The organism is Proteus alimentorum, from assembly GCF_002607735.1.
Classification (GTDB): domain Bacteria; phylum Pseudomonadota; class Gammaproteobacteria; order Enterobacterales; family Enterobacteriaceae; genus Proteus; species Proteus alimentorum.
This window is the reverse complement of record NZ_NBVR01000034.1, coordinates 1-115,343: the sequence shown is the minus strand read 5'-3', so window position 1 is coordinate 115,343 and position 115,343 is coordinate 1. Positions and strand designations below refer to the sequence as shown.

The 115,343-nt window shown below is 37.6% G+C and carries 124 protein-coding genes, 4 tRNA genes and 3 pseudogenes; 75 read left to right on the top strand and 56 right to left on the bottom strand.

Features of this window, described 5'->3' with window-relative positions:
- Window positions 1–181: 181 nt before the first annotated feature.
- The gene (locus B6258_RS14215; protein WP_099075810.1) at window positions 182–1,438 is read right to left on the bottom strand and encodes a mechanosensitive ion channel family protein; all 1,257 of its coding nucleotides are present in this window, start codon (window positions 1,436–1,438) and stop codon (window positions 182–184) included.
- A 598-nt stretch (window positions 1,439–2,036) separates the two neighbouring features.
- Here B6258_RS14215 and B6258_RS14210 point away from each other — a divergent pair.
- Window positions 2,037–3,701, top strand: a complete 1,665-nt coding sequence (locus B6258_RS14210; RefSeq protein ID WP_099075809.1) for a hypothetical protein — start codon at window positions 2,037–2,039, stop codon at window positions 3,699–3,701.
- Between the two features lie 91 nt (window positions 3,702–3,792).
- On the opposite strand, the gene B6258_RS14205 is transcribed toward B6258_RS14210, so the two are convergent.
- Window positions 3,793–4,371 (bottom strand): HdeD family acid-resistance protein, encoded by a 579-nt coding sequence (locus B6258_RS14205; RefSeq protein WP_099075808.1) that lies wholly within the window; start codon window positions 4,369–4,371, stop codon window positions 3,793–3,795.
- A 193-nt stretch (window positions 4,372–4,564) separates the two neighbouring features.
- Here B6258_RS14205 and B6258_RS14200 point away from each other — a divergent pair, with 193 nt between their 5' ends.
- Window positions 4,565–5,419: a D-amino-acid transaminase gene (locus B6258_RS14200; RefSeq protein WP_099075807.1), complete on the top strand. Its 855-nt coding sequence runs from the start codon at window positions 4,565–4,567 to the stop codon at window positions 5,417–5,419.
- A gap of 111 nt (window positions 5,420–5,530) precedes the next feature.
- Here the strand turns inward: B6258_RS14200 and B6258_RS14195 are convergent, their stop codons facing one another.
- Window positions 5,531–6,091, bottom strand: coding sequence for a helix-turn-helix domain-containing protein (locus B6258_RS14195; protein ID WP_099075806.1), 561 nt, complete (start codon window positions 6,089–6,091; stop codon window positions 5,531–5,533).
- Window positions 6,092–6,176: 85 nt separating this feature from the next.
- On the opposite strand from B6258_RS14195, the gene B6258_RS14190 reads away from it, so the two are divergent.
- Window positions 6,177–6,839 (top strand): AzlC family ABC transporter permease, encoded by a 663-nt coding sequence (locus B6258_RS14190; protein ID WP_023581771.1) that lies wholly within the window; start codon window positions 6,177–6,179, stop codon window positions 6,837–6,839.
- A complete protein-coding gene (locus B6258_RS14185) occupies window positions 6,836–7,165 on the top strand; it encodes an AzlD domain-containing protein (RefSeq protein ID WP_099075805.1) in 330 nt (109 codons plus the stop codon). Before B6258_RS14190 ends, B6258_RS14185 begins: the two co-directional genes overlap by 4 nt.
- Window positions 7,166–7,278: 113 nt before the next feature.
- Here B6258_RS14185 and B6258_RS14180 read toward each other — a convergent pair whose 3' ends face one another.
- The 3 genes from B6258_RS14180 to B6258_RS14170 all read right to left on the bottom strand — a co-directional run bounded on the left by B6258_RS14180 (window position 7,279) and on the right by B6258_RS14170 (window position 10,768).
- Window positions 7,279–8,682 carry an ATP-binding protein gene (locus B6258_RS14180; RefSeq protein WP_099075804.1) on the bottom strand — a complete coding sequence of 468 codons (1,404 nt, stop codon included), beginning with the start codon at window positions 8,680–8,682 and terminating at the stop codon, window positions 7,279–7,281.
- Entirely contained in the window at window positions 8,683–9,348 is a 666-nt protein-coding gene (locus tag B6258_RS14175; protein WP_099075803.1) for a response regulator, read from the bottom strand.
- A gap of 688 nt (window positions 9,349–10,036) precedes the next feature.
- Window positions 10,037–10,768, bottom strand: coding sequence for a hypothetical protein (locus B6258_RS14170; protein WP_099075802.1), 732 nt, complete (start codon window positions 10,766–10,768; stop codon window positions 10,037–10,039).
- Window positions 10,769–10,931: 163 nt separating this feature from the next.
- Here B6258_RS14170 and B6258_RS14165 point away from each other — a divergent pair, with 163 nt between their 5' ends.
- From B6258_RS14165 to B6258_RS14140, 6 genes are all read left to right on the top strand, one after another.
- The gene (locus B6258_RS14165) at window positions 10,932–11,270 is read left to right on the top strand and encodes a DUF5713 family protein (protein WP_099075801.1); all 339 of its coding nucleotides are present in this window, start codon (window positions 10,932–10,934) and stop codon (window positions 11,268–11,270) included.
- Between the two features lie 239 nt (window positions 11,271–11,509).
- Entirely contained in the window at window positions 11,510–11,788 is a 279-nt protein-coding gene (locus tag B6258_RS14160; protein ID WP_099075800.1) for a DUF2798 domain-containing protein, read from the top strand.
- A gap of 173 nt (window positions 11,789–11,961) precedes the next feature.
- Entirely contained in the window at window positions 11,962–13,053 is a 1,092-nt protein-coding gene (locus B6258_RS14155; protein WP_099075799.1) for an NADH:flavin oxidoreductase/NADH oxidase, read from the top strand.
- Between the two features lie 264 nt (window positions 13,054–13,317).
- Entirely contained in the window at window positions 13,318–13,947 is a 630-nt protein-coding gene (locus B6258_RS14150) for a CatB-related O-acetyltransferase (RefSeq protein WP_099075798.1), read from the top strand.
- A 407-nt stretch (window positions 13,948–14,354) separates the two neighbouring features.
- Window positions 14,355–16,097, top strand: a complete 1,743-nt coding sequence (locus tag B6258_RS14145) for a YadA-like family protein (RefSeq protein WP_099075822.1) — start codon at window positions 14,355–14,357, stop codon at window positions 16,095–16,097.
- Window positions 16,098–16,232: 135 nt separating this feature from the next.
- Window positions 16,233–16,550, top strand: a complete 318-nt coding sequence (locus B6258_RS14140; protein WP_099075797.1) for a hypothetical protein — start codon at window positions 16,233–16,235, stop codon at window positions 16,548–16,550.
- 230 nt (window positions 16,551–16,780) lie between these two features.
- Here B6258_RS14140 and B6258_RS14135 read toward each other — a convergent pair whose 3' ends face one another.
- From B6258_RS14135 to ttrS, 7 genes are all read right to left on the bottom strand, one after another.
- The gene (locus B6258_RS14135; protein WP_023581781.1) at window positions 16,781–17,191 is read right to left on the bottom strand and encodes an acyl-CoA thioesterase; all 411 of its coding nucleotides are present in this window, start codon (window positions 17,189–17,191) and stop codon (window positions 16,781–16,783) included.
- Window positions 17,192–17,297: 106 nt separating this feature from the next.
- The gene (locus tag B6258_RS14130; protein WP_099075796.1) at window positions 17,298–18,077 is read right to left on the bottom strand and encodes a PhzF family phenazine biosynthesis protein; all 780 of its coding nucleotides are present in this window, start codon (window positions 18,075–18,077) and stop codon (window positions 17,298–17,300) included.
- 162 nt (window positions 18,078–18,239) lie between these two features.
- The gene (locus tag B6258_RS14125; RefSeq protein WP_099075795.1) at window positions 18,240–19,775 is read right to left on the bottom strand and encodes a peptide MFS transporter; all 1,536 of its coding nucleotides are present in this window, start codon (window positions 19,773–19,775) and stop codon (window positions 18,240–18,242) included.
- Between the two features lie 420 nt (window positions 19,776–20,195).
- Complete coding sequence (gene mdtG, locus B6258_RS14120; RefSeq protein ID WP_099075794.1) at window positions 20,196–21,404, bottom strand: multidrug efflux MFS transporter MdtG; 1,209 nt, start codon at window positions 21,402–21,404, stop codon at window positions 20,196–20,198.
- 272 nt (window positions 21,405–21,676) lie between these two features.
- Window positions 21,677–22,618, bottom strand: a complete 942-nt coding sequence (locus tag B6258_RS14115) for a Kdo(2)-lipid IV(A) acyltransferase (protein WP_099075793.1) — start codon at window positions 22,616–22,618, stop codon at window positions 21,677–21,679.
- Between the two features lie 74 nt (window positions 22,619–22,692).
- On the bottom strand, window positions 22,693–23,295 hold the full coding sequence (gene ttrR, locus B6258_RS14110; protein ID WP_099075792.1) for a tetrathionate respiration response regulator TtrR: 603 nt from the start codon (window positions 23,293–23,295) through the stop codon (window positions 22,693–22,695).
- Window positions 23,296–23,305: 10 nt separating this feature from the next.
- Window positions 23,306–25,069 (bottom strand): tetrathionate respiration histidine kinase TtrS, encoded by a 1,764-nt coding sequence (ttrS, locus tag B6258_RS14105; protein WP_099075791.1) that lies wholly within the window; start codon window positions 25,067–25,069, stop codon window positions 23,306–23,308.
- A gap of 177 nt (window positions 25,070–25,246) precedes the next feature.
- On the opposite strand from ttrS, the gene ttrB reads away from it, so the two are divergent.
- Genes ttrB through ttrA form a run of 3 tightly spaced genes read left to right on the top strand, consistent with a single transcriptional unit; the run spans window position 25,247 to window position 30,088 of the window.
- Window positions 25,247–25,990, top strand: a complete 744-nt coding sequence (gene ttrB / locus B6258_RS14100; protein WP_072068548.1) for a tetrathionate reductase subunit TtrB — start codon at window positions 25,247–25,249, stop codon at window positions 25,988–25,990.
- Window positions 25,987–27,015 carry a tetrathionate reductase subunit TtrC gene (gene ttrC, locus B6258_RS14095; RefSeq protein WP_099075790.1) on the top strand — a complete coding sequence of 343 codons (1,029 nt, stop codon included), beginning with the start codon at window positions 25,987–25,989 and terminating at the stop codon, window positions 27,013–27,015. The genes ttrB and ttrC overlap by 4 nt, the downstream gene beginning before the upstream one ends.
- The gene (ttrA, locus tag B6258_RS14090; protein ID WP_099075789.1) at window positions 27,008–30,088 is read left to right on the top strand and encodes a tetrathionate reductase subunit TtrA; all 3,081 of its coding nucleotides are present in this window, start codon (window positions 27,008–27,010) and stop codon (window positions 30,086–30,088) included. The genes ttrC and ttrA overlap by 8 nt, the downstream gene beginning before the upstream one ends.
- 266 nt (window positions 30,089–30,354) lie before the next feature.
- Here the strand turns inward: ttrA and B6258_RS14085 are convergent, their stop codons facing one another.
- From B6258_RS14085 to B6258_RS14060, 6 genes are all read right to left on the bottom strand, one after another.
- Window positions 30,355–30,957, bottom strand: coding sequence for a response regulator transcription factor (locus B6258_RS14085; RefSeq protein ID WP_099075788.1), 603 nt, complete (start codon window positions 30,955–30,957; stop codon window positions 30,355–30,357).
- A 273-nt stretch (window positions 30,958–31,230) separates the two neighbouring features.
- Entirely contained in the window at window positions 31,231–31,485 is a 255-nt protein-coding gene (gene bssS / locus B6258_RS14080) for a biofilm formation regulator BssS (protein ID WP_023581791.1), read from the bottom strand.
- Between the two features lie 211 nt (window positions 31,486–31,696).
- Window positions 31,697–32,749: a dihydroorotase gene (pyrC, locus tag B6258_RS14075; protein ID WP_099075787.1), complete on the bottom strand. Its 1,053-nt coding sequence runs from the start codon at window positions 32,747–32,749 to the stop codon at window positions 31,697–31,699.
- Window positions 32,750–32,947: 198 nt separating this feature from the next.
- Window positions 32,948–33,023: transfer RNA gene (locus B6258_RS14070), tRNA-Asn, on the bottom strand.
- A 323-nt stretch (window positions 33,024–33,346) separates the two neighbouring features.
- Window positions 33,347–33,422, bottom strand: a tRNA-Asn gene (locus B6258_RS14065).
- 349 nt (window positions 33,423–33,771) lie between these two features.
- Window positions 33,772–33,847 (bottom strand) — tRNA-Asn (locus B6258_RS14060).
- Between the two features lie 296 nt (window positions 33,848–34,143).
- Between B6258_RS14060 and B6258_RS14055 the strand changes: the two genes are divergently transcribed.
- Both B6258_RS14055 and B6258_RS14050 read left to right on the top strand, forming a co-directional pair.
- Window positions 34,144–35,085, top strand: a complete 942-nt coding sequence (locus tag B6258_RS14055; protein ID WP_240531595.1) for an AraC family transcriptional regulator — start codon at window positions 34,144–34,146, stop codon at window positions 35,083–35,085.
- Window positions 35,086–35,175: 90 nt separating this feature from the next.
- Window positions 35,176–35,769 carry an NAD(P)H-dependent oxidoreductase gene (locus B6258_RS14050; RefSeq protein WP_099075786.1) on the top strand — a complete coding sequence of 198 codons (594 nt, stop codon included), beginning with the start codon at window positions 35,176–35,178 and terminating at the stop codon, window positions 35,767–35,769.
- A gap of 141 nt (window positions 35,770–35,910) precedes the next feature.
- On the opposite strand, the gene B6258_RS14045 is transcribed toward B6258_RS14050, so the two are convergent.
- Window positions 35,911–35,986: transfer RNA gene (locus B6258_RS14045), tRNA-Asn, on the bottom strand.
- Between the two features lie 156 nt (window positions 35,987–36,142).
- The gene (locus B6258_RS14040) at window positions 36,143–36,649 is read right to left on the bottom strand and encodes a YlaC family protein (protein WP_099075785.1); all 507 of its coding nucleotides are present in this window, start codon (window positions 36,647–36,649) and stop codon (window positions 36,143–36,145) included.
- A 455-nt stretch (window positions 36,650–37,104) separates the two neighbouring features.
- On the opposite strand from B6258_RS14040, the gene cspE reads away from it, so the two are divergent.
- The 19 genes from cspE to B6258_RS13945 all read left to right on the top strand — a co-directional run bounded on the left by cspE (window position 37,105) and on the right by B6258_RS13945 (window position 60,932).
- Window positions 37,105–37,317 carry a transcription antiterminator/RNA stability regulator CspE gene (gene cspE / locus B6258_RS14035; protein WP_004243573.1) on the top strand — a complete coding sequence of 71 codons (213 nt, stop codon included), beginning with the start codon at window positions 37,105–37,107 and terminating at the stop codon, window positions 37,315–37,317.
- Window positions 37,318–37,427: 110 nt separating this feature from the next.
- Window positions 37,428–37,622, top strand: a complete 195-nt coding sequence (dsrB, locus tag B6258_RS14030) for a protein DsrB (RefSeq protein WP_099075784.1) — start codon at window positions 37,428–37,430, stop codon at window positions 37,620–37,622.
- Window positions 37,623–38,025: 403 nt separating this feature from the next.
- Entirely contained in the window at window positions 38,026–38,724 is a 699-nt protein-coding gene (locus tag B6258_RS14025) for an MgtC family protein (RefSeq protein ID WP_072068540.1), read from the top strand.
- Between the two features lie 3,717 nt (window positions 38,725–42,441).
- Entirely contained in the window at window positions 42,442–42,792 is a 351-nt protein-coding gene (gene flhD / locus B6258_RS14020; protein WP_072063484.1) for a flagellar transcriptional regulator FlhD, read from the top strand.
- Window positions 42,793–42,794: 2 nt separating this feature from the next.
- A complete protein-coding gene (gene flhC, locus B6258_RS14015) occupies window positions 42,795–43,376 on the top strand; it encodes a flagellar transcriptional regulator FlhC (RefSeq protein WP_006533207.1) in 582 nt (193 codons plus the stop codon).
- Window positions 43,377–43,510: 134 nt separating this feature from the next.
- Window positions 43,511–44,404 carry a flagellar motor stator protein MotA gene (gene motA, locus B6258_RS14010; protein WP_099075783.1) on the top strand — a complete coding sequence of 298 codons (894 nt, stop codon included), beginning with the start codon at window positions 43,511–43,513 and terminating at the stop codon, window positions 44,402–44,404.
- A gap of 2 nt (window positions 44,405–44,406) precedes the next feature.
- On the top strand, window positions 44,407–45,453 hold the full coding sequence (gene motB, locus B6258_RS14005) for a flagellar motor protein MotB (RefSeq protein ID WP_099075782.1): 1,047 nt from the start codon (window positions 44,407–44,409) through the stop codon (window positions 45,451–45,453).
- Between the two features lie 35 nt (window positions 45,454–45,488).
- The gene (gene cheA, locus B6258_RS14000) at window positions 45,489–47,672 is read left to right on the top strand and encodes a chemotaxis protein CheA (protein WP_099075781.1); all 2,184 of its coding nucleotides are present in this window, start codon (window positions 45,489–45,491) and stop codon (window positions 47,670–47,672) included.
- A gap of 21 nt (window positions 47,673–47,693) precedes the next feature.
- Window positions 47,694–48,194, top strand: coding sequence for a chemotaxis protein CheW (cheW, locus tag B6258_RS13995; RefSeq protein WP_023581802.1), 501 nt, complete (start codon window positions 47,694–47,696; stop codon window positions 48,192–48,194).
- Window positions 48,195–48,589: 395 nt separating this feature from the next.
- The gene (locus tag B6258_RS13990) at window positions 48,590–50,296 is read left to right on the top strand and encodes a methyl-accepting chemotaxis protein (RefSeq protein WP_099075780.1); all 1,707 of its coding nucleotides are present in this window, start codon (window positions 48,590–48,592) and stop codon (window positions 50,294–50,296) included.
- 59 nt (window positions 50,297–50,355) lie between these two features.
- Window positions 50,356–52,002 (top strand): methyl-accepting chemotaxis protein, encoded by a 1,647-nt coding sequence (locus tag B6258_RS13985; RefSeq protein ID WP_099075779.1) that lies wholly within the window; start codon window positions 50,356–50,358, stop codon window positions 52,000–52,002.
- Between the two features lie 6 nt (window positions 52,003–52,008).
- Window positions 52,009–52,899: a protein-glutamate O-methyltransferase CheR gene (gene cheR, locus B6258_RS13980; protein ID WP_099075778.1), complete on the top strand. Its 891-nt coding sequence runs from the start codon at window positions 52,009–52,011 to the stop codon at window positions 52,897–52,899.
- Complete coding sequence (locus tag B6258_RS13975) at window positions 52,892–53,944, top strand: protein-glutamate methylesterase/protein-glutamine glutaminase (RefSeq protein WP_099075777.1); 1,053 nt, start codon at window positions 52,892–52,894, stop codon at window positions 53,942–53,944. Before cheR ends, B6258_RS13975 begins: the two co-directional genes overlap by 8 nt.
- Before the next feature lie 59 nt (window positions 53,945–54,003).
- Window positions 54,004–54,393: a chemotaxis response regulator CheY gene (gene cheY, locus B6258_RS13970; RefSeq protein WP_099075776.1), complete on the top strand. Its 390-nt coding sequence runs from the start codon at window positions 54,004–54,006 to the stop codon at window positions 54,391–54,393.
- A gap of 9 nt (window positions 54,394–54,402) precedes the next feature.
- A complete protein-coding gene (gene cheZ / locus B6258_RS13965; RefSeq protein WP_099075775.1) occupies window positions 54,403–55,059 on the top strand; it encodes a protein phosphatase CheZ in 657 nt (218 codons plus the stop codon).
- A gap of 422 nt (window positions 55,060–55,481) precedes the next feature.
- Window positions 55,482–56,630 carry a flagellar biosynthesis protein FlhB gene (gene flhB / locus B6258_RS13960; protein WP_099075774.1) on the top strand — a complete coding sequence of 383 codons (1,149 nt, stop codon included), beginning with the start codon at window positions 55,482–55,484 and terminating at the stop codon, window positions 56,628–56,630.
- Window positions 56,623–58,713: a flagellar biosynthesis protein FlhA gene (flhA, locus tag B6258_RS13955; protein ID WP_099075773.1), complete on the top strand. Its 2,091-nt coding sequence runs from the start codon at window positions 56,623–56,625 to the stop codon at window positions 58,711–58,713. The genes flhB and flhA overlap by 8 nt, the downstream gene beginning before the upstream one ends.
- A gap of 185 nt (window positions 58,714–58,898) precedes the next feature.
- Window positions 58,899–59,681: a two-partner secretion domain-containing protein gene (locus tag B6258_RS13950; RefSeq protein WP_240531594.1), complete on the top strand. Its 783-nt coding sequence runs from the start codon at window positions 58,899–58,901 to the stop codon at window positions 59,679–59,681.
- 21 nt (window positions 59,682–59,702) lie between these two features.
- Window positions 59,703–60,932 (top strand): two-partner secretion domain-containing protein, encoded by a 1,230-nt coding sequence (locus B6258_RS13945; protein WP_099075772.1) that lies wholly within the window; start codon window positions 59,703–59,705, stop codon window positions 60,930–60,932.
- 145 nt (window positions 60,933–61,077) lie between these two features.
- On the opposite strand, the gene B6258_RS13940 is transcribed toward B6258_RS13945, so the two are convergent.
- From B6258_RS13940 to flgA, 3 genes are all read right to left on the bottom strand, one after another.
- Window positions 61,078–61,518, bottom strand: a complete 441-nt coding sequence (locus tag B6258_RS13940; RefSeq protein ID WP_099075819.1) for a flagella synthesis protein FlgN — start codon at window positions 61,516–61,518, stop codon at window positions 61,078–61,080.
- Between the two features lie 13 nt (window positions 61,519–61,531).
- A complete protein-coding gene (gene flgM, locus B6258_RS13935; RefSeq protein ID WP_099075771.1) occupies window positions 61,532–61,831 on the bottom strand; it encodes a flagellar biosynthesis anti-sigma factor FlgM in 300 nt (99 codons plus the stop codon).
- 433 nt (window positions 61,832–62,264) lie between these two features.
- Entirely contained in the window at window positions 62,265–62,921 is a 657-nt protein-coding gene (flgA, locus tag B6258_RS13930) for a flagellar basal body P-ring formation chaperone FlgA (protein WP_099075770.1), read from the bottom strand.
- Between the two features lie 209 nt (window positions 62,922–63,130).
- Here flgA and flgB point away from each other — a divergent pair, with 209 nt between their 5' ends.
- The 13 genes from flgB to B6258_RS13865 all read left to right on the top strand — a co-directional run bounded on the left by flgB (window position 63,131) and on the right by B6258_RS13865 (window position 74,471).
- Entirely contained in the window at window positions 63,131–63,541 is a 411-nt protein-coding gene (flgB, locus tag B6258_RS13925) for a flagellar basal body rod protein FlgB (RefSeq protein ID WP_006533174.1), read from the top strand.
- A 10-nt stretch (window positions 63,542–63,551) separates the two neighbouring features.
- Window positions 63,552–63,956 (top strand): flagellar basal body rod protein FlgC, encoded by a 405-nt coding sequence (gene flgC, locus B6258_RS13920; RefSeq protein ID WP_023581815.1) that lies wholly within the window; start codon window positions 63,552–63,554, stop codon window positions 63,954–63,956.
- Between the two features lie 12 nt (window positions 63,957–63,968).
- Entirely contained in the window at window positions 63,969–64,799 is an 831-nt protein-coding gene (locus tag B6258_RS13915; protein ID WP_099075769.1) for a flagellar hook assembly protein FlgD, read from the top strand.
- A gap of 27 nt (window positions 64,800–64,826) precedes the next feature.
- Window positions 64,827–66,038, top strand: a complete 1,212-nt coding sequence (gene flgE, locus B6258_RS13910; protein ID WP_099075768.1) for a flagellar hook protein FlgE — start codon at window positions 64,827–64,829, stop codon at window positions 66,036–66,038.
- 21 nt (window positions 66,039–66,059) lie between these two features.
- Window positions 66,060–66,815, top strand: a complete 756-nt coding sequence (locus B6258_RS13905; RefSeq protein WP_099075767.1) for a flagellar basal body rod protein FlgF — start codon at window positions 66,060–66,062, stop codon at window positions 66,813–66,815.
- Window positions 66,816–66,834: 19 nt separating this feature from the next.
- On the top strand, window positions 66,835–67,617 hold the full coding sequence (gene flgG / locus B6258_RS13900) for a flagellar basal-body rod protein FlgG (RefSeq protein WP_036935743.1): 783 nt from the start codon (window positions 66,835–66,837) through the stop codon (window positions 67,615–67,617).
- A gap of 63 nt (window positions 67,618–67,680) precedes the next feature.
- The gene (locus B6258_RS13895) at window positions 67,681–68,424 is read left to right on the top strand and encodes a flagellar basal body L-ring protein FlgH (protein ID WP_099075766.1); all 744 of its coding nucleotides are present in this window, start codon (window positions 67,681–67,683) and stop codon (window positions 68,422–68,424) included.
- Window positions 68,425–68,438: 14 nt separating this feature from the next.
- Window positions 68,439–69,545 carry a flagellar basal body P-ring protein FlgI gene (locus B6258_RS13890; protein ID WP_099075765.1) on the top strand — a complete coding sequence of 369 codons (1,107 nt, stop codon included), beginning with the start codon at window positions 68,439–68,441 and terminating at the stop codon, window positions 69,543–69,545.
- Window positions 69,545–70,531 (top strand): flagellar assembly peptidoglycan hydrolase FlgJ, encoded by a 987-nt coding sequence (gene flgJ / locus B6258_RS13885; RefSeq protein ID WP_099075764.1) that lies wholly within the window; start codon window positions 69,545–69,547, stop codon window positions 70,529–70,531. The genes B6258_RS13890 and flgJ overlap by 1 nt, the downstream gene beginning before the upstream one ends.
- 117 nt (window positions 70,532–70,648) lie before the next feature.
- Window positions 70,649–72,298 (top strand): flagellar hook-associated protein FlgK, encoded by a 1,650-nt coding sequence (flgK, locus tag B6258_RS13880; RefSeq protein ID WP_099075763.1) that lies wholly within the window; start codon window positions 70,649–70,651, stop codon window positions 72,296–72,298.
- 31 nt (window positions 72,299–72,329) lie between these two features.
- Complete coding sequence (flgL, locus tag B6258_RS13875) at window positions 72,330–73,274, top strand: flagellar hook-associated protein FlgL (RefSeq protein ID WP_099075762.1); 945 nt, start codon at window positions 72,330–72,332, stop codon at window positions 73,272–73,274.
- Between the two features lie 324 nt (window positions 73,275–73,598).
- The gene (locus tag B6258_RS13870; protein ID WP_099075761.1) at window positions 73,599–74,003 is read left to right on the top strand and encodes a hypothetical protein; all 405 of its coding nucleotides are present in this window, start codon (window positions 73,599–73,601) and stop codon (window positions 74,001–74,003) included.
- A 6-nt stretch (window positions 74,004–74,009) separates the two neighbouring features.
- Window positions 74,010–74,471: a hypothetical protein gene (locus tag B6258_RS13865; protein WP_069367479.1), complete on the top strand. Its 462-nt coding sequence runs from the start codon at window positions 74,010–74,012 to the stop codon at window positions 74,469–74,471.
- 21 nt (window positions 74,472–74,492) lie between these two features.
- On the opposite strand, the gene fliR is transcribed toward B6258_RS13865, so the two are convergent.
- From fliR to fliF, 13 genes are all read right to left on the bottom strand, one after another.
- A complete protein-coding gene (gene fliR, locus B6258_RS13860; RefSeq protein WP_099075760.1) occupies window positions 74,493–75,275 on the bottom strand; it encodes a flagellar biosynthetic protein FliR in 783 nt (260 codons plus the stop codon).
- 5 nt (window positions 75,276–75,280) lie between these two features.
- Window positions 75,281–75,550 carry a flagellar biosynthesis protein FliQ gene (fliQ, locus tag B6258_RS13855; protein WP_069367481.1) on the bottom strand — a complete coding sequence of 90 codons (270 nt, stop codon included), beginning with the start codon at window positions 75,548–75,550 and terminating at the stop codon, window positions 75,281–75,283.
- A gap of 15 nt (window positions 75,551–75,565) precedes the next feature.
- Window positions 75,566–76,336 carry a flagellar type III secretion system pore protein FliP gene (fliP, locus tag B6258_RS13850; protein WP_099075759.1) on the bottom strand — a complete coding sequence of 257 codons (771 nt, stop codon included), beginning with the start codon at window positions 76,334–76,336 and terminating at the stop codon, window positions 75,566–75,568.
- Complete coding sequence (gene fliO / locus B6258_RS13845) at window positions 76,336–76,782, bottom strand: flagellar biosynthetic protein FliO (RefSeq protein WP_099075758.1); 447 nt, start codon at window positions 76,780–76,782, stop codon at window positions 76,336–76,338. Before fliO ends, fliP begins: the two co-directional genes overlap by 1 nt.
- Window positions 76,783–76,785: 3 nt before the next feature.
- Window positions 76,786–77,196, bottom strand: coding sequence for a flagellar motor switch protein FliN (gene fliN / locus B6258_RS13840; RefSeq protein ID WP_023581830.1), 411 nt, complete (start codon window positions 77,194–77,196; stop codon window positions 76,786–76,788).
- Complete coding sequence (fliM, locus tag B6258_RS13835; RefSeq protein WP_099075757.1) at window positions 77,189–78,220, bottom strand: flagellar motor switch protein FliM; 1,032 nt, start codon at window positions 78,218–78,220, stop codon at window positions 77,189–77,191. Before fliM ends, fliN begins: the two co-directional genes overlap by 8 nt.
- Before the next feature lie 5 nt (window positions 78,221–78,225).
- Complete coding sequence (gene fliL, locus B6258_RS13830) at window positions 78,226–78,708, bottom strand: flagellar basal body-associated protein FliL (protein ID WP_099075756.1); 483 nt, start codon at window positions 78,706–78,708, stop codon at window positions 78,226–78,228.
- Window positions 78,709–78,885: 177 nt separating this feature from the next.
- A complete protein-coding gene (locus tag B6258_RS13825) occupies window positions 78,886–80,286 on the bottom strand; it encodes a flagellar hook-length control protein FliK (RefSeq protein ID WP_099075755.1) in 1,401 nt (466 codons plus the stop codon).
- Complete coding sequence (gene fliJ / locus B6258_RS13820) at window positions 80,286–80,732, bottom strand: flagellar export protein FliJ (protein WP_099075754.1); 447 nt, start codon at window positions 80,730–80,732, stop codon at window positions 80,286–80,288. Before fliJ ends, B6258_RS13825 begins: the two co-directional genes overlap by 1 nt.
- 36 nt (window positions 80,733–80,768) lie before the next feature.
- Entirely contained in the window at window positions 80,769–82,136 is a 1,368-nt protein-coding gene (gene fliI, locus B6258_RS13815; RefSeq protein WP_099075753.1) for a flagellar protein export ATPase FliI, read from the bottom strand.
- Complete coding sequence (gene fliH / locus B6258_RS13810; RefSeq protein ID WP_099075752.1) at window positions 82,136–82,855, bottom strand: flagellar assembly protein FliH; 720 nt, start codon at window positions 82,853–82,855, stop codon at window positions 82,136–82,138. Before fliH ends, fliI begins: the two co-directional genes overlap by 1 nt.
- On the bottom strand, window positions 82,848–83,846 hold the full coding sequence (gene fliG / locus B6258_RS13805; protein WP_006533145.1) for a flagellar motor switch protein FliG: 999 nt from the start codon (window positions 83,844–83,846) through the stop codon (window positions 82,848–82,850). Before fliG ends, fliH begins: the two co-directional genes overlap by 8 nt.
- Window positions 83,843–85,588, bottom strand: coding sequence for a flagellar basal-body MS-ring/collar protein FliF (gene fliF, locus B6258_RS13800; protein ID WP_099075751.1), 1,746 nt, complete (start codon window positions 85,586–85,588; stop codon window positions 83,843–83,845). The genes fliG and fliF overlap by 4 nt, the downstream gene beginning before the upstream one ends.
- 276 nt (window positions 85,589–85,864) lie before the next feature.
- On the opposite strand from fliF, the gene fliE reads away from it, so the two are divergent.
- Window positions 85,865–86,176, top strand: a complete 312-nt coding sequence (gene fliE, locus B6258_RS13795; RefSeq protein ID WP_004248328.1) for a flagellar hook-basal body complex protein FliE — start codon at window positions 85,865–85,867, stop codon at window positions 86,174–86,176.
- 5 nt (window positions 86,177–86,181) lie between these two features.
- Here the strand turns inward: fliE and B6258_RS13790 are convergent, their stop codons facing one another.
- The 9 genes and pseudogenes from B6258_RS13790 to B6258_RS13760 form a co-directional block, all read right to left on the bottom strand.
- The gene (locus tag B6258_RS13790; RefSeq protein ID WP_338064499.1) at window positions 86,182–86,745 is read right to left on the bottom strand and encodes a tyrosine-type recombinase/integrase; all 564 of its coding nucleotides are present in this window, start codon (window positions 86,743–86,745) and stop codon (window positions 86,182–86,184) included.
- Window positions 86,746–86,804: 59 nt separating this feature from the next.
- A pseudogene (locus tag B6258_RS13785) lies at window positions 86,805–86,936 on the bottom strand (Arm DNA-binding domain-containing protein); the annotation flags it as partial.
- A 4-nt stretch (window positions 86,937–86,940) separates the two neighbouring features.
- Window positions 86,941–87,177: an excisionase family protein gene (xisR, locus tag B6258_RS13780; RefSeq protein WP_098942432.1), complete on the bottom strand. Its 237-nt coding sequence runs from the start codon at window positions 87,175–87,177 to the stop codon at window positions 86,941–86,943.
- Between the two features lie 13 nt (window positions 87,178–87,190).
- The gene (locus B6258_RS13775) at window positions 87,191–87,793 is read right to left on the bottom strand and encodes an MT-A70 family methyltransferase (protein ID WP_099075748.1); all 603 of its coding nucleotides are present in this window, start codon (window positions 87,791–87,793) and stop codon (window positions 87,191–87,193) included.
- On the bottom strand, window positions 87,780–88,139 hold the full coding sequence (locus B6258_RS13770) for a phage protein NinX family protein (protein ID WP_099075747.1): 360 nt from the start codon (window positions 88,137–88,139) through the stop codon (window positions 87,780–87,782). Before B6258_RS13770 ends, B6258_RS13775 begins: the two co-directional genes overlap by 14 nt.
- Entirely contained in the window at window positions 88,132–88,308 is a 177-nt protein-coding gene (locus B6258_RS18095; protein WP_164996179.1) for a hypothetical protein, read from the bottom strand. Before B6258_RS18095 ends, B6258_RS13770 begins: the two co-directional genes overlap by 8 nt.
- On the bottom strand, window positions 88,305–88,514 hold the full coding sequence (locus B6258_RS13765) for a hypothetical protein (RefSeq protein ID WP_099075746.1): 210 nt from the start codon (window positions 88,512–88,514) through the stop codon (window positions 88,305–88,307). Before B6258_RS13765 ends, B6258_RS18095 begins: the two co-directional genes overlap by 4 nt.
- Before the next feature lie 163 nt (window positions 88,515–88,677).
- On the bottom strand, window positions 88,678–88,833 hold the full coding sequence (locus B6258_RS18090; RefSeq protein WP_164996178.1) for a hypothetical protein: 156 nt from the start codon (window positions 88,831–88,833) through the stop codon (window positions 88,678–88,680).
- Entirely contained in the window at window positions 88,826–89,068 is a 243-nt protein-coding gene (locus tag B6258_RS13760) for a phiTE_015 family protein (RefSeq protein WP_099075745.1), read from the bottom strand. Before B6258_RS13760 ends, B6258_RS18090 begins: the two co-directional genes overlap by 8 nt.
- Window positions 89,069–89,150: 82 nt before the next feature.
- Between B6258_RS13760 and B6258_RS13755 the strand changes: the two genes are divergently transcribed.
- From B6258_RS13755 to B6258_RS13690, 14 genes and pseudogenes are all read left to right on the top strand, one after another.
- Window positions 89,151–90,005 carry a phage antirepressor N-terminal domain-containing protein gene (locus B6258_RS13755; RefSeq protein ID WP_240531592.1) on the top strand — a complete coding sequence of 285 codons (855 nt, stop codon included), beginning with the start codon at window positions 89,151–89,153 and terminating at the stop codon, window positions 90,003–90,005.
- 46 nt (window positions 90,006–90,051) lie between these two features.
- Window positions 90,052–90,185: pseudogene (locus B6258_RS18410) on the top strand (Arc family DNA-binding protein); the annotation flags it as partial.
- 369 nt (window positions 90,186–90,554) lie between these two features.
- The gene (locus B6258_RS13745; RefSeq protein WP_164996177.1) at window positions 90,555–91,364 is read left to right on the top strand and encodes a hypothetical protein; all 810 of its coding nucleotides are present in this window, start codon (window positions 90,555–90,557) and stop codon (window positions 91,362–91,364) included.
- 11 nt (window positions 91,365–91,375) lie between these two features.
- Complete coding sequence (locus tag B6258_RS13740) at window positions 91,376–91,813, top strand: hypothetical protein (protein ID WP_099075741.1); 438 nt, start codon at window positions 91,376–91,378, stop codon at window positions 91,811–91,813.
- Between the two features lie 152 nt (window positions 91,814–91,965).
- Window positions 91,966–92,571 (top strand): hypothetical protein, encoded by a 606-nt coding sequence (locus B6258_RS13735; RefSeq protein WP_099075740.1) that lies wholly within the window; start codon window positions 91,966–91,968, stop codon window positions 92,569–92,571.
- Between the two features lie 53 nt (window positions 92,572–92,624).
- Window positions 92,625–93,389: a phage baseplate protein gene (locus B6258_RS13730; protein WP_240531591.1), complete on the top strand. Its 765-nt coding sequence runs from the start codon at window positions 92,625–92,627 to the stop codon at window positions 93,387–93,389.
- Window positions 93,386–93,724, top strand: a complete 339-nt coding sequence (locus B6258_RS13725) for a phage baseplate plug family protein (RefSeq protein ID WP_099075739.1) — start codon at window positions 93,386–93,388, stop codon at window positions 93,722–93,724. Before B6258_RS13730 ends, B6258_RS13725 begins: the two co-directional genes overlap by 4 nt.
- Window positions 93,699–94,523, top strand: coding sequence for a phage protein (locus B6258_RS13720; RefSeq protein ID WP_099075738.1), 825 nt, complete (start codon window positions 93,699–93,701; stop codon window positions 94,521–94,523). The genes B6258_RS13725 and B6258_RS13720 overlap by 26 nt, the downstream gene beginning before the upstream one ends.
- Window positions 94,523–95,176 (top strand): Gp138 family membrane-puncturing spike protein, encoded by a 654-nt coding sequence (locus B6258_RS13715; RefSeq protein ID WP_202611767.1) that lies wholly within the window; start codon window positions 94,523–94,525, stop codon window positions 95,174–95,176. Before B6258_RS13720 ends, B6258_RS13715 begins: the two co-directional genes overlap by 1 nt.
- Window positions 95,176–95,538 (top strand): contractile injection system sheath initiator, encoded by a 363-nt coding sequence (locus B6258_RS13710; protein WP_099075736.1) that lies wholly within the window; start codon window positions 95,176–95,178, stop codon window positions 95,536–95,538. The genes B6258_RS13715 and B6258_RS13710 overlap by 1 nt, the downstream gene beginning before the upstream one ends.
- Window positions 95,522–96,646, top strand: a complete 1,125-nt coding sequence (locus B6258_RS13705; RefSeq protein ID WP_099075735.1) for a baseplate J/gp47 family protein — start codon at window positions 95,522–95,524, stop codon at window positions 96,644–96,646. Before B6258_RS13710 ends, B6258_RS13705 begins: the two co-directional genes overlap by 17 nt.
- Window positions 96,639–97,295, top strand: coding sequence for a DUF2612 domain-containing protein (locus B6258_RS13700; protein ID WP_099075734.1), 657 nt, complete (start codon window positions 96,639–96,641; stop codon window positions 97,293–97,295). Before B6258_RS13705 ends, B6258_RS13700 begins: the two co-directional genes overlap by 8 nt.
- Window positions 97,282–98,721 carry a gp53-like domain-containing protein gene (locus B6258_RS18405; RefSeq protein WP_240531590.1) on the top strand — a complete coding sequence of 480 codons (1,440 nt, stop codon included), beginning with the start codon at window positions 97,282–97,284 and terminating at the stop codon, window positions 98,719–98,721. The genes B6258_RS13700 and B6258_RS18405 overlap by 14 nt, the downstream gene beginning before the upstream one ends.
- Before the next feature lies 1 nt (window position 98,722).
- Window positions 98,723–99,139, top strand: a complete 417-nt coding sequence (locus tag B6258_RS13690) for a tail fiber assembly protein (protein ID WP_099075733.1) — start codon at window positions 98,723–98,725, stop codon at window positions 99,137–99,139.
- Here the strand turns inward: B6258_RS13690 and B6258_RS13685 are convergent, their stop codons facing one another.
- A complete protein-coding gene (locus B6258_RS13685) occupies window positions 99,140–99,370 on the bottom strand; it encodes a DNA polymerase III subunit theta (protein WP_099075732.1) in 231 nt (76 codons plus the stop codon).
- Between the two features lie 758 nt (window positions 99,371–100,128).
- Here B6258_RS13685 and B6258_RS13680 point away from each other — a divergent pair.
- The 6 genes from B6258_RS13680 to B6258_RS13655 all read left to right on the top strand — a co-directional run bounded on the left by B6258_RS13680 (window position 100,129) and on the right by B6258_RS13655 (window position 104,225).
- Window positions 100,129–101,016 (top strand): YdhT family protein, encoded by an 888-nt coding sequence (locus tag B6258_RS13680; RefSeq protein WP_099075731.1) that lies wholly within the window; start codon window positions 100,129–100,131, stop codon window positions 101,014–101,016.
- A gap of 169 nt (window positions 101,017–101,185) precedes the next feature.
- Complete coding sequence (locus B6258_RS13675) at window positions 101,186–101,524, top strand: GlpM family protein (protein WP_206073631.1); 339 nt, start codon at window positions 101,186–101,188, stop codon at window positions 101,522–101,524.
- 53 nt (window positions 101,525–101,577) lie between these two features.
- Window positions 101,578–101,808: a DUF6500 family protein gene (locus B6258_RS13670; protein WP_099075729.1), complete on the top strand. Its 231-nt coding sequence runs from the start codon at window positions 101,578–101,580 to the stop codon at window positions 101,806–101,808.
- A gap of 104 nt (window positions 101,809–101,912) precedes the next feature.
- On the top strand, window positions 101,913–102,128 hold the full coding sequence (locus tag B6258_RS13665; protein WP_023581839.1) for a hypothetical protein: 216 nt from the start codon (window positions 101,913–101,915) through the stop codon (window positions 102,126–102,128).
- Window positions 102,129–102,482: 354 nt separating this feature from the next.
- Window positions 102,483–103,616: a hypothetical protein gene (locus B6258_RS13660; protein WP_099075728.1), complete on the top strand. Its 1,134-nt coding sequence runs from the start codon at window positions 102,483–102,485 to the stop codon at window positions 103,614–103,616.
- Between the two features lie 138 nt (window positions 103,617–103,754).
- Window positions 103,755–104,225 carry a GNAT family N-acetyltransferase gene (locus B6258_RS13655; RefSeq protein WP_099075727.1) on the top strand — a complete coding sequence of 157 codons (471 nt, stop codon included), beginning with the start codon at window positions 103,755–103,757 and terminating at the stop codon, window positions 104,223–104,225.
- A gap of 128 nt (window positions 104,226–104,353) precedes the next feature.
- On the opposite strand, the gene fliT is transcribed toward B6258_RS13655, so the two are convergent.
- Genes fliT through fliD form a run of 3 tightly spaced genes read right to left on the bottom strand, consistent with a single transcriptional unit; the run spans window position 104,354 to window position 106,574 of the window.
- Window positions 104,354–104,707 (bottom strand): flagellar protein FliT, encoded by a 354-nt coding sequence (gene fliT / locus B6258_RS13650; protein WP_023581843.1) that lies wholly within the window; start codon window positions 104,705–104,707, stop codon window positions 104,354–104,356.
- A gap of 18 nt (window positions 104,708–104,725) precedes the next feature.
- The gene (gene fliS / locus B6258_RS13645) at window positions 104,726–105,124 is read right to left on the bottom strand and encodes a flagellar export chaperone FliS (protein ID WP_023581844.1); all 399 of its coding nucleotides are present in this window, start codon (window positions 105,122–105,124) and stop codon (window positions 104,726–104,728) included.
- A gap of 19 nt (window positions 105,125–105,143) precedes the next feature.
- Window positions 105,144–106,574, bottom strand: a complete 1,431-nt coding sequence (gene fliD, locus B6258_RS13640; protein ID WP_099075726.1) for a flagellar filament capping protein FliD — start codon at window positions 106,572–106,574, stop codon at window positions 105,144–105,146.
- Window positions 106,575–106,961: 387 nt separating this feature from the next.
- Here fliD and B6258_RS13635 point away from each other — a divergent pair, with 387 nt between their 5' ends.
- Window positions 106,962–108,104, top strand: a complete 1,143-nt coding sequence (locus tag B6258_RS13635) for a FliC/FljB family flagellin (protein WP_099075725.1) — start codon at window positions 106,962–106,964, stop codon at window positions 108,102–108,104.
- A gap of 236 nt (window positions 108,105–108,340) precedes the next feature.
- On the opposite strand, the gene B6258_RS13630 is transcribed toward B6258_RS13635, so the two are convergent.
- From B6258_RS13630 to B6258_RS13605, 6 genes are all read right to left on the bottom strand, one after another.
- Window positions 108,341–109,360, bottom strand: a complete 1,020-nt coding sequence (locus B6258_RS13630) for a tyrosine-type recombinase/integrase (protein WP_099075724.1) — start codon at window positions 109,358–109,360, stop codon at window positions 108,341–108,343.
- A 207-nt stretch (window positions 109,361–109,567) separates the two neighbouring features.
- A complete protein-coding gene (locus tag B6258_RS13625) occupies window positions 109,568–110,014 on the bottom strand; it encodes a hypothetical protein (protein ID WP_099075723.1) in 447 nt (148 codons plus the stop codon).
- Window positions 110,015–110,071: 57 nt separating this feature from the next.
- Window positions 110,072–110,899 carry a YfdQ family protein gene (locus B6258_RS13620; protein ID WP_099075722.1) on the bottom strand — a complete coding sequence of 276 codons (828 nt, stop codon included), beginning with the start codon at window positions 110,897–110,899 and terminating at the stop codon, window positions 110,072–110,074.
- A 65-nt stretch (window positions 110,900–110,964) separates the two neighbouring features.
- Complete coding sequence (locus tag B6258_RS13615) at window positions 110,965–111,339, bottom strand: hypothetical protein (RefSeq protein WP_099075721.1); 375 nt, start codon at window positions 111,337–111,339, stop codon at window positions 110,965–110,967.
- A gap of 173 nt (window positions 111,340–111,512) precedes the next feature.
- Window positions 111,513–111,854, bottom strand: coding sequence for a hypothetical protein (locus B6258_RS13610; RefSeq protein ID WP_129586862.1), 342 nt, complete (start codon window positions 111,852–111,854; stop codon window positions 111,513–111,515).
- A gap of 208 nt (window positions 111,855–112,062) precedes the next feature.
- On the bottom strand, window positions 112,063–112,530 hold the full coding sequence (locus tag B6258_RS13605) for a hypothetical protein (protein WP_099075719.1): 468 nt from the start codon (window positions 112,528–112,530) through the stop codon (window positions 112,063–112,065).
- 128 nt (window positions 112,531–112,658) lie between these two features.
- Between B6258_RS13605 and B6258_RS13600 the strand changes: the two genes are divergently transcribed.
- From B6258_RS13600 to B6258_RS13575, 6 genes and pseudogenes are all read left to right on the top strand, one after another.
- Entirely contained in the window at window positions 112,659–112,880 is a 222-nt protein-coding gene (locus B6258_RS13600; protein WP_063108339.1) for a transcriptional regulator, read from the top strand.
- Window positions 112,881–112,962: 82 nt separating this feature from the next.
- Window positions 112,963–113,421, top strand: coding sequence for a YmfL family putative regulatory protein (locus tag B6258_RS13595; protein WP_099075718.1), 459 nt, complete (start codon window positions 112,963–112,965; stop codon window positions 113,419–113,421).
- Between the two features lie 88 nt (window positions 113,422–113,509).
- On the top strand, window positions 113,510–113,719 hold the full coding sequence (locus tag B6258_RS13590; RefSeq protein WP_099075717.1) for a hypothetical protein: 210 nt from the start codon (window positions 113,510–113,512) through the stop codon (window positions 113,717–113,719).
- The gene (locus B6258_RS13585; protein WP_004247132.1) at window positions 113,709–113,888 is read left to right on the top strand and encodes a DUF4222 domain-containing protein; all 180 of its coding nucleotides are present in this window, start codon (window positions 113,709–113,711) and stop codon (window positions 113,886–113,888) included. Before B6258_RS13590 ends, B6258_RS13585 begins: the two co-directional genes overlap by 11 nt.
- 12 nt (window positions 113,889–113,900) lie before the next feature.
- Window positions 113,901–114,992 (top strand): replication protein, encoded by a 1,092-nt coding sequence (locus B6258_RS13580; RefSeq protein ID WP_099075716.1) that lies wholly within the window; start codon window positions 113,901–113,903, stop codon window positions 114,990–114,992.
- Between the two features lie 171 nt (window positions 114,993–115,163).
- Window positions 115,164–115,343: pseudogene (locus B6258_RS13575) on the top strand (phage regulatory protein/antirepressor Ant); the annotation flags it as partial.

The following is a 115,343-nucleotide window of genomic DNA, read 5'->3' as shown; positions in this document are numbered from 1 at the left end:
ATATCAAATAAATAGGAATCAACAATCGATCGATATATAAAAAATAACATAACGATTTTTATTAATATATAGAAAAACAAGAATGTTAACATGATAACAAAATAAAAAATTAAAAATATTTGTTAATAAGAAAAGTAAAAAAGAAGAATAATTCTCCTTTTTTACTTAATACGAAAATGATTTATTGCGGATTATTTTCGACAGGAAATCTGAGTGCTCTTACATCATTTCCAGTTGGAGATTGGTGAACCCTTAAGCCGAATTGAGGTAAAATAGCAAAAATATGATCAAATATATCAGATTGAATCGCCTCGTATTGAACCCATACAGTGGTATTCGTAAAGGCGTAAATTTCAATGGGAAGTCCATCCGAGGTGGGGGCTAACTGTCTTACCATAATCGTCATTTGCTTATGAACGTTAGGATGGTTTTTTAAATAAGCTTCAACATACGCACGGAAGGTTCCAATATTGGTCATGCCACGTTGGTTTAATGGTGTTTGACATTCATTTCCCAAGGTTGCATTGAATTGATTAATTTCACTTTCCTTATTTTTTATATAAGGTGCTAACAAGTGAGCTTTTTCCAGATCATCAAGTTGTTTTTTATCTAAAAAATGGATGCTGTTAATATCAAGAGCAAGACTTCGTTTAATACGACGCCCCCCTGATTTTGTCATTGCTTGCCAGTTTTTAAAGGAATCTGAAATTAAAGAATAAGTTGGAATAGTCGTAACTGTATTATCCCAATTGCGCACTTTAACGGTTGTTAAGCTAATATCAATGACGGCACCATCAGCACCATATTTAGGCATTTCTAGCCAATCACCAAGGCTTATCATGTTGTTTGCAGATAATTGAATACCAGCGACTAATCCCATAATAGGATCTTTAAATACCAACATTAATACCGCCGTCATGGCGCCTAAACCACTGAGTAAAATAAGGGGGGATTTGCCAATAAGTAGGGAAATAATCATTATCCCAATCAGCACAGAGGCGGCGAGTTTTAAGCTTTGAAAAATACCTTTTAATGGTAATCGGCCAAATGAGGATGAATTTCTCATGATCTGCATACAGAGATCCATAATAGAGAAAAGCATCAATAAGCCAAAAATTAAGCACCACGCTTGGGCGCTGGTGGTGAGAATTTCTTGTGTTTTACCCGCTCCCATCCATACCAGTGCTTGGATATTAACAACAACACCTTGGATTAAAAAAGCAAAACGACTAAATAGTTTATTTATTTCTAGAGAAAGTTGCCATTCTTGATCGTACTGACTTATTGCTTTGGAAATTTTAGGTAAGACCAACTTGTGCAAAATAAAATGGAGAATAATTGCGACAAGAAGAATAATAACTAAAACGAGTAAGAGAGAAGCGATTTGGGCGTATTCCTCATTGAATTGACGTATCCATGTAAGCAGTTGCTGCTGCATAAAATATCCTCATAGTTAATGCGGTTTGTATATTAAGAGTACAGAAAAGAGAGTTTAGTTCAAGAAGGTGAATTTTTTGTTACGAAAAATACGAGGGTAAACGAGATGATAAATAAGCGTAGTAGGATGAATAAAAGCCAGAAATAGTCTTTTTTGCGATGAGGGTGCTATTTCTGGCTTTATGCTGTATTTTATTTTTAAATCAAATAATTACAGTAAACGAGTTGATGATAATTGTACAACAACTTGGTGCAGGTGAGTAATAAAAGAAGTCATTGATTTCATATTAAGTATCCTATTAATAAAATGTGATTCATGTCACAAATATTTTCTAAGATTGATTTTAATCACATTTTCATAACAGTCAATAGCTTTATACAAAAATATTTTAAATTTTAAATTATTTTTATACTGAAGATGTTTTTTATCGTTCCCGTAGAGGGAGTTCTATTGAAAAAAATTTTTATCTTATTGTTTATTATCTTTTTTTTATTTTGTCTAACAACAATGCTTAGTTGACTTTTTTCTATTGTGATTTTCACTCAAATTTTTTGCTTTAAGCTAAAAATGGAATCGGAAAAAGAAAGGAAATCACACAATGACTATTGAAACAAAAGAAGAACGTTTACAAAAAATCTTAGAGGGTGAGAAAAATGCGCTAGTACGTCCTCGTCCATTCAATGATGATCTTAATGTAGATGATATTAATGTGGATGACATTGATGATATAGAACCTCGTGTTGTTAATGATTCTGATGTGAAGATTGAGTTTAAACAGGTTAAGTCATTACCTAATGAACCCGATGATGAAGTAAAAATGAATCGTATTATCAAATATGAGGTTATTATCACGGGGATTAATCTACGTTTGGCTGAATGGCGCACAAGTCCAAAAGGAATTTTAATTCTGCCAAATAATAAAGATGTTTACATCTCAATAGTAGACAACAATAAAACGACGATTTCCTTAACGGGTAATCGAAATGGTGTTGCATCATTACAATTGATTTTAAAAGACGAAGATGATGAAACGATTGTTTATTATGCAACGCCGATACAAATTCGTGTTACACCGCCTAAAACGAATCCCAACACTGACTGTTCTACAACGAATTGTGAAAAATTTGATGACTTGTTAACAATCCGTTCTGAATCAATGCAGTGGCCAAGTCAGTGGGAAAGTGTATCTAAAAATTTTGTTGTACATCTTCAAGATAAAGAAGGTGATGATGTTCAAAATAAAGATGTAAAATTAGTTTACGATGTGGAAAATAGTACATTAGGTGTCGAGCCTGAAATTTATAATTCAGATGGCGAGAAAATTAATGTAAGTAAAACCAATAAATATGGTATCGCAAATTTTAAAGTCAAATTTAAACGAACTGAGCCGAAACAAGTTGCTGTTTTTTATGCTGAATCTGACAATGCTGATGATCCAGAGAAACCCTTTAAGTCTCGAGATTACTATGTTGAAATGACAACGGAGAAATTGCCTTCTCCGAAAGTGCCAGCAACATTAAATGGTATTCTTAGTTATCATAGTGAAAACTATTGTGTTAATGCCAATTTGATTTTAGGTCGTGATATTAGTGAAAGCACACAAGTCGGATTTTATTTTAATGATCAACTTAAAATGTTGCCTTGTACTGATAAATCCGCTGTTTCGGTAAGATTGGAAAATCAGTCATTAACGAATGGTATTCATTACATTTCTTTCTTTACTGTTGATATCTTTGATAATGTTTGTTTTTCTCGACGTGAACGCATTATTGTTGATAATTCATTAACGGGAGAATGCAGTAAGCAAATTAAGAATATTGCACCTAAACCTTGTATTAGTGTCACTATTCCGCAAATTTGCGATCGCTACTTTAATTCCGTCAATGTTAGATTGGTTCCTTCTCTGTGTTTACAAATTAAAAATCGTGTAGCCAAAATGAGTATTCAAAAAATGGTTATTATTTTTAATGGTTACTCTAGAGTAAATAGCAGTGATAGAACATTAGTGTATCGCTCAACATTAGAAATTTATGCTGATGATCCTCGTTTAGGTGATTTCTTACACGATACCACACCAAACAATGATCCTATCAACATGGTTGAAATTATAGAACCTGCACTAAAAAGTATTTTGTCTGATGCATTACCTAATATTGAAGTAGGGCAATTAGGTATTCAGGTCATGGTATTTGAAAAATCAGGGAATTGTTATCTTTGTGGTGAAAATATGTATACGGTATCTCTACGCTTACCTTGTGCTTAATACGAATCCATTCTATTTGCTACTTAAGAGCCACCTCGTGTGGCTCTTTGTCTATATTTTATCAATAAGATTATTATCACTAAATAGTCAATTAGCGAGTCATTCGTTTTATCGCACTTGTTATCGATAAAATGGTGATAGAGCTAAAAATAAGTTGTATACCGATTAATGCCATAACGAGTGCTATTGAGGTTTCAGGCCCAAAAGCGAATAAGAAATAAGCGATAATTAAATCTAAAAATCCAGCCAAAATATTAAACCAGCCATAAAAGTTATCTTTGATTTGTTTGAAGCCTATATTTAGGCGCAATATCCCCGCAAAGATAAATAAGAAACCAATAAAAAAGGCTAGACTCAGCATACCTTTCAGTGGTTCAGTGATAAAAATATAACCAAGAAGAAGATAAATAAAGCCTGCTAACAACGTAATTAGCATTGACCATCCAGAAGAAATTTGACTGTTAAAACTCGCAATAATACTGGATATTGCACAAGCAAAAAAAACACAGCCGAGTAATACACTAATAACAACGCCTGAAGAGAGAGGATTAATAATACAGATAAAACCTGCGATAAAACCCAATGTGGCGATGATTTTCATTATCGTACATTGTTTTTTAACCAGTTTCTCTGTTAGTTGGGATAAATTATTTTTATTAATATCTAACATAGACACCTCTTATCCTTATATTTTGTACATAAGTTAAATTATAGCAATTTTTATCTATATGACATGGTTTCTTTAAATAAAATATAAGTTAAAAAGTAATAGAAAAGCGCATAAATAGGATTTGAAATGTTGAATTGAAAGAGTAAGGTAATGGTTAACATTAAATGTTAATGGAATTTATTACGGAGGTAAAATGTCTGATATTGTGTATTTAAATCATCAGTTTGTACCTAAAGAGCAGGCTAAAGTATCTGTTTTTGACCGTGGTTTTTTATTTGCAGATGCCGTTTATGAAGTTACTGCTGTTATTGATGGGCAACTCATTGACTTTGATGGGCATTTTCAACGCTTACAGCGTTCATGCAAAGAATTAGGTTTATCACTTCCTATTACCAAAGAGTTGTTAATTGATATTCATCATCAGCTTATTGAAAAGAATAATCTTCATGAAGGGCTGATTTATTTGCAAATAACGCGGGGTGCTGATTCCTCTCGCTTTTTTGATTTTCCGTCATCATCTGTTCCTTCCACAATAGTTGCTTTTGTACAACATTCAACCGTTGTTAATCACCCTAATGTAAAAAAAGGGATCTCAGTCATTAGTGTGGAAGATATTCGTTGGCAACGTTGCGATATTAAAACAGTGGCATTATTAGCGGCGTGTTTAGCAAAACATCATGCGCATCAACAAGGCGCTGATGATGCTATTTTAATTAAAGATGGCTATATAACAGAAGGCAGTTCAAGTAACTTCTTTATTGTTAATCAGGATAATGAAATTATTACACGGCCGCTGAGTCAGGATATTTTACCCGGTATTACACGCCAAGCAATTATTCAATTAGCGCAAGAAGAAGGGCTTAAAATAACAGAACGCCGATTTACATTGGATGAAGCGAAAAAAGCAAAAGAAGCTTTTATTAGCTCAGCGACTACATTAATTTGGCCAGTTATTTCAATCGATAATGAAGATATCAATCAGGGAGTTGTAGGGTCTTTATCTCAACGGTTACGAGAGATCTACCTTGATAAAGCACTTAAAAAATAATTGATTAGACAGGTATTTTTTATCAAATTTATCGCACTGCTTTCAGATTTTTATTGCAATATAGCAGCGCGGTAAATTTATCATTTCACTCTGTTAATTCGTTTCTTTATGTTAATTATGATGCTCAATAATCATGACGGCGGTTGTGTCTGGCTCTAAAGCTCGTAATACATGAGTGACGTCACCAGGATAGCAAATATAATCACCGGGTTGTAATTCTTGTTGATTATCTAAAGTTCCTACCATTGCACTACCACTAATAATAATAATATGTTCAGTGACATTTTTGCTGTGAGGATCAGAAACCCTATCTTTTCCGGGTTGTGCAATCACTGTATATATATCGCGTTTTGCACCCATAGGGCAGGATGAAAGTAAAAAAGCATGGTAGTACGCTTTTTCTGCGCTAATTTTAAAGCCATCACCTTTACGGATCACCTTAATTTCAGGTTGTGGTGCTGAAATAAGTTGAGAAAAAGGGATATTTAACGCAACACAAATTGCCCAAAGTGTTTCAATACTTGGATTTCCTTGTCCTGCTTCTAATTGAGATAATGTTGATTTTGCAACACCGGCTCGTCTTGCTATTTCAGCAAGTGAAAGGCCCGCTTTTTTTCTTTCTCTAGCCAGAGATTGAGAAATAATTTCAATCGGCGCACAAGGTGATGACATCATAGCTTCCTTCAAAAATCATCTTGCAAAAAAATAAATCGTTCAACATAATGAACAAATTGTTCGATAAAAAATACTACATTCTATGCAAATTAACAGTCGTCTTGATAATAACGTACTTAGAGATATTGTGCTTGTTTCATTAGCAGATGGTATCGTCGGTATCTCTTATGGTGCTTTAGCACATACCCAAGGCTTTGATTTTTGGGTGCCATTGGTGCTATCCATTTTTGTTTTAGCGGGGGCTTCTGAATTTCTTTTTATCGGTGTTGTGGCGATGGGAGGAAGTGCAATATATGCGGCTCTTGCTGGATTAATGGTTAATGCACGACATATTCCTTTTAGTATGGCAGTAAAGGATTTACCAGGAAAAGGGCTTAAATCATTATTAGGTTTTCATATATTAAATGATGAAAGTGTTGTATTTGGTTTATCTCAACGTACCGCTGAACAAAATAAATTAGCGTTTTGGGCTTGTGGATTAGGAATTTTACTTGTTTGGCCTTTAGGAACCATGCTTGGCGTTTATTTGGGATCATTTATCGTAGATATAAAGATGCTAGGGCTGGATGCGATGTTTCCGGCTATCATTCTCGCATTAAGTTTGCCTGCATTAAAAAATAAACTAACACGTCATGCTGCAATAATAGGGAGCATTATTGCACTTGCAACCACATTATTCCTCCCCGCAGGGATCCCCGTTTTATTATCGCTATTAGGCGTATTGTTTGTGATAAGGAAAATATAATGTCCACAGATTCTATTATTACAGGCATTATTATTCTTGCTGTTGGTACATATGCCATGCGCCTTTCCGGAATATTACTCAATAATAAAGCAGGTGTATCAGAGAGAGTTAAAGAGCTCCTCTCATTATCGGCGATTGTTATTCTGTTTTCGGTGGCGATGACATCGACATTTTTTGATGGTGACCAACTTGCTGATATTTCAAAAATCATTGGTGTTGGTGTCGCGGGCGTACTTACTTGGCAGAAAAAGCCTTTTATTATGATTGTACTTAGTGCAGCAATAGTAACTGCCGGTCTACGCTGGCTAATTAATCTTTGGGGATAACATTTTTTAGAACCTCAGGGCGATAAAATAAAAAGGAGGCACAATGACCTCCTTTATTCTGAAATATCAGCTATTAATCTATTAATCTATTAATCTATTAATCTATTAATCTATTAATCGTGGTCTGATGAATTAGCTTCTAAAGGTAGAACAATAATAAAGCCAATCCCTTTATTATTTAGCCCTTCAGTAACAATTAGTGATGCTTGAATTTTATTAGCGAGATTTTGTGCGATAGAAAGACCTAATCCGCTGCCTGTTTCATTAGAGCCCGGAACGCGATAAAAACGTGAAAATAGAGCATTGATATGTTCTTTTGCGATACCTGGGCCATTATCACGAACGATAACATGGATCCCTTCTGCGTATCGATTCTCAATAGTTACCTCAACTTGGCTACCTTTAGGGCAATATTTAATGGCATTATCGAGCAGATTATTAAATATAGAGAGTAAAGCCTGTTTATCGGTTTTAAGCGTTAAAGCGTGGCCTTCATTAAGTGATAACTCAATATTTTTAGTGATCGCATAAGGAACGCGTTGTGCTATTGCATTTCCAATGACGTTATAGATATCAAGAGATTCTATTTTTAATGGGAAATCGTCACATTCTAATCGCGCTAAATCAATTAATTGATGAGAAAGAGCGGCCGCTCTATCAAGAGACTGTTTCATATCATCAATAATTTCTTCACGCTCTTGCTGATCATTGACTAAAGAGAGTAAGTGTAATTGAGCAATAACCGCAGCTATTGGTGTTCTTAATTCATGGGCGGCATCTGCCATAAATTGTTTTTCACGAATATTTGCCGCGTCAATTCTGGCCATTAATTGGTTTAACTCTTTAAAAATAGGGCGAATTTCTTTAAATTGCTGGCTTACATTAATCGGCGTTAAATTACGAGGTTTACGATTAGAAATAAGCTCTGCAGCTTGTCTTAAAGGGCGTAAACTAAAATAAGCAGTAATTAAGATTGCAAAAATAACAGTCGCGAGAATAAATAGGAAAGGAACAAAGGTGCCTTCAACAGGGTTACCAATAACATGGCCTCGGTCTTCAACCGATTCACCAATAAAGACTTTTATTTTATGTTTTTCTCCCCAACTAAAAGAGAGGATCCACTTTTCGCCTGCAACAGATACTTTTTCTGATGCTAATGAAAGTACTCTTGTAGGGATAGGTAACTCAGGACGATTAGTATAAATCAGAGTATTATTTGCATCTAAGGCAATAAACCACGGTAGATATTGTAGTTCATCATCTTCACCATTGAGCATGGCGTCGATATACATACCTTGTAAATTATGAGCGACTTCTTTGATAACTTCAGGTTGGTCAGCAACAATCTCTAAGGTGTTAGCAAAACCCTCCGCAATAATTTCTTGTTGCTTGTTATAAACTTTTTCGAACTCAGCAAGATAATCAAATTGTATCCAAGCTAACCAAACGCCCCAAAGCATAACTATGGAGATAATCTGAAGGACAATGGTGTAAATAAAGAAGGAGCGGATCTTCATTTAATTCGTTTCTTTCTTTAATAAATAACCTACGCCACGAACCGTGATAATGCGTTCTTTACCTATTTTTCTTCGCAAATTATGCATATGCACTTCAAGGGAGTTGCTCTCAATTTTATCGTCTAAACCAAATAAACGCTGTTCCAACTCTGATTTACGCACCACATTGTCAGTATTACGCATTAATTCATATAATAGTTGGTATTCTTTACCGGATAATAAAAGCAACTCGTCATTTAAAGTGACTTGATGGTTTGCTGGATTAAGTTGTAAATCGCCAATAGACCATATTTGTGAAGAAAAACCGGCCATTCTACGACTCACTGCTTTTACGCGAGAAATAAGTTCAGGCATAGCAAAAGGCTTTGGTAAAAAATCATCTGCACCCGAATCTAATGTTTGTACTAAATTATCAATTTGAGTGCGAGCAGTTAAAATGATGATCGGAATTTTCTCGCCATTTTTTCTAAGTGCAATCAGTTCATCTTGCCCATCACCATCAGGTAGACCTAAATCTAACAGCATTAAATCAAAAGGGCGCTGGCTTAATTGAACACGAGCGTCCGCAAGCAATCTGACCCAACATGGTTGAAAACCCGCAATTTCAAGCCCACGGCAAAGCGCTTTACCGAGTTGTAAATCGTCTTCAACTAATAAAATATTCATAATAATACCTACCTAAAATCATCTTAAGAAAGTATAAGAGCCAAATAAAAATTGAGCAATATAATAAAATGTAAAGCAAGGTTTGATTAATGAACTCTTAATGTAAGATAAATTTTTATTTAATATCTTTTACTAAAAATAAATGACTAGAATTTTTAGGATCAGATTGAGATAAGTGCGCTATTTATTCCATTTTTATCACGTTAAGGCATTTAATGTTAATTTTAAAGATTTGTTTTAGATAGAATTAGTGTGGTTAATCTAATGTGGATAATAAATATTTAACCCTATTATGCTAAGATAACTTAAATACTTTATTGAAGATACTTTAGATTTAAAAGTAAAATATATTAAAAATCAATATTCAATAAATAAGGTTTCACATTTAAAATAATGTAAATATAAAATGTTGATTTTATTGAATAATATAGCCATCAAATTGATGTCTTATTCTTTTATTGAAAATAGATAACTGTTTTAATATATCCCTGTTGTGCAACATTTTTATTAGATTTAAATTATCTACTTTATTCATCTACACTCTTGCAGTAAAAATTAACTACTTGAAAGGAATTTAATTTTCAATAAAAGGAATTTATATGAAATTAGATGGTGTTATTTAGTATAAATTAAATCATTCTGTGTCAGAAATGCTCCCAACCCTCTGGGAGCATTTCACATGATGTTATTACTGACAAAGTGAGTTATCCCACAACATTAAGTTAAATGGTAAATTTAATGGTATTACCAATTTATTCACCATAGTTTGAAGTTCTTCTTTTGCTTGAGTCAGTCTTTGTTTATCTATATCAGGAATAAAGTCATCTTTTGCTGGTAAATCATCTAATGTATACTCTTCCACTAAAATACCATTAGCCCAACGTTGAAATAACCAATAACTTTCTGGCATCAATGTATATTTTGTACCGTCAATAATTGTTGTTTTATCTTCCTGATAACGAACGGAAATAAGCTGATTTGCAACATTATCCCAAATCCAACCTTTGTACGTTCCATCCTCTAATCGATTTATCGACCAATGCATATCATCAGGTCGATAAAAATACAGCTCAGTTAATGCAATATAAGATGTGGTTTTTGTTGATAATGAGGCTTGAATAAGACCACTCGTGAAATAAGAAATATAAAGCGTTTTATTATCAATATTCAGTTCAATACTACAAGTATCCCAATGCGTTATTGTTAAACCTTCTTTAGTTGGTTTTTCTGGAATGGAGATCACCGCATCTGTTGCATCATCTTCTGCTGGTGGGTAGTAATGGCCTGTAATATATTCACCGTTATGGCCATAGAAGCGCCATGTCGCCAAAGGTGAGTTTTTAAAATATTTATTAATGGTCAAAAAAGAGAGCAGTGCAATAGTCAAAAAAAGAAATATAAATCGTATTTTTGTAGCCATTTTTAATTAATTGCCTATTTTCTGTTTGCTGGACAGAATTCTATAAATTCATAGAAATAAAAGCGAGACATTTAATTAAGAAACGTAATATACTTTTCTGTAATTAAGATAATAAGTGCACTTTAATGACCTTAAGATAAATACTTAGATAAGGATATTCTTCATGATTAAAAATAAAGTACTCGCCGAGCATTATTTTTTAAAGGGAATGGATAGTGATAGTTATTATCCAACACATCTTGTAAAAAAAGGGCAAGATTTATTAAAAGCGCTTTGTGTAAAAATAGAGGCAACTTCACCTAAAAGTTTGGCAGAACTTTATATCCTAACGCAAGAAACAACGGATCAATTTAATGAGTTAGCTGAAGAGTTTTATGAAGAAGATAGCGAAATTGAAACAGTAGCAAGAGAGTGCATTGCGGAAGATTTTGGCGTTATCGCTGATGAATATGGTTTTGAAAATGCTGATATAGAAGAATTAATTGCAACACGAGATTGGTAAAAAAGATGAGAAAACCCTATAGTGTTTTCTCATTTTCACTAATCTTGATTTTATCAATTATCACCTAAATGATAATGAGAATAATTTAGTTGACAAAAAAATATTTATTAATAAACTAGCTCTCACTTTGGTCAAAAGACTCGTAAGCGTTTACGTTAATCAACGCATATAACTTTTTTTAGCCTGTTGTATTGGCAGTTATGTGCTGTTGTACAATCGTATTATTGGAGTCTTTATCTATGTCTTTTCAGGACAAAAATTACTTTTTAGGTATTCCTAAACTTCCTACTCGAGCAATGATTTTTCTTGTACCCTTTTTCCTTTCTTTTATTATGTCAGGTATTGTTGCTTTTATTAGTACCGTCAAATCGTTAGGAATGGGAATGTACGTTATCTCCCCGTGGTTAACTTCTTGGGGGATCTCTTGGATGATTGCTTTTCCTACGGTTTTATTCGTTTTACCAATTGCAAGACGCTTTTCACTGTTACTGGTGAAACCAGCCAAATCTAATGATTAATTAAAAACAAGATCAGCAATTGATGCTGATCTTTTTGTTTTTCACAATGTGAAGTAAAGCATCGCCTAAATGAATAAGATCCGATAGCCTTAAACTTGTATATTTAAAAGGTATATCGAAAAGCGAAGATATTTTTCTTTGCATAAATTCTTATTGATAGCAGGAGGCTTTAAATGAGTTTGTTGTTCTCCCCTAAAAAATTAGGCCCCCATCAGCTAGATAACCGTATTATCGTTGCACCTATGTGCCAATATTCAGCACAAGAAGGTTACCCGACAGCATGGCACACTATGCATTATGGACAGCTAGCACTATCGGGTGCTTCGCTAGTGATTGTTGAAGCAACCGCGGTTGAGCCAAGAGGTCGTATTAGTTATAAAGATTTAGGCATTTGGTCCGATCAACATGGCAGTGAATTAAAAAAACTTGTTGATAATGTTAAGCAATATTCACCTGCAAAAATGGGTATACAGATTGCACATGCAGGACGTAAAGCATCGACCGATTTACCTTGGAATGGCGGAGCATCATTAGCACCCGATTCTCCTAATGGATGGCAAAAAGTCGCACCTTCAGAAATTCCTTTTGGAAAGGCTCATCAGCCTTATGCTCTGGCTATTGATGAAATTGAAGAAATAAAACAAGCTTTTGTTGATGCTGCAAGAAGAGCTGAGTCAGCAGGATTTGATGTCATCGAGATCCACGGTGCTCATGGATATTTATTGCATGAATTCCTATCACCATTATCAAATCACAGAACGGATCAATATGGTGGTGATTTTAACAATCGCAGTCGGTTATTAGTAGATGTCTTTGTCGCTGTGAAAAATGCTGTTTCCGATAATGTTTGTGTTGGCGTCAGAATTTCTGCGACAGATTGGGTTGAAGGAGGCTGGGACTTAGAAAGTGCAATTGCTTTAACACAACATCTTGAAGAACTAGGTTGCCATTATATTCATGTTTCTTCTGGTGGATTATCAGAAAAGCAAGAAATTAAGCTGGGGCCTAATTACCAAGTCCCCTTTGCTCAAGCAATTTATAATGAAACGCAACTGCCAGTTATTACTGTTGGTCTCATTACTGAGCCAGAGCAAGCCGAAGCCATTTTACTTACAGAGCAAGCTGACTTTATCGCTTTAGGTCGAGGTATTCTTTATGATCCTCGTTGGCCTTGGCATGCGGCGGAAAAACTCAAACAAACCATAAAAGTAGCACCTCAATATTTACGTTGTGCGCCTTATGGTAGCAAAGATTTTTTTAAATAATGATATCAAGCCACGGGGAATAACAGGGTGTTATTAAGGGTATCCGTGGCTTTTTCTTTAATCATCTTTATGATGGTGCGGATAAACTGCAAGCCTAAACGTATTACGTTGTAAAAATTGGTCGTAAACAAGATGAAAAAGACTCCGTTATTGCTTCAACCAAGGATTGTTTAAGACGATGTGTTTTGAATGCGAACACATCATCAAAGAATTAAGCATTCTAAGCATTCTTTGATGACTCATTAATTTATTGCGAGTCATATTATGAAAAATAAACATTGGTCGCGCGTAGAATATTTGCACGAAACAGTTAAAAATAAAAACATTATCATTAAAGGGCAACACAGTTATTACAGTGATTGTTGGGATGATGGTTTTGAAGCTTCGGTTGTTCGCTATCTTTATGGTGATGAAGTTAGCCTGCAATGGGAACCATTGTGGGAAATTGATAAATTATATATTGGTGATTATGTCTGTATTGGTGCACAGGCAGTTATATTAATGGGCGGAAATCATACTCACCGTATGGATTGGTTCTCACTTTATCCTTTTATGGATAAGATAGAGGAAGCCTATATTGGTAAAGGTGATACCCATATTCATGATGGTGCATGGATAGGAATGCGTGCAATGATAATGCCAGGTGTAACAGTTGGAGAAGGTGCTATTGTTGCGGCTAATAGTGTTGTTTCCAAAAATGTTGAACCTTATAGCATTGTGGGAGGCGTACCCGCGAAACACCTTAAATATCGTTTTGAACCAAAAGTTATTGAGCAACTTTTATCTTTAAAGATTTACCAATGGTCAGAAAAGAAATTTGAAGCACTTAGACCTTTTTTATGCCAATCATCAATTGATAAATTATTAATCGCAGAAACGCAATTTATTGAGTAACATTAAACCCCTCAGCGTAAATAAGCTTAGGGGTTTTTACTTAGATTTTCTTTTAATATATATTAATAAATAGCATTAATATTTATGGAATAGAGTTATTTTTTATTTGATCATTGTCTCAAAAATAAAAATCTTTTATTTTTATAAATAATGAATGAATTTATTTCTTTAATTTTAATTTCATTTTCTCTTTTTTTGTTTGATTTCTTTAGTTGTTGATTATTATTAAGATATAAGCTAAAAAGACATTTTTATTTATAATGAAGTTAATTATATGATGGTGTTATTATATTTAATTAATAGAGTTTCAATTTATTATTAGTTTATTTCATAAGATATATAATGTGTAAAAAATAAAATACAGATTACTCTATATATAACTTTATTAATTATGGAGTAATATGAATATGATTAAGATTAAAGATTTTAAGGTGAAGTTATTAGTAATTTCATTATTATCATCACCTTTATCTTATGCAAATAATACGACTTTATTAGGTGGGAATAGTAAAGCAGATGGTGATGAATCTACGGCGGTTGGATATAATACGTGGGCACATTCTGATCAATCAACGGCAATAGGTGCTAATGCAGGCGCTGAAGGTAAAAGTGCAACGGCAATAGGCCATAAAAGTACAGCAATTGGTGATAATGCGATGTCATTGGGAAGTGGTGCAATGGCAATTGGTGACGGTTCTCTTTCTATTGGATCTCAAGCTTATAGTGAAAATAAAGATTCAATTAGTATAGGAAAAGGAGCAATAAATAATGCTGAAAATGGTGTTATTTTAGGGAGTGGTAGCCGCCTTTCTGATACTGCTGATAATTCAGTGATTATTGGTAGCAAGTCTTCAGGAACAGCAAGTAATGCAATTATATTAGGTGATAACAGTAATAATAATCGTAATAATACATTATCAATTGGTAGTGACAAAAATCGGCGGCAAATTATTAATGTAGCCGAAGGCACAGAAGATACCGATGCTATTAATGTCTCTCAATTAAGAAAAGAAAAAGAGAATGTTCTTATTGAGGCAGATAAGCGTATTAATGAAAATAATAAGAATGTTTATAATAAAATAGATCAAGAAAAAGAACAAATTCTTAAAGAGACAAATAATAAAATAAATGATAATAATAAAATAATAAAAGACGATATTGCTAAAGCTAATGATGAGGTACTAAAAAGAAGTGAAATAAAAGCCAATGAATTAGCTAATAATGCGGAGAAGAAAGCAAATCAATATACTGATAGTAAAATAGAAAAAAATCAAGAAAGTACAATTAATTATATCAATGAAGCAAAAAATGAATTTCATATCTATAGTGAAAATAAATATGCTGAATTGAAATCCGGTGTTGAAGATTATACTAATAATCGAGTTGATGAAATGAAAGGTGATATTGAAAAAAATACCAACGATAAAATTGCTAAGTCTGAAGGTGGTATTAAAGATTATATTAATAATAAAATTATTAAAGTTGAAAATAGTGGTAAAAAATACACTGATTTTAAAGTAAATGAACATCATGAAAAAACAGTAGAGCATATCACAAATACTAGAGATGAAATTATTACATTAACAAACAACCAAGTAAGAAAATCTGAAAGAAATGCCAATGGTTATACTGATGTTGAGATTAGTAAAATAGCTTCAGGTGTAGAAGGGCTTATTAGTAAAAATAATGAAAAAATAATTAAAGAGCGTGACAGATATATTACACAAAAAGGAAATGAGTATATCAATGTGACAAATACGATAATTAATGAAAGAGATGAGTCGCTGAAAGAATATATTGAAAAATCAAAAAATGACTCTATTTCTATCGCAAATGAATACACTAATAATAAATTTAAAAATATCTTTATTGATAACGATATTGTACTTAAGAATATGGATAATAAAATAGATAAGGCAGATAAAAGGGCAAGTGCAGGTATTGCCTCTGTCGCTGCGATGGCGAATATTCCTTACGTGACCAATCATACGTTTAGTTTAGGCGTGGGAGTGGGTAATTATCGCGATGCGAATGCATTTGCAACAGGTGCTCAGTATCAAATAACAGAAAGCGCCATTATCCGTGTCTCTGCTTCATGGAATACAGAAGATCGCGGCGTTGTCGGCGGAGGTGTTTCTTATGGCTGGTAAAGCACTTTTGCATTATGTTCAATAGAATGAAAAAAATAGAGATAAGGCTGTTTCTTTTTTATCTATCTACTGGCTTTTATGCCTTCGATTTGAATAATAAAGGTAACAGCCTTTGTTTTCTATAATGAGTAAATTATGATCTATCTTTATTCTGGTGGTGGTGTTTTTGAAAAACAAGTAAGAATTAATCAAGTCGCAACGGAAAAAGCGCAAGAAATTGCTAAAAATAAGATAAAACAAGTAGTACAACTTAAAACATTTGCAGACTTTCCTATTGATATTGAAGATGTCGGGGTGATATTACTGATTGAACCCACGATTGAATTAGCGCTTGAAGTGGGGCGACAGTATTCACAATCAACGGATATTGTTATTGCTGAAAGTGCAACAGTAGGAAGGAAACTGACTATTTGTCAGATTGAATTTGTAGTAACAAAAATCTGTGTGCTCTGATTTTTTGGTTTATTCAGTTATCCACATTAACTGTGGATAACTCTTGTCTTACATGTTAGTAATCTTATTATTTGTTGATTTTATTGAATATTTTATATTGATTGAAAAATATCCATTTAAAATAATGTTCTTAATGCTTTGTTATTCTTAAAAATAAAAAAGAACATAATAAAATCATGTGGTTTTTAATTAAGAGAGATAAAAAGTATGACAAATCTCTCTATAAGGTACTATTTATCGAATAATGGCGTTGGTTTGCCGTCATGATCAACCGCAACGAAATTAAACTGGCCGTGGATCACTTCTTCACGACCTTCCGCGTACATATCTTCAAGAAAAATAGAAACATTTACTGTTAAACTGGTACGTCCAACTCGAATAACTTCACCCACTAATTCAATAATCGTCCCCGATGGAATAGGGTGATTAAAATTTATTTTTTCAGTTGAAACTGTCACTAGGCGTTTACGGCTAAAGCGGGTGGCGGTAATAAATGAAACTTCATCCATCCAAGCTAATGCAGTACCACCAAAGAGTGTTGAGTGGTGATTAGTGGTAGTGGGAAATATGACTTTAGATACACGGGTGACTGAATTTTTAATTTTATCTTGTAGCTCAGGAGATAAGTCAGAGATAGACATAACAATAAAGCCTTCTTCTTTTATACTGTAGGGAGAAATTCCTCACAGTATAAAATAGAGTAAATTGAAAGCAAAGTAGATGAATGGCTGATTATGCCGTCTGTAATTAAAAGGTTATTTCGCCAGTTAAAAAGAGTGCAGCAGCTCCTGTCAGTAAAACTCGATTATCTTTTAGCACACAGTCGATATTTCCACCTCGTTTTGAAACTTGTCTTGCTTGTAATTGTGTTTTATTGAGTTTATTACCCCAAATGGGTGCCAATACACAATGTGATGTGCCTGTAACCGGATCTTCATTCACGCCTTTTACCGGCGCAAAGAAGCGAGAAATAAAATCAAATGGCGCATGACCTTTAGCTGTGATAATAACACCAGGTAAAGGCAACTGCGCAATTTGAGTGAAATTAGGTTGGTAGTTAATGATTGTTTCTGGATCAGATAAAAAGCAAACATAACGATCACGTGCTTGCCAAACTTCATCTATTTGTAATGCTAATCTTTCTTCAAGGGCTGATTTTATATCGTTATTTAATGTCGCGGGTATAGTTGGGAAATTAAGTGTAAAGAGAGAGCCTTGGCAAGAAACCGTGAGTTCACCTGAAAGAGACTGAAATTTAAAGAGATCATTAGAAGACTGTTTTATTGTTTTTAGTACAAAAGCAGTGGCTAATGTTGCGTGTCCACAAAGAGGAACTTCAATTTTGGGTGTAAACCAACGGATATGATCACCCACTAAAAAAGCAGTTTCAGGTAAATTAATCTCACTAGCAAGTGTCATTAAGGTGTCATCAGGCAACCATTCTTCTAACAAAACAACCGCTGCGGGGTTTCCTGAAAAAGGCAGAGAGGAAAATGCATTAACATAATAAATAGGGAAAACCGTCATTCCATTACCTTAGCGATAAACTATCAATAAATAGAAGGTAATGAGATTAAGTGTTTTAAATATCGGGTGCAATAATTAAAAACAGCATTAAAATAGTAGGATATAAAAGCAAAAAGCCATGCCTAAGTAATTAGACATGGCTTAGATAATTAATGCATTAGATTAAGCTTGTGCTTTCTCTTTGCTATCTGCGCTTTGTAAAAGCTTACGAACTGGAATAATCAGTGCAGCAAGAACAACAGCACAAATAACCAGAGCGATGGAAACATGAGAGAAGAAGTCAGGCATTACATCCAGTTTGTCTGGGCGGATATTTCCCCCCATTAAACCCGCTGCCAAATTACCTAATGCACTTGCACAGAACCATAATCCCATAACCTGACCACGCATTTTAGCAGGCGCTAAAATAGTCATTGTGGCAAGCCCAATTGGGCTTAAGCATAATTCACCTAATGTCAGCAATAAAATACTGCCAATTAACCAAAGTGGTGAAACGCCTTGTCCTGTTGCAATAACACTTTCAGATGCAAACATCATGACGGTAAAGCCACCTGCTGCAAATAAAATACCAATCACAAACTTAGTCATACTGCTTAAATTCATATTCTTGCGTGCCATCATTGGCCATAACCAACTAAATACAGGCGCAAGAATAATAATAAACAGGGCGTTAACTGACTGGAACCAAACTGCGGGGATCTCAAACCCCATAAAGTTTAAGTCAGTATAGTCGTTGGCAAATAAGTTAAATGATGTCGGTTTTTGTTCGAATGCAGACCAGAAAAGGGCTGCTGAAACCAATAAGAGGAAACAAACAAATAAGCGAGAACGGTCACTACTACTTAATCCAGCAAAGAGGAATAAATAGATAAAATAGGCGATAACACTACCGGAAATCACATAGACCATAAAGTTAGCCACAACAACTGGGTTAAAAGGAATAACACCAGAAATAATCAGGCCAACAATTGCTATAAGAACGACAGATAATGCTAAGATCCATTGACCGACATTACGACGAACAACGGTTGGGCGATCCCAACTTGAATCTAAACCGACTTCGCTATCAAAGCGACGCATGGTAGGTACTGCGTAAAAGCGGAAAATCAGTAACGCAACAAGCATACCAATCCCACCGATACCAAAGCCCCAATGCCAGCCATAATCACGCACTAAGAAACCCGTGATGAGTGGTGCAATAAATGAGCCCATATTGATCCCCATATAAAATAAGGAGAATCCACCATCACGGCGAGTATCATCCCTTTTATATAAGGTTCCTACCATCACAGTTACGCAGGTTTTAAATAGCCCTGTACCCAATACAATCAGTAATAAACCGATAAAGAACAGATCTTGTGACCAAAACGCAGAAAGTGCGATGGATAGGTGCCCTAACGCGATAAAGATAGAGCCATACCATACAGCTAGGCGCTGACCTAACCAGTTGTCAGCCAGCCAACCTCCTGGCAGCGATGTTAAATAAACACCGCCTGCGAAAATACCCACAATAGCAGATGCCTGCTCTCTGGGGATTTCCATGCCACCCTCATAAACGGTTGCCGCCATAAATAGAATTAATAATGGGCGAATACCATAGAAAGAAAAGCGTTCCCACATTTCGGTGAAGAAAAGGGAGCTTAATGGATATGGGTGGCCAAAGAAAGTTCGGCTAGATTTTGAGTGAGTAGATTGCATCTTAAATTCCCAAAAAAAACCTCTACAGGTCGTTTGCAAGTAAAAAGAACAAAATATTAGCGAGCGGTGAAACAAAATTATTTCATTCTGTTATCAATATCCGGCGCATTTAATTAATATATTTTTAACATACTTTTGTCAGAATTTAGCGACTAAAAGTATATTTAATACTTTATAAACCATTTTTTGGTGCAAAAGTCGATAAAAATCTCATTTTGCAATAGTTAACCTTGCAATTTTTTGAAAAAAGAGGACAAGAAAATTTTAAAGACCTTAACAAATGGGTTGTAAGAATATTCTTAATAAACAATAAATTACAAAAAATAGAATAAAAAAAATAACAATTAGGCATTTAAATGTAAAAGTGTAATTTTTTGAAGAAAAAAAACTATTAACTGATCTTATTTGTGGTTTTTTTGACTACTTTTCTTGTGGCGTTCTAAAGCTTAACCAAGAGTAAATTAGATTAAAAAAGACAACGACTGCGGTGAAATAAAAAACAGCTCTAAATCCATAGCTTGCAGCAACAAAAGAACCTATTAACGGTCCCGTAACATTTCCAACATCTCTTAGTGCTTGGTTATAGCTGAAAATTCGACCTGCAATAGCAGGAGTAATGTTATAGAGAATAAGCGTTTGCACCGCAGGTAACATGGCTGCATTGACTGCCCCAAGTAAAAAACGTAGCGCGCCAAGTTCCCAATAACTATTGACCAGCGCCATTGGAATTAACATAAAAATAGAGAGCCCAAGGGTAAAAAGAAGGACTTTATCGGGACCAATTCGGTCACCTAATTTACCAAAACGAGGCGCGCTAATAAGTGCGGCAATACCGGGTACAGAGGCGACAACACCACTGATAAAGGCAAGGTTGCTAACTGAACCTGTTAATTCACGGATATAAAGTGTCAAAATAGGGGTAACAGAGCCCGTTGCTACTTGAATGATCATTGTGGTGAAAAACAGGCACACAACGAGTCTTTTATTTTTAAGTGATGAAAAGACCTGTTTTGTGGTTAGTGCATCTTTTTTAGAAACAGGTGTGAAGTTTTCACTTACGAAAAAGAGGGTGACTAAAAAGCAAATAAATAAAACGGCGGAGGTAATAAAGAAGACAGGTCGTAATCCATAGAGATCGGCAAGCATACCGCCAATTAAAGGGCCTATTAACGCGCCACTCACTGCGCCTGTTGAAAGTGTACCTAATGCCCAACCACTTTTTTTAACCGGAACTTGGGTGGCAATTAACGCATTTGCATTCGGAACAAAGCCACCTAATATGCCAAGTAAGGCTCGTAGTACTAATAACTGCCATATATTTTGAGCAAATCCAATTAATACCATCACAATCGCCATACCAAGGGCTGAACGTAATAGCATTAATTTTCGACCTTTTCTATCTGATAATTTTCCCCAAAAAGGCGCAGCAATGGCAGAGAAAAGGAAGGTAATACTAAATGCAACACCGGTCCAAAGATTAAGCTCTTCGTGATCGGTTATACCTAGTTCTTCTACATAGAGTGGAAGAAAAGGCATGATCAGGCTAAAACCAGCGCCAGTTAAAAAACAGCCAAACCAGACAATATAGAGATTACGTTTCCAAGAATTATTTCGGGGCTTGAGATCCATGTTACTCCTTTAGCCGAGAACGAGAGAGTAAACCAAGAAAATAGACTGAAAATAACCGTAGCGATGTTGAGCGTGGCAACAACGAGTCGGTTTTCTTATTTTATGATGAATAAGAATATAGCTATGATACAGAATAAGTGCGATAGGTCTTGCTCTTATAATGTGTTTTGCAGGAGTTTACAGCTTGTGCTGTTATTGATTTTATTATTGTTATTTTAGTGCATTGTAATATTACAAAGTGGCTGTTTGGGAATAAAACAGCCACTTTGTGATTAGTGTACTTTCTTTATTTCGTTATATAAAGAAGCGTCACCTTCTGGGCGAGTTTTAAATCGACGATGCAACCACATATATTGGTCAGGCGCACGTAAAATCTCTTGTTCAACCACTTTATTCATCGCTTTAGCGGTATTTTCATCATTATCAACAGGAAAATCAGCAACAGGGGGTGAGATAATTAACTCATACCCCTTGCCTTCTGGTAAGCGTTTTGGGGTAAATGGAATTAATGCAGGATTGCTGGTTTTTGCCAGAATATACGTTCCCGTTGTTGTTGCCGCTTTATCAACCGCAAACAATGGCACAAAAACACTTTTACGTGGGCCATAATCATGATCAGGTGCATACCAAATAATTTCACCTGCTTTTAAAGCACGGATCATGCCTTTGACATCTTTTCTGTCGATCATAAATTTATTAGAGCGTAATCGACCCCATGTTTGTAGCCAGTCCATAACGGGGTTATCGTTGGGGCGGTAAACACCGACGCCAGGGTTATAAATACCAAAAATCCGAGCACCCAGTTCAAGTGTCAGAAAATGGATGCCAATAAGCAAAACACCTTGTCCTTTTTCTTGAACCATTGAGATATTTTCAAGTCCACTGACTTTAAACCAACGTTTTACACGCCATTCAGGCCAAAACCAAGCCATGCCAGTTTCGAATAATCCCATACCAACAGATTCAAAATTTTTATTAACTAAGGCTTCTCGCTCACTTTTCGGCATCTGTGGAAAACAGAGCTCAAGATTACGTTCTGCTATTTGGACGCGTTTTTTTAAAAAAACCTTCGAAAAACGACCTAGGCGTGTACCTAGCCAATAAATGACAGGATAAGGAAGGAGAACCAGAATATAGAGTAATCCAATCCCGAACCAAGTCAGCCAATATTTAGGCTGCAAAAATGATTTTTTAAATGGAGGTGACTTTATCATAAGCCTATCTATTTACTATTTTTCCAATGAATATCTTATATTGTGACACTTTTTAGCGCAGATAAGAAATTTTGTCATAAATTAGGTGAAATTATTTCGATGCCTTGTAATGCAGTCACCAATTCGGCGATATTTTTAGCTGCCATTTTATCCATCACTTTTGCTCGATGAACTTCGACGGTTCTTATTGAAACACAAGCAACTTCTGCAATTTCTCGGTTCATTAATCCTTGAATAACATAATAAGCAATGTCTTTTTCTCTTGGCGTTAATGAAGCATAACGGCGACGAATATCATGTGCGGTAAAACGCATATTGGTTTCAAGAAATGCCGCATCTAAAGCAGATAACAACGCATTGCTATCAACGGGTTTTTGTAGAAAGTCGATAGCGCCTTTTTTGATCTCTTCAACCGCCATGGGGATATCGCCATGACCCGTTAAAAAAATCACCGAAAGAGTGCTGTGCTTATCAATTAAATGCTGGTGGACTTGTCTGCCATCGGGCTTTGGCATTCTCATATCTAACAATACAACACCTTGCTGATAGAGATTGACATTGTTGATAAAGAACTCGCTATCATTCCAGACATGAGCTGAATAACCTAAGCTTTCTAATAAAAACTGACAAGCATCAGTGACAGCAAGATCATCATCAACAAGATGAATTGTTGGCATTTTTTCTCCGTTATTTATTTTTGTTAGGGAAAATAAGTGTGATTTTTATTCCAACTTTATTTTGTTCATTTTTTTGGTTTTCAATATGAATATCAGCACCTTGAGAAAGCAATAAACGTTGGCAAATCACTAAACCTAATCCAAGTCCTTCCGTTTTTGTTGTTTGGAATGGGGAAAAGGGTTGTTCAAGTTGGCTGTGGCTCATTCCACCTGCATCATCTTCAATGACAATAAGTAACCTATCAGGGGCCTTATGGGTGCTAATTTTTAGCACGTTAGCGCCTGCTTGGAGACTGTTGGTGATTAAATTCGATAAAATTTGCTCTAATAATGTTTCGGGTAAACACAGGGTATCATGTTCATCAATATGGGTGATCAGTGAAACCTGTGGGTATTTATCTTCTACGCGTAAAAGCTTCCAGACATGTTGGATACACTCCGCAATATTTTGATGAGAAAGTAAAATTGTATCCGTATTAGGTGTTTGTTTTCCAACCCATAAACGTAGATTTCTTATGATATCAGCACCGCGTTGTGCCTGCTTATCTATTTGTTGCAATGCAGGTAATAATGGGTGCGATTCATTCTCTTTTTTAAGGCGAATAACGCTCCCTTGTGCATAGCTTTTAATGGCAGAAAGTGGCTGATTAAGTTCATGAGCAAACCCTGATGCCATTTCTCCCAATATATTTAAGCGTTGGGCGTGTTCTAATTCTTCCTTTTGCTGCCTTAATCGATTGTGAGCGTGTTCCAGTTGACGACTACGACGCCTAACTAAATAGCTGACCCAGACTTGGTTTAGGATGAGAAAAAGGATAGCGGCCAATGAGAGTCCAATAATAAATTGGTGCTGTATCGCCCAACTTTGCGCATCTTGCCAAAGCTGCCTTTGTCGAGGATGTTGGTTGACTTCCCTTAATAGATTTTCAACTTGTGTATGTGAAGCAGGGGCTCCCCATTTCATCGGTTTACTGTCATCGGTGAGTAAAACGCGCGTGACTTTATCGACAAGTTCATCAGGAACGGTATCTAGTGCGGCAAATGACCAATTAGGGTAGAGCGGTGTACTGGTTAAACAAGGCGTACTGGTTTGATAGGAAATTACAGGGCGGTAATCACTTTTACGAATAAGTCCTTCACTATCCATATTTTCCAGTAAACAGACGGGAACAATTGCAGCATTAATATCTTTATCTCGTAAGAGATAAAGTAAAGCATCAGCCGGAAAACCAGTGAAACGTAATGTGAAATCTTTATCAGGATCAATACCTTCCTCTCGTAGCGCTTTGTAACCTAAAAGATAGCCGCCAAAGGCATCAGGTGCGATGGCACCAACGCGTTTCCCGATTAATTCATGGGCAGAAGTAATCGGACTGTCGTTACGGACAAGAATTAGGCTACCAATGACATTTCGTGTTGTGTTATCAGGCTCATAGCCAGAGCGTAAGGAGAGCAACCAACGTAATGGAAATGCATTATCTAATTGAACAAATTGCGCAGGATTTGTGAGTAAAAAATCAACATTTTTATTCGCAACCGCTAACTTCATCTCCTCCAGATTTAACGGCATTAGCGTAAAGCTTTCTGACGGAAATTGTTCATTTAAGGAGTCAACAAGCGGATGCCAATGTCTTTGAGTGGATGCATCACCACGTAGTGCTAAAACGCCGATTGTCCACTCTTTTGCTGTGGCGTGTAGCGAAAATACAAAAAAGAGCAGTAATAACCCGATGTTTACTGCGTTTCTTATCCCAATTGTCTGTTTTATCGTCATAAATATCTAATGTTAAATATTGTTTTGGATCAAGTTCACACTTGGTATGTGGTAAACCACAATAGGTGTCGTCTTCAGTAATTTTTACAATGCACTTATAACAAAACACATACTTTTTAATTTCTATTTCCTTCACTCATAGTGAGATTGTGTTATTGAGTGATGCTGGAGACAAATATGGATCTTGGAAAACGAAAATTTTTACAACAATTAGGGGTCCTTACTGCGGGTGCTTCACTGGTTCCCTTAGCTGAAGCCGGCATTAAATTATCACCTGAGCGTCGTGAGGGCTCGGAAGATAAACGCTACGGAATGCTGATTGATTTACGCCGTTGTGTAGGATGCCAGTCCTGTACAGTAAGCTGTAATATTGAAAATCAGACGCCTCAAGGACAATTTAGGACGACAGTAAACCAATATCAGGTTGCTATCAAGGGGCAAGAGGGGATAACCAACGTCTTACTGCCTAGATTATGTAACCATTGTGATGAACCACCTTGTGTGCCAGTTTGCCCTGTTCAAGCGACCTTCCAACGTAAAGACGGCATTGTCGTCGTTGATAATGAACGTTGTGTTGGCTGTGCTTATTGTGTTCAAGCCTGTCCTTATGATGCCCGTTTTATTAATCACTCAACACAAACAGCAGATAAATGTACTTTCTGTGCACATCGCCTCGAAGTTGGATTACTGCCTGCGTGCGTTGAATCTTGTGTCGGTGGTGCTCGTATTATCGGCGATATGAAAGATCCTAATAGCACTATCAGCAAAATGCTGCGTACACATGAAAAAGAGCTGAAAGTATTAAAACCAGAAAGTGGCACATTACCACAAGTTTTCTATCTCGGCCTCGATGATGCATTTGTACAACCGTTAGCAGGTCAAGGACAACCCGCATTATGGCAGCAGGAGGTTCACTCATGATCCCGCAAGTTTCTCAAATTCAAGAAGTCATCGCGATCCCTCAAGAATATTTTTGGTTACCTTGGGCTGTGCAATATTTCTTTTTTATCGGTATTGCTTGTAGTGCAACGCTTTATGCGTGTTGGCAGTGCTGGAAAGGCTGTGCAGGTAATCAACGTTTAGAAGCAGTTGCTGTATTTATTGCAGTAACAGCCGGTATTACGGCACCTCTTGCTTTAACGGCAGATTTACACCAAACAGCGCGTGTGTGGCATTTCTATGCTTATCCAACACCGTGGTCGTGGATGGCATGGGGGTCACTGTTACTGCCGTTATTCTCAGCATTTAGCATGCTTTACTTTGCTGCAATGGTCGTTCGCTTAGTATGGACGCGTGAATACAAATTAACGCGTTGGGTTGCATTAGCTTGCTCATTAACTGCAATTGGTTTGCTGTTATATACAGGTCGTGAAGCATCTATCTTAAAAGCAAGACCTGTGTTGTATACCTATTGGTTACCCATACTGCTGTTCTTTAGTGCAATGCAAGTACTACCGACATTACTCGCATTAGGAACACGTCGTGAACCTGTACATCAACGTGAATTAGCAATGTGGTTTGTGAGTTCACTGATGTTATTAGCAGGATGTACGGGTTTTTGGGTTGCTGGCGATACGATTTCAGGTCAAGCAATTAGAGCGCAATTAGCAATGGGAAGTCTTGGCTGGTGGAGTGCCATGGGCGTTATCGCACTATGGGTTATCTCTGTCGCGATGGGACTTTTGATGGCAAAACAAGCTCGTTCGGTTGTGTTTATTACCATCATGGCATTTGTATCAATGGGACTTGCGTGGGTATTACGTTGGTTAATGTTGATGGGTGCTCAATACATTCCAAAATATAACATAATTACAAATCCTTATGAGTTTACGCTAGGTAACGATGGACTGATGGCAATTGTCGGTACATTTGGGTTGTGGATAGCGTTAACCATTTTATTTAGAGAAAGTATTCGTTGGGTTGTCAGGAGAGTGCAGCATGGCTAAGTTTACAAGACGTCAATGGCTTAAAGGTGGATTAGTTATCGGTGGTATTGCCGCATTTGCTGCCAGCTACCGTGATGTTGCTAAACGTGCCATAGATGGTTTAGTTGATGGCACATCAGGCAAAGTGACACTTGATAGGATCAATGGAAACTCTTTATTACCTGAAGGTAAAGTTGTAAAAGACGCAAAATGGCAAGCGAATACAGATCAATCTGTTTGTATGACGCAATGTTTTGGTTGCTGGACACAATGTGGCGTTCGTGCTCGCGTTGATAGAGCAAATAATAAAGTTTTACGCATTGCGGGTAATCCTTACCATCCACTTTCTCATGATCATCATTTTGGCTATAACATGCCAATTAAAGAAGCATTTGAAAAAATGGGTGGCGAAAGTGGTTTAGAAAACCGCTCTACGGCTTGTGCTCGTGGTGCAACCATGATGGAAAGCCTTGATAGCCCAACACGTATTCTTGAGCCGATGAAACGCGTGGGTAAACGCGGTGAAGGTAAATGGAAACGCATCAGTTTTGAGCAGTTGATCCAAGAAATTGTTGAAGGCGGCGATCTTTTTGGTGAAGGTCATGTTGATGGTTTACGTGCTATTCGTGATTTAGAGACTTTGATCGATCCAACGCAACCAGCTTTAGGCCCTAAAGCTAACCAATTATTAATGACAAACGCGGGTGATGATGGACGTGACACGTTTATTCGTCGCTTTGCTCAAAATGCATTTGGCAGTAAAAACTTTGGTGCTCATGGCTCTTATTGTGGATTAGCGTACCGTGCGGGTTCTGGTGCGTTAATGAACGATTTAGATAAAAACGCCCACGTTAAGCCTGACTGGGATCACGTTGAATTTGCGCTGTTTTTAGGTACATCACCCGCACAATCAGGTAACCCATTTAAGCGCCAAGGTCGTCAGTTAGCTAACGCACGAATTCGTGATTCGTTCAATTATGTGGTTGTTGCGCCAGCTTTACCTTTAACAACGACATTAGCTAACGATCATGGGCATTGGGTTCCTGTTCAACCAGGAACGGATGCAGCTTTAGTGATGGGAATGATCCGCTGGATCATTGAAAACAATCGCTACAATGCAGAATATCTGTCCGTGCCAAGTGAAGTTTCAATGAAAAATGTGGGTGAGAAGAGCTGGACGAATGCGACTCACCTTGTGATCAGTGATGAAAAGCATCCTCTGTCAGGGCAAATGCTGACAACGGCACATTTTAATGATGTTGCAGAAGGGGAAGAGCAAACCTTAGTTTTATCACTTGAGGGTGAATTAGTTCCATCAACCCAAGTTGATAAAGCACAATTATTTGCTACGCATACGGTGACATTAAAAACGGGTGTCACTGTTACGGTTAAATCAAGTTTCCAATTACTTGATGAAGCGGCTAAACGTATGACACTGGTAGAATATAGTCAACGTTGTAAAGTGCCAGAAACAACAATTGCTGCATTAGGCCGTGAATTTACCGCTTATGGCCGAAAAGCCGCAGTTATCTCTCATGGCGGTATGATGGGCGGTAATGGTTTCTATACTGCATGGAGCGTGATTATGCTTAATGCGCTAATAGGTAACTTAAACCTTAAAGGTGGGGTATCTGTTGGGGGCGGTAAGTTTAATGGTGCAACTGATGGCCCATGTTACAAAATGGATAGCTTTAAAGGTAAAGTTAAACCAAAAGGCATGGTGTTATCACGCAGTAAAGCCGCCTATGAGAAATCTGATGAATACCGTGAGCGTGTAGAGAAAGGGGAATCCCCATATCCAGCCAAAGCACCTTGGTATCCGTTTGCTGCTGGACAATTAACTGAGCAGCTAGGCTCTGCATTAGCAGGTTATCCTTATTCATTAAAAGCATGGATAACGAATATGACCAACCCTATTTATGGGATTGCAGGTATTCGCCAAGTGATGGAAGAGCGCTTGAAAGATCCGAAGCATTTACCTTTGATTATTGGCATTGATGCTTTTATGAATGAAACAACCGCGTTGGCAGATTATATCGTTCCTGATACGCATAACTTTGAGAGTTGGGGATTTAGTGCGCCTTGGTCTGGTGTTCAAACTAAAGCAAGTACAGCACGCTGGCCGATTGTTGAACCTCGTGTTGCAAAAACAGCTGATGGTCAGCCAATTTCAATGGAAACATTCTGTATTGCTGTTGCGAAAACTTTAGACTTACCGGGCTTTGGTGATAAAGCAATTGAAGATATGGATGGTAACTTTTATCCAATCAATAGTGCAGAAGATTACTATTTACGTGTTGCCGCTAATATGGCGTTTATGGGTGAGAAACCAGTTGCACCAGCAACCAATGAAGATATTTTATTGAGTGGTGTAGACCGTATTTTACCAGCGATAACATCAACGTTAAAAAATGAAGAAGTCCGACAAGTTGCTTATATCTATACACGAGGTGGTCGTTTTGCACCTTATGAAAAAGCATGGAATGGTGATGAGACTGGGCCACAATGGAAAAAACCATTACAGATTTGGAATGAAGAAGTCGCGAAAAACCATCATGCAATAACCGGTGAACGTTATAGTGGTTGTCCGACTTATTATCCACCACGTTTATCGGATGGTAGTGATATTCATCAGCACTATCCGGAAGAGCAGTGGCCATTAAAATTAATGTCCTTTAAGTCTCATGTAGTGAGTAGTTCAACAGGCATGATCCAGCGTTTAAGAATGGTAAAACCGAGTAACTTAGTCGCAATTAACCCTCAAGATGGTAAAAAATGGGGCGTTAATCATGGTGATAAAGTTCGTATTGTTACACCGGGCGGACAAGTTGAAGCTGAGATTAGCTTACTCGATGGTGTAATGCCTGGCGTTTTAGCGATTGAACATGGATATGGGCATCAAGAGTTAGGCTCTCGTCAGCATTACTTAGATGAACAACCATTACCGATGGATAAAGGCATTGGCAGTGGTATCAACCTTAATGATTTAGGGTTTGCCGATCCAACACGTCAAATCACTAATACATGGTTAGATTGGGTATCTGGTGCATCTGTTCGTCAAGGTTTACCTGCTAAGATTGAACGTATTGCTTAATTATCAATTTGGTATTTTAAATAATCACTTCACTCTCTATTTAAAGAAGAGTGAAGTGATTGTACGACAAATCAGTTTTACTTTATTTTTTATAAGATAAAGCTATATTCGTTTAATTATTTTAATATCACATGTACCCTACATACATAATATTATAATAAATTTAAGGTGGACAACACGCATATTAGCCACCTCATTTACAGTGAGTAATAATGGGAATTGGACTCCTTTTTTCTTCTGTTTATTTTTATTGAAATATAATAAGATTATTTATCATATATGTATTTTAAAATATTATAGATGAAAAATAATTCAATTCTATTTTTAACATTAATCTTTTCGGTAATATGTCTTTTATGTGAATATACGGTGCTACTACTAATGGACAGTTTTTTGGCAATTTGATGATTAGGTATTTCACTCATCCAATAATTAATAATTTTTTGTTCTTGTAAACTAAAAATAGAACATAATGAATGTTTATAAGTTGGAAAGAAAACTTGGCACCGAGATGTGAACAAAGATGTCTTTTCAAGTACCCAAGGAAGTATCTTTTTGGGAAGGATAAAACAGTTGTTTGTCAATGCGATAGGTCTTTCTTTGTCTGGATAGTTAGCATCAATATAAAGATAAAGCCGACAGCTTCTTGTTGAAATGAAAAAAAGTTGCAAATGTGGGCAGAGTGCTATTTCACGACAATACTTTGTGAGATCAATAAATATAATATCTGGCATTGAGTGACTAATATAATTATTGGCTTCTTGTATAGATGGCATATCAATTATTTCATGTCTTACATTTCTCTTCGAAAAATAATGCTTTATACCGTTACGAGTAAAAAAACATTCATCAATAATTAATACTTTCACAAATAACTTCCTTGTTTATAGCCGTTTTAATTTATTAAAATAAAGATAATCTTATTTTATGTCAATTCGGCTTATATGTTCTTTTCTTGAAGATATATCGAATAAAAATGTTATGATTACTTTCCCATTAAATGGAAGTTAATTTATTAATATAACTAATTATTTGTATATGGATATAAACAATATGTGATAGTGAATTATAGAAAGATAAAATGAGAACAGGAGTACCAAGTACTCCTGCTTTGCGTTCGCTATCTTTTCTAGATCTTTTCATTAATGCTTGGTGTTGTCTGTAACAGAATCTTCAGATGACTCAATTTTATCAATACCTGCTTGAAGAATATGAATCAACTGTTTAGCTATGTCTGTTGTGAGCCAAAGTGTCTTATCTACAACTGCGTTTTCTGGATGATGTTCGTTTTCAGGAAGATAATGTAAACGCAACATCATGGCATCGTAGATGTCAACGGTACTGATGTCCCAGCCTACAACAGGATGTGTCTGAATAACTTCATTTTTTCTACTCATAATACCTCCTAATCATACAACCGGTTTTGACTAAGAGAGAAGCTCCCACACAAAGTGGTTACTTTTCAGTATACGAGATTTATCGTGATTACAAAGATAAATTTTTGTTATAACAAAAAAATGTGTGCTGGCGCTGATAAAAGAATAATGCACCATTAACAGTCGAACAAATGTTATATGGTGCATTTTAGATAAATATCAAGGGGAAGGATTAATCGACAGTGATATCCCAATGAATATTTTCATTTGCTAAGAAAGGAATAAGTGCTTCATTACCACAAAGGATTTGTGCTGGAGCCTCAACCGTTTTTTCAGTTAATGTGATGGTTCCTTCATTAACAGGTAAACCATAAAAACGGGGGCCATTTAGAGAACAGAAAGCTTCAAAGTGTTGTAATGCATTGAGTTCTTTAAATACGGTTGCATAGGCTGCCAGTGCAGTTGGTGCATTAAAGACCCCTGCACAACCACAAGATGATTCTTTGCGGTGTTGTAAGTGAGGTGCAGAATCTGTACCTAAGAAAAAGCGAGAATTTCCTGATGCAACAGCTTCTCTTAGCGCGTCTTGGTGAACGTTGCGTTTAAGAATAGGTAAGCAATATAGGTGAGGTTTAACACCACCCACCAACATATGATTGCGGTTAAACATTAAATGTTGCGGAGTAATAGTGGCACCGAGAAATTCATTTCCTTCTAATACATACTGAGCGGCTTCTTTAGTTGTAATGTGTTCAAAAACAATCTTTAGCTCAGGAAATTGCTTGCGTACAGGAGACATAACGCTATCAATGAAACGTGCTTCTCTATCAAAAATATCAATACTTGAAGCGGTTACTTCGCCGTGGATCAGCAATGGCATACCAATTTTTTCCATCACACTTAAGATAGGATAAATCTTTGTGATATCGGATACACCATGACTTGAGTTAGTTGTTGCATTCGCAGGATAAAGTTTACAAGCAGTAAAAACACCTTGTAAGAAACCTTGTTCGACTTCTGAAGGCTGTGTGCTATCTGTTAAATAGCAAGTCATTAACGGTTCGAAGTTATCTCCGGCAGGAATAGCTGCTTTGATGCGATCGCGGTAAGTGCGAGCAGCTTCAATCGTGGTAACAGGTGGAACAAGGTTTGGCATGACAATAGCTCTGCCAAAATAGCGACTGGTATAAGGAACAACAGTTTTTAGCATGTCATCATCACGAAAGTGAACATGCCAATCATCAGGACGGCGAATAGTGAGGGTGATAGGTTGTGCAGTGGTCATATACCGGCTCCGTGTGTCTTAGGAAAATCGAAAGATCAAGGATTGGATTGGACTAGATAGTCAAGCCGGAAACGAATGCTAATACGAAAACGATTAAATAGCTACCATTTAATCGCATTTTTTTATTATGTTTTTGGATTTGTGTAAGGTGAAACAGAGAATAAAATCAAAAGGTTACGAGGGTGACACAAATGGAAATGGCTCCTCCAACTGGACTCGAACCAGTGACATACGGATTAACAGTCCGCCGTTCTACCGACTGAACTATGGAGGAACATCATTAAGTGGCGTGTATCATATAGTGGGTGATTTGATATGTCAAAGGACAATCGTCGATATTTGTTTAAGTGCATAGATAAACAACATATTGCGTACTTCTAAAACAGATATTCCAATAATGAGGTGATAAACATTTTTAACAGGCTGTTTTTTACACACAGAAGACTGTAAATAAAGATAAAAAATAAAGAGATAACGTATTTGGAACAACGCTGAGATCTGAAAAATAAAAAGGATAGAAAAATAAGAAAGGGATTGATAATAGAGAAGCTGGAAAGCAAAAAGCCTGCACTATCATAGCGCAGGCTTTTCTAAATTTGGCTCCTCCAACTGGACTTGAACCAGTGACATACGGATTAACAGTCCGCCGTTCTACCGACTGAACTATGGAGGAAGCGAGTTCTCGTGAGAACGAGACGGATAATAGCGAGGGCAGTGAACTTTGTAAAGTAAAAAAAGTGAAATAATAGTTTAAGTGGTTAAAAAATAACTAATTTATGGTTTTTAAATCAAATAAGGTGGTTTTGAGTTTAAAAAATAGTCAGAGGAACAGTGTTGATTGAAGTGATCTTATAAAAAGGTGTTCTTTTATGAATGATTTTGGGTTAATGCAGAATTGAAACCGCAGATGTATAAGATGAAGAGAGATACCAAGAAAACAAATAAGAAAATAGAGGAGTCAAAATAGCTGATGAGTAGAAAGCAAAAAGCCCGCACTATGACAGTGCGGGCTTTTCTAAATTTGGCTCCTCCAACTGGACTTGAACCAGTGACATACGGATTAACAGTCCGCCGTTCTACCGACTGAACTATGGAGGAAGCGAGTTCTCGTGAGAACGAGGCGAATAATAGCTATCCTCGCTCACCTTGTAAAGTAAAAAAATGAAAAAAATAACTGTTTGCTCAAGAGTGCATCAGATTGTTTCTTTTTTGACAAAAATGTATAAAAAATAAATGGTTATAAGTGGGATTAATATTTAAAATCACATTTCTACTCGATGAAATGAGTCTTATATTGGAAAGAAAAGATAAGACGTTTTTTTAAAACAAAGTTTTTCATACTATTTAGTAATACAATCTGACAAATTTAAAGACTAACTGAAGATCCAGGGACGATGGATACTACGAATTTATCAGCACCGATGGTATTAGAGTTTGAGCAATTTAAAAAAACACTTCTTCTATATACAAAAGATAAAGAAGGGGGATGGGATACCGCTGTTTCTGGTTTAGCATTGTGTCGGTATACTTCTATTACAGAGTCAGAAGGTTGGATGTATGAACCGAGTTTAGCTATTGCTGCGCAAGGTGCAAAGCAGATCACGATAGGGCTAGAGACAAATTGCTATCGTCCTATGAACATGCTTCTAACATCATCAGAAATACCTACCTTTGCTAAAGTTTGTGAAGCTTCCAAAGAAACGCCTTTTTTAGCAATATTGCTAAAATTAAACCTCGCTCTATTACCTGAGTTGCTAGCTGAAAATAAGTTTGAATTACTACAAGAAAATAATGAGATCAGAGCTCAACAAATTGTTCAAGCAACCGCGCCAATCTTACAAGCAGTAACAAGGCTTATAAAACTAATAGATACACCAGAAGATGCACCTTTTATTGCTCCTTTGATCCAAAAAGAGATCCTTTATTACTTATTACGATCAAATGATGGCGCACGTCAGCAACTATTAGCATCGCAACATCCTCAGTGTCGGCAAATTAGTCATGCTCTTGATTGGATTAAACAACATTATCGCGAAACAATTCGGATTGAAGATCTCACAACGTTAGTGGGTATGAGCACCTCTTCATTTCATTTTCATTTTAAAAATCGAACGGGCATGACGCCGTTGCAATATCAAAAATGGTTACGACTGAATGAGGCGAGAAGGATGATGCTGATAGAAATGAGTGACGTTTCTGAAGCGGCATTTATTGTGGGCTATGAAAGCCCATCACAATTTAGTCGTGAATATCAGCGATTATTTGGGTTATCGCCTTTAAAAGATATTCAACGACTAAAAGTATCGGGTTCAGAAAAGGTATCTTTGGATTATTAGGCAAGAATAATGGATAAATGAGTTAAGGAAGTAATAGATAATTGCGTTACAGTCAGCTTATTAACTATGTGTATGCAAAGGAGTTTATCAGTGACTAATGTCTTTATTATTAATGCGGCAAAGGAGTTTGATGGTTCTGAAGGGAAGCTCAACGACCATTTAACGCAAGTTGCCACGGAATTATTGTCTTCGTATCAGATAAATGTGAAATCAACACGTATTGATGATGGTTATGCTCATGACGAAGAAGTTGATAAATACTTATGGGCCGATGTCATCATTTATCAAATGCCAGCATGGTGGATGGAAGGGCCTTGGATCTTAAAAAAATACATTGATGATGTCTTTAGTGCTGGATACGGCAAAATGTATATTGATGATGGTCGTACACGAAAAGATCCTGCGAAAAAATATGGTTCTGGTGGATTATTACAAGGTAAAAAGTATCTTCTCTCTGTAACTTGGAATGCGCCGTTTGAATCTTTTGAAGAACAAGAACAGTTCTTTGAAGGAAAAGGTATTGATGCTGTCTATTTCCCATTCCATAAAGCGAACCAATTTTTGGGTATGGAAGGATTAAAAACCTTCGGAATGTTTGATGTGGTGAAACAACCGCAAATTGAACAAGATGTTGAAGCGTATAAAAAACACCTAAAACACGAAATTGTTGGAATAGCAGGTTAAGTATTTATCTTGCTAGATATAAATTAGCTATCTATTAATCAATTAAGACAACGATCCAGATTGGATTTAGGTGGCTGATTTATAGGTGAAATCTCAGAAAGTAAAAAGCCCGCACTGTAATAGCGCGGGCTTTTCTAAATTTGGCTCCTCCAACTGGACTTGAACCAGTGACATACGGATTAACAGTCCGCCGTTCTACCGACTGAACTATGGAGGAAGCGAGTTCTCGTGAGAACGAGGCGAATAATAGCGATGATATATCAGAGTGTCAACGTTAAAAGTGGATTAAATATCTGTTTGGTTGGTTTATCGACAAAGTGGCTAAATAATAGAAGTTATTCTCCGTGTTTTTGTCTGTAACACGGAGAATAAATTACGCTTGGGGGGATAATTGTGATGCTGAAATTGATTGTTGAACGGGATCAAATGCCATCAAATAAACATCGTAAAAGTGAATTTCTTGCTTTTTACTTATAATCTCGCGAATGTCTTCTTTTATTTGTTGAGATATTGTTGGGTGCTGGTGGATCTCATTTAGGGCTTCATCAGAGAGTTTTTCAAAGGTATACCATTCACCGTTATAGCAAACTCTCAAATCGAGAACACCAATATCTTCAAATTTATAGATAGGTTTTATATCAAATAACAAGATACCCGCCATAACTAAGAACATCACAGTAAAGAGAACGAGAGAGATAACACCAAAATAAGGTGAATAAATTAATAACGCAGCGAGTAAAACATAAGAGAGAACCATGCTGATACATAACCAGATATGATTTTTTAAAAACTGGCTATTGAAATGTGGTTTTCCGTCTCTTTTTTCTGCTTTATTGATCCGGTCTAAATCACGCTCTAAGATTTCTTTTAATACATTCATTGTAAACACCTTAAGAGATGAATGTTGCAAACTTGTTTCTTATTACTAGATTATCACGGGGACAAGATAAGCGGGTAGAACAGTTTTTTTAAATTCTGACATTAACTGTTATTGCTAGGCCATTAAGAATATTCTTAGCTGTTGTTAATAATAGAGATAAAATATCAAATAAATTTTATACACAGTGATAAAAATAGAGGAAGAATTGTATTTTTAATGTGCAATTCGCATTTTTTTAATCTTTAGACGCATAAAACTATTGCTATTAAACTTGTCTCATGCGTTAATGAGTAAGGCCTCAATACAGACCTGATTTATGATTGACATTCTAAGTTAATGAGTTTTAAACAGCATCGCTTTTTGACCGTTTTCTTCATGTGTGCCCATAAGTTATAGGTAGTTCAGGCCAGTAGATGCCGAGAAGGCAACGTTTTATTGATATATAGGAAAGTCACATGTCTGACAAAATGAAAGGTCAAGTTAAGTGGTTCAACGAGTCTAAAGGCTTTGGTTTTATTACTCCAGCAGACGGAAGCAAAGACGTATTCGTTCACTTTTCTGCCATTCAAGGTAACGGTTTCAAAACTCTGGCTGAAGGTCAGAACGTAGAATTCACAATTGAAAACGGTGCAAAAGGTCCAGCAGCTGCTAACGTAACAGCTCTGTAATTTAAAGCCTTTTAAAAATTTTCTTCAAGCCTGTCACCTTATGGTGGCAGGCTTTTTCTTTATGGGTAAAATAAAGAAAAAGAGAATGATAATATTTATCAGGAGAGAAAATGCAGGTTAATGATAACGTTGTTGTGAAAACAGATGGTATTGATGATCGTGAAGGAACTATCCTACTTATCGAAGAATTTAATGAAGGTATAATGTATTTAGTATCACTCCCTGAATATCCAAAAGGAATTTGGTTTTTTAATGAAAAAGAGGGCGGTGAAGGTACATTTGTTAGACCAATACAGCAAAAATGACTGGCGTTTAGATACTGTTCATTTACATTTTTAAATCAGCTACTTATACTTTTACCAAATTTTAGTTAGGAGAAAACACCTTGGATACACAAAGTTGTAGGTTAATGATAAACCGACTAACCGAGAATAATTTTATTCAAAATAATAGGTAAGCTGTTTTCTTCACTAAAACTGCTTGCCATTTTGGTGGGCAGTGCATTGTAATATTCCTTTCTTATATATTCCTATTATGCACTTACCCAAATGATTTCCCTTATGCAGCTAAAACAAGAAGGGTAACTTCATGTGCTACATTTTTTTCTCTTTATTTCCTCCACCTAAGGCGATGAATTAATTTCAACACTCTGAACTATCAGAGCAAAATTTTCATATCGATTTAAATCATCATGTAGAGGAAATAAACATGACGATGACGCCTTATATTTTAAATCTCGTGATTGCAATGTGCCTTGGTGCTTTGATTGGTGCTGAACGTCAATGGCGACAAAGAATGGCTGGTTTAAGAACAAATGCTTTAGTTGCAACCGGAGCGGCTGTTTTTATTTTAAGTTCAATAGAAACTTCGCCAGATAGCCCAGGTCGGATCGCGGCTCAAGTTGTTTCAGGCATTGGATTTCTTGGTGCTGGGGTGATCATGCGCGAAGGAATGAATATACGTGGACTTAATACAGCCGCAACGCTTTGGTGTTCTGCAGGAATTGGTGTGTTATGTGGTTTAGGTTTATACCAATTGGCGACCATAGCAACACTTCTGATCCTTTGTGCAAATATTTTACTACGAGAAGCCGCTCAGCGGATAAACGCTCAGCCACAACATCAAGCAATAGATATTGAGCAGCGCTACTCAATACGAATTATTTGCCATGAAGAAGATGAAGTTTTAGTTAGAACACTCATTTTACAAGCAATAAATGGATTACATGTTCGATTACAGTCTTTGAGCAGTGCTGATACATTGATGCCTAGCCAGTTGGAAGTTTGTGCCGAATTACTTGCAACACCTGTCGAGCAAAAAGAGATAGAAGCAATTGTTTGCAGAGTCAGTTTAGAAAAGAGTGTCAGTGCAATTAATTGGAAGATAGCGGCCGAGCATCCTGCTTAACGGATCTTTTTAAGATAATGTCTTTCTAATCGAGGCGTCCTATATTCAATATAGGGCGCTTTTTTTGTCATATAGAGACTAGATACAAAGTTATTTCAAAAAGAAATATGAACCTAAATAAAGGTTATAAAGAATATAAATTTGTAACTTGTAAGTAATAGATCTGTCATATTTCAAGCTGTTATGCGATTAATTATGTTTATTCGCACTCGTTACATGTTTTTGTATGTTTTTAGTAAGTTATTCACATTTGTCTATCCAAACCTCAAATTATTTAGAGCGTCAACATATACTTAATTCTAAAACTCACTTTCCTGATGAAAATAATGAGATCTTAGTCATTTATTACGTATTACTACTAACATATAGAAACAAAGTATTTTATTTGTGTAATTATTATTTTTGTAACTATTACTTTATGGAATAAAAATGAGAAAAGTGTATTCAAAAAAACTAATTAAAATACGCAATAGGCTGGAATATATTCATTTTCGTTTTAATAAAAACAAACATTTTTACCTAAATTGATTAATGTACAATTATTTGTATTGTGGTTAACCCGTATATAATGAGTTATGAATGAAAAATGTTGAACAACGCTTGGATATATTTGACGTGATTTCTCATCTTTATTAATTGCGCATTTTAGACTGATTTGATTTATCTCTGTTTATTTTGTTTTTAATAAATAGGAAAAGCTAAAATCAAGTAAGCGATTGCTACCCATGGTTTACTTATTAAATGAGGTACTTAGGAGTATTGTAGGACAAAAAGTCGTTATTAAGGGGCTTAATGCAGTATAGAATTTTGGGTAAAAATCGATGTTTTCCATTGATTATATTGGGTTTTTTTTAATACCTAAATTGTACTCTCAAATTATTTCAATGTATTTGGCGAAAATTTTATCAATATTTTCTATCGAATTTAATTTAAGTGTGATTTTTTGAGTAATGTTTTTAATTTAACTAAATTAGACTCTCTAAAAATGGGGAAGAATTCAGGAAAATGGTGAGTTTAAACCGCTACAGTAAAGCTGATGAATCGTTGTGGTATGTTGTTTGCAATCACTAATCATTGATGAATGAAAATCTTTTGAAAAATTGTAGATTTTTTTGTAAAGACGATGTAGAAAAAATGATACCAATAAGTAATCTTATAATAAGATTAGAAAAACCACACCACTCTTTCCATTCAATAAAATAATAATTTCAAAATTATATTGTTTATAACTTTGTCAAGGATGTAAATCTTACTTATTACAGAAGGAGAATTATCTTAGTATGAAATAGATGTATCATTAGTTTTTTCCGTGAAAATATATATATAAAGGATAATCATGGTGCTGACCTTTTTCGATTAACCCAAAAAGATAAAGCCAAGTATAAGAGGAACACTCATTTAAAAAATTACGAGTATAAAAGGGGAACAATCATTTCATCTTTGCTTACTAAAAAACGAAGTCACTCATTTCAATAGAACTGAAAGCAATACACAAAGTATTTGCATTCACACCATGAATAATCTCAATTATTACTTTTGAAAAATATGGTTACAATATTTTTCAAAATCTTCCTTTTCCAAAAAAATTAGAACACTTTTGGGGGATAGAATACTCAGCACTGTTATTGTTTTTTAAGACTAATCTAATAAATGAGATATAAGTCTTGATTATTTAGATACATCAATATTTTTATTAGGTTTTGATAGAGAGGAAAAGTCTTTTTAAACTCAGAATTACTCATAAAAAGGGTAATAAAATGAGCCAAATTAGCGGTTAGAATAGAGGAATATTTAGAGATATATTTTAACGCGTTAAGTAAAGATATACCGATATTTAAATCTTTATACTCTCCCAAGCCTGTCAACATCAACTTTTGTTAAGTAATAGTATTGTTACGAAGTCAGCACTTTTGGTTCTGTAATGCCTCGAGACTTGTGCTAACTAGGTTGGAAAAAAAGGGCTAATCGCATGATAAGAGAAAAAGTGAAACAATACTCATCATTTGTAAGAGTAAAACAAATTGCTGTTAGGGGCTGTCTGAGGGTCAAAGGGTAACATTTGATATTTTTTAGTTCGCACTAATGCTAATGGAATGATCAATGAGGTGTTATTTTGATCATATTCGTTTTTCTGTCTTTACATTGAAAAAGTTGATATGTACAAGTGTTAACTTCAGATTGTCATATTTTACATTACCGCCATTTATTGTGTAGAGATAATGCTGATAACAAGAAAAACAGAATTTATATTCTGTCTTATTATTTTATGAATTAATTACTTTATATTGGAGGTCTTGGGATCTTTTTTTTATGAAATTGAAATTTATATTTCAAAAAATGTCTTTTTTTATAACAAAAGAGGTGTGGTTATATAAAGCATGATTCGTAAATCTATCTTTTTTCTTTATGTTTTCTTACTGTCTTTTATATTCTTAATTAATTGTAGGTTATATTGATTAATATATATTTATATACAGTGGAAAATAAGAGAGTTTTAATTTTATTTTTTATATTAATAAGTTTTGACTTTATTTTATAAAAAAATACTTGTTTTTTTAAATTTAACTTAAGTTAAATGCTGTATTGTTTTTATATTCCATTTTGAATTGATAATTAAATTACAGGGGGTTTTTAATTTAATTAAATAATAAACATTCTTTTGTTTTCATATTAAATATGTGGCAATTTTAAATTTCAATTGCTCATAAAATACACCTTGATTCATAAATAAAACTTACTTATATGTGGATATTATTTCTTTGTGACTAATTTACAGACAATAAAACTCTTATTAAGAGTTCTGTAATTTAAGTGTTAAATAGCACTTAATAAGCATTAGTTAAACTGTATTGTTACAATTGAAACTTTAATAGTGTGGAAATAAATATTCAATGATTTAAGGGGGAAGATGCATAGCTAAGAATTTAATTTTATATGACTTATCGTCCTGCTTAATAAATGCATTAAATTATCACTTTGATTTTAAAGGATAATTTTAATCATAAAGTAATAAAAAAATTTAGGATAACTATAAATAATTAGAATAGGTTGTTTTTTAAACAAATTGTAAATAAAAAGTGATCATTTATGAAGGTTTACGTAAATGTTGAAAAAAATAATATCTATAGAAATATTTATTAAATTTGGGACGCTTGTTTAGATAAAGATGAGGAGGAGATATATCAATATATGTTACTGTGATCAAAAAAATCTCTAATTGTGGATTTGTCAAATTTTTATGCTGTATTTTTAGGTTTATAAGTTTAATAGATCGTATAAAATAAAAAATTATCATTAATATTTTAATTTAGGTAGATTAGCTTATTAATTTACACCGAGTTTTATTACTTTTATCACTTGAATAGTTAATGAACTAATTCCATAATAATGATTATCTTTTTGTGATGTGACTCACATAGTATTTAAATTAGACTACTTTATCCGTTGAATAACTTAATCGTTAAGGAGTAAAGTTGTCGCGTTAGGATTATTCTTAACGAGCTATATTGGCGAGCATTTAAAGTTTACTTTTAATTTAAATGTTTTTTTCGCTACTTTTGAAAATGACCGTAACTAAGTAATACAAGGTAGTGTTACTACGCGTCATGTTCATAAAATGGGGCCTGGAAATTTAATATTACATTTATATTAATTTCCTCGGGATCTTTCATTAGGGAGATCCTCTTTGTTCAATATAATCGGACGGGATGTAAAGAGATGAGTACGGTTGAATTGCTTAAGCATATTTATGACATAAATTTATCGTATTTGCTTTTAGCGCAAAGGTTAATTAACCAAGAAAAGGCTTCCGCAATGTTTCGGCTTGGGATTAGTGACGCTATGGCGGATGCACTGGCAGAGCTTACATTGCCCCAATTGGTTAAGTTGGCTGAAACAAACCAACTAATCTGTAATTTCCGGTTTGAAGACAGCGAAACAATAGAACAACTCACTAAAGAATCTAGAGTGGATGATTTACAACAAATTCATACTGGCATTCTTCTTTCTTCTAACTTGTTTCGTCAGCTATCGGAACAAGATACTACTGCGACAAAGAAACGGGCATAACAATGAGTGAGAAAAGTATCGTCCGAGAAGCGAAAGATATTCGCTTGGCAATGGAATTAATCACCTTGGGTGCCCGCTTGCAAATGCTTGAAAGTGAAACTCAATTAAGTCGGGGGCGTTTAATTAAATTATACAAAGAATTAAGAGGGAGCCCCCCACCAAAAGGAATGCTGCCATTTTCAACGGATTGGTTTATGACATGGGAACAAAATATCCATTCCTCAATGTTTTATAACGCTTATCGCTTTTTATTAAAAAATGGCGGTTGTGTTGGCGTTGAGGCTGTTGTCAAAGCTTATCGTTTATACTTAGAGCAATGTCCGCCTGTTAAAGATCAAGAACCTATTTTAGCACTAACAAGAGCATGGACATTAGTACGCTTTGTTGAAAGTGGCATGTTGCAACTTTCCGTTTGTACCAAATGTAATGGTTCATTTATTACACACGCACACCAGCCAGCTAGCAATTATGTTTGTAGTCTTTGCCAGCCACCTTCTCGCGCAATAAAAAAACGTAAACTTTCCGCCAATCCTGCCGATATTAACTTACAACTGTTGGATGGTCTTGAACAGTTTGCAATGTGATTCGAGATTGAAAGTTAAATATCAGGTTATAGAGCTTAGTTATCTATAACCTGAGCCGTTTCCTCTCCCCCTCCAATCTCTTGCTGCTATGTTCGCCATTCTCTCTATAACGAAATTAGCTAAAGGGATATCGCGTGTTAGTACTCTTAGGATATATCGTGGTGATTTGTGCTGTCCTCGGAGGGTATACCCTCGTCGGAGGTAGTTTAGGCGCATTATATCAACCCGCCGAATTTTTAATCATCTTTGGTGCCGGCATCGGTGCTTTTATTGTTGGTAATAATGGTAGAGCAATTGTCTCAACAATGAAGATCCTACCTAAATTACTTCGTAGTACAAATTACAATAAAGCGATGTACATGGATTTAATGGCACTCATGTTTCGTTTGTTGTCAAAAGCCCGTCAAAACGGGATGCTGGCATTAGAGAGAGATATCGAAAACCCACAACAAAGCGATATTTTTTCCCAATATCCTCGCATTATGAAAGATGTTTATATGCTCAGTTTTATTACGGACTATATGCGTCTGATGGTGACAGGGAACATGAATCCTTATGAAATAGAATCTCTGATGGATGAAGAGATTGCGACTTTTGAGGAAGAGAGTGAAGTTCCTGCAACAGGGTTATCTACAATGGGGGATTCATTACCCGCATTTGGTATTGTTGCTGCGGTGATGGGCGTTGTAAATGCGTTAGGTGCTGCAGATAGACCTGCCGGTGAAATGGGCGCCTTAATTGGGCATGCAATGGTAGGGACTTTCTTAGGTATATTATTAGCTTATGGTTTTATTTCGCCATTAGCATCTCGACTTAGACAGCGTTCTAGTCAACAAATGAAAATGATGGAGTGTATCAAAACGACGTTGTTATCTAGCATGAATGGATATGCGCCACAGATAGCTGTTGAATTTGGACGTAAAACCCTCTTTCTGGCAGACAGACCTTCTTTTATTGAATTGGAAGAACATGTACGTCAGGTACGGACACCGATGCAGGCAAATCCTGATGCAATGAAAGAAGAGTAATTATGAAGAGTAATTCACAAATCATTCGAGTTAAAAAACGAGGGAGAAAACAACATAACACTCATGGTGGTGCATGGAAGATAGCTTATGCTGACTTTATGACTGCAATGATGGCTTTCTTTCTCGTGATGTGGTTACTTTCAATTGCGAGCCCACAAGAATTAACTCGAGTAGCAGAATATTTTCGGACACCACTAAAAGTGGCGATTGAAAAAGGGCGCTTTAGTGGTGATGCAACCAATCCTATTCCTGGTGGAGGGCGTGATCCTGTCTATAACGAAGGTGACGTTTTGCCTAAAGGTCAGGAAGACAAGCAGCTTAATGAAAAGCAACAATTCCGCCGATTAAAAGAAAATTTAGAACAAGTCATTTTAAATGATCCTAGATTAAAAGATCTGAAGCCTCACTTATTGATCGACATGATGGATGATGGTTTGCGCATTCAAATTATCGATAAAGCAAATCGACCGATGTTTAGAGTCGGGAGTGCTACCGTTGAACCTTATATGAAGGATATTTTGACGGCAATAGCACCTATTTTGAATGACACGCCATACAAAATCAGTTTATCGGGTCATACTGATGACATTCCTTATGCAAGTGGCGCTTTTAAATATAGTAACTGGGAGCTATCAACAGATCGCGCGAATGCCTCTCGTCGAGAGTTAATTGGTGCTGGCTTAGATGAATGGAAAGTGTTGCGTGTTGTGGGTATGGCATCAACGGTTCATTTAGTTAAAGAGGATGGTTTTGCCCCTGCAAACCGACGGATCAGTATTCTGGTCTTAACTAAGCAAGCAGAACAAAAAATTGTACAAGAAAATGAGCGGGTTGCACCGACAGTAAAAGAGGCTTCAGAAATAGAACCTCTACTTTCAGGGCAAGAGACCCCACAAGAAAAAGCAGGAAACACACAGACGAGGTCGTCTGTGTCTTCTGTATCTGAGCTTCCCGAATCAAAAAAGGAAAATGTTGAAACAGGAGTTTCTGGGGAAAGTTTGCCATCACAATCGACAAATATTACGACAAAGCAGGGAACAGCCCCCTAATTTGTGAGTAATCGCGTAAAGGTGAATGAGTAACGATGGATATTACTGAGTTTTATCAAACATTTTTTGATGAAGCAGATGAGTTGTTAGCTGATATGGAACAGCATTTGCTGTTACTTGATCCTGCAAATCCGGATCAAGAACAGATGAATGCGATTTTCCGTAGTGCACACTCCATAAAAGGAGGAGCTGCAACATTTGGCTTCGTTAAACTTCAACAGACCACTCATGTGCTTGAAAACTTGCTCGATAGTGCAAGACGTCATGAGATGGCGCTCACCGACGACATTATTAACCTGTTTCTGGAAGCGAAAGATATTATGCAACAGCAATTGGATGCACATAAAAACTCACAAGAACCTGATGAGGAAACATTTAACTATATTTGTGAGAAGTTGCGTCAGCTGGCTCTCGATGTAAAAGAAGAACAATCCGCTCCTCACGTTGAGGCTATTGCTGGATCTGAAGCTTCAGACTCACAAGCCACAATGATTGAAACGCCTGTTTTATCATCTGACGCTGAAAGTGTGCAAGATGAAGCCGTAGAAACCATGGTCGAAGTCGCATCGACAATGGCGGCTGATGGACATTATTACCATCATATTATTTTGTCTGATCTTAAAGAGACAGATATTGATTTAATGCTTGATGAATTAAAGCACCTTGGTGAAGTTAGCCAAGTTGAAAAACAGCATCATGGCCTTGAAGCAATATTAAAAACCACGGCAACAGAAGAAGATATCAGCGCTGTACTTTGTTTTGTGATTGAACCTGAACAGATCTCGTTTAAAAAAGTGGCTGTTGCAGAAAAAGCATCAGAAAAAAACACAGTTACAGAAGAAAGTACAACATCTGTTGATGATGTTCATGTTGAAAGCCACGTTGAGCAACCTGCGCCTGTACAAAAAACAATTGCTGACAAAGTGACGCCATCGGCAGAACCGACTAAAGCACCCGTGGTATCGCCAGCACCAGCGAAAAGACCTGTTGCAGCGGTTGCACCAAAAACGGAATCAAGCAGTATTCGTGTTGCCGTTGAAAAAGTTGACCAATTAATCAACTTAGTGGGTGAGTTGGTTATTACACAATCAATGTTAGCACAGCACAGTGGTAGTCTTGAGCCTGCAATATATAGTGATTTACTCAGTTGTATTGCTCAGTTGCAGCGTAATTCTCGTGATTTACAAGAATCTGTTATGTCAATTCGTATGATGCCGATGGAATATGTTTTCAGTCGCTTCCCTCGAGTTGTGCGTGATGTTGCAGGTAAAATGAATAAGAAAGTTGAGCTAAACATGATTGGTAGCTCAACAGAACTTGATAAAAGCTTAATTGAAAAAATTATCGATCCTTTAACTCACTTAGTGCGTAACAGTCTTGATCATGGTATTGAAATGCCAGCTGATCGTGTTGCGGTGGGTAAACCGGAAGTAGGACAATTAACCCTGTCTGCGGAACATCAAGGCGGTAATATTTGTATTGAAGTGACTGATGATGGTGCTGGACTAAACCGCGAACGTATTTTGAAAAAAGCGATTTCCTCAGGCCTTGCAGTTTCTGAAAATATGAGCAACGAAGAAGTTGCTATGCTGATTTTTGCACCGGGTTTCTCTACCGCAGAAGTCGTAACGGATGTTTCTGGTCGTGGGGTGGGTATGGATGTTGTAAAACGAAATATCCAGGAGATGGGCGGTCAAATTCAAATCAGTTTTGAAGTTGGTAAAGGAACGCGCATTCGTATTTTACTTCCACTGACATTAGCAATTTTAGATGGTATGTCTGTTAAAGTTCATGACGAAGTCTTTATTTTACCATTAGGTACGGTAGTCAGTTCTTTACAACCGGAAGAAGATGATATTTATCCATTGGCGGGTGATGAGAAATTATTGCAGGTCAGAGGGGAATATTTACCACTGATTGAACTGCATCGTACTTTTAATATTGAAGGTGCTCAAACTGATATTACCCAAGCAATTGCGGTTATTGTTCAAAGTGCCGGACGTCGTTATGCTTTATTGGTAGATCAATTAGTTGGTCAGCATCAAGTTGTTGTTAAAAATATAGAAAGCAATTACCGAAAAGTTCCTGGTATATCTGCAGCAACAATTATGGGCGACGGTAGTGTGGCTTTAATTCTTGATGTACCAGAATTGCAACGTTTAAGTCATACACAAATGACGAATAAGAAAAAGAATACAACTGCAAGCGCAGTCATTTAATAGTGAGGATAAAATAAGATTATGGCTTCGGAACATTTCGAGAAATTATCCGGTGAAACTGTTGGACAAGGATTTCTAATTTTTACGCTGGGCGATGAAGAATATGGAATTGATATTTTAAAGGTTCAAGAAATTCGTGGATATGATCAAGTTACACGTATTGCTAATTCACCTAGCTTTATTAAAGGTGTAACTAATTTAAGGGGCGTTATTGTTCCGATAGTTGATCTGCGTATTAAATTTTCACAAGAAAGTGTGACTTATAATGACAATACTGTTGTTATTGTGGTTAACTTATTAAATCGAATTGTGGGAATTGTTGTTGATGGCGTTTCTGATGTTCTTACGCTAAAGCCAGAGCAAATCTGCCCTGCACCAGAGTTTGCAGTCACAATGTCTACTGAATATTTAACAGGTTTAGGTACTTTAGATGAAAGAATGCTTATTCTTGTAGATATTGAAAAATTACTCAATAGTGAAGAAATGGAATTAGTCGATAGCGCAACAATTCAAGCTAAATAAGTTTTTATTTTTCAAAAAATAATTTAAATACTGTTCCGGTAATTTTGCCGGAATAGCTATTTCTAGCTTTTTTATTTTATTATTGAGTGTCAAGGTATTAAATTCACTTTAAGTTAAATTAAAAGATATAAATTAAGTTTTAATTTTAGTTAAGTCTTATTTTATTATTTATTACTTTATAAATAGTAATCATCTAGTTGTAATATTTTAGTTGTAATATTTTCTACTGACGGAAATAACTTTAAAGTTTTTTATACTTATAATTTTAATTAAAAACAGTATTGCCACCGCTTTCTGATGGGGCAAAACGTGACTAAGACGAAATGAAACCTATAAAGTTTCTCTTAAGTCTGCCGATAACTTGCTCATTACCGTTTATTATAAAAAGGGAAACTATGTTTAGCCGAATGAAAATAGTGACTGGATTATTATCCATTCTTCTGTTGTTTGGTGTTTTGCAATTTGTTTCAGGAGGCGTTTTTTACTCAAATATTGTTGAGACAAGAAACGACCTCGATAAGACACTGATAATACAGGATCAACGTGAGCGCCTAGATGAAAGCTGGGCTAACTTACTGCAAGCTCGTAATAATATTAACCGCGCTGCGATTAGTTTTTTATTACGAGATAAAAATCTTAATGTAGATGATTCTCTGTCTGTTGACTATCTGACGGGTCTTGCTCGTAAGAATATGTCTCGTGCAGATGAGAAATTTAAAGAATTTGAAAAGAATATTACAGCTTATCAAGTTCACTCAGAAGATGATATTCGTAGCCTAAAAGGGCGTTTTATCGAATATTTCTCTGCATTAAACCAATTAGAAATTTTACTTCAAGATAATAACTTAAAAGACTTTTTTGAGCAGCCAACTACGGGTTATCAAGACGCTTTTTATAAAGAATATCTTGCATATGTTATGCGTAATGAGAAATTTAACGAAGAGTTAAATGTGGCACTCGAAGCCTCTCACCAACGTACTGTCATTACTATGGTTATGTTAGCCATTATCGTTATCTCGGCATTAATTTTATGCTGGTTTGCATTACGTAATGCCTTAATTAGACCATTAAATTCACTGCTATTAAGTATTAAAACCTTCTCTGAAGGTGATTTACGTCCAAATATCGAAGTGAATGGTCGCAATGAAATGAGCTTGTTAGCAAGTGGTTTAAAACATATGCAACAAGAGCTTATTCAAACGGTTCGTGGCGTCTATCAAAGTACGGAAAATATTTATAACAGTACAAGCGAAATTGCTGCTGGGAATAATGATTTATCTGCTCGTACAGAAGAGCAAGTGGCTTCGTTAGAAGAAACTGCTGCAAGTATGGAACAGTTAACGGCGACCGTAAAACAGAACGCAGACAATGCTCGCCAAGCAAGTAACCTTGCTAATGACGCCTCAGATATTGCCCGCCAAGGCGGAAAAGTTGTTGCTAATGTGGTGCAAACGATGCACGACATAGCCGGAAGTTCTCAGAAAATCACCGATATCACAGCGGTTATCGATGGCATTGCATTCCAGACCAATATTTTGGCACTGAATGCGGCTGTTGAAGCGGCTAGAGCCGGTGAGCATGGTCGCGGATTTGCGGTAGTTGCCGGTGAAGTTCGTAACCTTGCACAGAGAAGTGCAGAAGCTGCTAAAGAAATAAAAACACTGATTGAAGATTCTGTAAGTCGTACTGAAACGGGTTCTGTACTCGTTGAAAGTGCGGGTGAGACGATGACGCGTATCGTGGATTCAGTAACGCGTGTTACTGACATCATGGGCGAAATCGCTTCTGCATCAGATGAGCAAAGCCGAGGTATTTCACAAGTTGGTCTTGCGGTTTCTGAAATGGATCGTGTCACTCAGCAAAACGCCTCTTTAGTAGAACAATCTGCAGCCGCTGCTGCTGGTCTTGAAGATCAAGCAGTTGCATTAACCCGCTTAGTTTCAATCTTCAAATTACCGGGTCAGGAAGAAAAAACGCTAGAAAGAAAGGAATCGGATGCAACCCCTGTAGTTAAAGCCGCTGCTCCACTTATAAAACCAGGAACCTCAGAAAAGAAAAAGAGCAGCAGTGTTGAAGATCCCGCTAACTGGGAAACTTTCTAACAACAACAAGTGGCTGACAAGCGGTGGCTTTTAACCACCGCTTTAAACGAGGTGAAGGCATGTTTAGGTTTCGCAAATTAAAGATATCCACCAGTCTCTATTTATTACTGATGATGTTTTGCGTTATGCAGATGATTTCTAGTGGTATTTCGCTAGGGATCATTCATTTGAATAACGAACAGATCACCAGAGTAGATATAGATACATCTAAGCGAGATGAATTAGGATTAAGTTGGGCATCTTTAATACAAACACGTAATGCGATTAATCGTGTAGCTATTGCAGTGAAAACTGAACAGTCAACGGATTATATTCAATCTATTGAATCAATTGCACTTTCACGTTTGGAAACGGCGAATACTCATTTTCAAAATTTCCTTGCTGAAATAAATAAAGAGGCAATCCCAACAGAAGAAAAAGAAATCGTTGAAGCAGTAAAAAACGATTACCACGTTTTATATGGTGCATTAACTGAATTACATAGCATGTTAAAAAACAATAACTTCCAAGGCTTTTTAGATCAACCGACGGAACGTTATCAAACAGCGATGGAAAATTCATTTAATACCTATATGAATTATGTTCAGAGTGAAATTACTGAATCTATAGAGCAAGGACACCGCTCTTATACTATTGCTATCTTAATGTTTATCGGTGCAATAGCGATGGTTATTGTTGTATCCATCGCCGCTCATCGCTGGCTAAGTTTTAATATCATTAAACCTTTCGCAAGTTTAAGTCGTTATTTTAATGATGTTGCCACTGGTAAATTAAATCGTGAAATTCTTGTCTTCACCGATGATGAAATAGGGGATGTGTTTAGACGACTACGAGATATGCGTGGCGAGCTCGCGCGTTCTATTCGTACCGTTCGAGATAACAGCCATGCTATGCATTCTGGTATTCAAGAAATTTCCAAAGGAAATACGGATTTATCCTCAAGAACTGAACAACAAGCTGCTTCATTAGAAGAAACTGCGGCAAGCATGGAAGAGTTAACAGCAACGGTAAAACAAAATGCTGATAACGCCCTGCAAGCGAGCAAGCTCGCAGAGTCGGCTTCTGAAACAGCCATACGTGGTGGCCAAATCACGCATAGTGTTGTTGAAACCATGGATGCGATTACACAAAGTTCGCAAAAGATAGGGGCTATTATCAGTGTGATTGATGGTATTGCGTTCCAAACCAATATATTAGCACTTAACGCGGCGGTTGAAGCTGCTCGCGCGGGTGAACAAGGGCGTGGATTCTCTGTTGTTGCTGGAGAAGTTCGTAACCTTGCTCAACGCAGTGCTGATGCTGCAAAAGAAATTAAATTATTGATTGATGAATCTGTTTTACGTGTCTCTCAAGGCTCTCAACTCGTTAATAATGCAGGACAGACAATGGAGGAACTCGTCACATCAGTAAATAAAGTCACTGAGTTAATGGCAGAAATCGCCTCAGCTTCTGATGAACAAAGCCGAGGTATTCACCAAGTCGCTGATGCAGTCAGTCAGATGGATCAGGTGACACAGCAAAACGCTGCTTTGGTGGAGCAATCAGCATCTGCTGCCGCAGCATTAGAAGATCAGGCTAATAACCTTGTTAATGCTGTATCGGCATTCGAGTTGCCTGACACGGATGAGAGTAATAACTCATCATCCCTAGAAGGTAATGGGTTGAAAAAAGCAGATAAAAAATCATTTTTTAAAAAGACCCATTAAAAAACAATGAAACGTAATGTTACTGAAGTCTTATCAGATATCGCTGCTCAACCGTTGGATATTTTTACCCAACGGTTCATGTTGTCCGATGATCAGTTCCAATCTATATGCCAATTGATTTATCAAAAGGCCGGTATTGTGCTGACTAACAACAAAAGGGAGATGGTTTATAACCGTCTCACTAGGAGGTTACGTGAATTACGGATGAATAACTTTGGTGACTATCTTGCGTTTCTTAAAAGTGATGTACGCAACCCTGAATGGCAAGAGTTTGTAAATGCACTAACAACCAATCTCACCGCATTTTTCAGGGAAGCGCATCATTTTCCTATTTTGGCAAAACATGCTAGAAAAAGAGCGGGAGGCGTCTACCGAGTATGGTGTGCAGCTGCATCTACTGGAGAAGAACCTTATTCAATTGCGATGACTTTACGCGATGTTTTTGGGAATAACCCTTATAAAACCAAAATTATTGCCAGTGATATCGATACTAATGTGTTGGATAAAGCACGAAAAGGTGTTTACCGACTGGAAGAGCTTAAAACATTAAATGATGAATATTTGAAAAAATATTTTCTCAAAGGTGTCGGCGATTTTGAAGGATACGTGAAAATTAGACAGCAAATTAGCGAGATGGTCTCTTTTCAGTATTTGAATTTACTCGACAAGCAATGGGATTTAGAAGGCAGTTTTGATGCGATTTTTTGTCGTAATGTCATGATTTATTTTGATAAAGCGACACAACAAAGCTTACTTAACCGCTTTACCTCATTACTTAAGCCAGACGGAATGCTGTTTGTTGGACATTCTGAGAATGTAAGCCAGCTTAGCAAGGATTTCTACTTGCATGGGCATACCGTTTACGGGCTGACACCAGCAAGGAGAGGTTATGAATAAAATAACAGTACTCTGTGTTGATGATTCGGCGTTAATGCGTCAAATCATGCGAGAAATCATCAACAGTCATAGCGATATGGAAGTTGTTGATTGTGCACCAGATCCTATAGTGGCTCGTGACTTAATAAAAAAGTACAACCCACAGGTATTAACGTTAGACGTTGAAATGCCACGTATGGATGGTATTGATTTCTTGGAAAAACTGATGCGATTAAGACCAATGCCTGTCGTTATGGTCTCATCATTAACAGCAAAAGGTTCAGAAGTGACGTTAAAAGCGTTAGAACTGGGCGCGGTTGATTTTGTGACTAAACCACAGCTTGGTTTGCGTGAAGGTATGATGGCTTATAGTGAACTGATTGCCGAGAAAATTCGTGCTGCAGCACAGGCGCGGATTAATCGTCGAGAAGTACAAGCACCGCCTTCTAAATCATTGTCATTTACACCGATGATTTCGAGTGAAAAGTTGATTGCAGTAGGTGCATCAACTGGTGGCACAGAGGCTATTCGTAATTTTCTAGAACCATTACCTATTACCAGCCCTGCGATATTAATTACGCAACATATGCCCGCAGGGTTTACACACTCATTTGCAGAACGATTAAATCGTTTATGCCAAATTAGTGTAAAAGAAGCAGAAGACGGCGAACGTGTATTGCCTGGGCATGCTTATATTGCGCCCGGTGATTATCACATGGAGCTTCGTCGTAATGGTGCTAACTACCAGATCCACATTAATAAAGAGCCTGCGGTTAACCGTCATCGTCCTTCTGTCGATGTACTATTTAGGTCTGTCGCCAAATATGCGGGACGTAATGCCATCGGTGTGATTTTAACCGGAATGGGAAGTGACGGTGCTGCGGGTTTATTAGAAATGCGTCGTGCTGGTAGTTATACCTTTGCACAAGATGAAGCGAGTTGTGTCGTCTTTGGTATGCCTCGTGCTGCGGTTGAAGTAGGCGCAGTAGACGAAGTGAAAAGCATAAGCGCAATGAGTAAAGCGGTGCTGATGAAAATCAGCAGTACACAATCATTGCGTATCTGATTAAGTTCAGTTTAAAAAGCAACACAGTAATTTGCCGATATATTTTGAAGGAGTTTTCAATGGCAAGTAAGGATCTGAAATTTTTAGTGGTTGATGATTTTTCAACAATGCGCCGCATAGTTCGTAATTTGCTAAAGGAATTAGGATTTACGAATGTAGATGAAGCAGAAGATGGTGCTGACGCGTTAGCTAAATTACGCAATTCGGCAATTGATTTTGTGATAACAGACTGGAACATGCCAAACATGGATGGTCTAGAGCTTCTTAAAAATATTCGTAGTGATGCGGGACTTGCAGCAACACCAGTATTAATGGTGACGGCTGAAGCTAAAAAAGAAAATATCATTGCAGCAGCGCAAGCGGGTGCAAGTGGGTATGTTGTTAAACCTTTTACAGCAGCAATTCTTGAAGAAAAACTAAATAAAATTTTTGAAAAACTGGGCATCTAAGGAGTCGCAATGAGTGGGAATCCAATTATGCCGAAAGATAATATTGAAATGACATCTGATATTATCAGCCGGATCGGACAATTGACGCGGATGTTACGCGACAGTTTGCGAGAATTAGGATTGGATAAAGCAATAGCCGAAGCAGCAGAAGCCATCCCTGACGCTAGGGAACGATTGGACTATGTTGCTCAAATGACCGCTCAGGCAGCTGAGCGTACATTGAACTGTGTCGAAGCCGCGCAACCTAAACAGGATGCGTTAGGGGCCGATGCGACTAAGCTTACTGAACGTTGGGACCAATGGTTTGAACAACCAGAAGAGCTGAAAGATGTACGCTCTCTTGTAACCGATACCCGCAATTATTTGCGGGATATCCCTGAGAGTACGGCTTTTACTAACAGTCAGTTATTGGAAATTATGATGGCACAGGATTTCCAAGATCTGACCGGCCAGGTTATTAAACGCATGATGAGTGTCGTTCAAGAAATTGAAAAACAACTCGTGATGGTATTAATGGAAAACCTGCCACCAGAGCAACTTGAAAAGTCTAATGTGAAGAAAGAGACCGACTCTTTATTAAATGGTCCACAGGTGAATAAAAACAACGCTGGTGTGATCAAAAATCAAGATCAAGTTGATGATTTACTGGAAAGTTTAGGTTTCTAACCTTCTAATGAGTTTTAGGGCGATAAGGACGTTGAGATATGCAGGACGCATTCGCTCTATGCTCAGCTCTTTTAGGATGGTGTATTTTATGGATAAAAAATCACGTAATAATGCTTTAATAGCCCACGCTATTGAAGAAAATGTAAGCCGCTTTTTTTAAGCGGCTTTTGAAGTTGTCGAAATAAACATCAAAAGTAAAATTGCTCAATTTTGCTGTTAATTTTGCTGATTTCCTTATAATCAGTGTCAATATTGCTTATATCTCCATTTTTATCATTGGGTTGTTTTTTCAGTGCATACCGTCATAGCCCAAAAAGCCCCGTAAATTTGCGATTGTTCAACCCATCAATTTCCTCTGAATTTGTCATGCTTAGAGTCATTTCATTCATGCTTTTAATCTCAATATCTAAATCGGACAGACTGTGGCTGAAGATAGCGATCTCGAAAAAACAGAGGAACCCACACCCCATAAACGGGAAAAAGCTAAAAAGGATGGGCAAATTGTCCGTTCTAAAGAGCTTTCATCCGTTTTAATGATCTTAGGTGGCGTGAGTTTGCTATGGATGAGCGGCGGATTTATTACTCGTGAGCTCTATGCCATGTTAACAGAAGGTTTTACCTTTAATCATCACCTTATCGGTAATGAGAATTTGTTGATCCCTCGATTTGGTAGCTTGATTAAACAAGCTGTTTTTGCGTTATCCCCCGTTTTTTTGGGTTTAGTGCTTGTGGCAATTGGTGGCTCAGCGCTATTAGGTGGGATTAACTTTAGTAGTAAATCTATTAAGTTTGATCCAAAAAAATGGAATCCTATTTCTGGGTTAAAACGTATTTTTTCTATGAATGCGTTAGCCGAGTTATTTAAGGCGATACTGAAATCAACTTTTGTGGGGATCGCCGCAACCGTTTTTTTATGGCACAACTGGAATGATATTCTCCATCTGATCACGCTTCCACCGCTTAGTGCGCTGGCCAATGCGATGCAACTGCTTATTTTCGCCGTTTACATTACGGTTTTTATGCTGATACCGATGGTGGCATTCGACATTATTTTCCAAATTCGTAGCCATTTGAAAAAGCTACGTATGACACGTCAAGAAATTAAAGACGAATTTAAACAGCAAGAGGGTGATCCGCAACTTAAAGCGCGTATTCGTCAGCAACAACATGCGATGTCTCGCCGTCGAATGATGGCGGATGTACCGAAAGCTGACGTTATTGTGACGAACCCAACACACTATGCTGTTGCACTGCAATATAACGACAAAATGACTGCACCTAAAGTGTTAGCAAAAGGGGCCGGTGCTATTGCGTTAAAAATTAAAGAGATCGGTGCAGAAAATCGAATTCCGCTTCTAGAAGCGCCACCGCTTGCTAGGGCGTTATATCGTCACAGTGAAATAGGCCATGCAATACCTTCAACCCTTTATGCTGCGGTTGCAGAGGTGCTTGCATGGGTTTATCAACTGAAACGATGGAAAACCGAAGGTGGTTTAAAACCTAAACAACCTATGAACTTGCCAGTGCCTCCCGCACTGGACTTTGCTGGAGAAGATAATCGTCATGGCTAATTTGGCCTCATTACTCCGCTTGCCGGGAAATTGGAAAAGTTCTCAGTGGCAGATACTGGCAGGGCCAGTGCTTATCTTGTTGATACTGTCAATGATGGTATTGCCATTGCCACCTTTTCTATTGGATTTATTATTTACCTTTAACATCGCACTCTCCATCATGGTGCTGTTGGTTGCAATGTTCACTCGACGTACTTTGGACTTTGCTGCTTTCCCGACTATTTTGCTGTTTACCACGTTGTTACGTTTGTCATTAAACGTAGCTTCAACACGTATCATCTTAATGGAAGGACATACAGGGCCAGATGCCGCAGGGCGTGTTGTTGAGGCCTTTGGCCATTTCCTTGTTGGTGGTAACTTTGCTATTGGTATTGTGGTCTTTATCATCCTTATTTTGATTAACTTTATGGTTATCACCAAGGGTGCGGGACGTATTGCTGAAGTGGGTGCGCGTTTTGTGTTAGATGGAATGCCGGGTAAACAGATGGCAATCGATGCTGACCTGAATGCAGGCATTATCAATGAAGACGAAGCAAAAAAACGCCGTAAAGAAGTTTCATTGGAATCCGACTTTTACGGTTCAATGGATGGTGCGAGTAAGTTCGTTCGTGGTGACGCCATCGCAGGCTTAATGATCCTTGTGATTAACGTTGTGGGTGGTCTTATCGTCGGTGTCGCTCAACACGGAATGGCATTAAACGATGCTGCAACGACTTATACCCTCTTAACCATCGGTGATGGTCTGGTTGCTCAAATTCCTGCATTGATTATCTCAACAGCAGCGGGTGTTATCGTTACGCGTGTTGCAACAGATGAAGATGTTGGGCAACAGATGGTTACCCAACTGTTTGACAATCCTCGTGTTCTCCTGTTAACCGCTGGCGTGCTAGGTTTGTTGGGTTTAGTGCCGGGAATGCCTAACTTTGTTTTCCTTTTCTTCACCGCAGCATTAGGTGGATTAGGTTGGTATATCTTACGTCGTAATGCTAATCCTGAAGTGCAACAGCAAAAAGAGATGGAAGAAGTTGAAAAACAAAACCGTGTTGTTGAAGCTTCATGGGAAGATGTTCAACTTGAAGATCCATTAGCAATGGAAGTAGGGTATCGCTTAATCCCAATGGTAGATAATCGCCAAAATGGGGAGTTGTTAGGTCGAATTAGTGGTATTCGTAAAAAGTTTGCTCAGGAAACGGGATACCTTCCTCCTGTTGTCCATATCCGAGACAATATGGAATTAAAACCTTCTTCTTATCGTATTTTAATGAAAGGGGTTGAAATTGGTCACGGTGAAGCGCATCCAGGTCGTTGGTTAGCAATCAACCCGGGTAATGCTGTTGGCTCTTTAGAGGGGGATATCACTCAAGAGCCAGCATTTGGTTTACCCGCAGTTTGGATTGATGACAGCTTAAGAGAGCAAGCACAGGTTCAGGGCTATACCGTTGTTGCTGCAAGTACGGTTATTGCAACGCATTTTAACCATGTATTAGCGAAATACGCATCGGAATTATTTGGTCGCCAAGAAGCACAAATGTTGTTTGATAGGGTCAGTAAAGAGCTACCTAAAATGACCGAAAATATGATCCCAGATATGCTTTCACTCACGGTACTGCATAAAGTATTGCAAAACTTGCTATCAGAACAAGTGCCAATTCGTGATATGAGAACCATATTAGAAGCCTTAGCAGAGCATGCGCCAGAGCAGAAAGATCCGGCTGAATTAACAGCGGTTGTTCGTGTTGCACTTCGCCGTGCGATTACACAACACTGGTTTGGTGATCAGGATGAAATTCAGGTCATTGGGTTGGATGCAAGCTTAGAGCGTATTCTTGTTCAAGCAATGCAAAGTGGTGGCGGTTTAGAGCCGGGACTGGCTGAGAATATTGAACAACAAGCGGCGGATGCGGTACGTCACCAAGAGATGTCTGGTGGAGCACCTGTATTATTAGTGAATCATGCACTACGTGCATTGTTATCACGTTTCTTACGTCGTAGCTTGCCACAGTTAGCTGTATTGTCGAATATGGAAGTCAGTGAAGGTCGTCGTATTCGTATGACATCGATGATTGGTGGACAGCCACACTAAACTAATAATGAGACGTCATACAGACCAATAATCTTTACTTCGAACATGTTATTACACGCGACTATTTGATTAGTTGCGTGTTTTTTTATCTCTACCTCGTTTTAATCCTTACAGATGATGTTTGATTTATAATATCAAGGGAAATTAATTTCATTAATATAATTTTTTTTATAGGAGATTTATTAATGAAAAATAAAAAATTACTTTTCCCCTTATTTGTTTTATTCAATTCACAAATGGTTTTGGCCGATGAAAATGTCATTGTAAATGATAATTTATCACCTAAGACAACACTCACTTTTGATAATGAAAAAAATAAAGATGTAATTAATATAGATACCAACCTTGATGAAGGTATTTCGCTCAATTTTTACCATAAATTTAATATTCCTAAAGAAGGGATGATTTTTAATAATAAAGAAGCCAAAGCAAATATTATTATTAATGAAGTTACCGGAAATGAAATTAGTTTTATTAATGGTAATGTTAGAGTCGAAGGACTAAAGGCTCATGTCATTATTGCTAATCCTAATGGTATTGAATGCCACAAATGTTCCGCCTCCAGAGTTACTGATTTTACACTAATGAGTGGAAAAACTAATGACAGTGTCAGAGATTTTATTTTATCAGATAAAAATTATGTTTCTATTCGGGGTTTAAAACGGATCTCTAGTCAAAAAATTAATCTTATTTCTAATAAAATTTTTATGGAAGGCACATTAAATAAATCTATTGATACGTTAAATATACTCAGTGGGTTGCCAATATACCATCTTTTTTCAAAAAATGAATTTAATCATAATGGGCAAATTTCTTTTTTTGAAGGGTTTAAACATCATTTAAAGAATGTTGATATTACTCATGGATATGGAGAGATATATCTTGATAAAGATATTGAAAATTTGATAGATAAAATCTCCATTAATAATAGATTAAAAATAAAAAGTAAACTTTATATTGGTAATTAATACTATCCATGGGATTTAGTCATGAATTTAATTTCTTTGAGAATACATCAACGCCACGCTTTTTTTAGTAGTACCATGATTGTTGCTTTACTCTTATTTTCAACAAATATCTTAGCTAATGAGTTGATTGTTAAAGATGCTGATTTAGCAAAAGATCTTGCAATTAATTATCATAAGGGTAAAGCCAATATTGACATTGAATCTTCTGATATACGCGGCATTTCTCATAATTATTATACTTATTTTAATGTGGATGAAAATGGAGTTGTATTCAATAACCCAGAAGGTTCGGGTATTACTCTTATTATTAATGAAGTCACTTCAATAAATAAAACACGATTAGCCGGCGATTTATCTATTGACGGAAAACCTGCAAATATTATTATTGCCAATCCTAATGGTATTAATTGTGATGATTGTTCATTTAGTGGTATTGAAAAAGTAACCTTAATTAATGGAAGGAGTGATAATCTAAATATAGGAAAATATAAAATCTCTAATCAAGGCAGTATTCAATTTAACACTGATGGAATGCATCAATTCGTTTTTAATAAAATAAATATTATTTCGACAGATGTTAAGTTTAATAAAGATGTTATATTTTCTTCTGATGAGTTAAATATTATTAATGGTAAGCAAAATTATCATTTGTTTCACAACTTTCAATCAAAATTTCATAAGGGAAAACTCTTTTTTGATTCTGGTAGTATTATTAATACCAATAAATTCACTTATTATGCAGGAAGTAATAATTTTATTAATCAAGGTGTTATAAATATCGGTAATGCTATCATAGAAACAAAAGGCAAATTGATGAATTATGGAAGTATCAATTTATTAAGTGGACGTATTTATCGTTTGTTAGAAAATCTTTCTATAGAATATCCTATGTATGATTTTTCAAATCGGGTATCACAGATTAAAGCAAAATCATTTTATAATGAACATAGTGGTCGATTTACGACTTATAATACCAATGCTGAACTTGATTTAGCTAAAGGGAGTTTTACAAATAAAGGATATGTATCTTTATCACATAGCCATTTATCTACTCAGTTGCGTAATTTTTTTCATAAGCCTAAAGGAATAATATTCGCTAATCAATCATCAGTTACGATAGAGTCAGAAAATAAAACAAGGCTAGAAGGGATGATAAATACACTAAATAGTAAATATCCTATTTATATTAATAAAGGAAAAATTATTTATAGTAATGATGATAATAAAAAATTTATTTTAATTAAAAAATAGGAATTGACATAAATAACAAAAAAAGAGAATTTCTCGTTAGATGTTATTTATAATAATAGAGTGAACATAAATAGATGTGTAATGGATTAAAATACACATCTATTAATTTAAATAGGGAGTAATATACTTTTATTATTAACAATACTTATATTTGTATTTTGCGGCCAGCAAGCAGTGAACGCTGCGCTTGCCCATCAGAACCATAAAGGGTTGGGCTGTGGTTCTTCTGCAAAAAACGGATAGCATCACTATTACGAGAGATGTGTTGATCGAGTAGTAATCCGTTATGCTGATTTAGATATCTTAACTCCGCCGTGATGTCTATTATCTGTGTCCATAAATCAGATAAGAACGGCAACCCTGTATAAGGTTTTTCTACACCGGCTTGTAGGCTTAGCGTATGACGCTGTTGGTCTGTATGACCTAAAGCCGACAAGACAAAATTCTTCTGTTCAGTTACTTCGTGTAGGGCATTGATATCAATATTACCTGCGCATAATAACTGTTGTTCAGCACGTAAAATACCAGCAATGGTATTAAGCTGTGATAATTGAAGATCTAAAGTCTGGCGGAGTTCTTCCATCATAATCATTAAAATATTATTGAGTTATGCTTTCAGCAGCTTCACGGAAAAGAGCGTCCGCAATTTTACCGCTGTCCATGGTTAATGTTCCGTTGGCAATTGCTTCTTTTAAGCGAGCAACTTTCTCAACGTTGATGTCTTTATTTCCAGGTTGAACAAGTTTTTTCTGTGCTTCACTCAGTTTTACAGAAGTGTCGCCTGTTGCAGTTTTTTGTTCAGTCGTTCCCGATTTACGAGAGCCCTGAGTGACTTCACTCGGGTTACGTTGTGCAATTGCGTTAATCGGAAGCAGTGGATTTGCGCGTTCAATACTCATAGGAAAATCCTTTGTTAGGCATCAATTAATAGTCAGATGAAGCCATTGTAAAACAACCTATGTGTTTTCGCCTATCATCTTACTTCTTTATATCGGCTATCAAATCAAAAACTTTAATCTTAGTCGTCATACTCGTCATACTCGTCATTCTTTAAACCTGACCGCACTCACTCACACTAGTTACATACTTATGTATGCTCCTAGCGATTCGTTCATTTGTCGCCTAGCTACAACTTGAATTATTTAGAGTAAGTACAGGCTATGTTTTAAATTGTTGTCTAGCTACAACTTAAATTATTTAGAGTAAAAATGTATGCAAACACAGTTTTTGTTCAAATTGCAACGTAAGAGAGTTTACCTTGGCTTGCCATAACTGAAACGGGTAACAAGCAATTTAATAGGGGCTTATTCTGCTTATCAGTTTTTTAATCTATTAAAGAGGGATGCGTACAGAACCGTCTTCCAGTGCTTCTCCGGTGACGATTTGCCCAGATTTAACTCTTACTCGAACCGTTTCATTAGCGACAGCATTGTTTACGGCTTTACCTTCATAACGGATCTGAAAGTGAGGGCCTTGTGCAAATACGGTGACTGTTTGTCCCGCCAAAATAGCCCAAGGGCGACGCACCATTGTGGAAGTTAAAGGCTTTCCTGCGGAGATTTGTCGCATTGCGATCGCATTTTTAATTAATGCAGGATCACGTAATACATCATAAGGTAATTTTTCTAATTCGCCCGTTGCCATGCTAACGGCAGACGCTTCAATAATGTCATCACGATTAAGGTCTTTTTCCGCGATTAAGTATTCACCATTAACGCTAACATCAATTTGAATAAAACGACGTTGTTTATCACACTGAATTGGGATTGAAATACGACCCCAATTACGAGAGCCAGCATGACGTTGGATCTCTTGTGTTTGGCAAACAGGCCATTTATCTTCTGGTGTTAAAACTGTCACCGTCACTTTATCGCCTTGTTGATGAAGTGCGACAAAGAAATCTTGTAGTTCTTCAGGAAGTGATTTCGCGATACTCACATTCACCATAAAGAAAAAAGAAAATAGACCGATAAGAGTTCTAACTAACATAATTTGTATCACCTTACAGAGTTGATGCTAATTGTGCGTTTGTCATTATTTAGCAATAACAGTGTACATCGACTTTACACGCCTTAAACGCATAAATAGCAATCCAATTTACGCCTATTCCTCCAATCATCTTTTTTTTGAGCGTTTATTCTGTCAACTGAAATTGTTTTATCAGCTGAGGTAAGTGGCTTAGCCACCAAGGATAGAAGATGCTCGATAAATTAGAAAATACGTTTCATTTTCAACAAGAAGCACTCTCAATACGCAATAAACGCCAAGAAATTCTCGCTGCGAATATCGCTAACGCAGATACCCCAGGCTTTCAGGCTCGTGATATTGATTTTGCTTCTGAATTGAAGAAAACCATTGAAAACGGACGTACTGGTAGTCATGGCATGCAATTGGCAATGACATCAGAACGCCATATCCCGATCAAACCCGGTTATCGCTTAGAAGCGGACTTACTTTATCGTGTGCCTCATCAAACTGCGATGGATGGTAATACCGTGGATATGGACATGGAACGTAGTAATTTTGCCGACAATAGCCTTAAGTATCAGGCTGATGTGACATTTATTAACTCGCAAGTTAAAAGCATGATGGCTGTATTGCAACAGTAGGGTAAAGAGCATGTCTTTATTTAGTATTTTCGATATTTCAAGTTCAGCACTTTCAGCGCAATCACAGCGTTTAAACGTGAGTGCCAGCAATATGGCAAACGCTGACAGTGTTGCGGGTCCAGATGGCGACCCTTATCGTGCAAAACAGGTTGTTTTTCAGGTAAACGCCCCAGCAGGTCAAGAAATTGGCGGTGTTCGTGTCACTGAAGTGGTGGATGATCCAGCACCATTTCGTATGGAGTATCAGCCGGGACATCCTTTTGCCGATGAAAAAGGGTATGTACGTATGCCGAATGTTGATGTTGTGGGTGAAATGATTAATACCATCTCTGCATCAAGAAGCTACCAAGCTAACGTCGAAGTGATGAACACGGCAAAATCACTGATGCAAAAAACACTGATGATAGGTCAATAGGGAGAATAAATTGTGGGTATTTCCTCCTCAATGAATGAACCTTATGATAATACCATTATCGGGGATGCTCCTTCTTCATACCATACGAAAAAAAGTGGTAGTGATGATATTAAAGGGAATTTCCTGACTCTTCTCATCACTCAGATGAAAAATCAAGACCCAACAAATCCAATGCAAAATAATGAGCTGACTTCCCAGTTAGCTCAAATTTCAACGGTTGAAGGCATTGAGACACTGAATAAAACAGTGAATAACATTGTTGGGCAGATTGATCAAAGTCAGGCGTTGCGCGCTTCTTCTCTCGTTGGCCGTGGTGTTATGGTCTCGGGGAATAAGATTGTTGTCTTTCAGCCAACCGACGGTAAAGGTGAGACTGAAAAACCCAGTGATGGGGATGACGCAATTCCAACACCTGATACGCAAAATGAAAAAACACGTCAGCAAATGGGAACGTATAAAGCAGATGGTACGGATCCAAATACGCCTGACAGTGAACACCTTTTTTCAACACCTTTTGGTTTTGAATTACTCAGTCCAACCGATTCTCTTACGATAAACATCACCAATGCGAGTGGTGTGACTGTTCGTACAATCAATATGGACAAAAAGATGCTACCGGATGTTTATAACTTCTCTTGGGATTGTACTGATGAAGATGACAATCCAGTTCCAACAGGCAGTTATAAATTTACCGTTAACGCCACGCTTAATGATGCTCAGGTCCCTGTTAAGACACTGAATTATGCGCTGGTGAATAGTGTGTCCATGGTGGATGGTGGTGCCCGCCTTGATGTTGGCTTAGGTAATACCGTTTCATTGGATGAAATTCGTCAGGTTCTTTAACTAACACATATTCAACTTGGAGGGCGCATGTCCTTTTCACAAGCAGTAAGTGGTTTAAACGCAGCAGCCGCTAACTTAGATACTATCGGTAACAATATTTCTAACTCCGCAACCTACGGTTTTAAAGGTGCAAACGTTTCTTTTGCTGACGTTTTCGCGGGTTCAGGTGCAGGTCTGGGTGTTAAAGTGGCAGGTATTAGCCAAAACTTTAAAGACGGTAGTATCACAACCACTAACCGTCCAACAGATGTGGCGATTTCTGGTGGTGGTTTTTTCCGTATTGAAGATCAAAACGGCGGCGTTTTCTATTCACGTAATGGTGAATTCGGTAAAGATAAAAATGGTTTCCTGACCAATATGCAAGGTATGCGTGTAACAGGTTATCCAGTAGTTTCTGATCCTGCAACAGGTAAAAATATCGTACAAAAAGGGGCTACACCAGCACCTATCGTTATTCCTACCGATATGATGAATGCAAGTGAAACTAGTACGTTAGATATGACAGTTAACTTAAATTCAGATGAAGATAAACCAGCAACTGCTTTTGATGTTAATAAAACAGATTCATATAACTTCAGTACAAACGTTACCACTTACGATAGCTTAGGTAATGAACATAACCTGAACTTATTTTTCGTTAAAAAAGATGATAATAAGTGGGATGTCTATGTAAAAGATACGACCACAGGAGCAGCAGCACAGAATTTAGGCGAAATCGAATATGAAAAAAATGGTGTATTAAAGACAGCTAATTTGGCTGATTTTACTACGGATTCATATAAAGGCTCTGAAACAGGCTCAATTAAACTGGATTTCACCGGCAGTACCCAACAAAAAGTGGCTGAATCAAGCGTCTCTAAATTAGCGCAAAATGGTTACCAAGCGGGTGAATTCACTAACTTCCGTATTGAGCAAGATGGTTCCATTATGGCGACTTACTCAAACCAACAAAGCCAAGTGGTTGGTCAAATCGCATTAGCTAACTTTGCAAACCCAGGTGGCTTAAGCTCACAAGGCGACAACATGTGGTCTGAAACTAACGGTTCTGGTTCACCAATCGTCGGTGTGGCAGGCTCTGGTGTATTTGGCAAATTAACCAATAACGCATTAGAAGCGTCTAACGTTGATATGAGCCAAGAGTTAGTCAATATGATCGTTGCTCAACGTAACTATCAATCAAACGCACAAACCATCAAGACTCAGGATCAGATCCTGCAGACTCTGGTTAGCTTGCGCTAATAACGCCGGAAATAATCTGTTATGGATCATGTGATTTATACCGCGATGGGCGGCGCCAGACATTCGATGGAAAATCAAGCCGTCGTGGCAAACAACTTAGCAAACGCATCAACACCAGGATTCAAAGCGCAGCTTAGTGCAATGCGAGCCGTACCTGTCAATGGCGATACCTTACCGACTCGTACATTAACGGTAGCCTCAACGCCAGGTAGCGATCAGAGTCAAGGAACGATGAACTATACCGGCAGATCAATGGACGTTGCGTTAAGTGATAATGGCTATTTGGCTGTTCAGCTGGATGATGGCACCGAAGCCTATACTCGAAACGGCAGTATTCAGCGTAACGCTGACGGTATGTTGATGGTGCAAGGGCGTTTGTTAATGGGGGATAACGGTGCGATTGAAGTACCTCCTCAAGCAGATGTCAGTATTGCCAATAACGGTATTGTGACGGCGCATGTGCCGACTGATCCGCCAAAAATGTTGGGTCAAATTGGTCGCTTGAAAATGGTAAAACCAGAGCAAAACGATTTAGTTCGTGGCGATGATGGTTTATTCCATTTATCACCGAAAGGCACTGCGCGTGCGGGTGAGCAATTACCTGCTGATGATAGTGTGAAGGTGTTAGCTGGTGTGTTAGAAGGCAGTAATGTTAATCCAGCAGAAGCCATGGTCGATATGATAGCAAACGCAAGACGTTTCGAAATGCAAATGAAGGTTATTCATAGCGCTGACGATAATGCGCAACGAGCTAACCAATTGCTATCACTGAGTTAAATAGTGTAAGGGGAAAACCATGATCCGTTCTTTATGGATTGCTAAAACTGGGTTGGATGCACAACAGACAAACATGGATGTGATTTCCAACAACCTCGCAAACGTCAGCACCAATGGTTTTAAACGCCAACGTGCGGTTTTCGAAGATTTACTGTATCAAACAATTCGTCAACCAGGTGCAATGACATCAGAACAGACGAATGCGCCATCAGGTTTACAAATTGGTACGGGTGTTCGTCCGGTTGCGACTGAGCGTTTACATAGCCAAGGTAACTTGGCTCAAACAAACGGTACGCGTGATGTGGCGATTAAAGGACAAGGTTTCTTCCATGTTCAGTTACCTGATGGTACAGACGCTTATACCCGTGATGGTTCTTTTCAAATGGATCAAAATGGGCAATTAGTGACAACCAGTGGTTTCCAAGTCGTACCGGCCATTATTCTGCCTGAAACGGCGAAAAAGGTCATGATTGGTCGTGATGGTACTGTCAGCGTTGAGATTGAAGGTTCACCAGCGCCACAACAAGTGGGGCAATTAACGCTAACTACCTTTATTAATGACAGCGGATTAGAAAGTGTCGGTGAAAACTTATACTTAGAAACCGCAAGTTCTGGCGCACCTACTGAAAATGCCCCCGGTATCAACGGCGCAGGCTTGTTGTATCAGGGATATGTTGAAACCTCTAACGTTAACGTAGCTGAAGAGCTGGTCAATATGATCCAGACTCAACGTGCTTATGAAATTAACAGTAAAGCGATTTCAACATCTGATCAGATGTTACAGAAACTAACGCAACTCTAATTTCGTTTGTTCATTAGCCTGACAGGGTTTCCTGTCAGGCGTATTACTAAAAGAGTATCGAAGATGGATACAAAGGTCATTACTGACAATTCTGGGGCAAGAAAGCTTAGTGTCAGATGGCGTCGTCATCAACGTTTAGGTACCGCCCTGTTGGTACTGACACTGTCGGGATGCGCATATATACCCAAAAAACCGTTAGTAGAAGGTAATACAACTGCGGTTCCAACGGCACCCACTGCACCGGCACCCAATGGCTCTATTTTTCAGGCAACTCAGCCTGTTTATTTTGGCTATCAACCTTTATTTGAAGATAGACGTCCTCGAAATATAGGCGATACGCTGACGATTACATTGCAAGAGAATGTCAGTGCAAGCAAAAACTCATCTGCGAATGCCAGCCGTAACGGTAAAGCAGGATTCCTTGCTGCGATTACGCCAGGATTCTTGGAAGGGGTGTTTGGTAATAAACGTACAGATATGAGTATGGAAGGAAACAGTGACTTTGGCGGTAAAGGTGGCGCAAATGCGAACAATACCTTTAAAGGCACCATTACTGTTACCGTCGATCAGCTTCTTGCCAATGGAAACCTGCATGTTATTGGCGAAAAGCAAATTGCTATCAATCAAGGTACTGAATTTATCCGTTTTTCAGGTGTTGTGAACCCAAGAACGATCAGTGGTGCTAATACCGTAAATTCAACCCAAGTTGCTGATGCGCGTATTGAATATATCGGAGACGGTTATATCAATGAAGCACAGTCTATGGGATGGCTACAACGCTTCTTCTTAAATGTATCACCTTTTTAATGAGTAGGGTCCAGATGAAAAAAATAGCGATGAGCCTTTTCTTTATCGTGATGACATGTGTCGGTTTTTCCGCTCATGCCGAACGGATCAGAGATCTCACCTCTGTTGAAGGGGTAAGAGAAAATGCGCTGATTGGTTATGGTTTGGTCGTGGGATTAGATGGAACGGGTGACCAAACAATGCAAACCCCGTTTACCACGCAAAGTCTGAATAACATGCTCTCACAATTGGGGATCACCGTACCACCCGGCACTAATATGCAATTGAAAAACGTTGCTGCGGTAATGGTAACTGCAAAATTACCGCCTTTTGGTCGTACAGGGCAATCAATCGACGTTGTTGTTTCATCCTTAGGTAATGCAAAAAGCTTACGTGGTGGTACGTTGCTGATGACACCATTAAAAGGTGTTGATAATCAGATTTATGCTTTAGCACAAGGCAATATTGTTGTCGGGGGGGCTGGCGCATCTGCGGGCGGTAATAGCGTTAAAGTTAACCAGTTAGCGGGGGGACGTATTAGTAGCGGTGCTATCATTGAACGTGAATTGCCTTCGCAATTTGGTCAAACAGGTTTGTTGAACCTACAACTAAATGAAGAAAACTTCACTTTAGCGCAACACATCTCTGATACCGTTAATAAATTACGCGGTGTGGGTACGGCTATTCCTTTAGATGCACGTACCGTTCAACTACGTGTTCCTATCGGTAAAAGTGAACAAGTCCGTTTCTTGGCGGAAGTTCAGAATCTTGAGATTAAACGTGTTGTTGCCGATGCGAAAGTGATTATTAATGCAAGAACCGGTTCTGTTGTGATGAATCGTGATGTGACATTAGGAAGCTGTGCTATTGCACAAGGCAACCTTTCCGTTACGGTTGATAGCCAAGTTAATGTAAGTCAACCTAATACCCCGTTTGCTGGGGGAAGCACTGTTGTAACGCGTAATACTAGCGTGAATATGAGTGAACAAGGTGGCTCATTACAACAAGTGAATGCCAGCGCAAGCTTAAACGAAGTGATCCGCACATTAAATGCATTAGGTGCAACACCCACTGATTTAATGTCAATTTTGCAAGCAATGGAAAGCGCGGGTTGCTTACGTGCGAGATTGGAGATTATCTGATGAAAGATTTATCTCTGCTTTCTTCAATGTCGACGATGTCAGCGCCGGCATATGATAGTAATGCATTGAATAAACTTAAATATCAGGTTGGACAAAATGCTGATCAGCAAGGGCTGCGCCAAGTGGCGCAGCAACTTGAAGGTGTTTTCGTTCAAATGATGTTAAAAAGCATGCGCGATGCTATTCCTCAAGAAAGCATGTTCAACTCAGAAAGTACCAAGATGTACACCTCTCTTTATGATCAACAAATTGCTCAAGACTTATCACAAAAAGGCTTGGGCTTTGCTGACATGATAGAAAAACAACTTTCTGCCAAAGTCACGATGGATCCAAGTGAAATGGCTGGCAAAACGCCAATGCCATTAGATGGTAGCGATATTTTTCAATCTATGCCAACGCAAGCTTTGGGGCAACTCTATCGTGCGATGCAGCCTTATCAAAATGCCGTTGAAAGTACGCTTGGTAAGCTTAAGGGCTTATCTGAAAGCAGTGCTTCTTTTGCATCAAAACTGTTAGGGCCTGCAAAACAAGCCACAGAAGGTACTGGTGTACACCATCTTTTAGTTGTTGCTCAAGCTGCGCTTGAATCAGGTTGGGGTAAACGTGAAATTCTCACCGGCGATGGTAAGCCAAGTTATAACCTGTTTGGTATTAAAGCAGGAAGTAGCTGGAAAGGGCCTGTCACGAATATCATGACAACCGAAGTGATTGATGGTAACTCAATTAAAATGCGTGATAATTTCCGTGTTTATGGCTCCTATGTTGAAGCTATTCAAGATTACCTCAGATTGATCACTGAAAGTCCTCGTTACGCCAAAGTACCTCAAGCTCAAACCCCTGAACAAGCGGCTTACCGTATTCAAGAAGCAGGTTATGCCACCGATCCGGGTTATGCGAAAAAACTGGTTTCAATTATTGGTCAATTAAAAGGAAGTGGTGAGCAAGTTGCTAAAACTTATACTCACGATTTAAGCGACCTATTTTAATTATTTTCCCCTCAAGTTTAGAGGGGAAGAACCGATAATAAAGACCAGAGCATCCATTTAACTTGCCAGCTATGCTCCGTGCATACGGGTGATGACTAAACGTAAAAGGATAGACAAATGTCCAACAGTTTAATTAATACAGCGATGAGCGGACTTAATGCGGCACAAGCTGCGATGAGCACTGTGAGTAATAATATCGCTAACCAAAATGTAAAATGGTACAACCGTCAAATGACTGTTTTTAATGAAAACAGCGGCACAATGACCGGTAATGGTTATATCGGTAATGGTGTTAATGTTAGCCGTATTCATCGTGAGTATAACGAATTTCTTGCCGGTCAAATGAACCGTGCAATGTCAAAACAGAGCGCACTTAATAGCTATACCCAAAATATCTCACAAATTAATGATTTGTTAGCAGATAAAGGGAATGACGTTTCGAGTGCGATTGACGAATTTTTTACCAGCTTACCAAACGTGACCAATAACGCAGAAGATAACCCTGCGCGTACAACGGTTATTGGTAAAGCAGAAGCCATGGTTAATATGTTTGCTAAAGCAGACCAATCATTGCGTGACCTCGAAAAAGATATTAATAGTCAGGTGACTAACACCTCTAAAAATATCAATGAATATACAAAACAGATCGCAAAATTAAATAATGAAATTAGTCGTTCTAAAGGCTTTAATGGCGCTGATCCTAACGATTTATTAGACCAACGCGATCGTTTAATTCAAGAGCTAAACACACTGGTTGATGTGCAAGTCACTCAACAGGATGGTGGTTTTGTTAACGTCACATTTGCTAATGGTTTGCCATTAGTCTCTGGTACTCGCTCTTATGAAGTTTCTGCTATTCCATCAAGTAAAAATAGCGAACGCCTTGTTATCGGTTATAGCAATGGTATTGATGAAGTTCGTGAAGTAGATGCAAAACGCATTAAAGGTGGTGAACTTGGCGGCGCTTACCGTAGCCGTGAGGAAGTGTTAGATCCAAGCCGTAACCAATTAAACCAATTAGCGTTAGTGTTGGGCGATCAATTTAATAAACAACATGAGCAAGGTTTTGATCTAGAAGGTAAAAAAGGTGATAAATTCTTCGACCTTGGTGGTGCTCATGTAATGCCTAACGGTAAAAACAAAGGCGATGCTAATTTTACTGTTGAATATACAGATACAAAAGTAGTTAAAGCAGCCGAATATACGGTTAAGTATGAAGGTGGCAAATGGAACGTCACTGTAGAACCTGGTAATCGTAAATTTGAAGCGACTCAAACAGGTGATCAGCTAGAGTTTGAAGGGATGAAAATGACTCTCTCTGGCAAGGCTCAATCGGGTGATTCCATTGTTGTTCAATCTGTGGGTAATGTGATTGCAGGTATGAAAGTTGCGGTCACTGATCCAAGTAAAATTGCTGCTGCGGGTTCGTTAAATGCAGATGGTGAAACGGCACCAAGTGATAACGAAAACATGAAAAAACTGTTTGAGTTACCCGATGCAAAAATTATTGATGGAAAAACAACAATTGCTGGTGGTTATGGCTCACTGATCAGTATGGTCGGTAATAAAGTGAATACCGCGCAAGTTGATTTCGATGCTCAGGTTTCTATCACTAAAAGTATTGTAGAACAACAACAGTCTGTTTCTGGTGTGAACTTGGATGAAGAGTACGGTGAAATGTATCGCATTCAAGAATACTACATGGCAAATGCAAAAGTAATTCAAACAGCCAACAGCATGTTTGATGCGATTATGCAAGTTTTCTAAGTAACGTTTCATCAGAATAAGGAATATCACTGTGCGTTTAAGTTCAAGTCAAATTTTTAGCCAGCGCGTGGATAATATCACGAGTTCACAAAGCAAATGGATGACGGAAGGGAATAAAATCTCCAGCGGTCGTCGTGTTGAAAAACCTTCAGATGATCCCATGGCGGCTTCTCAAGCGGTGATGGTGAAACAATCTGAATCACGTAACCAACAGTATGCGACAGCGCGTGGATTTGCAAAAAACAGTATGTCTTTGCAAATGAGCTTAGCAAGCCAAATGGTTAATATCACGACTAAAATTCAAGAAACGTTGGTTGCAGCAGGTAATGATGCAACATTAAGTGATGAAGACCGTTCATCTTTGGCTGATCAATTACAAGGTTTAAAAGATCAGCTAGTCGGTATTGGTAACACAAAAGATGGTGTCGGCCGTTATATTTTTGCCGGTTTCCAATCAGATAAGCCTCCTTTTGTCGCTGATGCAACGGGTAAAATCACCTATCAAGGTGGTGACAAGCAAATTACCCAAAAAGTAGATAGCAATATTGAAATGGTCACCAACTTCACTGGGATTGAAACATTACAATCTTCAGGGGGTAAAGGGACAGAGCCTGATATTTTTAATGCTCTTGATGGTGCTATTACCGCATTACGTGAACCTTTAATCGGTAAGCCACAAGCGGATCGTGATGCTGCCTTAGCGAAAATTGATACGGCAAACAGTGTTAACCGTGCAACATTAAATAATATTTCTAGTGTTGAGGCGAAGTTAGGTTTGCAACTTCAAGAACTTGATAATTTAGATGATTTAGGTGCAGATACGACTTTAAGAAATGCAAAACGCTTAAGCGAATTGCGTGACTTAGATTGGACACAAGCGATTTCAGATTATTATCAAGAAGAGTCTGTATTACAGGCTTCTTATAAAGTCTTTAACGACATGAAAGAGATGTCGATGTTTAAGATGTATCGCTAATTATTTAGTTTTGTCTTTAGACATTTTGATATCACCCCTGGTATGTATTTATCAGGGGTTTTTTTATTGTTTATTGGATAAAACAGGTAAACTATTTTTCCTATATTGGGCATCATGTACATGAAAGGTTCTGTAGTTTAAATAATATCGCCAGTAGCAGTATTAATAATTGCACATTCACGAGTATTGGGTTGTAAATTTGATTTTATATCTTTTTGTATAGTAATAAATATGTACGATTAGATTAAAAGTGGATTAATTATTAATGAGTAAATAGAAAATAAATTAGAATGTTAAATGGCAAACAACAAAGGACTTTTATCTATGAATGGAAAACAATTCGATATCCCAATTACAATTAATCATAAAGACGCTATCGCTGAATTACGATTGACAACCTCTCCTGAAAGAAAATGTAAAATTACTGTCGATATTGAAGGCCATCACTATGGTGAATTTTCAGCAACAGATTATTTTGCCTGTTTAGATGCTATTCGTAATCAACTAACGGATGTTATTTTTCACTGCCATGGCGCAAGAATAGATACCTATCCATCAGGAATGTCTCGTGATATGGGAAGTGGTATGGCAGTTTATTGTATGAAAATGGGAAAGCAAGCGCGCCAAGAAGATTTAGTCGGTACATTTAATGACTATCGAAATGAAACCTTAGTTACACCGTCGGAACAACGTGAGTTTTTTCTGTTGTGGTTAGAATCGTTGAGATAGAAAATTATGTGTGCTTATTTTGAATTACTAATTAATAAATCAATACCGCTTTCTTTAATTAAATGTATTGAGCAAAAAGTTAGCTGGGGTGATGAGTTATTTTCACAAGATCCGAAAAAATACTCTTGGAATAACACGTTTATATTTACACGATATAAAGCCTGCGGTAGTGCATTAGAATGCTTATTTTCAAAGCGATTAAATCTTGATGATTATTGGGTTTATGTTTTAGAAGATTCAACCAATCATTTAATAACAGCAAAAAATTCAGAGAATAATGCTGAAGAATTCCATAGATTTATCAATGAATTATTAGCCAAAAAAGAAGATATATATATTATTCAACAACATGAAGATATTATGTCGAAAACTTATGAGCATATTGAAACAATAAAAGAGTTCGAAAAAATATTTTATCCCAATATAGGTACTGAAAACGCTTTAGTCATAAGTATAAAAAATAAATAATGGGCTGATTATTAGCCCATATCAAGAAACTAATTGTTGCAATATCAATGTGATGCGATTAAACGTATCACTAAAGACACGCTCTGTAAACACAGGTAGTGCAGGCATGATCATGGATAATGCTAACATACCGATAGTCAGCGTAAGAGGGAAGCCCACCACAAAGACAGAAAGTTGTGGTGTCATACGATTTAGAATACCTAATGAAAGGTTGAGGACTAAAAGTAGGGTGATTAATGGCATGGCTAACATCATACCGTTAATAAAGATTGTGCCGCCACTTTGCACTAAAGTCAGGATACCTAATGAGTTAAAAGTCTGATTTCCAATAGGAACAACATAAAATGTATCAACTAATACAGACAATAACCATAAATGACCATCAAAGACCATAAATAACAGCATTGTTAGCATATTAAAAATACGTGCCAGAATAGGCATGTTAGGGCCACCTGATGGATCGACGAAGGTAGCGAATGAAAGCCCCATCTGTAAACCAATGACTTCACCGGCATGACGAACAGAAGCAAATGCCAGTTGCATTGATAACCCTAGAATTGTGCCAATTAAAATTTGTTGCAACAGCACCCAAAAGGCAATAAGCGAGAATAAAGGCACATTACTCTGTGGTAAGCCTGGTGCGATTAATGCAGTAATTAAAAAGGCGAGTGCAATGCGGAACTTTTTAGGCGTCTGTTTTTCACTAAATAGCGGTGCGGTACTAAAAAGGGCAAGTATACGCACAAATGGCCAGAAAAAATCACTAATGTAGCCGTTAAGCATTTCACTGGTCAGGGTTATCATTGCTATTAACCAATCATCCCAGGAATGCCTGTAAATAAGTTATGCATATAATCGACAAGTAAACTTAACATCCAAGGACCAGCAACTAAAATTGCGGCTAATACAGCAAGAATTTTTGGAATAAACGATAATGTCATTTCGTTTATCTGCGTTGCAGCTTGAAGCATACTGATCACAAGACCTGTCACCAGAGCAGACAACAAAAGAGGACCCGCTAGTGATAAAGCGATTTTCATCGCTTCAGTACCTAGTGCTAAGACGGATTCTGGTGTCATGGGATTACCTCAGCGCTAATTAAAAAAGCTTTGTGCAAGTGAGCCTAGTATTAATTGCCAACCATCGACTAAAACAAAAAGCATGAGTTTAAATGGCAATGAAACTGTGGCAGGGGGCACCATCATCATACCTAGCGCCATCAATACACTGGCAACAACTAAGTCGATAATAAGAAAAGGAATAAAAATCATAAAACCGATTTGGAAGGCGGTTTTTAGCTCACTCGTAATATAAGCAGGCACTAAAATTCGCATTGGTACACTTTCACGAGTTTCAAACGCGGGTGCATCGGCAAGACGAGCAAATAGAGCCAAGTCAGTTTCACGAGTTTGTTGCATCATAAATTGACGCAAAGGTTTAGCGCCATTTTCTAAAGCTTGCTCGAAGGTAATTTGATCTTCAGTAAATGGCATATAGGCATCTTGATAAATTTTATCAAAAACCGGTGCCATAATGAAAAAGGTCATAAATAATGCCAAACCGAGAACCACTTGGTTTGGTGGTGCAGAAGGCGTACCTAAAGCATTACGTAATAATCCAAGAACAATAATAATGCGGGTAAAACTTGTCATCATCAGCAAAACAGCAGGAATAAATCCCAACGCTGTAATGAAGATTAATGTTTGTACTGGTAATGACCAACTTTGACCACCACCCGGTAAAGGCTGTGTAATCACACCCGGAAATTGGGCAAACGCACTGGTAGGTAACAAGATTAAAACCAGCACACTAGCGAAGAGACGCCAACGCTTTAATGCGTTAAAAAAAGTGACACATTGATGCATTATGAGTTGCCTTTATCTCGCTTTAGCGTTTTTTGTAATATTTGAGTAAACAATGGCGATGTTGGTGATGAGGTCGCTTCCTGCGTGGCATTATCAGGGACGGGTAATTTATGCAGCAGATTTACCTGTGATGCAGTTACCCCTAATACGAGCCATTCCTGTTCTATTTCAACGACCACCACACGCTCTTTCGCACCTAATGAACAACTTGCTTTGACGTTAAGCTTTGCTGTCGTTCCTTTAAATGAGCCACGGGTAAAGCCAAAACGGCGAAATAACCACATAGCAACAATAATAAGAACGATGATGCCTGCAAGTGCCGTGCTAACTTGAGCAAGGCTTTGACCTACAGGCAACGGTTGTGCAGGTGTTTGAACAGTTTGTGTTGTAGCGGGTGCGGTAGTATTTACCGCACCTTGGCTGGAAAAGGAAGGAAGCTGTTCCATAGATTAACGGCTCAGACGACGCATACGTTCTGATGGTGTAATGATATCGGTAATGCGAATACCGTATTTATCAGAAACAACCACAACTTCACCTTGAGCAATTAAATAACCATTGATAAGAATATCAAGAGGCTCACCAGCTAAACCATCCAATGAAACGACCGAACCTTGTGACAGGCTAAGTAATTTTTTAATGGTCATTTTGGTGCGACCTAACTCTACGGTTAATTTGACTGGAATATCCATAATCAAATTAATATCAGATAGATGGTTCAGCGCATCGTCTTCAGGTAAAAGATGTTCAAATAGATCGGAACTATTATCCTGGCTTTTCCCAGTTTGCTGTTCCATTGCATCAGCCCACATATCCTCAGCCGATTGTGAATTATCAGTTGGGCGATTTGCATCACTCATTGGTTTGTTCCTCATCCAGAGCGTTTAAAACAGGGTTAATTAGGTGTTCAACACGAAGGGCATATTGCCCATTTACTGTACCGTATTGGCTTGTTAATACGGGCACACCATCAACATGTGCAATCAATCTTTCTGGTTTATCAATCGGGATAACATCCCCTTCTTTAAGTGTTAACACTTTTGATAAACGCAGTGGGATGTCAGTAAAGTTTGCGACCAGTTCAAGCTCTGAATGCTGAACTTGGTTGACTAAACTATCTAACCAAACCCCATCTTCTTGACGAACATTTTCAATTGGTGGATTGATCAGTCGTTCACGTAATGGCTCAATCATGGCAAATGGAATACAAATACTAAATTCCCCAACCATTGAACCAATTTCTACCTGAAAAGGTGTCGTAACAACAATGTCATTCGGTGATGAGGTGATATTGGTAAATTTCACCTGCATTTCAGAACGAACATATTCCACCTGGATCTTGAATATGGAATCCCAAGCATCACGATAGGCATCAAGTGCCAATTTCAACATTTTGTTGATGATCCGCTGCTCTGTGTTGGTAAATTCACGTCCTTCCACAGGGATTGGAAAACGGCCATCACCACCAAACAGGTTATCTACTGCGATATAAACCAGATTCGGTTCAAAGGTAAATAACGCGGTTCCTCGTAAAGGCTTTAAATGCACCAAGTTAAGGTTTGTTGGCACAGGTAAGTTACGAGCAAAGTCGTGATAAGGGTGAATTTTAACGCCACCAACAGTAATGTCAGGACTCCGACGGAGCATATTAAACAGCCCCATACGGAATTGACGCGCAAAGCGTTCGTTAATAATTTCTAACGACTGTAAACGTTCTCGAACCACACGACGTTGCGTGTTGGGGTCATAAGGCTGAATATCCGGTTCATTCGGATCCTTCGCTATCGCAGGTTCCCTTTTCGCGCTTTTTTTGGCGTCGTCACCTGATGTGTCATCATTCAGCAGAGCATCAATCTCTGCCTGTGAAAGGATATTATCGCTCATAATGATTATCGCAGAATAAACGTGGTAAACAGTACATCGGAGAGGATCTGTTCAGATTCTCCCGGTACGAGAGTCGGTCTCAGCGTTTCTTTTACATCCGTCATTAGCTGGAGTTTTCCATTGTCTGTCGCGAGCTTATTAGCCTGTTGACGAGAAAGCAGTAATAACAAGCGGCTACGAACCTCAGGTAAATAATCATGTAGACGCTTACGAGTCTCATCATTATGCAATCTTAATGTGATGCCAATGTAGAGAACCCTGTCTAAGTGTTCTTCGTCATCAATTAGATTTACCGTAAAGGGTTCTAATGACATAAAAACGGGTGCTGGTATAACTTTTTGCTGACTTGTGCCCGCTGAACCTGATTTAGCATGCTTCAATGCCCACCAACTATATCCACCGAATGCCGCTGCAATAATGGCGATCACCAATAATACGATGATCAGAATTAAGCTATAGCTTTTACGTTCATTGCTGTAATTAGACATGGACAGTTAAATTCCTGTTTTGTAGTGGATACGTGTTCACTGTTGTGGACTTCCATATCCATCTAAATCAACCTTAATTATCCCGCTATTTCTGTTTTTTAATTGCAGAAACAGATAGGGAAAAAACCATTAACTCTTACGTTTATTGACATAGTGTGTCCTCCCAATACATTTGTATTAGGCAAAAATATCGACACCACCACGAGCAGATGCTAATTCTTGAGGCGTAAGGGTTATCTTTTGTAGTGCCGTTTCAGAGGCTAATTGCATTGAATTACCCTCGCTTCCTTGATGATTATCGGCACCATCTCCACTAAATTGAGAGGAATCTGACATATTTTGTTGTTGCCAATTGTCATGAGTGTCGCTAGATACCTGACTCTGCGTGAGCTGGATCCCATTTTCAGAGAGAGCTTGACGCAATTGATGCATGGCATTTTCTAATACAGAACGAACTTGTCCGTTTTGTGAAGCAAGGTGCAACTGCGCTTGCCCATCTTCTATTTTCATGCGGATATGCAATGAACCTAGCTCTTCAGGGTGTAAACGTAGTTCTGCCTTTTGTAAGCCATTACGACTAAACATCACAATTTGTTGATTTAGTTGCTGTTGCCACTCTTGTGTTCCCACTTGTGCACTTAATACCTGTGTTGCCATCGGTGAAAATTGCATTTGTGGTTGTGTTGAAGAGTGAGCATGAGCCGTAATACTTTGTGACGCCAAAGAAGAAGTAGAAAGGGTATGGTGAAGATCGCTTTCTACAACACGATGACTTGTCGCCAATTGCTGAGAAACATTGTCGGCTAATTTTGCATTTGTAACTTGCTTATCGCCATTTAACAATGCATTCACTTTTTCTGCTGTTGGCGTTAAAAGCGTTGCGATGCTATCCACTTTTTTTGCAGAAGGCTTTTCTGTTTGATGAGCACCAACAAGTGTACTTTCTGTTGCTAATGTCGCTGTCTCTGGACGTAGCTGAGTTAACAAGGACTTTTCATCTGATTTTGATAGGTTTAGCTTGTCGGTAAGGTTGAAGTCCGACATATCGCTATCTTTTGAAATAGTACGTGCTAACGAAGCTAAACTTTCATCACGTTGAACTGATTGAGGCTGTTGTAATGCTTGAGTCAGTTGCTCTGAGGGAAGGGTAAGACGTTTTAATCCAGGTAGCCCGGCTAACTGAACGGGAAGTTCAGCGGCAAGCTCTTCTGCCGACATTAATAAAGAAGCGGTTTTATTTTCAACAATAGCCGCAAATTGTTCATTATCCGGCAAAGTAAGAGTCAATTGAGATTTATCAAGCGATGACTCTTCTGTCACATTGGGTTCTGTGGTGACAGACGCAAGATGACTACCGTCTTCTTTTGTTTTGTCTTCATCAGAGTGTGAATGTGCTTTGTTTTCTTTTGTTGAATGGTTTGTGATATTGGCTGTCTTTTTATCACTCTGTGCATTTTGGGGTTGAGAGCCCAAAAGCTGAGCAAATGTCGGGGCATTATCACCGGGCTGACTATTTGAAGCGGATGTCGTTCCCGGAGAGGCTGCAGCGACATCCATGGTCAGAAGCGTTATCTCCATCAAGTTGTTCTCCGTAAAGTACTACGCTGTGCGTACTCGTCCATTTGTTTCTGTTCAATACGATCAAGATGTCGCTTACGGCTATCTTCAGCGCGTTGCTCCAAAGTCTCAAATGCATTGAGTCGTTGCTGTTTTTCTCTCCATTGTTCAGTTGCTAGATCAAGCTGCGACTGCCAATGTTGAAGTTGTTGTTTATGTTGTTCGATAGTCAATTCGAGCGTTTTGAGAAATTGTTGGTAGTTTTGCCATGATGCTGACGACATCCCCCCTAAATTCAACGTTTCATTTAGACGTACACGGTATTCATCCTGATACCCAATCAACATATTGAGTTGCTGTTCCATTTGTTGATGACTCTGCCGGACCTGAGCCAGTTGAATAGCGGCTTGTTCAGCCGCTGTCTGTGCCAGTTCTCTCAGTGTCACTAAAGGTGACTGCTCCCGCATTGGAACCCTCTTTACTTTCTCTGATTATGTTCAGAATTAGTTTACTGTGATCAGTTGATTAAGTTGCTCACATGCACTTTGATAACTGCATTGCTCTTGGATATCTTGTTGTAAGAACTTCGCGAGGGACGGATAAAGCGCAATGGCTTTATCAAGCATAGGATCACTACCCGCAGCATAAGCACCTACGTTAATTAAATCGCGGTTACGTTGATAACTAGACAACAGCTGTTTAAACACTTGTACGCGACGATAATGTGTTTTATCAATCAGTGACGTCATTGCACGGCTAATAGAAGCTTCGATGTCGATAGCAGGGTAGTGCCCAGATTCTGCAAGAGAACGCGAAAGCACAATGTGGCCATCCAAAATCGCACGCGCAGAGTCTGCGATGGGATCTTGCTGATCATCACCTTCTGTTAAAACAGTATAGAAAGCCGTGATAGAACCGCCACCATCAACGCCATTTCCCGCACGTTCGACCAATGCTGGCAATTTAGCAAAGACAGAAGGTGGATAGCCTTTGGTTGCTGGTGGCTCGCCTACAGCAAGGGCAATTTCACGTTGCGCCATACTGTAACGTGTGAGTGAATCCATAATCAGTAAGACATGTTTTCCACGATCACGAAAATCTTCAGCAATACGCGTTGCATAAGAAGCGCCTTGCATACGAAGAAGTGGTGATACGTCAGCAGGTGCGGCGACAACCACAGAGCGTGCTAAGCCTTCTGTACCGAGAATATTTTCGATAAAGTCTTTAACTTCACGTCCACGTTCACCAATTAATCCAACAACAATGACATCAGCTTGAGTAAAACGCGCCATCATGCCTAATAGCACACTTTTACCTACACCAGAGCCTGCAAAAAGCCCCATACGCTGACCGCGACCAACCGTTAATAATGCATTAATTGCACGTACACCCACATCAAGAACATCTGTAATCGGTGTTCGCTGTAGCGGGTTGATAGGTGGCGTGATCAGTGGTGCACGATAACCTGTATCTGGAGGTGGTAAACCATCTAAAGGATAACCAGAGCCATCTAAAACACGCCCTAACAGCGCATCTCCAAGAGGCAATTGGCGACCTTCATTTTCACCACCTGGAGTAGCCTGTGCATAAACACGGGCTCCCGGTGTTAATCCCTCGACTTCCTGTAAAGGCATTAACAACATTTGGCTACCATTGAACCCAACAACTTCACTTTCAACTTCTTCAACAGTTTTACCAATGGTACGTTCTATTAAACACGTAGAGCCAAGGGGCATAACAAGCCCCTTAGCTTCCATGACTAAACCTGTTGCTCTGGTTAAACGACCATATTGACGTACACGCGGAATTTTATTTAAACGCGCTTCTGCCTCACTGAGTTTTTCTAACCAACGCCCCAATCTTGCTGTCATTACAACGCCTCCGGAGCAGCAAGACGGCAAAGCTCATGCCAACGAGTTGCAATCGTGGCATCAAGATCGCCATCATTTGTCACAACACGGCATCCACCAACATGAATACTGTTATCGGCAACCACTTTCCAACCATGAGCAGAAAGTGAATCACCCAGCTCTTTTTCAATTTGTGGAATATGTTTTGGGTTAACTCTTAACTGTGGGTTGTTTGTAAACATTTGTTCTTGTTGCAACATTAAGGTGATTTGCGCCAGTAATGCAGACCCATCACAAACAGCAGGCTGACCCAGAACTTCTTTTGCCGCAGTGAGGGCGATTTGCATTAAACGTGAAGCGATAACACTGTCTAACCCATTTAAAGAGTGTCTAAATTCAGCCAACAATCCTTGCCACTCATTAATTAATGGTGATTGTTGAGCAATGCCTTGGCGAATGCCTTCTTCAATACCTGATTGTAATCCAGCCTGATAGCCTTCCTGATAACCCTGGTTTTTCCCTGCCTCAAAGCCTTCAGCGTGGCCCAATTTCTGGGCCTTGTCTTTCATGTCATCAAGCATATTGATTTGCTCAAGGACTTTCTGTTGCTGAACAACTTCTTTTTCCTGTTTTTCGACTTCCTTTTCGTCTTCTGTCGTTTCCTCGACAGTTAATGCCCAATCAGTGAGTTCTTTGGGAACCCAAGGCTTCCAGTTAGTATCAGTATGTTTATCAGACATAGGTATCGTCTCCTCCATGAAGAACAACCTCTCCAGTCTCTGCTAATTTGCGTACCACAAGCAGAATTGCTTTCTGCTCTGCTTCCACTTGAGACATACGTACAGGGCCACGAGAATTCAAGTCATCACGCATGATTTCAGCAGCACGTTGCGACATATTGTTGAGGAAGTGATCGCGCAGCTCTTGATCGCATCCTTTCAATGCCACAACCAAGGAGTCGGATTCCACTTCCTGTAGAATGCGCTGGATAGAACGGTTGTCGATATCGATAAGGTTTTCGAACAGGAACATTTCGTCGATAATTTTTTGTGCCAATTCGCCGTCGTAATCGCGAACCGCAGTAATGACATTCTCTTCTTGCTGGCTCTTCATCAAGTTGATGATTTCAGCAGCAGTACGAACACCACCCATTTTACTGCGTTTGAGGTTTTGACCATCAAGCAGGTTATTCAGTACTTCAGTTAACTCTGCTAATGCTGACGGTTGAACACCCCCAAATGTTGCGATACGTAACATCACGTCATTACGTAATTTCTCATCAAACAGGGCAAGAATATCTGCCGCTTGACCCCGTTTGAGGTGAACCAAGATAGTTGCGATAATCTGCGGATGTTCGTCGCGGATAATATCGGCAGCCATTTGTGGCTCCATAAAGTTAAGTGTCTCGATACCCGTTGTTGTTTCGCGAGTTTCAGAGATCTCATCTAATAGATTATTCGCACGTTCTTCACCCAAGGCTTTAACAAGAACAGAGCGTAAATAATCGTTCGCATTGACGTTCAATGCCGCGTATTGAACCGCATCTTCTTCAAAGCTTGCCATAACATCAATCAATTGTTGATTTGAGATATGACGCATTGAAGACATTGCAATACTCAGCTGCTGAACTTCGCGTGTACTTAGATGTTTAAATACTTCCGCCGCTCGGTCTTCACCCAGTGTTAGTAACATAACGGCGCTTTTTTCGGTTCCAGTTAAGTTATTACTCATTGTTCTTTACTCATCCATTGACGAATTACCATTGCGACGACACGAGGATCTTTCTCTGCCATTTCTCGGATACGTTGGCTCTGCAATTCGGCACTCACACGTTTACGTGCTTGTTTACGTCTTGCTTCGTCATCTAATTCTGCTTCATCAACATCATCTTTAACTTGTAGCTTGGTTTTCAGCACGGCTTTCTGTGCAGCAACTTCAGCTTCACGGCGTTTTTCAATCTGTGGTTTCACCAGTTTGCGCCATAAGATCCATGCGATGATGACAAGTAATAACCAGCGACCTAAATCTAATGCTTTAGCAAGAATTTCTGGATTTTCCCATACAGGAATGGTGATCACTTTCTCTTCAATATCGTTGAACTGCGAGTTCACGACACTTAAAGAGTCACCACGTTCTTGGGAATATCCCATCGCTTCACGAACAAGTCCTTCAATTTGCTGAATTTGTTCATCAGTTAGCGGAACAAGTTTAGTTTCAACAACAGGCTCTTCGCCTTCAGCGGCTTCTTTCTTATCTTCAACTGTTTTGTAATTCACAATAACAGCGACAGAAAGACGCTCAACATTGCCTACTGGACGCTTGATATGGCGAATTCGGCGATCAACTTCATAGTTGGTTGTTTCATCTAAACGGCTATTGCTGTTTGGATTACGCGTTAATGTACGATTTGTACCCGCTGTATTGGCTGAATTGGTTGCATTAGCATCATCTGTTTTCTCACCTTCTTGCGCTTTTGGCGCTTCAATAGGTGCTTGTGGTGGAGCAACAGGTTGATTAGATAATGCACCAGGAACACCGCCAGCCAGCATGCCACCATTTTGCTCACTTTGGCTCAACTGTTTTGAACGCACTGCGGCTTGATTTGGTGGCTGATTTGGTTTGTACTCTTCAGCTGTCTCTTCGGTATGAGAGAAATCAACTTGAGCAGTCACCTGTGCATGAACGTTTCCACGACCTACAATTGGGCCTAATAACGTTTCAATACGTTGCTGATAACGGCTTTCTAGCTCTTGAACATATTTCAGTTGGATAGAGTTAAGATCACGACCTAACGCATCAGGTTGTGTTAATAATTTGCCGCTTTGGTCAACGATGGTCACACTGCTGTCAGGCATACCTGCAACACTGCTCGCAACGATATGCACGATGGCATTAATTTGACCTTCATCCAGCGCTCTACCCTGTAAAAGACCCACCGTAACGGATGCAGAAGGGGATTTCTGTTCACGAACAAAAAGAGATGGTTTTGGTAGTGCTAAATGAACTCGAGCATTTTGTACAGGACCTAATGTCTCGATAGTGCGAGCAAGCTCACCTTCAAGTGCACGTTGATAGTTAATCTGTTCACTAAATTGGCTGATCCCGAACTTTTCTTTATCTAACAGTTCAAAACCGGCAGCACCGCCTTTTGGAAGCCCCGCTTGTGCGAGTTTCAGGCGTAATTCATGAACCTGATTGTCAGGCACCATAATCGCTGCGCCATTTTGTGACAAGCGATAAGGTACATTCATCTGTGTTAACTGTGTGACAATTTCGCCACCGTCTTTATCGCTAAGATTACTATAAAGCACTTTATAATCAGGGCTTTGTAACCATAAAAATGCAGCAACAAAAATGGCAATAGCCGCCGAACCCGCAATAATGAGCGGAATTTTCGGATCGGCTTTTATCCGGTTAATAATGGCGTTAAAACCCTTATTCTGGTTCACAACGTCGGTTTTTTCGGCATTCATAGACAATCCTTGCCTTGTAGTTCGGGATGAATACTAAAAGCGTGGCGTAACAAAACAGACTCCCCTTACGCAAATAAATAAACCTACTCTCAGGTGTCTCATTATTGGCCTTTTGCGTTTCATTTAATGGCGTAATTAGCCCTTAACTTTTGCGTTAATTACTCGCTTTGGAATGAAGCCCCTGTGTTAGGGTATAACTCGGTAAGCGTGTTGGTTCACTTCCTTACTATGACATTGATTCAGTAATTGAATTAGATGATTAACGCAGAGGTTTATATGTCAATTCCAGCTATTGAAAGTGTTCTGGATAAAATGCAAATCCAGACTTTACAAGCATCCAATATTGCGAAACCCCAGCCAGTACAAGCAGGATTTGCAACTCAGCTTGTTCAAGCCGTGGGTAAAATTAATGAAACTCGAGTGAATGCAACCAACAAAGTTCAAGCGTTTACCTTAGGTACGCCGGGTGTTGAATTAAATGATGTGATGGTGGATATGCAAAAATCCAGTATCTCATTACAAATGGGCGTACAAGTGCGTAATAAGCTAGTTGCCGCTTATCAAGAAATTATGAGCATGCAAGTGTGATAGAGTTAACTATTTGATATAAGTCGAATATTACCTTTATTGTGACTCGGTGGGGACACATAGGGGACAGAATCATTCAATTTTTGGTTTAATAGCGATATTTGGTCTTGATCGTTCTCAGGCATCCAAGCACCATAAACATCGTGTACCATTTTTGATGACGAGTGCCCCATCTGTGTTGCAATGAATGCAGGATTCGCTCCAGCAGATAACATCCAGCAAGCATAGGTGTGCCTTGTTTGATATGACTTTCTGTGCCTAACGCCAGATCTTCTAATTAATGATCTCCATATTTGCGAGAAACCTCCCGGTGAATAAAATTTAGTAATAACGCCATTCACACTAACAATGGATGGTTGAAAAACAAATGTGCATGAGTCTGTTCGATATTTATTAAACTCACGAGTTTTTACTTTAACGTCAATTGGAGCTGTCATCTTTGTATATAGAGACTGATCCTTTAGGCAGTTAAAGGCTGGCTCTAATAAACTAATTATCCTATCAGTGCTCGCACCTGTTTTCGGGTATGAAAAGTCGGAAGGGCCACAAACATTCCTTCTGACCATTATTGTCTTTTTAACTAAGTCTATATCCTCCCATGCTAATCCTGTTAACTCACCCGGCCTTATTCACCAGCAATTTTTCTATTCTTCGCTGTATCTGGCATAGCCAGCCATTTCCTAATCCTTTTTCCTTTATAAACGAAATTTATCCTGAGGGAGCCATTATGCAGCTCAACCCCAGTCGGATATTTAATCATTACATCACCTCGGTTGTTTCTTTATTTGTCTCTCAATCCATGTGTTGATTGCCTGATGATTGTACATGCACTCTGAGTTTGGCTTTGGTTCTCCTTCTGGCGATACGTGAATATATTCTCTGCCAATTGCCCATGAGCTTTCCCTAGCTCGCTTTATTGTTCCCGGTTTCATTCCTGTGATAGCAACTAAAACCGGTTCTGTCACCCATTTATTTGGCATCAACTGAGTTAAGTTATCCATCTTTCTCTTCCTTTTATATTAATTGAATACTTTCTTCTGCTTGGTCGCCATATACATCCCAATCACCGTATTTCTCACGAGCGAATAATTCGAGCCGTGGAACATCTCCATATAATTCCTCTAAACGATGATGGACTTCTTTTGGTTTTTCGCTGTGCTCACCTAAGCACGAATAAATAACTTGCCTAACGCTTGCAGACTTACGAGGTAATCCATTTCCTCTTGTGGCTCTTAAACACATTTCGACATTTTGACGGGTGTAATTACCGCAATTAATCTTTGTCTCATTGTTTAATATTTCCATAAAGTCAAAAAAATCTTCTGGCGGTTTTTTATTTATTCTATCTCCTGCATTTTTATTTAATTTCACCCATGCGAACCCGAACATGTTTTTAACTTTAAAATCCCATGCTTCGGCTAATTTAATTGCTTCGAGTGCAAAGTTTCCGGTGTACCACATAAACAGCACGGCATTTTTAGAGGAGTGTTTTTCTATTGGTAATCGAGAGAGGGAATATAAATCGGTGGTGTTATAATGATTATCTGCTGCGCCATTTGAAACTTTGTTATTGTAAGGCCAAGGTGGGTCGCACAATATCAAGTCATACTTTTTCATTCTCCGCATCCTTCATTAATAAAAATAATTCCATTGCCGTTCGATAGTATCGCTTTCCATATACTTCTAGCTCGCCTTTGATTATGCATTGATGAATTGCAGACCAGCCTATATTGTTATTAACAAAATTCATTCCTATTTTATTCTCAATAATAATCGTCATTGCGTCGGCTGGGTTGTTGCATGGGTTGAATTCAGTGAATACCCGCGAGCCAATATTTGGGATATTCTTTTTTACTACCCCATTGCGATCATCAAAAACCATTAGAGATAGTGCGAATCCACCGACATTAATAGCAACCTTTTTATTAATCTCGAAGTCAGATAGTTCGGTGTATTTATTCATTATCAGCCTCTAGTATTTCATTAATAGTATTTCTGATATCAATCAAATCCTGTTTTGTTAAATCCATATTCCAAGATGGAGCATTTAAAACAAAGCAATCCTTTGTTGTAGGTTCAATCTCAATACAATCTTTGTAATTTTCTAATCCAGCATAATATTTATCTTTCATTCTATTTTCTCCATCTTATCCCAACCTAATAAATCAGCGGCGACATTAAAGTTATCGACATAATCGTTGTAATCCCTGTTATATCTAGAACCTACCACATCGTAATAACCCTTATACGCCTCCATAAACCAAGATATTTTAACTTGATACTCCGACGCTAATTCCTCTAGCAAATTCCTTGGAATTTGAATTAGTTCACTTCCCATGAATCACCTCGCCACAAACAACTTCAATATTCCTCACTGACATTAAATATTCAGCACGTTTATTGCATTCCAATTGCGTATATATATCTTCCGTTACAGGCACAGCAGAACCCTGTATTAGCATGAGTAATACATATCCGATTATTTGCATGGTTATTTTGTTTTATTCGACTTGGTTATTTTTTATTGATGCTTGATTTAATTTATCAGCCTTTTGTTCCGCATCTATAATTGAAATAAATCCTTTTTCAATCATACTCCCATTTAATAAAATAACTGGCTTGCCGTTAATTAGCTCGGCTTTATATTTATCATTCATTTTTTATTTTCACTCCATTATCTAATAAGACCGTTTCACATGCTGATATTCCACTGTTATATCCATCAGTGAAATAATCATAATTACCTGTACTTTTCTCTCTTTCTGGTAGAGTTAATAAGAGTGAGTCGCGTGATACCTGCCATGCTTCAAGCCTAATATCCTTGTGATACTTACTACATTTAGGGTGGTTTTTATTTATCCACTCTTCAAACTGCTGCCTTGATTTATCCATCACTCCACCTTTATTTGTTTTAATGCCTCACGAACAGCGTTTAATCGTGATTCCATTCTTAGATATTCAGGGTTGGGAACAGTTGGCCAGCCGTTATACCAAGCATCATCACCAAATAATCCAAGCAACTTTCCACGGTAACAACTTGTATGTAGTAAATTTCAATGGCGAACCATATGTACCAATGCGCCCTATCGTAGAGGGTATGGGTTTAGCATGGGGTGCTCAATTTGCCAAGTTAAAACAACGCTTTAATTCAAGTGTTTCGGAAATCGAAATGGTTGCCGAAGATGGAAAATTGCGTAACATGGTTTGTATCGCTCTTAGAAAATTATCTGGCTGGCTTCACACTATCAGCCCTAACAAAGTCAAACCAGAGATCCGCGATAAAGTAATCAAGTATCAAGAAGAATGTGACGATGTACTTTACGAATACTGGACTACTGGTGAGGTTAAGAAAAAACACAAATCAACTGTTCAAGAACGCAACCCATTAAAGAATGCTGTCAATCTATTGGTTAGCAAGAAAGGCATTATGTATCCAGAAGCCTATTCTCTTGTTCACCAGAAATTCAATGTTAGTAGCATTGAAGAATTAACAGCGGATCAGATACCTGATGCGGTTGAGTATATTCACAAATTTGTACTTGAAGGTGAATACATTCCTAAACAGGAAGAAAATATACTTTTTGAGCCGAATCAAAGCTCAATCACTGTAACCATACCAAAAGAAGGTAGATGGTTGGTTTCTTATAAGGGTGGCAAGCAACAAGTAGTTAGTGTTGATGGTCATAACGTTGTCAGTGTTGAATATATTCAAAAATTACAACGTGACTCTAATGCTCTCATTGAGTTGTTACAAAACTTCCGCCTGCGCACTCAAGTTCTACAAGGTGAGAAAAGCGGAGATATTTTAAATACTCCACTAATCGCATAACAATAGTAGTAATGATCAAGCATTGGATAAAAATAAAGGTAACGAAATGACGCAAGAGTACCCAAGCCAATTACAGGATAGGTTTAATCTAAGGCTTCCTGACGGAATGAAGGATGCTATAGCTGAAAGAGCAAAGGAAATGGACGGTCTATTAACTCAGAAATTGTTCAAGCTATTGAATTTTATCTAAGCGAATTTGATGAAGAAAAAATAACTCATGATGCATTATCAAAATTAAAATATGAAATAGTTTCAGAGCTAAAGAAACAATTTACCATTACGGATAAATAGCATAAAGCCAAGGACGGCTTGTTGTTTTCTGAAAGCACCAATCCCAATCTTGTCCGAAGATAGCCGAATTACTAAAATAATCTTTACAAGACTTCTCTTGAGGCATCAAAAAAACAAGATATACTGTATATATATGCAGTATATCTTGTTATGGCTACATATATAGTTTGTGAATATAAAACCAGTGTTTTTATTCACAGATGTATAAATTTAATTTATGTCCTAAAATTACGTAAAAAAATTACGTGGATATTAGGGATGAAAACAAATTATTTTACTTACAGGTATCTTCCAGTTGATGGTTACGTGCCATCAGAAAGCCTAAAAGACACAATAGATTCAATGATATCAAGTGGAAATAACACGGCAAATATGGCTGGAGAGTACTATGTCATTCAGCCTGTTGCTGGTGATGTATATACGTTCATAAAGACTAACAGTAGAGATGTATTTAGAAAGCTGGATCTTAGTAATAATATATGTGTGGATTTATCTCAGATATTAACCGCAAATGAAAAGATAGCCTTCGCTTCATTCTTCATTATTAAGAACAATTTAATTGGCTTTAGCAATACTTTGTACTCACCAAGAATAGGTAAGCTAGCTGAAATTTATGACTTGGTAATGTTAGCAAGAAACAATAATCACAATATAAATTTTGAACCGATAGCGAATCAGGTAACAGAACAAGAAGTACTTAACTATGCTCACGTTGGTAGAATAACAATGAAGTTAGATAAGTCTCAGAATCTGATTGGTCGCCTAGGCACATTATTTGCGGGTAACGTTTCATACGATGATGTTGATTCTTTTGAGATAAAGATAATACCAAAAAGAGCAAGAGACATTAAAGACACATTCTCAGGAGTGATGAGCGCAATGCCTCAGGAAGTAACATCGGTTGCAGTGTCCGCTAAGGAACATATCGGGGATGTGGCTACTGATCTGAATGTAATCATGTCCAATACCGTTTGTGACTTTGTAAATACAAGTAGCACTACAGACATAAACACACAGATGGAAAACAACTACACTAACAATGCAACTCTAAGAAACTTGGGTTATTAAGAGGTAATGGTATGAAAATAAAGGATTTCATGACAGGGCTCACTGTGATCGCACTCTGCAATGGAGTGGGATTTGGTGCGCTTTACCTGTCAAAAAAATACCTTTTCCATACGGTTACCTTTAAAGACAACTTAGGTAACCTAGGTTCGTCTCTGGTTACCTACTCAACAGCAATGATGGCATTACTTATAGCTATGGTTGTTGTGATTTTTGGATTGGATGGGCCGAGATTAGATAACTTTAAAAAAGGTGGTTATCTACACACAACTTATTTTATTTATATGATAACTTTTCTTGAGCTTGGGGTTACAATGTGCCTGTCCTTGCTTTGCTTGTCTAACATACAAAGTATTAAGGTTGCATCATACTCATTAACTTTCTCAATGATAACTTTTTTACTTATAGGTTTCCTTGGGATTCAACTCTTGAACATAAAGAAAAATAATTAATTTTTTGTTTTCAGAAGGTAATACTGCCTTCTGCGGGTTTCTTATTACCTGAATTTCACCACGCCTCTTAACTGAGGCTTTTTTCTTTAACTTCAATTAGTAATAATGTAATGTTAAGTTAAATTAACAATTAAGGGTGTTATGGGGAGAAGGTGAAAGTGGCAGCAACAAAAACGACAATAGAAACTACAATAAAAGCGACAATAGAAACTACAACAAAAAAAATAATAGAAGCAGAAGTGGTAAATAAACTAAAGGTTAGAATCTTTCTTTTCTTAGCAATAGTCCTAGTAACTTTTGCTATTTCTTTTTTATGCCCATATTTTATATCCCTAATGTTTGGGGGGGTTGAAGCTAGCGGTATTTTGAAGACTTCTTTTATTGCTGGGATTGTTTCATATTTTTTAATTAAACTCATTGAGTTTTTGTGTAGCTGTATAAAGAAAAGAAATAAATCACCTTTAACTCCAAAGACGCAATTAGCTTGGTTAATGGTTATTTATTTTCTTGATCTGGTAACACCTTTTTTCTTCATTACTGGTTTTATTGGTATATCTAACAAGTTGTATTTGTTTTTTGGTTTTATGGTGGCAATGGCGGTAAGTTTCTCATTTTACATGAAGCTTGAAGATCTTCCAAAGCTTCCAGTTTCTGATAAGATATCAAAAATAACACGTTTTGATTGGCTTATTTTGATCTTAAGTTTTATTTTATCTGCTACCATAGTCTGTATTTACCATGAGCAGTTTGGTTTTTGAATATTAAAATTTCTCAAAAGGTCGCATAAGCGGCCTTTTTTATTGGAGCCAATATGGACTTAACAAGTGGTTTATTTACAGGTAGAGCGTCGGTGATTACACGCTCTATTGGTGACTTCATTCTCGATTGCACAGTAAGAGAAGAGCACGCCTCATCGTTACGACTAACAAAGAACCCTGTTGAGTCTGGTGCTGACATTGCAGATCACGCGATTCTAGAACCTAAAACATTAACTGTAACAGGCGTTGTTGTTGGTTATGAGCCACCTAAAAACTTTAAGAACCTGACGGGGTTCGATACTTCCGTGCTTGATGATTACCCATTGCCATTAGAAATATCAGCGAATACAAAACAAGCAGAAGCAATGATTGAGCAATATATTGGCATTGCTAATGCTGGTCTTGATGCCGTAGGAAAAGTATTAGCACCGTGGTATCCCGATTCTGGCATAGGTAGCGCTGATACATCTCAAACACTAGATAGAGTTGGTCGAGCTTACGATAGTTTGTTATCACTGCAAAAACGCGGTGAAACGATAGATGTGCAAACGGGTATTAAGTTATACAAAAACATGATGATAACGAATATCGGTACGATTCAAGATAAACCGGGTTCTGCTGAGGTTACTTTAACCCTTGAGGAGATATTTATTGTTGAGAATCAGACCGCAAAAGGGCTTCATCCTGATTTAAAAGGTCAGCCTCAAAAACAGAATATGGGGCGCACACAACCTACTGATAAGGTTAAAGGTGGTAATTCATCTCTCATAAAAGACGGTGCAGGCGCGCTAAAAGATATGATGGGGATTAAGCCATGATTTATGAAATACCAGTATCAAGCAAACCCAGTCAGGAGCAGATATTTATATTGTTCGATATGAATATTCGCTTAACACTTTATTTTAATTCTGTATCAAAAGGCTGGCAGTTTGACCTATTCGATGCGGATAAAAATAGAGTGATCACTCAACGTCAGGGGTTAGCTGTTAATGCGCCTTCGCTGTTAGAAAAGAACTTACCTTTTATTCTAATGCTATCTGATAAGTCACAGTTCGGTATTAACTCGGTCTCTCAAAATGAGCTAGGTAATCGACTTAGGTTATATGTTGTTGATAAGGAGGTTTGGCGTGAGGCAATTCGGACGACAACTTAAATTAGTTATTGGCAGCGATAAAGAATCATTAGAAATAACAAACCTTAGAGTAACTTTCGAAGTAAAAAAAACATTAACACCAGAACCAAATCCCGCAGTTATCAGAATTTATAACCTCAACGCTTCTCATCGTAACTTACTAACAAGCAACGAATTCAATAGGGCCTCACTGTCAGTGGGCTATGAAGAACTACGTCAAATTTACGCAGGCGATATTGTTGAAGCCAACACGCTGAGAGATGGTGAGGATTTTATTAGTGAGTTGATATGTGGTGATGGTTTTAAAGCCTACACATCATCAGTGGTAAATAAAACACTGTCAGCTGGTAAGAGTGACGCTGAAATTCTGAAAGAAAATACTCAGTCGATGGGGATAGAGACTGGTGTTGTTGATTTACCAAAAGATAGGCAACTTCCTCGAGGTAAAGTGATGTTCGGCGATCCTCGTGAGTTACTTCACAAGATAGCCAAGAATAACGATGTTCAATGGTCTATTCAAGATGGTCAAATGACTGTATTACCCAAAGATAAGGTGCTTGCTGATAACGAGGGTTTTGTGCTTTCACAAGAAACCGGAATGGTTGGCTCACCTGAGAAAACGGATGATGGTCTTAGTTTAACGTGTTTGTGTAATCCATCATTGCGCATTGGTGGCTTAGTTAGAGTTCAGTCAATCATGTCTGAATATAACGGTGATTATAAAATTACTGAATTGAGCCATGAGGGTGATTTTCTTGGTGATGATTGGTATTCACAAATTACCTGCATAGGCGGCAGGTTTAAAAAGGTGGAAAAATAATGGAACCATCTCTACTGGATGTTTTATCGAGACAATCAGAAAACCAACGGCAAGACATACATACAGCATTACCCGCCCGTCTTATTTCATGTGACGGACATAGCGCAACAGTTGAATTAATGATAACCCACTTAATGAAAGATGGTGGTTCGATTGCCTTGCCTCCTCTAGTCGATGTGCCAGTTGGATTTTATCGTGGAGGTGGCTTTTGTGTTACTGTTCCATTGAAAGAGGGTGATGAGGGGCTGGCTATATTTTCCGAGCGTTGCATTGATGGCTGGTATGCTTCAGGCAAACAATCCGTGCCATTAGATACACGATTTCATGATTTATCTGATGCTTTCTTCCTACCGATGGGAAGTAGTCAGCCAAATAAGATACCTGATTACTCCAGTGATTCACTATCAATGCAGACCGATGATGGTTCAACATTTATTCGAATGAAAAAAGGGAAGATCCTTATTCAAGGCGATATCGAACACACAGGAAATAATACGCAAGAAGGTAATACGCTTATAAATGGTAATCACTCAGTGAAAGGCAATAGCGAATCATCAGGTGGCTCCATTAAACACAACGGCAAAAATATTGGTGATACGCATACTCATAGTGGTGTTGAAACCGGTCATGGAAATACAGGAGCGCCCAATTAATGAAAGTAAGACGACTTGATAATAATCATGATTGGACTTTCGGAAGCGGGCGAGCTGACTACGCAACAAAATCTGAGGCGATTAGCCAATCTGTTTTAACGCGACTTCTATCTCTGCGTAATGACTGGTTTCTCAACACAGAGCATGGTGTTCGCTGGTTTGATTACTTGCGAAAAAATCCAAATCTCATCGCAATGGAAACAGAGATAAAAGGCACTGTTTTAAATACAGATGGCGTAGAGCAGATCACTGATTTTGATATCCAGCTTAATCCCGACACGCGACGATTCACAATATCTGTCACGTATATTGATATTTACGGAAAAGAAAATGAGGTAAACACAGATGCTCCAAATAACTGAAACAGGGATAGTTATTGATAGTCTGTCAGATGTGCATAAACGCCTCACTGACGGTTTTAAACGGATTTACGGCGATGATATTAGTATTGATGCAGATAGCCCTGACGGGCAGATGATAGGTTTATTCTCTCAAGAAATAGACAGCATCAATCAGGCATTATCAATGATTGCTCAGATGTTAGATCCCTACAAAGCAACTGGCGCATGGTTAGAACAACGAGCAATGTATGCCGGCATTGTTCGTCGAGGTGCAGATTATAGTTACTTAGATGACGTGATCGTAACAGGAAAGCAAGGCGTAAAGGTACCAAAAGGCTCTATTTTCTCAGATGGAAATTTATCAAAGTGGGTGACACTTGCTGATATTGTTTTAGATATTAATGGATCGGCAAGGGTGAATATGAGAAGTCATGAATTAGGCGCTTTCTCAATTCAAGCTGGGAAAGAGTTGTCGATGGACACAGTGATTGTTGGTGTTGAAAAAATAACGACAACAAAAATAGCTAAAGAAGGTGTGTTCGAAGAGATGGACGGTAGTTTATTAACCCGGTTCATGCGTTCGCACTCAATTAATAATCATGATGACAGGCAAGGGCTTGAGGGTGCTTTACTTGATTTGCCTGACGTAAAACAAGCTAGAGTATACGAAAACTTCACGAACCAAACAGATGATAAAGGTGTACCTGCTCATTCACTAAATGCGGTTGTGATTGGTGGCAGTGATGATGATATAGGTCTGACTATTCTTAAAAAGAAAATAGGTGGTTGCGGTGTGTTTGGGAGCATCAGCAATACTCAAGAATATGCAGGAGCACAAAGGACAGTTAAATTTGATAGAGCATCTAACGTCAATATTAAAGTTAAGCTCTTATTGGAAAGGGTAGGTGGGTTTCATGATATTGACACAGAAAGCATAAAATCAGCATTATCGGACACATCATTTGAAATAGGCGAATCAGTCTATGCTATGCGCTTAACTTGTCAGGTTAACTCAGTACAAGGTTTCTATATCAAATCCATTACCGTTAATGGTTCAGATTCGGTGAAAGTTGGAGTTAGACAGTGCGCTCAAATTAGGCCGGAAGATGTGGAGGTGCTAATTGAGTAAACAAAGAGAAGATTTTCTAATTTGGCAATACAGAGGAAAACCCAAGGCCCGACAAACAGCCGGGCTTTTGCTATCTGAAACAAAGAGGTCATTTGAATCAGTTATACGACTATCAACAATCTTAAATGTAAAACAATCATCAGGATATGGGCTTGACTTAATCGGCAAGCATGTTGGTATTAATCGAATAATGAAGTCATTTATCCCAAAGGATTATTTTGGGTTCTTAGGTATTGATGGTGCTCTTGGTTTTAATGCAGGTGTTTTTTATCGCTACGGTGATTCATTGAAAGAATCATCAAAACTGGATGATGAAGATTATCGTTTTTTTATTGAAGCGAAGATCACAAAAAATTACCAATCACCTGATATTGAGGGAATTACATATTCCATAAGAAACCTATTAGGCGAGCAAACATTTGTTATAGATAACTACGATATGACAATGAATATTGTAGTTCCAGCTGATTATTTAACTCCTTTCAGGCTTTACGCCATAAAAAACTTGGACATCTTAGTTAGGCCAATAGGTGTCAATTATAAATATTTAGTTATCACTGACTCTCACCCGTTTGGGTGGGCTAATGATCCGTACTCACTCGGATTCAATGATGGAAAATTTACGAGGTTAATGAATGTCAGTAATTAAAAAGCCAGACCTAAAAATATTTGCACAAGATGCAAAAACAGGTGAGATAGAAACATTTCCAGATGTACTTCGCGGATGGGGCGTCACACTGGAAAGAACAGCAGGAAAACCCCCATTAGAATGGTTCAACGCTATCGGTAAACGTGTCGATGAATGGTTAATGTATTTAACACAGCGTGGTTTAGCTGAGTGGGATGACGCAGTTGATTATCCGAAAGATGCATTGGTACAGCAATCATCTGTTTTTTATGTTGCATTAAAAGTAACAAAGGGAGAACAGCCGAATACTTCGCAAAATGCTTGGAAGCCGCTAGCTGATTTTTTAGGTGTAAATAACAAACTCGACAAAACCGCAGTAGTCCAATCCACAGGCACGTCAACAACAAGCGTAATGAGTCAGAAAGCGTCTACTGATACCTTTGTTAATAAAAATGACTTTAAAAGCGAGTTGGATAAGAAAATAACATTCAGTAATCACGCAATAACAGGAGGTGTTGACTCGGCAGGTAATGGTTCTGTGAATGCTGCAGATGGCTCTTTGAGGTTTTACAGAAACAGCGCAGGAGTGGTCACCATATTCAGTAGGGAGCTTCCTGATAATGAATCAAATTATGTTACATCATTTGAACTTCCAAAGAAGAAAGGTATCGCAGCGCTAATTAGTGATTTAGTTAATTTTGTCACTACATCAGCGATGAATGTGGCGCTTAATAAGAAGATTGATAAAGCCAGCATCTCTCAGCAGTTGGGCAATGATGTTAACAAAGTTCCCAGTCTTGATTTATTAGCGAGGGAATTAGGAAAGAAACAACCAGCGGGTAACTATCAGCCAGCAGGAAGTTATGTAACAACCAGTGATTTCACGAAAGAGTTAGATAAGAAAATAAATTATGGCAATCACACAATAACAGGGGGAGTGGACTCTGCTGGGCGGGGATCTGTTAACTGCGCGAATGGTTCAGTTCGTCTTTATCGTGAATCTGACGGATCAGTTACAGTATATTCACGAGAAGAAGCAAATGACACATCTGATTATCATACTGCAATTACATTACCGAAAAAAAAGGGGGTAGCAGTAACTAAAGATGAGTTGGATGTTTTTTTACCAAGAAGTGAGGCTGTGAAAAATTACCAACCGAAAGGAAATTACGGGCTCAAAAACACATCATTAAAATCTCAAAATGGGTGGTGGAAATGTGGTGATACAGGGATTATTTATCAGTGGGGAAGAAAAGATATATCATATGATGATTTCTTTATTGACCTACCAATAGCATTCCCTTCATCAATAGCATCGGTATCCATAATTGATTATGACGGAGCTAAAAACATCGGTATCAATTTATCAAAATCAACATTATCAAAGATAGCGACAGAAATGACGGCGCCAAATATTCGTATAATGTGGCTAGCGGTGGGGTATTAATATGTATTTTTTTAGTGAAAAGACAAACTCGTTTTATCCTGAAGACATGAAGTCCGACTACATTTCAGCAGGAACATTTCCGGAAGATGCGATATTAGTTGATGATAGTATTTATGAGGAGTTCTCTAAAAATCCCCCGGATAATAAAATTAGAATTGCAATAGACGGTCTTCCAGCATGGGGAGATAAGCCACAACTAACAAAAGATGAAATGGTTATGGTGGAAGAGAGAAAAAAGGCATCGTTAATTAGTGAGGCGACTAGCGTTATCGATCCGATGTCTGATGCCCAAAATGGCGGGTACATTGAAAAAAGGGATATTAAACGATTGGATTTGTGGCAACGTTATCGATATGCATTAACAAATGTGGATACATCGTTAGCGCCAGATATTGAATGGCCACAAAAACCAGAGTAATCACTCTGTTTTCAAATACTGCACCGAATTCCCGTCCGGCAAACTCTTACTTTTCTCACGATAAAACGCCAATCGTTCATTAAAGTACGCTCTCAAATGTGCTGGTTGTTGTCGTTCAACTTCGGACGCGACAACTGGCATATTGAGGCGTTCTTTATATGCGATACCTGAAGCAGCTAAATCGACATTAATCTTGTCTTTTTCTTCTTGAGTTAGGTTTGCGAGGTTCATAACGGATCTGGTTAGTTTTTGGAGAGTATAGCAGGAAGGTAGTAGGTGGGGACGTATAGGGGGCAAAAAATTACCGCAAACTTTCTCGAACTCACTAACGCTTGAGAAAATAATTTGCGGTAATCATCTGCTAATCTTGAACTAACTCGAACTTTTCATATTTTCGATATCTGTACTCCCATATTATGAGCATGCAAGTGTAGTACCTTATCATTTGATAAAGGTGGCTTTTCTTTTATATAGCTATAGAGAAGCGCCTAATCAAAACAGAATGGGGCAATTTGCTCAAGGTCATTGAATAGATGATATAAGCTTTCGAATGTGATTAAACCTTCGAATATTTATACTATTGTTTATTATTTATGATAATGAGCGCCCCGATTTTTGCGGATGAGATAGACACATCATTTTATTGATGTGCGATTTTGCACATCCATATCAAAGCAACTCGCTTTTTTATCTCTTCTTATATTTTAAAAAGATCAAAAGTAATTGTTAAATAAGTTACTTAACCTATGTTGGATTAGTTTTATATAAAGCTCGGTCATCATCTTTCTTCTTAAGTTTTTCTATTTTATTTTTTCTTTATTTGATTAATTATAGATATATTATGTGTTACTTGCTTTTATTTATTTGATTTTATTATCGTTATTTTATTTTCTAAAATTTAATATAGAGATTGTTATTTAGTAAATATACTGTATATTTAAACAGTGTTTTTTGTGTTAAATAATGGAAATCTAAATAAGGATATTATTATGTCAAACGTAACAACAAATAATGCGCTTGTTTTAAGCGGAGAAAATAAAAATGCCATTTTAACTTTAAATGAGCAAATCGTTAATTGTATAGGTGAAGATGCTCAGATTATTCATACTGGTAATAAAGCTAAAATCTATGATAATGAAGGCGTAGAGTTTAGTGAGAATGGAAGCAATATTAAGCATGGTAAAAATTCTCTTTTTATTACAACAGGTGCAGAAAGTTTTATTGAAGCATCTAGCCAATCAATCTCTTTTGCATCAGGTAAAAAAGCTGAGATCTCATATTCTTTTGAACTAGATGAGAGTATTGAAGCAGCAGAAGTCAATCTTGTGAAAGATTCAGTGGCTATTACGACCGGTGACGAAGCGATTATCTATTGCTATGCCTCTAATTCAACAGCAATATCAACAGGTAATGATATATGGATCCAAGATCTTACTGAAGGAAGTATTGGCATAGCAACTGGAAATAACGCTAAGGTCGGCTCTGAAGGAAATTTTAAAACAGCGGCTATTTTTGGTAATAATTCATCAGTTTTTGGTTTTGATGCTAATTGCAGTGCTTTTGTGGGTGGAAAAGCGTGTGTAGCAACTGTGGGTAATAATAGTGTATTACTGTCAGAATTTCCTTTAGAAGAATTAATGGCGGGTGTTAAGTCAGTAATTGTTGTTGGTTGGTATGATGGTGAACGTAAACGCTTTTCGACTTATTATCAAGGAACTGATTTTGAAGGTAATATCAGTTGGATAACAAAAGATCCTCAAACAGGGAAAAAAACGAAGCACTATAGACTGAATACCTATAAAACAACAGAGTTAGGTGAATTGGTTCTGCTGAAAACTCAAGAAGGTGAACAAGATATTTCTTGGCAACAAGATTAATGCTTGCTTAAATAAAATTTAATAAGCTTTAAAGCTCAATAAAGTTATTGAGCTTTTTTTGCTAGTAAATATTTAATAACATTTTAAATAACTAAAAATAAAATTAGCTCACATACAAATGTGAATAGGTATGCTAGTAGTAATATTTTTATAACTTGATGAAAAAATCATGGGATTATTGATTAAAGCACTGATAGGCGCGTTTTTAGTGGTATTAATCGCTGTTTTATCGAAATCTCGTCATTACTATATCGCGGGATTGGTTCCGTTATTTCCAACTTTTGCGCTTATTGCACATTATATCGTTGGTGCTGAGCGCTCTATTGAAGCGTTACGAACCACAATTATTTTTAGTCTATGGGCTACTATTCCTTATCTGGTTTATCTAATTTCACTCTATGTGATGATCAACTATGTAAAATTATTTACAGCATTGGCTACAGCGGTTATCTGCTGGGTTGTCGCGGCTTGGTTGCTTATTTTGCTGTGGAATAAATTTCATGGATAGAGTCTTTACGCTTAGCTATTTATTACCATGCCAAAAATACAGATAGAAAGAATATGAGAAAATCACTACAACAAAAAATAATTCAAATATGTAATGACAAGGTTTTAGCCAAAGGAGAGGGGGTGGGAGTATCCTTTTATGCTTTTTTTGCAAATAAAAATAACAACCCTGAATTACTAATGGAAGCTGTAACATGGTGGATTATGACACATAAATTGGATCACTTTGAAAAAGCAGTAAAAATAAAAAAATTAGTGCAATCAGAAATGAAAGAGCACGCTTAACTTTCCTACGATAAAGTTCATTTTTTTATAAAACGATTTTATTAAACTAAAAATTATTGATTATTATCACATTAAAGCGAGTCATAAACGGCTATGGTAATTACATGATTAATAACGTAAACGGTGATGATATGGAATATTGGTTTATTGCGTATAAAGTGCGTTCCAGAAATGGTGATACCTACGCCGGACATAAAATTGTAGAAACAGAAAGTGGGATCACACCCCATATTGCGTTAGAAAAAGCATGTCAGGAAGTTGCAGAAGGGGCACAAGCTGATATTCCTGCGGTGAGAGTAGTTGCTTTTAATCGTTTATAAGATATTTTATCTAATAGAAAATCCTGCATTTTATTTAATGCGGGATTTTTTTATCCAAAATTTAAAGAATTGCCTTTTAAAAAGCTTTATTCAGTTTATTTATCTTCGGGTGAAAATAAGTAAAAATAAGGTGTTTACTTATATAATTTAATTACTTTGATCTGACAATGATTTTCTCGTTTTTTTACGTAAGTAAAATTAAGATATGTGATCTCAACTGTACTAATCCATTTTTACTCATTGAATAAAAAAAGGCTTATGGTTAATGTGCTGGTGGGCTAAGGAATAGCTCAATACAAGGAAATAAAAATCATTATTTTGATTTTTTAGTTATTAATAAAAGGAAATTTAATTATGACAGTATTAACCGTTTATTTATGTGGTACTGGGTCTAACTCATTTGATAATAATAATCCGACCTTCTGGCAAGGTGAATTAGTTTCCACTTTAGCGCAAAACAATCAAGGTAGAGAGTTTGCACAGTGGTTGATTGTTGATGGCCCAGGTAGTGGTAATCTGCAAGAAGATGATTTATGGGTTGAAAGCCCTAATTACTCTGATATTAAGGGTTCGTTATTTGGTAGTGGTTGGGAAGAAAATGTTAATCATGCACTTTGCTTAATGAAAGGTAACTTTGATTGGCAGCGTGAAAAATTGACAGAAGAGCAGTATAACCAACTGAAAAAAGCGGGCATTCCTATTGAAGATGTCAAAGTAACAGGCTCTTTTTTATGGCGTAAATATGACTATGGCGATCGTCAAGTCACTCAGCAACAACTTCAACAGCAAATTATTCGTATCTTCCGTAAAGATGGCATTATTCCAACACAAGTTAACTTAGTGGGTTGGAGTCGTGGTGGTATTACTTGCCATATGTTAGCGAATGCGATGTTGGCAGATCCTCAATTAAAAGATATTCCAGTAAATATTTTTGCTATTGACCCTGTTCCCGGTCCACTGAATTTCCAACATGAAAAAGTAACACTGGGTAAAAACGTCAAAGAATATGTCGGATTTTATGCAAGAGATGAGCGATCTAAAGGATTTACTTGCGTGATCCCAACCGTCGCTGCGGACACTAAAATGCATATTTTCCCTATTTCAGGACGCCACGCCACATTAGTGGGTAATGCATCTATTGATGGTAGTGAAGGTGAAAATGCATTATATGCGCCGGGTATTGTGGTTCGCCATTTTGCAGAAGTCTGTTTAACTCGTTGGGGTTGTGATTTAGCCAATAAATTAGCCTTAACGGATACACAAATTACGGGCTATCACACCGATATTGCTAATGATGCAGATAAATATATCGCAATGCGTCGTAAAACCTATTCTATTTATGAAAGTACGGGTAAAGATGAGCGAAAAGTCTCATTGGGTAAAGAGGGTAAAGCGTTCTCTGAGATCCATGGTGGACAATATAACCCATCAGTAGGTTTAACCGCAGATTATTTATCTAATCAGCAACTCTATGATGTAATTAAATAAATTATTATTTATCAGATTATTATGAGCTAATATATCGCCCACAGTGAAAGTGGGCGATTTCTTTTATTTGCTTTCGCAGAAAGATAATAAGAAATTATAGAAATTATATTAATACACAACAATCACGGGAAAAAGCACATGAATTGGATTTTAAAATCATTTTCACAACTCACCACAGATGAGCTTTACGCTATTTTAGCTTTAAGAAATCAGGTATTTATTTGTGAACAGCAATGTGCTTATCAAGATCTGGATGGGGTAGATCAAAATACGTTACACCTGTTTGCTAAAGAGGAAGATAGCCAGCAAATCATTGCTTATGCTCGTCTGTTGCCTCAAGGTATCGCATTTAAAGAAGCCTCAATAGGGCGGGTGATTGTCGCTCAAAATCAGCGGGGAAGTGGTATTGCCCATCAGTTAATAAATGAGGCGATTGCCACTACGTGTCGTCAATTTAATACCCATACAATAAAAATAATGGCGCAGGCTTATTTAGTCTCATTTTATCAATCACATGGTTTTGTTATCGATTCAGAAACTTATCTTGAAGATAACATTCCACATATTGATATGGTTTTAGTGCAATCTGTACAATCTATGTCTATGTAATCAAAAAAACAAAATGGTAAACATAGATTTTTACGTTACCGATAACAAGTTAAGCTGAATGATAAGAATCACTTTTTCTAAGTAAAGACGCCATTAGCTAATAAAACCGCTTTTGGCGCAGAGGAGAGTTATTTAAGATTGAGATCAGGATAATAACTATGTTCTGTAAACTGACCATAGCTATTTTGTACCCTCTGCTCTTGTTCAGTCTGTCTTATTAATATGCCAAGCTCATCTAGACGAGCTCGTAATAAATTTCGCGTCTCATTTTCGTTTTCTAAGATTTTCTTTAGCATATCCGTGAGGCGTTGTTGTAGTCTCAGCTCACCGTCAGCAGGTTTTATCATTTTAGTGATACTTTCTACGCTTTTTAAATAATCCATTTCCATTTCTATCAGCTTGTCCCATTGCTGATCTTTGGCAAGCGTTAACATTTGCTCACTTGATTTTAAAACATGCTCGTAAGCCGCCATAATATCCATATTGTTGTCCACTCTAATTTAATAAGAATTAATCTGTGTGCCGATTTGTTGCCAAGCATCAGAAATTTCAGTTAAGAGCTTGATGACTTCATGAATTTTTTCTGGATTATTTTTTAAGTTAGCATCGAGTAGCTGATTAACCATATAGTCATAAAGGAGCTCCAGATTCTCTGCAAGCTCGCCGCCTTTTTCTTTATCCAGCCCTTGTTTTAATCCGTTACCAATAATATTAATGGCTTTAGAAATATTTTCGCCTTTACCGGCGATATTTCCTTGTTCCATTAATATTAATGCACGGCGAAGGGCGCTAAGCGCCCCATTAAATAGGATCTGGATCAGCTGGTAAGGCGTGGCATTTAAAATCTCGCTTTCAACGTCGATTTGAGCATACATTTTACTGGCTGATTGTTGATACATATTATCCTACTTTTAAAAATTACATTAATAGACGGCCGATTGAGGCACTCGAGTTAGTCATGGAGTTCACCATTTTATCTAACTGTTGGAACTGGTTTTTATAACGTTCCATCGTGGCTGCAATATTGCGTTCCGTGTTTTTAATTTGACTATCTAATGTTTTCTTACGTTTTTTTACGCCATCAGTGGCAACATCTAAAGTACCATCATTAGATTGCAGAGTTTTCTTTAGGTAATTATAGGTTTGGGTACCAAAGCCTGTTTCTTTACCATCACCCATAAAAAACTCTTTCACGTTAGCGGGTTTTTCTTTTAACGCTTCATCCAGTTTTTTGCTATCAATATCTAAAGAGCCATCAACCTTAAATTTAATTCCCATTTTATTAAGGGTATCTAAATCAGAGGTGCTTTGTGAACTTGTTACAAAGCTTTTTAGTTCTGACATAATCATACGGCTGGTGGTATCACCCAGTAATACACCATTATCTTTTGATGCCGCTTCGCCTTTTTCTACTTGTGTATATTTAGTCAGAGATTTATAGGTACTGTTTAACTCGTTATAAGCATCTGTCCAGGCTTTAATGGCCTTTTTCATTGGCTCAATATCACGAGCGACATTAATAATTTCAGGCTTATCAATATTCTCTTTATTACTGTTAGTCGTTTTTTTAAGATTTAAAATGATCCCTTCTGGGGCATCTTTAATCTCATTGGTCTGGCGTTCAATTTCAATACCATTAATCGTTAATTCTGCATTTTTTGCGGCAACGATTTGTTTCATACCTGATTTATGTGGAGCGCTATCAGCATCGGGTGAATTAGATAAAAACTTATTCAGTTCGTTATCACCTTCAACTTTGATGGTCATCATTGAATCTGTCCCTTCTTTACGAGAGGTTAAGATCAAATGGTTAACGCCATCTTCAGCTTTAACGATTGAGGCAGAAACATTACCTTCTTTTTTATTGATTGCATCACGCAATTCAATCATTGAAGTTTGTTCATCTGTTAGCTCAATGCGTAAAGGTTCTTTCTCACCGGGTTGGGTTATCACTAATGTGCGTGTTTTACCTGCACCTAACGTTTCCCCAATCTGATTTTTAACGTTATTAACTGGAATTGATTTTAATGTTTGTGCATGAGCAAGTGTTTTTACTGAAACGGTATAGTTACCTACGCTAGCTTTACCGTCAGTAGTCACTTTAAAGGCATCAAACTCATCATCCACTTTGGTGGCAACAATTTTATCGAATTTTTTTAACTCTTCTGATGCTTTCTGTAATTTATCAAGTTGGCTACGGATCTTACCGTAAGCGGTAATTTTCGCCTCGTAGCTTTTCATCTGTTTATCTAGGGGTTCAAGGCGTTTATTTTCCGCCGCCTCTAATTGTGCCAATGTTTGGCTAAGAGGCATCCCTGAGCCCACGCCTAGTGAAGCAATACCAGCCATACCGGTCTCCTTTCTGTGTTCGTAAAATAATCCTCAAAAACCGTTATCGGTAGAATCGGCGAAAAGTTTACGTCTATTTGGCATTTTTGATGACGTAAACAGGCTGCCATATAGAAGCCTTTTATTGCTATTGATGACCAAAGTCGAATTTAGATAACTGAAAAATGGCTTGAGATAAAAACTGATAAAAAATGAATAAAAAAATAATAAATTAATTTCTTTATTTATCATTGGGTTGATATTAATTCTATAAAAAAACACAGAAATATTTGTCGGAAAAGTTAAAGGTTGTATGTGGGGTGCCGATAAACTTGTTGCCGGTGATTGACACCGTAAATGAATAGGCAAACTTTTATTTTATCGACTTGATTTTAAAGGAATCTAGCTATGGCACAAGTCATTAATACCAACTATCTATCTCTGGTAACTCAAAACAACCTGAACAAATCTCAGGGAGCTTTAGGAAGTGCAATCGAGCGTCTGTCTTCTGGTCTGCGTATCAACAGCGCTAAAGACGATGCAGCGGGTCAAGCGATTGCTAACCGTTTCACTTCTAACGTAAATGGTTTAACTCAAGCAGCACGTAATGCGAACGATGGTATCTCTATCGCTCAAACTACTGAAGGTGCACTGAACGAAATCAACAACAACTTACAACGTATCCGTGAGTTAACAGTTCAAGCGAAAAACGGTTCTAACTCAGAATCAGATATCAAATCAATCCAAGAAGAAGTTAAAGAACGTCTTAGTGAAATTGACCGTATTTCTGAGCAAACTCAATTCAACGGCGTTAAAGTGCTGAGTGGCGAAAAGTCAACTATGACTGTTCACGTTGGTACTAACGACAAAGAAAAAATTGAATTTGAATTGATAAAAGTTGATAGCAAGACGTTGAAAATCGACGAATTAGAAGTTGGTGCTGAAACTAAATTTAGTGGTGTAACTAAAGCTGAAATGACCGCTGGTAAAAAAACAGCTGCACAGTTGGCTCCAGCTAAAGTTGGTGAAGGTATTGTTGCTGCTGACTTAGGTAAAGCATCAATTGATGGAGCACCTGCTGCTACAGTAGATGATGTTGCTGAAGTAAATGGCAAGAATTATATCACTGTTGGCGGTAAAACTTATGAAGCTGAAGTATCAGTTAAAAACCCAGCTGACCCACTTCAAGCAAAAACCTTAGAATATAAAGTTGGTAAAGAGGTTAAAGTTTATACACCTGAAGAAGTTAAGGTTGAGGAGGAAAAGACTAAAAAGGCTGAAGCTCAATTGAAAACTTTAGACGAAGCAATTAACTCCGTTGATAGTATGCGTTCTTCTTTAGGTGCGATTCAAAACCGTTTTGAATCTACTATCAACAACCTGAACAACACTGTTAACAACTTATCTGCTGCACGTAGCCGTATCCTAGATGCTGACTATGCAACAGAAGTTTCTAACATGAGCCGTGGTCAAATTCTGCAACAAGCGGGTACTTCAGTACTTGCTCAAGCAAACCAAGTACCACAAACTGTTCTGTCTCTGTTACGTTAATTCGTACACTGACACAAAAGATACCTTTCTATATTCAAAAGGTCCTCGTAAGAGGGCCTTTTTATATTAAGTAAACTATCTTTCTTACCTTTTAATTTTTTTAATTTCATTAAATATTAATAGATTGAGATTTATTATTTATTTTATGATATCTCAAGCATTAAATTTTATTGAATTGAATATAATAGAGCATTATTACTATTGTAAAATATCAATTAATTAAGATATTAGTTGTTTCATTTTTTGGTCTTATCTATCGAGTGTGGCGAAATTGTGACGAGTTCACTATATTTACTTAAATGTTCTGTATTTAAATGGGCGTACCTTTTAACCATTTCTAAAGTCTCCCATCCTCCCATTTCTTTAAGTACCATCAATGGGGTTCCATTTTGCACATGCCAACTTGCCCATGTATGTCTCAAATCATGAAATCTAAAATCAACCAATCTAGTTAACTTTATTGCTCGTGCGAAATCCTCTAAGCCGATTGAATGTTTTTTCTTTCCAGTTCTAGTAAATATGTAATCGAATTTTCGTGGGATATTTTTTAGAATATTTACTGCCTCTTCATTAAGTGGAAGAGTGCGAGCTCGTTTCGACTTTGCATTTTCAGCAGTAATAATAGCTATACCTTTGTCTAAGTCTACATTGCGCCACGTTAATGAAAGTAATTCTCCTTGTCTGGCTCCAGTCAGTAAAGCTAAACTAACAAGGTCTTTCATCCACTTAAGTTTTAAATTATTAATTAAATCAATTGCTTGCTCTTTTTTAATCCATCGGACTCTAACCGTAGGTTCCCTCATTCTTGGAATATATAATTGTTCTTTAATCCATCCCATTTTATGAGCAAGTGAAAAAGCTCGCATAATGAAAGCTCTATATCTATTTTTAGATGCATTAGATAGCTTTCTTTTTCTCGCTGTACTATAAATAGGTAAAGAGTTAGCTATTTCTTCCCTTGTGATTGTTGATATTTTTCTCCCTTTAAAAATACCTAAGAAATATTTAGCTTGGGTCTGTTTATTTGAAAAACTTCTCTGTCCTTCTGCATCTTTTAAAGCAAGAATAATAATTTCATCGAAGATCTTATCAGGATGCTTATCCAATTTATCTAGTTGCCATAAGTCATATTTCAACTTGTCATGATATTCTTGCGCTTTTGTTTTGTCCGAGGTGCCAGCAGATTGTCTAATTCTTTTTCCATTTGGAGATGTGATATCAATCCAGTATTTTTTACCTCTTTTGTAGATCGGCATTTTGAATTTCTCCCACCACTGACTAATGTTAGCCAGTAAATATTGTTGTCATTAAACTGTGCTAGCTCAAATTTTTTCAAACTTTCGCGGTTTGCTCTCCATGAACCACCTACTCGAAACATAAAAAAATTAGTAGGATTTCGATATATAGTATGACGAGAAATCTTTAGTTTCCTTGCGTACTCTTTCAGTGTGAAATAACTATCATCATCCATTTATCTTTCCTTTACATAACTCATAAAAACGGCGTAGGAACATTGACTTTGCTTGTGGTGGTGTTAGTGGGTTAACAACAAAATCACTTTCTGGAATATCATCAAGCATTAACCAATTACTACCAACATCAATTTCCAAATCACGTTTTTCTGTGGCTAACATCATTAAGTCAGCAAAATTAACTGCATCAGATATAGTTGATGGCAGATCTTTTACATAGGCTTCACTAGCATCATGAAGTAAGGCTTCTAAAGCATATTCAGGTGCAACTAAATAGCTGACATATACCAAGTGTTGAGCAACTGAATAGAAATTATCAATCAGCCCATTAAAGCGACATTCATTAGCAAGGCCACTGGCAATATCTTGAATATCTATATCTTCGATCCGTACATCGAGATAATAGAAATGTTTATTTGTTGTTGCAATATAAGACATTATTCTCTCCACACAATTTTATAAACGCCACCAAGTTAGTGGCGTTTGTATGATTAATTACGCTGAAAATTTACCAATGAATATTTCAATTTTGCTTTCATTGAATTCATTGCAAAGCATATCTCGAAACTCTTGAGCAATTTGTTCTTCAAGTTTTTCAAGTTGAATGATTCGAAGGACTAAAACAGGAATATCATCACCAGTGAGTACGCTATAACGTAATTTAATGCTACGTTCTTTTAATTCGTCATAAGGAGTACAAGTAAACTGGAATGTGGCAGGCATAATGTCTTTGCTTTTTGCTTCAACATTTTCTAACACTGAGCGCTTAGCACTAAAATCAGCATCTTCATGTTCAGCAGAGCGTGTTGATTCAATCGTAATACGACGAACAGCAGAAATAGCTTGTTTGATATCTAAAACATTACCGTCAGCATCAAATGCCATTAAATAATCGTGCCAATCTTCTAACCACTCGGCTAATTGTTTTTGACGATATTTAACACCATCCATTTTTAATAATGCTGTGAATGGGGCGGTTTGTTTTAATTTCACAATAGCAGTGTTATCAGCATGACCTGCTTTACCTATTGTGCCGAGATTAAAAATAGTTTCTGCTCTCATTTCATCGGCATCAATAAAGCAACTAACACCTTCTTCTATCGCATTCTTGATTGAGTATTTAACAAAGTCGCTGATACTGGTTGTTTTCATTTCCCCGCGAAAACGGAAACGACATTCTTGTAAATTTTCTAAACTACTTACTTTAAAGTCATTCGGAAGCACAATCGCTGGGCATAATGACTTCTCTATTGCATTGAGACTTAATGAAGCCACTGTCATATCTTGAATTTGCGAAATAGCATTACTGTCTAATTGAGACATGAGTAAACTCCTACTTATTTAAAAGTATTAAATTAAATGGACAGGTTTAATTAAAAATAAGAAAACTAATTAATGGCTTTTAATTTACCTTCGGGTTGACCTTGTAAAGAAAATAATTGACCTTGATCTTCTTGCATAATGGTCAACTTGCCACCTTTACCCACGTACATAGGTGTTTTGGTGGTATCTTCCTCAGTCCGTTTTCCTCTAGGTGTTGGTGCAGAGAATTTAAGCTTATGAGTTATTTCAACTCGTTTTTCTTCCATTGAATTACTAATGCGAGCAAAATCTAATTCAATAGTGACTTTGCCTTTTCCACCATTATTTAAAACGCCTAAAGCCACATCATTTAAAACAGCAGAGACTTTATTTTCAAAAACGCCAGCATCTAATTCAGAAAGAAAGTCAGGGACATTTGTCTTACGATCTTCTTGGCTCATTTCTATAACCTCATGTTATCTCTTCACACAATAAGAAAGGGCACTAGCGAGTTGATACAACCCGGATAAGACATTTCACAAGCAATACCAGTACCCTTATTTATTGTTAGATTTGATAAAAATGGCTGACTGAGCAGAACATTATCACCACACCCCCGTTAATGGTTAAAGACTCAATCAGTCATTGTTCCTCGTTTTTGACCCAGAAGAAAGGAGAGGGTATCTGCAGCACTTAAAAGAGCTTCCCGCTGACGCCACAAAACACATTGTGCTTCAACTATTGGGTAAGGGACTGAATCAGATACCGGACGCAGTTCAGTGGCTACAAACAGTGCTCCGTTCTTAACAAACTCAGATTCTTCACTATGTTTTACAAATTTAATCCAACCGATGGTTTCGTGTAGCTCTAACCAAAAGTCTTCATGGATATTGTCGGTTGACAGAGTTAGCGCGTTCTTATGAAAGACTAAGGCATAGATTTTGATGTTTTGTTTTTCATTAGTAATATTATTCACGCTAATTTCCCTCCACACAATTGATTCTCTTCACACATAAAAAATCATTTACTTTGTATTTGAGTAGGCATTGGTAATATTGTTGACACCAATAAGATAGCGTAACGCTAATGTTTGGTCAATAGCATTACGCTAATAAATTTGTGTTTATTTTTTTGGGGATTTGTTGAGAGGCAAAAATAATGGCTTTCCATCAGACCAAGCAAGTTTAAGCTCTGGTTTTGATCTTATTTTTATTGCTTTTATTGTTTGCAAACCATTTTCTTGATTTTAGTTCTAACGAGTCAGCATGAGCTTTAGCATCTGTATCAACCCACTGAGGGATTGGCGTGGAAGTGTCTTTATGTAAAATAAAATCAATTATTGACTTTATTGCGTCATCAGCAGAATCATAAGCTTCTAGAAAGCTATTATTTCTATGAGATTTATCAGTCTTACATGGAGTATGATCTAGTGTACCTATTTCTAAACCAAGCTTTTCTTCGATCTCTCTAGCTAAAGGGGAGCCCATATTTCTGGGGTTACCACTTTTGCTATCTATAGCCTTATTTCTTATTTGCGATAAGGTCGCATCTGTTTTTGCTCTTCCTAAAGCTATATTCAAGTTAGCAATAGTTTTATGTTGTTCAATAAGCATATTAAGCCATTCACGTCTAATTTCTTCAATAGTTTTCATATCATTGCCAATTTTATTTATTTTCTACATTAGATAGCAATGCACTAACCATTAGAAGAAGTGAAACGCTATTGACTAATGATAGCGAAACGCTATTATCTAGATAGGTAATATGTAAGGTAAATCAAATGACACTAAAAACATACACAAGTAACAAACGGGGAAAATCTACAGAACTAGCCAGAAAATTGGGAGTTCCAACGACACTTATTTCTCAATGGGCTAATGGTGTTCGCAAAATTCCTGCTGAACGTTGCCTTGAAATTGAGAAAGCGACGTTAGGTGTAGTTCGGTGTGAAGAGCTTAGACCTGATATTGATTGGTCGTATTTGCGTGGAACTCAACAATGATTTCCATAGTTTTTTACTGAATAAACAATAGCAAAACCGTTTAAAGCAGTTAACTACAAGAATCTATCAATGGTGGTAGGAAATGAGTTGTCAATCAATAAAACAGGTAGTGAAAGCGATGTGTGAGGCGACAGCTGGTGGACGTGAAGCAATGGCTGGTGCGCTCGGTCTGTCTTTAACATCATTCAACAACAAGCTTTATGAGAAAAACGGTTGTCGTTCATTTGATTTAAATGAGTTGTTAGCGATGCAAGATATTTCTAAAACCGTTTTGTTTGCTGAGTTTGTTGCTCGTGAATCCAATCGCTTGTTAGTGAATAGAGTCAATCCAGCTGAACTAGACATAACCGAGTTATTCACATTACGCAGCAATGTTGATGAAATGCAAGGGCATTTAGCGTTACTGATGAAAAATAGTTTGGCTGATGGTGTTATTGATAACGAAGAAGAGCAGAAAATAAAAATGATGTTGGATGGATTAATTTCGCAGATCCGCACATTTATGAATGCGTTTGTTTCGTTATATCAAAAGAGAAATTAAAGATGGCTATATCCAGAAAGGGTGAAGCCAAAGGTGTACGGCCTCCGGCTTCGGTTTGCAAATTTCAATTGTGTGAAGAGAAATTAGCATGAGTAGATTAGCGCATTTAGTACCTAAAAAGCAATTTCGTTGTTTACCTGTCTCAGGTCGTCAGTCATTTCGCTATGTGGAAATCATAGCCTCTGACGAACAACTAAACAACTACCAACAAAAAATAGGTCTGGTAGATAGACAGTCCCTTAAAAAGGCATGGGCTGATTTTTATTTTTCAAGTGGAGAGTGGGGCAATGAGCAATGAGAACCCAAACCAACTTGATCGCTACTACAAAAATCACCGAGGTATTGTTGTTCATGTTGTTCGTTATGACAGAGAAAAACAGCGCGTCATTTTTATGCTGGATGGCTGTGATGATCCGCAATGTGAACCTGTACAGCGATTTAAAGAGAAGTACACACGTATTAAGTAATGAGGTGGCAAGATGAGTTTATTATTACTAAAAAGTCGCCCTTTAGTCGTTATTCCTGAATTAGCGGTACGTCTTGGTTTAAATGAGGCGATGCTGTTACAGCAAATTCAATATTGGCTAACTGAAACTACTTCAGGTGTTGAATATGACGGCTCACGTTGGATTTATAACACCGTTGAAGAGTGGAAGGAGCAATTTCCTTTTTTCTCTGAATCAACGATTAAACGCGCTTTTGCTAATTTGAAAAAGCAGGGTGTTTTACGCATCGAGCAAATCAATAAATCGAACCATGACCGCACTAATTATTATGCGATTAACTACGCTCATCACTTGCTGACCGAAGAGGTCAATATGACCCAATCGAATGGTGATAATTCATCTGATCGAACAGTTCAAAATGACCTTATCGATAAGCGCAAGTTGAAACCATCAAACAGTGCAAAATGTGCTGTTCTGAATGGGTCAAAATGGCCTGTTCTTACAGAGAATACAACAGAGATTACTTCAGAGAGTACAACAGAAACAGATCATTCGTCGCAGAATTCTGACGAATCCAGCGACCAGTCGAAAAATGATTTTTTAACTCGTTATCCTGAAGCAGTAATTTACAGCGCTAATGGGCAGAAATGGGGAGATGAAGATGATTTAAAAACGGCGAAATGGATGTTTGGTCGTGTTAAAAAACTGAATCCCTCCGCATTAGAGCCTACTTGGTATGACTGGGCGAACGATATCCGCCTGATGCGCCAAATCGATGGGCGTACCCATGAGCAAATTTGTGCCTTGTTCGATTGGGCTAACAAAGATTCATTCTGGCACAAAAATATTTTAAGTCCTCGAAAATTACGTAAACACTTTGATGAACTCACTGTCCGTAGCCAAGAGCCAAGGAATGAACCAAAAGTTCAAGTTGACACCGTTGAACGTGATAGTGCCTTTTCCCGCTTGATTGGCTCTCGCTCTAAACCTAAAAACCGCATTGAAGAAATTGCACTTGAGCTAGCAGGTAAAACAGGCATTCGTCGTATGAGTGAGTTTTCAGGTCGCCAAGCATGGAACAGCATTTGGAAGCAAGCGATAGAAATGTTACAGGAGGCTCAGTAATGCTAACTAAATACATTTTGTTCGTTGGTTTTTGGTTTGTAGTGACATTACTGATTGGGTTATGGGGTACTTATGCCTGAGTTGATGTTAATGGATATTGTGAAGGAGAGAACAATCTGCCCATTTAATCACGTGATGTACGGTCACGAGTAAAACGTGGAGAGAAATAGCATGATGCAAAAAATAATGGAAGTTTCAGTATTACCCATAATGAATCGTGAATTAACTATGTCGAGTCGAGAGATTGCCAGTTTAACGGGAAGTAATCATTCCGATGTTAAGCGTTCTGCCGATAGGCTTTTTGTTGCTCAAATTTTAACCCAGCCATTGGCTGAGTTCCCTTTTGAACAT

Excerpts from the sequence above, each read along its gene's own strand:
- flgM (WP_099075771.1), bottom strand. The coding sequence starts at position 61,831 with ATGAGTATTGAACGCGCAAATCCACTGCTTCCGATTAACGCAATTGCA.
- B6258_RS13760 (WP_099075745.1), bottom strand. The coding sequence starts at position 89,068 with ATGGATAAATCAAGGCAGCAGTTTGAAGAGTGGATAAATAAAAACCAC.
- B6258_RS13950 (WP_240531594.1), top strand. The coding sequence starts at position 58,899 with ATGAAAAATAAAAAATTACTTTTCCCCTTATTTGTTTTATTCAATTCA.
- B6258_RS14040 (WP_099075785.1), bottom strand. The coding sequence starts at position 36,649 with ATGAATGTATTAAAAGAAATCTTAGAGCGTGATTTAGACCGGATCAAT.
- motB (WP_099075782.1), top strand. The coding sequence starts at position 44,407 with ATGAAGAGTAATTCACAAATCATTCGAGTTAAAAAACGAGGGAGAAAA.
- xisR (WP_098942432.1), bottom strand. The coding sequence starts at position 87,177 with ATGGATAACTTAACTCAGTTGATGCCAAATAAATGGGTGACAGAACCG.
- B6258_RS13605 (WP_099075719.1), bottom strand. The coding sequence starts at position 112,530 with ATGAAAACTATTGAAGAAATTAGACGTGAATGGCTTAATATGCTTATT.
- B6258_RS13985 (WP_099075779.1), top strand. The coding sequence starts at position 50,356 with ATGTTTAGGTTTCGCAAATTAAAGATATCCACCAGTCTCTATTTATTA.
- B6258_RS13775 (WP_099075748.1), bottom strand. The coding sequence starts at position 87,793 with ATGAAAAAGTATGACTTGATATTGTGCGACCCACCTTGGCCTTACAAT.
- flgA (WP_099075770.1), bottom strand. The coding sequence starts at position 62,921 with ATGTTAGTTAGAACTCTTATCGGTCTATTTTCTTTTTTCTTTATGGTG.
- B6258_RS14155 (WP_099075799.1), top strand. The coding sequence starts at position 11,962 with ATGAGTTTGTTGTTCTCCCCTAAAAAATTAGGCCCCCATCAGCTAGAT.
- B6258_RS13905 (WP_099075767.1), top strand. The coding sequence starts at position 66,060 with ATGGATCATGTGATTTATACCGCGATGGGCGGCGCCAGACATTCGATG.
- cheY (WP_099075776.1), top strand. The coding sequence starts at position 54,004 with ATGGCAAGTAAGGATCTGAAATTTTTAGTGGTTGATGATTTTTCAACA.
- B6258_RS14025 (WP_072068540.1), top strand. The coding sequence starts at position 38,026 with ATGACGATGACGCCTTATATTTTAAATCTCGTGATTGCAATGTGCCTT.
- B6258_RS13865 (WP_069367479.1), top strand. The coding sequence starts at position 74,010 with ATGTGTGCTTATTTTGAATTACTAATTAATAAATCAATACCGCTTTCT.
- B6258_RS13710 (WP_099075736.1), top strand. The coding sequence starts at position 95,176 with ATGAAAGTAAGACGACTTGATAATAATCATGATTGGACTTTCGGAAGC.
- B6258_RS18090 (WP_164996178.1), bottom strand. The coding sequence starts at position 88,833 with ATGAATGATAAATATAAAGCCGAGCTAATTAACGGCAAGCCAGTTATT.
- B6258_RS14150 (WP_099075798.1), top strand. The coding sequence starts at position 13,318 with ATGAAAAATAAACATTGGTCGCGCGTAGAATATTTGCACGAAACAGTT.
- B6258_RS13745 (WP_164996177.1), top strand. The coding sequence starts at position 90,555 with ATGAAAACAAATTATTTTACTTACAGGTATCTTCCAGTTGATGGTTAC.
- B6258_RS13580 (WP_099075716.1), top strand. The coding sequence starts at position 113,901 with ATGAGTTTATTATTACTAAAAAGTCGCCCTTTAGTCGTTATTCCTGAA.
- fliO (WP_099075758.1), bottom strand. The coding sequence starts at position 76,782 with ATGGAACAGCTTCCTTCCTTTTCCAGCCAAGGTGCGGTAAATACTACC.
- cheZ (WP_099075775.1), top strand. The coding sequence starts at position 54,403 with ATGAGTGGGAATCCAATTATGCCGAAAGATAATATTGAAATGACATCT.
- fliM (WP_099075757.1), bottom strand. The coding sequence starts at position 78,220 with ATGAGCGATAATATCCTTTCACAGGCAGAGATTGATGCTCTGCTGAAT.
- fliL (WP_099075756.1), bottom strand. The coding sequence starts at position 78,708 with ATGTCTAATTACAGCAATGAACGTAAAAGCTATAGCTTAATTCTGATC.
- B6258_RS13705 (WP_099075735.1), top strand. The coding sequence starts at position 95,522 with ATGCTCCAAATAACTGAAACAGGGATAGTTATTGATAGTCTGTCAGAT.
- flhA (WP_099075773.1), top strand. The coding sequence starts at position 56,623 with ATGGCTAATTTGGCCTCATTACTCCGCTTGCCGGGAAATTGGAAAAGT.
- flgG (WP_036935743.1), top strand. The coding sequence starts at position 66,835 with ATGATCCGTTCTTTATGGATTGCTAAAACTGGGTTGGATGCACAACAG.
- cheA (WP_099075781.1), top strand. The coding sequence starts at position 45,489 with ATGGATATTACTGAGTTTTATCAAACATTTTTTGATGAAGCAGATGAG.
- fliP (WP_099075759.1), bottom strand. The coding sequence starts at position 76,336 with ATGCATCAATGTGTCACTTTTTTTAACGCATTAAAGCGTTGGCGTCTC.
- B6258_RS14170 (WP_099075802.1), bottom strand. The coding sequence starts at position 10,768 with ATGGCTACAAAAATACGATTTATATTTCTTTTTTTGACTATTGCACTG.
- flhD (WP_072063484.1), top strand. The coding sequence starts at position 42,442 with ATGAGTACGGTTGAATTGCTTAAGCATATTTATGACATAAATTTATCG.
- B6258_RS14190 (WP_023581771.1), top strand. The coding sequence starts at position 6,177 with ATGCAAATTAACAGTCGTCTTGATAATAACGTACTTAGAGATATTGTG.
- B6258_RS13690 (WP_099075733.1), top strand. The coding sequence starts at position 98,723 with ATGTATTTTTTTAGTGAAAAGACAAACTCGTTTTATCCTGAAGACATG.
- B6258_RS14210 (WP_099075809.1), top strand. The coding sequence starts at position 2,037 with ATGACTATTGAAACAAAAGAAGAACGTTTACAAAAAATCTTAGAGGGT.
- bssS (WP_023581791.1), bottom strand. The coding sequence starts at position 31,485 with ATGAGTAGAAAAAATGAAGTTATTCAGACACATCCTGTTGTAGGCTGG.
- fliF (WP_099075751.1), bottom strand. The coding sequence starts at position 85,588 with ATGAATGCCGAAAAAACCGACGTTGTGAACCAGAATAAGGGTTTTAAC.
- fliE (WP_004248328.1), top strand. The coding sequence starts at position 85,865 with ATGTCAATTCCAGCTATTGAAAGTGTTCTGGATAAAATGCAAATCCAG.
- B6258_RS13990 (WP_099075780.1), top strand. The coding sequence starts at position 48,590 with ATGTTTAGCCGAATGAAAATAGTGACTGGATTATTATCCATTCTTCTG.
- B6258_RS14180 (WP_099075804.1), bottom strand. The coding sequence starts at position 8,682 with ATGAAGATCCGCTCCTTCTTTATTTACACCATTGTCCTTCAGATTATC.
- ttrA (WP_099075789.1), top strand. The coding sequence starts at position 27,008 with ATGGCTAAGTTTACAAGACGTCAATGGCTTAAAGGTGGATTAGTTATC.
- B6258_RS13585 (WP_004247132.1), top strand. The coding sequence starts at position 113,709 with ATGAGCAATGAGAACCCAAACCAACTTGATCGCTACTACAAAAATCAC.
- B6258_RS13595 (WP_099075718.1), top strand. The coding sequence starts at position 112,963 with ATGAGTTGTCAATCAATAAAACAGGTAGTGAAAGCGATGTGTGAGGCG.
- B6258_RS13635 (WP_099075725.1), top strand. The coding sequence starts at position 106,962 with ATGGCACAAGTCATTAATACCAACTATCTATCTCTGGTAACTCAAAAC.
- ttrC (WP_099075790.1), top strand. The coding sequence starts at position 25,987 with ATGATCCCGCAAGTTTCTCAAATTCAAGAAGTCATCGCGATCCCTCAA.
- B6258_RS14135 (WP_023581781.1), bottom strand. The coding sequence starts at position 17,191 with ATGTCTATCTCTGACTTATCTCCTGAGCTACAAGATAAAATTAAAAAT.
- B6258_RS14140 (WP_099075797.1), top strand. The coding sequence starts at position 16,233 with ATGATCTATCTTTATTCTGGTGGTGGTGTTTTTGAAAAACAAGTAAGA.
- flgB (WP_006533174.1), top strand. The coding sequence starts at position 63,131 with ATGCTCGATAAATTAGAAAATACGTTTCATTTTCAACAAGAAGCACTC.
- B6258_RS13630 (WP_099075724.1), bottom strand. The coding sequence starts at position 109,360 with ATGCCGATCTACAAAAGAGGTAAAAAATACTGGATTGATATCACATCT.
- B6258_RS13870 (WP_099075761.1), top strand. The coding sequence starts at position 73,599 with ATGAATGGAAAACAATTCGATATCCCAATTACAATTAATCATAAAGAC.
- B6258_RS13660 (WP_099075728.1), top strand. The coding sequence starts at position 102,483 with ATGACAGTATTAACCGTTTATTTATGTGGTACTGGGTCTAACTCATTT.
- B6258_RS13895 (WP_099075766.1), top strand. The coding sequence starts at position 67,681 with ATGGATACAAAGGTCATTACTGACAATTCTGGGGCAAGAAAGCTTAGT.
- B6258_RS13890 (WP_099075765.1), top strand. The coding sequence starts at position 68,439 with ATGAAAAAAATAGCGATGAGCCTTTTCTTTATCGTGATGACATGTGTC.
- ttrS (WP_099075791.1), bottom strand. The coding sequence starts at position 25,069 with ATGACGATAAAACAGACAATTGGGATAAGAAACGCAGTAAACATCGGG.
- B6258_RS13675 (WP_206073631.1), top strand. The coding sequence starts at position 101,186 with ATGGGATTATTGATTAAAGCACTGATAGGCGCGTTTTTAGTGGTATTA.
- B6258_RS14115 (WP_099075793.1), bottom strand. The coding sequence starts at position 22,618 with ATGATAAAGTCACCTCCATTTAAAAAATCATTTTTGCAGCCTAAATAT.
- B6258_RS13715 (WP_202611767.1), top strand. The coding sequence starts at position 94,523 with ATGGAACCATCTCTACTGGATGTTTTATCGAGACAATCAGAAAACCAA.
- B6258_RS13615 (WP_099075721.1), bottom strand. The coding sequence starts at position 111,339 with ATGAGCCAAGAAGATCGTAAGACAAATGTCCCTGACTTTCTTTCTGAA.
- fliN (WP_023581830.1), bottom strand. The coding sequence starts at position 77,196 with ATGAGTGATGCAAATCGCCCAACTGATAATTCACAATCGGCTGAGGAT.
- fliG (WP_006533145.1), bottom strand. The coding sequence starts at position 83,846 with ATGAGTAATAACTTAACTGGAACCGAAAAAAGCGCCGTTATGTTACTA.
- fliJ (WP_099075754.1), bottom strand. The coding sequence starts at position 80,732 with ATGCGGGAGCAGTCACCTTTAGTGACACTGAGAGAACTGGCACAGACA.
- B6258_RS14125 (WP_099075795.1), bottom strand. The coding sequence starts at position 19,775 with ATGCAATCTACTCACTCAAAATCTAGCCGAACTTTCTTTGGCCACCCA.
- ttrB (WP_072068548.1), top strand. The coding sequence starts at position 25,247 with ATGGATCTTGGAAAACGAAAATTTTTACAACAATTAGGGGTCCTTACT.
- B6258_RS13730 (WP_240531591.1), top strand. The coding sequence starts at position 92,625 with ATGGACTTAACAAGTGGTTTATTTACAGGTAGAGCGTCGGTGATTACA.
- B6258_RS14215 (WP_099075810.1), bottom strand. The coding sequence starts at position 1,438 with ATGCAGCAGCAACTGCTTACATGGATACGTCAATTCAATGAGGAATAC.
- flgC (WP_023581815.1), top strand. The coding sequence starts at position 63,552 with ATGTCTTTATTTAGTATTTTCGATATTTCAAGTTCAGCACTTTCAGCG.
- B6258_RS14195 (WP_099075806.1), bottom strand. The coding sequence starts at position 6,091 with ATGTCATCACCTTGTGCGCCGATTGAAATTATTTCTCAATCTCTGGCT.
- fliS (WP_023581844.1), bottom strand. The coding sequence starts at position 105,124 with ATGTATCAACAATCAGCCAGTAAAATGTATGCTCAAATCGACGTTGAA.
- B6258_RS13655 (WP_099075727.1), top strand. The coding sequence starts at position 103,755 with ATGAATTGGATTTTAAAATCATTTTCACAACTCACCACAGATGAGCTT.
- B6258_RS13670 (WP_099075729.1), top strand. The coding sequence starts at position 101,578 with ATGAGAAAATCACTACAACAAAAAATAATTCAAATATGTAATGACAAG.
- B6258_RS13620 (WP_099075722.1), bottom strand. The coding sequence starts at position 110,899 with ATGTCTCAATTAGACAGTAATGCTATTTCGCAAATTCAAGATATGACA.
- fliR (WP_099075760.1), bottom strand. The coding sequence starts at position 75,275 with ATGATAACCCTGACCAGTGAAATGCTTAACGGCTACATTAGTGATTTT.
- B6258_RS13680 (WP_099075731.1), top strand. The coding sequence starts at position 100,129 with ATGTCAAACGTAACAACAAATAATGCGCTTGTTTTAAGCGGAGAAAAT.
- B6258_RS14055 (WP_240531595.1), top strand. The coding sequence starts at position 34,144 with ATGGATACTACGAATTTATCAGCACCGATGGTATTAGAGTTTGAGCAA.
- flgK (WP_099075763.1), top strand. The coding sequence starts at position 70,649 with ATGTCCAACAGTTTAATTAATACAGCGATGAGCGGACTTAATGCGGCA.
- B6258_RS13665 (WP_023581839.1), top strand. The coding sequence starts at position 101,913 with ATGATTAATAACGTAAACGGTGATGATATGGAATATTGGTTTATTGCG.
- fliQ (WP_069367481.1), bottom strand. The coding sequence starts at position 75,550 with ATGACACCAGAATCCGTCTTAGCACTAGGTACTGAAGCGATGAAAATC.
- B6258_RS13590 (WP_099075717.1), top strand. The coding sequence starts at position 113,510 with ATGAGTAGATTAGCGCATTTAGTACCTAAAAAGCAATTTCGTTGTTTA.
- cheW (WP_023581802.1), top strand. The coding sequence starts at position 47,694 with ATGGCTTCGGAACATTTCGAGAAATTATCCGGTGAAACTGTTGGACAA.
- B6258_RS13725 (WP_099075739.1), top strand. The coding sequence starts at position 93,386 with ATGATTTATGAAATACCAGTATCAAGCAAACCCAGTCAGGAGCAGATA.
- cspE (WP_004243573.1), top strand. The coding sequence starts at position 37,105 with ATGTCTGACAAAATGAAAGGTCAAGTTAAGTGGTTCAACGAGTCTAAA.
- B6258_RS13685 (WP_099075732.1), bottom strand. The coding sequence starts at position 99,370 with ATGAACCTCGCAAACCTAACTCAAGAAGAAAAAGACAAGATTAATGTC.
- B6258_RS18095 (WP_164996179.1), bottom strand. The coding sequence starts at position 88,308 with ATGAAAGATAAATATTATGCTGGATTAGAAAATTACAAAGATTGTATT.
- B6258_RS13600 (WP_063108339.1), top strand. The coding sequence starts at position 112,659 with ATGACACTAAAAACATACACAAGTAACAAACGGGGAAAATCTACAGAA.
- B6258_RS14145 (WP_099075822.1), top strand. The coding sequence starts at position 14,355 with ATGATTAAGATTAAAGATTTTAAGGTGAAGTTATTAGTAATTTCATTA.
- B6258_RS14165 (WP_099075801.1), top strand. The coding sequence starts at position 10,932 with ATGATTAAAAATAAAGTACTCGCCGAGCATTATTTTTTAAAGGGAATG.
- B6258_RS13945 (WP_099075772.1), top strand. The coding sequence starts at position 59,703 with ATGAATTTAATTTCTTTGAGAATACATCAACGCCACGCTTTTTTTAGT.
- B6258_RS13770 (WP_099075747.1), bottom strand. The coding sequence starts at position 88,139 with ATGAATAAATACACCGAACTATCTGACTTCGAGATTAATAAAAAGGTT.
- fliT (WP_023581843.1), bottom strand. The coding sequence starts at position 104,707 with ATGGATATTATGGCGGCTTACGAGCATGTTTTAAAATCAAGTGAGCAA.
- B6258_RS13825 (WP_099075755.1), bottom strand. The coding sequence starts at position 80,286 with ATGGAGATAACGCTTCTGACCATGGATGTCGCTGCAGCCTCTCCGGGA.
- B6258_RS14175 (WP_099075803.1), bottom strand. The coding sequence starts at position 9,348 with ATGAATATTTTATTAGTTGAAGACGATTTACAACTCGGTAAAGCGCTT.
- flhC (WP_006533207.1), top strand. The coding sequence starts at position 42,795 with ATGAGTGAGAAAAGTATCGTCCGAGAAGCGAAAGATATTCGCTTGGCA.
- ttrR (WP_099075792.1), bottom strand. The coding sequence starts at position 23,295 with ATGCCAACAATTCATCTTGTTGATGATGATCTTGCTGTCACTGATGCT.
- B6258_RS14205 (WP_099075808.1), bottom strand. The coding sequence starts at position 4,371 with ATGTTAGATATTAATAAAAATAATTTATCCCAACTAACAGAGAAACTG.
- dsrB (WP_099075784.1), top strand. The coding sequence starts at position 37,428 with ATGCAGGTTAATGATAACGTTGTTGTGAAAACAGATGGTATTGATGAT.
- B6258_RS14130 (WP_099075796.1), bottom strand. The coding sequence starts at position 18,077 with ATGACGGTTTTCCCTATTTATTATGTTAATGCATTTTCCTCTCTGCCT.
- flgE (WP_099075768.1), top strand. The coding sequence starts at position 64,827 with ATGTCCTTTTCACAAGCAGTAAGTGGTTTAAACGCAGCAGCCGCTAAC.
- pyrC (WP_099075787.1), bottom strand. The coding sequence starts at position 32,749 with ATGACCACTGCACAACCTATCACCCTCACTATTCGCCGTCCTGATGAT.
- B6258_RS14200 (WP_099075807.1), top strand. The coding sequence starts at position 4,565 with ATGTCTGATATTGTGTATTTAAATCATCAGTTTGTACCTAAAGAGCAG.
- flgJ (WP_099075764.1), top strand. The coding sequence starts at position 69,545 with ATGAAAGATTTATCTCTGCTTTCTTCAATGTCGACGATGTCAGCGCCG.
- fliH (WP_099075752.1), bottom strand. The coding sequence starts at position 82,855 with ATGTCTGATAAACATACTGATACTAACTGGAAGCCTTGGGTTCCCAAA.
- B6258_RS13765 (WP_099075746.1), bottom strand. The coding sequence starts at position 88,514 with ATGGGAAGTGAACTAATTCAAATTCCAAGGAATTTGCTAGAGGAATTA.
- fliD (WP_099075726.1), bottom strand. The coding sequence starts at position 106,574 with ATGGCTGGTATTGCTTCACTAGGCGTGGGCTCAGGGATGCCTCTTAGC.
- cheR (WP_099075778.1), top strand. The coding sequence starts at position 52,009 with ATGAAACGTAATGTTACTGAAGTCTTATCAGATATCGCTGCTCAACCG.
- B6258_RS18405 (WP_240531590.1), top strand. The coding sequence starts at position 97,282 with ATGTCAGTAATTAAAAAGCCAGACCTAAAAATATTTGCACAAGATGCA.
- B6258_RS13975 (WP_099075777.1), top strand. The coding sequence starts at position 52,892 with ATGAATAAAATAACAGTACTCTGTGTTGATGATTCGGCGTTAATGCGT.
- B6258_RS13625 (WP_099075723.1), bottom strand. The coding sequence starts at position 110,014 with ATGTCTTATATTGCAACAACAAATAAACATTTCTATTATCTCGATGTA.
- mdtG (WP_099075794.1), bottom strand. The coding sequence starts at position 21,404 with ATGGATCTCAAGCCCCGAAATAATTCTTGGAAACGTAATCTCTATATT.
- B6258_RS14160 (WP_099075800.1), top strand. The coding sequence starts at position 11,510 with ATGTCTTTTCAGGACAAAAATTACTTTTTAGGTATTCCTAAACTTCCT.
- B6258_RS13940 (WP_099075819.1), bottom strand. The coding sequence starts at position 61,518 with ATGATGGAAGAACTCCGCCAGACTTTAGATCTTCAATTATCACAGCTT.
- B6258_RS13740 (WP_099075741.1), top strand. The coding sequence starts at position 91,376 with ATGAAAATAAAGGATTTCATGACAGGGCTCACTGTGATCGCACTCTGC.
- fliI (WP_099075753.1), bottom strand. The coding sequence starts at position 82,136 with ATGACAGCAAGATTGGGGCGTTGGTTAGAAAAACTCAGTGAGGCAGAA.